This is a genomic window from Paenibacillus sp. Marseille-Q7038, assembly GCF_965111595.1.
Map to the genome: position 1 here is coordinate 3427672 of NZ_CBCOOM010000001.1, position 115343 is coordinate 3543014.

Here is a 115343-nt window from a genome sequence, read left to right on the forward strand (position 1 = left end):
AAGATTTATTCGCCCATAAAATCGGATTCAAACGTTTATTATTAGTGGAAAAGGCAGAGCACGCTAACGCTTATATGACTAATCCGTCCTTATACCGTAAGGAAGTTATGCATTTTGTTAATGAGATTTTGTACAGAGAAGAAAATCTCGTATATAAAGAAACAACCCAGCCATTTTCTGAGAATCATCCATCTTTTTCTTCCGATATAGCCAAGGGAATAGATTCACTTACTCCACTTGAAGCTTAATAAGTTTTTGCATCTTTATTTAATAAAAAAGAAAAAGCACGTGAGCCCTTAGTTCATAAAGGTGCACGTGCTTTTTCTTTTTCTCATCATATGATTGGAAGCGGACTATACGGTTTCGGTTTCTACAACTTCTGCCGTCATCGATCCGAGCATTGTACGAACTTCTTTAAATTCTGCGATTCCTGCTCCGGTGATACTGAATTTATCATCGTGAGAAGTTAGGAAATTCTCTTGTGTAAGTCTCTCCAGCTCTTGTTTCACTTCACGCTCACCTACTCTGTAACCTTGTGTTTCAAGTTCCGTGAGTACGCCCGTTACCGTTAAATCATCACTTTGAGCCATGTGAAGCATGTGAATCCGGATAAATAAATTTTGTGTGTCTGCGAGCATATGATAACTCCTCTCTCTGATTAAAATTGGCTAACAACATAGAATCATATCCATTGTGTAGTTTATAAAACTTCCTTCGTTTACTTCATCATTACCCTTGCTTACGTGAGATCAATCACATACAATTAATTAGATATAACGATAATTTTTTCTCACGATACACAGGGGAAACATAATACTAGCGACTTATCTGGAAGGGGATCACACATGTCATTTCAAACCGCTGCCTACGAAGGAACACGTCAAGAACAATACAATACCGTCCTCAGTCAGTTAAAAGGCTTAATCTATGATGAACCTAATGCAATAGCCAATATGGCAAATGCTTCTGCTTTGCTTAATGTGTTCTTACAGGATATCAACTGGGTTGGATTTTATATTTATGATGGTAAGGAACTCGTTTTAGGGCCTTTCCAAGGTCTGCCTGCTTGTATTCGTATTGGAATAGGAAGAGGCGTATGCGGAACTTCCGCTGAGCAACGCCGCACTTTACGAGTGGAAAACGTGAATGAATTCCCTGGACATATCGCTTGTGATGAGGCAACCAAAAGTGAAATTGTTGTTCCTATTGTGAAAAACGGAGAATTGTTCGGAGTGCTCGATATAGACAGCCCCAAATTATCCCGTTTTGATCAAGAAGATCAGGCGTTTTTGGAACAGTTCGTGGAAATTTTATCAACACAGCTTTAAGATAAATAGAGCTTAAAAAAACAGGCACCTCGAGACTGATCTCAAGGTGCCTGTTTTTCATTACTCCAGTTCCCGATCTGCCAGCACGAGCATACTGTCGCGCATATACTCTGCCATCCCTGGATGATAACGATTGTATATCTCCCTATACTGTATCTTGTCCACGTAAAGGTCTGCCAGACCTTTATATATCGTAGCCGTCGGAGTATAAAATTGTCTGACCCAATCCAAATGCATTCGTACCGTTCTTTGTACTTCCTCACTTGACGGAGTTAGCCCTCTCTCCATCGCATGTTGAAGCTGTTCATTAATCATATCCAGCGTCTCCTGGGAAGATAAATAATCTTCCTCCTCTTGAGTAGTAGAGTCACTTGACTCAATTTCTCTTGAGGAGGGGTTCAGCAAACCCATGCTGTTCTTTTTCTTCTTACTAAAACCTTGAAATAAATGATTGGGTTCGATCTCCTTATGGAGTTCCAAAGACTCAATTGTTTCATCTACGGACTGAATTAACGTATGAATTCGAGAAGATTCCCTGAGTAATTGCAGGCGGTGATCATGCAATCTGCCAAGTAGTTCCTTTGGCTCCGCTTGCATTCGTTCTTTAATTTGATGGACTGACATCGACTGTTCTCGATATAACATAATCTGCTGAAGTGCAAGCAAGCTATCATACCCATACTTTGGTGAATGATCTAGGTTGCCATGAGATTCAAGTAAACCTTCTTCCTCATAGGAAGTTAAAGTCTCTTGATCCACCCCTGTAAAAGAGGAAAGATCATCTAATGTATACTGCAACGCTCACACCTCCTTCCTGCTGTTTTTGGTTTGTAAGGTCGTCTTTTCTCATCTGAAGTTCTTATAGATAGGAACATTTGCACGTATGAGCTTCTCATTTTACTATATATGGTTAGTTACCCATTCTGTTCAGGATGAACCGAAATACAAGAAGAATATGACGAAGGATAATCTAATTTCGATTAATAACGACAAGTTTGAGTTCAGTCATCGCATCCAAAGCATATTTAATCCCTTCTCGGCCAAACCCACTCTGTTTCACACCACCATAAGGCATATGGTCTACACGAAACGTAGGGATATCATTAATCATAACGCCTCCCACCTCTAGTGTATCTGCTGCTTCCATTGCATCATTAATGTTTTGTGTGAAAATACCGGCTTGAAGTCCATACATGGAATCGTTCACCAGATGGATCGCTTCTTTTATGGAGCTAACACTATGAACTACCATGACCGGTCCAAATACTTCCTGACAAGAAACTTTTGCAGCAAGAGGTACATTGGTTAAAATGGTAGGCTGGAGCACTCGGCCTTCTCGTTCTCCGCCAATCACTACCTTCGCACCCTCTGCCTTCGCTTCCTGAATCCAGTCCTGCACTCGCTGTGTATCTTCCTCTGTAATGAGCGCTGAGACATCGGTATTCGGGTCCAAAGGATCGCCTGTACGCAGCTTAGAGACTCTCTCAGCTAAAAGCCTAGTAAAGGTATTGGCAACTTCTTCATGTACATACACACGCTGTACCGAGATACATACCTGACCTTGGAAAGAGTATGCCCCTGCTGTCACCCGGTCTGCAATTGCTTCTAAATCTCCTGCTTCCTGATCAATAATGACCGCAGCGTTCGATCCAAGCTCGAGGGTCACCCCTTTTAATCCCGCTTTTTCTCGTATTCCCGTGCCGACTTTTGGACTCCCCGTAAACGTGATATGCTTCACACGTGGGTCAGTTACCAGCTTATCCCCAATCATCTTCCCATTTCCGCTGACCACCTGTAGCGCACCTTTAGGCAAGCCTGCCTTTTCAAACAATTCGGCAATCAGATAGGCAGACAAAGGTGTCTGTCCTGCAGGTTTTAACACGATCGTATTCCCTGCTGCGATGGCAGGTCCAAGCTTATGTGCAACCAGATTCATGGGAAAATTAAATGGCGTGATCGCTCCGACCACACCGACAGGTTCTTTCACTGTGTAAGCAATTCTTCCCTCACCGCCAGCTGCTGCATCCATAGGGATCGTCTCCCCCTGGATACGTTTGGCTTCTTCTGCTGCAAAGCGATACGTTTCAATCGTCCGATCCACCTCAGCCCTTGCTGCTTTAAGGGGTTTTGCAGCCTCTTTAGCGATTTGCTCTGAAGCTTCCTCTTTCCGCTCTTCTAATAGTTCTGCCACTTTAGCAAGGATAGAAGAACGTTCATGTGCAGGCATCTTGCGCGTGACTTTAAAGGCTTCCACTGCACCTTCAACAGCATCCTCTATATCTTGTTCTGATGCAATAGCGACTTGTGCGATCGTTTCTTCATTGTAAGGAGAAAGTAGTGTCGTATAGGATTTCGCTTCTCTCCATTGTCCATTAATATATAAATGCTGTAATAACATCGTATGACCCTCCAGTCAATTTTTTAGTTAAGATGATCTATGAAAAAAGAACCGTATAATTATTATCCTCTTATAAAGTAATATCCCGCTGACAGTAATTAAAACAATAATGACTAACATTTTTCTCCAAAGGTCATGTGTTTGGAATAGTAATTGTCTGATGAAATCCACGGCGAACCAAGTTCTGCTAAATAAACAAACATAAAAAAAGCCTGCATCCAGTAAAAAGGATGAGGCTTTTTTCTCAAGTTTACATAGGTTGCTATATAACTGTTGAAGCAGGTTCTTTATATCGTAAGATGCGCATGGCGTTCAGTACAGCAAGAACAGTAACACCAACATCAGAGAAGACAGCTTCCCACATGGTTGCTATCCCAAATGCACCGAGGATGAGGAAAATCGCTTTAACACCCAGTGCAAAGATGATATTCTGCCATACAATAGCTCGGGTCCGTTTCGCAATACGAATGGCCGTTGCAATCTTAGAAGGTTCATCCGTCATGATGACAATATCAGCAGCTTCGATCGCTGCATCCGATCCAAGACCTCCCATAGCTACACCCACATCAGCCTGAGCAAGAACAGGAGTATCGTTAATTCCATCACCAACAAACATCACTTTCTCTTTCGGATCTTTCGAAGCAGTAATCCGTTCCATCTGCTCCACTTTATGCTGCGGCAGCAGTTCGGCATGCACCTCGTCTACTCCAAGTTCCTTCGCAACGGATTCGGCAACGGAGCGAACATCCCCCGTAAGCATGACTGTCTTACGGATCGAGAGGGAACGAAGGTCATTAATTGCGCGGGCAGCATCTGCCTTGATCCGGTCAGAGATGACAAGATGTCCTGCATAAGTACCATCAACCGCCACATGAATGACCGTGCCATACAATACGGCATCCTCATATTTTATCCCTTGCTGTTTCATCAGTTTCGTATTCCCTGCAAGAATGATATGCTCATCCACCCTGGCTCTAATCCCATATCCGGATAGTTCCTCATAATCGGTAACCCGCTCTTCTTGAAGCGGTTCTTGATATGCTTTCCGAATAGATGCAGCGATCGGATGATGGGAATGCAGTTCGGTATAAGCTGTATGTTCAAGTAATTGTTGTTTCGCTTCCTCTTCTGAACCCGCAGATGAAAGTAACGGATGAGAAGGATAAATACCGGATACTGCAAAGACTCCTTCCGTAAGGGTTCCTGTTTTATCAAATACAACTGTTTTTACTTGACTTAAGGCTTCAAGGTAATTCCCACCTTTTACAAGTACACCTGCTTTGGATGCTGCTCCGATCCCTCCGAAGAATCCAAGCGGAATGGAAACGACAAGTGCACAAGGGCAGGAAATAACAAGAAAGATCAGTGCCCGATAGATCCAGTCTGAGAATTCAGCACCACTGATCACAAGCGGCGGGATTATGGCTAACAGCAGGGCTACAATGACGACAATCGGAGTATACACCTTTGCAAATTTATTAATAAATGTTTCCGTAGGTGCTTTTTTGTTCGATGCATTTTGGACAAGATCCAAAATTTTCGATACGGTTGACTCTCCGTAAGATTTGGTTACTTTTATTTTTAGGACACCATTCAAATTAACAAAACCACTCAGCATCTCGCTACCTGGCTCTACTTCCCTAGGAAGAGACTCCCCTGTCAGCGCAGAGGTATCGAGCATAGAATTTCCTGTTAGTACGATTCCATCAAGTGGAACCCGCTCTCCGGGTTTCACAATAATGATATTCCCTATTTCGACTTGCTCAGGTGAGATTTTACGAGTACCTTGCTCCGTCTCCACATTCGCATAGTCCGGCCGAATGTTCATTAGCGACTGGATGGACTTACGTGAACGGTTCACAGCAAGACTCTGAAACATCTCTCCAATCTGATAAAACAACATAACAGCGACAGCTTCGGGATATTCCTGAATAGCAAACGCACCCAAGGTAGCAATAGACATCAAGAAAAATTCATCAAATACCTGACCACGGGCTATATTGCGAACTGCCTGCCATAATACATCTCCGCCAATCAGCAGATAAGCAAGCACAAACAGGGCGATTTCGGCCCAGCCATCCATCGGCAACAGTGCTGCGAGGACAGCAAGTACCGTCCCTGCACCAAGCCGTACAGCAACTTTGCGCATTTTGGATGAACTATGATCATGATTATGACCTTCATGTCCGTCTGCTTCGTTGTGGCTGTGATCGTGTCCTTGGTGATCACGGTCATGATGATCTTTTCCGCTCTCTTGTTGACGGCTTCTCTCTCCTACTACGGAAACTTTAATATGTGAATCAAGCTGTTTAATTTTACGTTTCGCTTCCGTAATGACATCTTTTTCTGTCCCATCCTGTGTAGTTAGGACCATTTTACATGTTGCAAAATTAACTGATGCGGAAGTAACTCCTTGCAGTTTGCTAACCCCACTTTCAATCTTCATTGCACAGTTCGCACAGTCAAGACCATCCAAAAGCAGTTCGTATTTCACTTGTTTGGCTTCAGTACTCACGCTCTGTCATCTCCTCTGACTTCCCATGGAAATTGTTAAAAGTAATATATGAGCAACTGTTCATATGTTTATGGATTTATTATATGCAACTGTCAAAGATGAAGTCAATGATACTTGGAGCAAAAAATATATATTTATGCACTTCCCCTTATTTTGGCTATAATAAAACTATATAAGAGGCGGTGATACACATGGAAAATCAAAAAATAATACCTATCGAAGATTGTGATGCAACTTGCTCTGGTTCGGATACATCACTAGAGAACCTCAGAAACTCCTTGCTTGATAAAACAACGTCGGTACAAATGGCTGACTGGTTTAAGGCATTCAGTGATCCGACCCGCCTTCGTATTATTGATGCATTATTACAGAGAGAATTATGCGTTCATGATCTCACAGTACTTTTGGATATGGGACAATCGGCCATTTCTCATCAGCTTCGTTCCCTGCGCAACATGCGTATCGTGAAGCGGCGCAAAGAAGGTAAAACCGTATATTATTCGCTCGACGATGGACATATTGAACAAATCTTCATCCAGACTCTTCAGCATATTAAACACGAGTAACATCGGTTTGCCTTCTTCAAAAATAAAAAGAAGCATTCATGCAGTTAACGTCTGCAAGAATGCTTCTTTTTATTTTATATCTTGATCGTAGAGCCCCGATCCATCCCTGAACCAGAGGAATAGATGTGTGAAGAGCACTTTAAGAACAGCATAACCGGGTACGGCCAGCAAGATCCCCGCCACTCCAAACAAATTCCCTGCGGTCAGAATGACAAAGATAATGGTAATGGGATGTACTTTAAGCGATTTCCCCATAATCTGCGGGGATATGAATTTTCCTTCTATCAGCTGAACAATCGTCCAAACTGCAATCATTTTTAGCAGCATCACCGGTGAAGTAAAGGCGGCAACGAGAAGCGCAGGTGTGATCGCAATGGCTGGTCCGAGATAAGGAACAATACTCGTAAAGGCAGCAATCACAGCAAGGATGAGCGCATAATCTAGGCCGATAATGACGTAGCCAATATACAGCAGAACACCAATACAGAAGCTCACGATAATCTGTCCGCGAATATAAGAACTGATCTGATGATTGGATTCCGAAAGGATTCTTGTCGTCCCTGGCCGCATTTTGGTGGGCAGGAAGGATAACAGGTAATCAGGTAATTTCTTGCCGTCTTTTAATAAGTAGAAAAGAATAAAAGGAACGGTGACAATGGTAAGCACCGTCTCTGTCAGGATTCCTAAAAAACCGCCAATCCCTGAAAAAGTGGTGTCGAGAATACTGCTTGCCTGTTTAGATAAGTCCTGAATCATCTCATCGAAATTAACCGCGGTTTGAACCTGTGTCAGGTACTGACTCCCAATGAACTGTTCAAACTGATAGGCTACATTCTCATAATATCTTGGAAAATTAAGAATTAAGTCCTCAATCTGTTGCCGCACAACGGGAACGACCGCAAGAATCACAATCGTGATAATAGCAGCAATAAGGAGATATAAGATCAGAATCGAATATACCCTTTTTAAACCTCGTCGTTCTAATATATCCACCAGCGGATTCAGTAAATAATACACTACACCTGTCAATAAAATCGGTATCACAATGGTCCTGAACAAAACTTCTAAAGGCCGAAATACGAATGATACTTTGGTAAAGACCATAATATTGAGACCGATCAGCAAGATGACCAATAAAAAAAGAACAAATTTATTATTGAGAAAAAAACGCTTGAATCTGTCTGGCCAAACTCTCTCTTGTTCCATATATGCATCCCTTTCTTACGATCCAAATAGCTCCTATTTATATATTAAAGAAAAAAGCCCAACTTTCATACGTTTTTCTAAGCTCTTCGTTTCAAAAAACAAAAGTCCTATAAAAAAAACAATATATTATATATGTGTTATATACGTGTTATATATTAACATTCTTATGTGTATCCCTCCTTTTATTCGCTTTTGCAACCTAACATCTATTCACTTTCGCTAATAAAATGCAGGAAATTTATTATATATGTAATAAAGTGCAAACAATAATACAAATAATGTGTGCGCAAAATAAAAATCGATTCTTCTTATGTTAGATATATTGACAAAGTGTGGTTTTGCCTCTACAATACGGTCAAAGCCTTAAAAACAAACTTTACCATTTATGAGAATTGGCGGATGAAACCCTCATTCTCAAATTACAGTCAGCAGTGTGATGCAAGTCATTTTATACAAACAAGGAGTGGTTCAAGATGGAGGTCATCGGAATAAACAGTGTTTGGGTCATGCTGGGGGCCATTTTGGTATTGTTCATGCAAGGAGGATTCATTCTCCTTGAAGCAGGTTCAACTCGAATGAAGAATGCCGGTCACGTTGCAGGGAAGACGATTTTTACAGTCGGGATCGTATCGATCGTATTTTGGGCAGTTGGTTATGCACTGATCTTTGGCGGTCAAGGGAATGCAATCATTGGTTGGGGCGATTACTTCGCATTTAATGTCTCAGGCTCTTCTGCAGATGACACCGTAGCTCCAAGCGTTATGTTTATCTTCCAACTCGCTTTTGCTGCCGTATCGATGTCCATCGCTTGGGGAGGTTTTGCCGAAAGAGCAAAACTATCCGCATATCTCATCTTCGCTGTTCTCTTCTCCGTACTTGTATATCCCGTCATTGCTCACTGGATCTGGGGCGGCGGCTGGCTCTCTGAACATGGAGACCAAGACTTTGCCGGTTCTACTGTAGTTCATTTAACAGGGGCTTGTGCAGCTTTAGCGGCAACAATCCTGTTAAAACCGCGTATTGGTAAATACAATAAAGATGGAAAACCAAACCATATTCCCGGTCATAACCAAGTCTTTACAACACTCGGCGTGATGATTCTATGGGTAGGTTGGTTCGGATTTAACGCAGGCAGTACGCTAACCGTAGAAGATGGAAGTTTCTTCGGATTTGTCGCTATCAATACACAGCTTGGTGCGGCTGCTGGTGCTGTTGCTGCTCTCCTCGTTGCTTGGGCCTTTATGGGGAAAGCGGATGTAGGTATGATGTTGAACGGTGCGCTTGCAGGACTCGTTGCCATCACCGCGTCCTGTGCTTATGTAGATTCCTGGGCTGCCATTGTAATTGGCCTGATTGCCGGTATCCTCGTATTCTTCAGTATCCGCTTCTTCGAGAAAATGAGAATTGATGATCCCATCGCAGCCTTGTCTGCTCACGGTACTGCGGGAATCTGGGGTACACTCTCCACTGGTTTCTTCGCTACTCCTGAACTGGTCGATAAACTAGGTGTAGGTAACCCCGGGTTATTCTATGGCGGCGGCTTCGGTCAGTTAGGGGTTCAGGCACTTGGTGTCGTCACTTGTGCAGTCTACGCCTTCGCTGTATCCTTCGCAATTCTATGGGTCATGAAGAAAACGATCGGTATTCGCGTATCCGAAGAGGAAGAGTTGGTTGGGCTGGATATGAGTGAACACGGAACTTATGGTTATCCAGAACAACTCTCCGCAGAGATCAAAAAACCGAATTTCCCCCTCTAATTAAATATCCTCAGTACCGGCTGGATGGTTTCCCAAACCGTTCAGCTGGTTTTTTGTCTTTCACTTTAGTCCAAGCAAGGTTGGACTCCAGGGATGAGGGTGGTTCCTAGATCTCTTCGACTTTTGGCTTTGGCTGGACTATCGCTTCTTCAAATCCACTTATGTCCAGACAAAAGAAGTGGAGCAGAGAGCTTGGAAATATCGCCCCCCCTTTTTCCCCACCCGCATAGCTTTGAACTCGGCTTTTTGAAAGTTCGGCTTAGACTTCGGGAATGAAGGTGATTCCTAGATCTCTGCGACTTTTGGCTTTGGCTGGACCATTGCTTCTTCGAATCCACTTATGTCCAGACAAAACAAGCGGAGCAGGGAGCTTGGAAACACCGCTGTTCCCCTACTCCACCGTAGCTGAAACCAGGCCGAATTCAAACGTATGCTATAATAGAAGTAGAACTCACGGCGAACACCTAACTAAATCAGGGTCTTTTTTTCACTTCAAGGTCTTCGGAAAGGAAGTTTTATCTATGTTTCAAGTAGGCGATTATATCTTCTACCCCATGTACGGTGCAGGTCATATTGAGGCTATGGAAGAGAAGGAATTTCTCGGGGAGAAAAAGTGGTACTACCAGGTGACCATCGAGCATCCGGTAATGGAAGTCTCGTTTCCTATCCATAATGCTGAATCACTTGGCATCCGGAATATTGCGGATGAGGAAATGCTGGAAAGCGCACGATCCGTGCTTTTGGAACAATATTCAGAGCTACCTTCCAACCCTACGGCAAGACAGCAAAACCTGCTGAATAAACTTAAAACAGGTGATCTCCATATGGAGCTGCAAGTCATCCGCGATTTGAGTCATCTAAGTTCAAAAAAAACACTTGGCTGGACTGACAAAAACATGCTGAATAATGCACGTAAACTTGTAATCAGTGAACTCATAACTGCTCGAAATATTTCACCTGAAGAAGCAACTCTTCTGCTCGATAACACCCTTCATGCGGTACACTAATTATTCCTCAAAAAAAGCATGCAAATAACCCGGCCGCCATTAGTTCAGCGTACCGGGTATCTTTTTGTTCTATATTTTTTAGCGATCCGCCGGATAGACAAGCCCAATCTGTCTACGAACCGTGTCCATGATCGCCATCGTCACACTGGAATGATGATGTGAATTCACAGGTGATTCGAGCTCTCCGCTTTGTACGAGACGGATAAACTCTGCTGCCTCGTACTTCATAGCAGGTTCATTCAACACTTCCGAGATCGTCTCTGTTTCACCCTGTCGATAATGGATCTGCACTTTTCCAGGCGTACTAATATGGTCAATGACCATACTTCCCTCTTCTCCCTGGATTTCCGATGGCAGATAAGAGTTCGTTATTTTGGAGTACGTAATAACCCCGTCCATCTCTTTATATTGCAAGACGATACTTCCCTCACCATCTACTCCCGAACCCAGCATTACACTGGTCGCTTTGATATTCTCAGGTTGTCCGAACAGAACGACCATTGGATAGATGCAGTATACTCCGATATCCATCAGGGATCCGTTAGAGAATTCCGGCTTAAAAGCATTGAGAACTTTACCTTCTTTATATGCATCATAACGAGATGAATACTGACAATAGTTCACGTTAAATTTACGAATCGTTCCGAGCTTAGGCAACTCCTCCTGGATTCTAGCGAAACCCGGAAGCAGCGTTGATTTCATCGCTTCCATCAATACCACCTGATTTGCTGCAGCTGCGCCTAACATATCCTGAAGCTGTTTGCTGTTAGAAGCAATCGGTTTCTCACATAAAACATGCTTCCCATGGTTCATCATAAGTATCGCTTGTTCACTATGTAATGAATTCGGGCTCGCAATGTAGACAGCATCGAGTTCTTCACTTGCAGCCATATGCTCCAAATTCGTATAAATAAATTCCGCACCGTGCTTTTCAGCAAATTCCTTGGCGCGTGCCTCCGTCCGTGAATAAACAGCTGTAAGCTTAAAATCACTTAGCGTGCTTGCTGCCTCCAAAAAACGTTCTGTAATCGTATTCGTACCAATAATACCGAAGCGTACCACGTTACCCCTCCTCTTTACCTCTTCTCTTTTTTGTCATTGTATCATAAATAGGAAGAGGAGTTTTTGCTGTTCATATGTATCTTTATTTCTAGAAATCTAGATAATCACAAAGAAAAAAACCTCCTTTCTTATAGATTTTTTTGAGTTCATCACAAAACTGCTGAATTACCTCTTCATTTCGTCTGTAATATGTCCACTGACCAACACGTTCTGACAAGAGCAGGCCGGCCTTTTGCATCGATAACAAATAATTTGAAATAACGGATTGTGCAAGCCCTGCCTTCGCTTGAATATCTCCTACACATACTCCTTTTGTCCGATCTCCATTAGGAGGAGCATGATATAGATCACCGAAATGTTCTTCGGGTTTTTTGAGCCATTCAAGAATATCCCGCCTCGTCTCATTCGACAACACTTTATGAATCATTATAGGTTCCATAAGCTTCATTATATATACTCCTATCTATTTGTAAATAAAAATACCGCCTTTATTTTTCAATAAAGGCGGTATCGATAATCAATCTATTTTCCAGCGGTGTTCGCTACTCTACACTTAACATTAGGCTTCCATAAGCGGTGAGTACAAAAGCAAATCCGAGAATCAGTAACATGACGGGGCTTGCTTTTTTGTTCACAAATGAGATTATCATTCCCGCAAGGATAAGAAGAGCAAGCCCTGCAAGAGCAGCCCCGGGGATCGTAATTCCCCATTTCAGCGGTAAACTAGCTTCAGGATGAAGCATCATGAAAACTGCCGACGGATCATTGTACTGCAGTGTCTCAGCAACCGTATGAGCTGGAGCTTCCTGCGACATTAAGGCCGTGAACAAGAGCACAAACAGTATGATAATCGTTTCTGCTTTGAGCCAAGGAATTACAGCAAAACCTTGATTCAGCTTCATTTTACTCCGAATCAAAAATCCATTACAAAACCCACAAATAATGATCGGAACAAACAGTAAATGTTTCATTAACAGTGCCTGCCCATACGGCAGAATCCAGGAGTTTACATATTCAGGTACCGTGTAGCTCATCGTAAGCAGTCCCGATACCAGGATAAGTAAGACACAACCGATCGATACGGGGGTGAACCATTTCAGAAAACGATCCCAGTGACGAGCCTCCACTGTAAACCACGCAACAGCAAAAAGCACTCCCGCCCATACAGCCATAGAAAGCATATGAACCGTCTGAATGACAGCTCCCTTAAATCCTCCAATGGCACCTAAATGGCTGGCATAACCGAATGTTGCAATGATACACAGAACTATCAGCAAAGATGGATAGAGTATCTTTTTGTTCTGGAGCGCATCTTTTATCATCAAAAAGGTCAGGAGTAATAATAAACAGAGTCCAAATACCAGAAGGTATGCTTTCCCTTCTTTGAATGAGAATAGTACGGTGGACAGCGCTTTTCCATATCCAATACCTGAACCAAAACGGATAATAATCTGAAGGAGTGGTGCAAAAGCCAAAATCATTGTCCCCACGATACTCCATATCACCGCCTGACGTGGGATATGGAGTATCGGTCTTGCATTACCGGGAACAAGATGAATAATCAAACTCCCCATAAGAAACGCATAACAGATATATAGCAGACCTTCGCTAAGAAAGCCCATTTTTATTTTTTCCCTTTACGTCGTAGGGCAACGTAGGCACCCGCAATAATAACAACAACGATGAGTGCAATCCAAATCCCTGCATTTCCTGTATTTCTAGCTTCGGTTTCTTGCACATCGTCTTCTACAGGTGCTGCCGTATTATTTTGTTCATCTGCTGTGTCTTCGCTTGTTACAGGTGTATCTCCTTCTGTACTTTCATCCTCTACAGCTGTATTGTCCGGCTGTTCCGGCTCCACCGGTGCATCTACTGTAAATGCATATTCATTATTAATGGTATGTCCATCTTCCCCAACAATCGTCCAGTCTACCGTATAAGCTCCATTGGGCAGCGGTTCACTTAACTTCGCTGTAAGCGTATTTTCTTTGACCTCAATATTTGCTAGGTCCATTTCGTTGCCTTCTTCATTTACTACTTTAATCTCGCTAAGCGGCTCAATCGGTGTTTCAAATGTAAGGACTAATTCATCCAGTGCAGAAGTCACCGTATCTCCATTTCCAGGGACCGCACTTTCTAAACCCGTATGTGCAAAAGCAGCGCCTGGCAGCAACATTAAAAACAGAACCAGCGTAAGAATTCCTTTTTTCATCATTGTCATTATCAATCCTTTCTCTTGGAGCATTTATATTTAACACTCACTTACGACTCAGCATAACCCATCCTTCTAGAGCAAGAGAATAGCCCAGTCGGGTCATACTTTTCCTAAAAATCATGCTAAACCGGTTGAATTATGAACAAAAAGCAACTATCACGAGCGAAAAAACACTCAATTCTTGATCATATCCCTGCGCGCTCTAAAATAGTCCACTACAAAAGGCTAAACCAAAAAGAAGAAAGGATCAAGAATCCCCTCTTCTTTTTCAGATTTGAATGTTCCTATTTCCGCGAACGCGATCCGATCATGAGAATATACAGGGCAATGGCAAGCACTTCAGCAGATGCAATCACAATCCCCATTGGTACGGCCGTATCTTCGCCGCCGATTCCAACGAGAGGCGCTACCAGTCCTCCAAACAAGAACATAAGAACGCCAAGTAAAGCCGAAGCACTGCCCGCAGAATTCTTCTGATTCTGCATTGCAAGTCCAAAAGTTGCGGTATTTACAATACCAACACAAGAAACCACTAGGAAAAGTGGAATCAAAATACCAACCAGTCGAGCATCAGCTAAGATGGCAAGAAGTAAGCTGATTCCGCCGATCCCAGCAAGGGACAAGCCTGCAATCAGCAATCTTGTTTCTCCCACACGTCCTGCGAGTCTTCCCGCAATCTGACTCGCAATAATGATACCCGCTCCATTCATAGCAAAGATTAAACTGTAAGTTTGAGGGCTGACTTCGTAAATTTTTTGAAGAACAAAGGGTGAACCCGATATATAGGCAAACATAGCAGCTCCCACAAATCCTTGGCAAAGAGCATAGCCCATGAACACCCGATCTTTCATGATCGTACCGAAAGCGCGAAACGTCTGTTGCAGTCCGCCTTGAGTACGCTGATTTTTAGATAAGGACTCAGGAAGGCCAAGGATAACTCCGATCAGAGATAATACCCCAATGAAGGCGAGAACAACGAACACTCCTCGCCAAGAAGTCACCGTGAGCAGCTGCCCCCCTGCAATCGGTGCAAGAATGGGTGCTGCTCCATTAATGAGCATAAGTAAAGAAAAGAATTTCGTAAGTTCTGTGCCCGAATACAAGTCACGAACCACCGCTCGGGAGACAACAATTCCTGCCGCACCAGCAGCTCCTTGAATAAAACGCATCACAACAAACATTTCTATAGATGGAGCAATAAAACATAAGATTGAAGAAAGGGTAAATACACCGAGACCGATAAGTAGCGGTCCACGTCTTCCTCTCGCGTCGCTGATAGGTCCTGCTACTAACTGACCGAGCGCAAGTCCCAGCATACAAGCGGTAAGACTAAGCTGAGCGTAGGACGCAGTCGTGTTTAAATCATCTGCGAGAATGGTGAGTGCAGGCAGATACATATCGAGTGAGAATGGGCCGAAAGCTGACAGCGTTCCGAGTATAAACGCCAGCCAAAGCCGCTTCGCACGATCCGGTGTTTCCTGGATCGCCTGAGCTTGGGTCATGAATGTTCTCTCCTTTTTAGATGGATACGATAGAATTAGTGTGTACAATAATCGCTGTTTATTTGTTTATGTAATGTTTTTCATAAATCCCTTGGTTTATTTTACAATAATTCTGGCAGTTTACAACCATTAAGACTTCTAGAAGAGGACATAGCTTAGGCGTATTAACTTCACTCTCTAAGTTATTCTACGTATTAACGTTTCATTGAATAAATCATTTAGATCCTAGTTGATTTTGCCCCATTAATTATTCACCCCATGAGATAACATATTCAGAATAATGTAAATTATAGGGTGTAAATAAAAAAAGACATCCCTCATCAATAGGAGATGTCTTCTTTTAAATCGCGAACTTATTCTTCAGTAAGTGTCAATTCGATATGAATGACTTCTGATCTGCTTGCCAGGCGAATAGGTGGACCCCATGAACCAAAACCAGAGGAAACAATAACATGCATTTTTTCTTTTAGCATGTAGCCCCAATCCAGTTCGAAAAGTCGTCTTGTAATAAAATGATTGGGCGCGAATTGCCCCCTGTGCGTATGTCCACATAACAACAGGTCAGCGCCGCCCTCCTGAGCTTTATCAAATGCATAAGGCTGGTGATCCAGCAAAATAATCGGTTTTGTATGATCCAGTGGAGTAAGCAGATCTAACACAGATAAACGTCCTTCAGGATCCATACGTACTGCAGTCAGATCTTTACGTCCCGCAATATAGATAGCTCCTCCTGCCACGCTGACTACCTCGTCCCGAAGTACGGGAATTCCAATCTCACTCATTTCCTTTACATAATGCTCAACGTGCCCTCCGTAGTATTCATGGTTACCGAGCACTGCAAAAACACCATATTTGGCAGATAATTTCTTCATCTCGTTTGACATCTTATTTCGCAAAAAGGGTTCAATGGAATCATCAAGCACATCCCCTACCAGCAAGGTCAAATCAGGATTTAATCCATTGAGGAGTCCGGTCAGTTTTGCTAAATATCGATTGCCCACAATGTTTCCAAGATGGATATCTGAAGCCACTGCAATGGTGTACTTTCTAGGAGCACCTGGTTTTGGCTTCTTCGCTACCGTAACTTCATATTTTCTTACGATTGGACTCCATGCATTATAAGACCCGCGCAATAGGAAGATCCCTAGAAGTGCTACCGTAGTCCAGCCAAGTATCGGTATATATGCCTTAGAATCAGCACCCGCCAGATGACATATCCATCCGATAAGATCCATCACTGGAAGTGCCAGGATGAAGAACTCAATCAGTGCAAAATAGTAGGAACCGACAACTTTTATGAAGCGCCCTATCGGTCCCAGCCACTTGATCCGTCCGATCGCATACCCAAGCGATGCCACAGTCAGAAAGATACCTAACACGAAAACGGAGGTCCCAGAAACATAATAAGAAAGGAATAAATACATATTCCAACCTATATAGAGCTGTAATCCAATAAAAACGAGAAATACAAGTAAAGTGTTCAGTATCATTCGAAAGGGAATCTTCATTTGTTCCTGCCGCTCTCCTTTTTATCGCACAAATTAAAAATGATTTATTCTATTATACAACCGAAACTGAATCCAAGCTAAGACAATGCCTAGGACACTCCTTTATTAGAGCACATTTGACAAAACACCTTACCTGTAACTATAATGGTTACAGGTAAAACGGATTGAATTCAATTATCAAATGGAGGAATAAATATGAAAATCGCAATTATTGGTGCTAGTGGTAAAGCTGGAAGATTAATTATGGACGAAGCAAGAAAACGCGGACATGAAGTCACCGCAATCGTAAGAAATGCATCTAAGGTCAACGGGGTTCCTGTAGTCGAGAAAGATGTTTTTGAACTTACACAGGAAGATCTAAGTAAATACGATGTTGTTGTAAATGCTTTTGGTGCGGCGCCAGGTGAAGAGCATAAACACGTAGAAGCAGGTCAAGCACTGATTAAGGCCCTGAGCGGTGTGGAAGGTACTCGTCTAATGGTTGTCGGCGGTGCAGGAAGCTTGTATGTTGATGAAGCGAAAACATTGAAACTGATTGATACACCGGAATTTCCAGATCTCTACAAACCAACCGCAAGCAATCAAGGAAAAAATCTGGAGGACCTGAAAGCTTCTACAGACCTGAAATGGACTTTCGTAAGCCCAGCGGCGATGTTTGATGCAGAAGGTGCTCGTACCGGTTCTTATCAAAAAGGAAAAGATCATCTCATCGTGAATTCTAAAGGTGACAGTTATATCAGCTACGCAGACTATGCGATTGCGATTGTAGATGAAATTGAAAACCCAGCACATATCGGTGAACGTTTCACTGTCGTTGGCGAGCAAAAATAATCCCCTTATTTTTTCAGATCCTCTGGGCTACCCCCGGAGGATTTTTTGTTTACAACTGTTCACTCAGGGGACAATAGATTACACTATTAGAGACGTATATACGTATTTAATAGAAGAATCACTCTGCTATGAGCAGAAGAATAAAGGAGTTAACGTAAAGATGGTTACTAGCCGATTTGCTGTTGGCATTCATATTTTGTCACTACTCGAGATTAACAAAGATACAGTCAACACCTCAGACTTTCTCGCGGGCAGCGTGGGCACCAATCCCGTGGTCATTCGCCGAATTACAGGCATGCTGAGTAAAGCAGGGCTTGTTGATGTAAAACCGGGCGTTGCAGGGGCGAAGCTCAAAAAAGAGGCAGCAGATATCACTCTACTCGACGTGTACCGGGCCGTAAATGCGGTGGAAGAAGATGCCCTATTTTCTGTACATGATTCACCGAATCCTGCCTGCGTTGTAGGGCGTAATATTCAAAATGCGATCTCCCCTATCTTTATTTCTGCTCAAAAAGCAATGGAAGATCAGCTTGCGAGTGTCTCCATCGCTGATGTGATCTATGACCTCTCCCAAAAAGAAAAGGAACCTCTGGATTGAACGGTTAACCCGTTTTACAGAGATTCCTTTCCATTTAATTCTATGACCAAATATATTCGTTTTTAAAATCGTGCTTATTTACTTGGTCATCTACGTTATTAAATTGGGTAAAGAAATCGGTTCGATCCTTCTTGTTATACTCTTCGGGCAATAGTTCTAGCAACTTACTTGAATACTCTATTAGGTAAAGAATATCGCTCTCATTGCCTCTACCCACTATATAATTGATAGTTATATTGTATACATTCATTTCTCCTTTGTTCTGTATTCCATACAGTACTTGGGGGTCCGTGAGTCGATATGAAAAATAAGAATAGAATTGATCCAAATGAACTTCAGCTTGCTTAAAGTGATCGTACGCTTGCTGCAGTACAGGTACATCAGCCTCTGCCTGCTCACTTTCATTAAATTCCCTCAGCAGCTCATTCGTACGTACAAGCTCTGTACGAAACTGCTCGTACACTTCGCTTTCCTCCACCCCATCCGAGATGAGAGACTTTCCATCCACCAGTAAAAATACGTACCACCCTCCCACTACCAGAGCACAGGTTAAAGTTATAATGGCTATTCCTTTTATGTATTTGGCAAAGAAGCTCCTCACTTACGTATCACCCTGCCCTTTCTCCAGTTGTGCCGAAACTTGATTCAGGATTTCAATAAGTTCCTGTTTCTGCTCCTCAGCATAACTTGTATTACGCGGCAGGTCCGGAATTTTCTCCTGCAGTTCATGAATTACCATACTCGTTTTCTTTAATTCCTTACGGTCGCCTGTCCCTTCAAGTATTTCCGATGACTGTGACAAAAGCGTTGCTCCAAACTCCTTAAGTTTGTTCTCTAAAGCTTCCGTCCTTAGTCCTTCTCCCGAATTCTTGTAACGGAATTGCCTAACCTCTTCTGCTGCTCTGATTAAACGAGTGTATCCTAAAAATAATTCTCTTGCGTCATTCTCATTTAGTGTCCCTGCTCTATTCAAGACAGTGTCCGTATAATAGGTTGAACCACGTAATGAAGATGCAATGCTGTCATAGGAGTACGTAAAAGCCTTGCCGTTATTTTGTTGGCGCTGCTGAAGATCGTATTCTTTCCAAATGAGCACTGTAAATAAGATGATTAGAAATACGGACCCTGTGATGGTCCACATTGAAACTGTTTTTCCCAAAAACTCACCACTTTTCATTTCGTCTATATCCCAAGCGATAAATATTAATGATTACGATAAATATTAGGATATTCACCTTTATATTACCTCATACTATTACTTTCACCTAACCATTTTTTAGGTTCTGTCCCTTTACTGCTTCATCCCCGAGAACAATGATAATGTTCACAAAAAAGATATTTAATTTGATTAATTTCAATTTTTTTAACTAAATTGTTAGTAATAAGGTTTACTATTTAGGACATTCTAAGTATAATACTTCTTCACTAATACTATTTTTACGAATAGGAGCAATACTTTGGATCATCAAATTTCTCTAGACATGCTAATGGACACTTATGATCAGTTGGAACAAAAATTGACGAATTACCGAATCAAGGCTTTCGTAGATCATTTGCGAAAATACGATTTAACATTGAATCAATTTGCAATTTTAACAAAAGTTCAACGAGAAGGACCTTGTCTATCTGTACATTTGGCCCAGTATCTAGAAATCAAAGCGGCTTCGATCACTTATTTGGTAGACTCACTTGAGCAAAGAGGTTATGTCACTCGTTTAGATAATCCAGAGGATCGACGAAGCCACCGAATTACGCTGACGGATAAAGGCAATGACGTCCTTTTTATTCCCGAAATGGATCAGTCAGTCAAGGAACAGTTTGAGCAATTGGATGAAGAGGATAAAGAAATGGTATACCTGAGTATTCGTTTACTAAATCGTAAACTGAAGTAATTAAAGGAGCTTGCATCAATTGAAAAACTTATTAAAAATTAAATTTGCGTGGTTTCCGGTCTGGTCTGTAGCTGTATTAATGCTGAGCATGATCCTGATTTACTTACCGGTATTTAGCGGTGCCGATCAGCGGATGCACGATTTCCCGCTCATCCTGGTCAGCGAGGACTCGGGGTTTGCAGACTCGCCGGAAGGTAAGGCGATCATCTCTAACCTTGTCAAACAGCAGGACGGACACTCATTTGAGTGGCAAATTGAAAGTTCAAAGGAAACAGCTATACAGACAATAAAAGAAAACAAAGCAAACGGGGCTTTGATTATTCCCGCTAATTTTAGCGAACAGACTTCTGCCCTACAGAAATCATTCTTAGCAGGAGAAGCGGATATTACCGCCGTACCCGTTGAAATTTTATTAAATGATGGTGCTTCGCAGATGGCTTCAAGCATCTCAACAAGTGTATTACAAACCCTAGCCTCATCGATTTCTGATATGGTTAGCAGCGGAATAAAAGCAGATATGACAAAACAACAAATACTTCTATCTCCCATGGCCGCATCTCAGCTTGACCATCCCATTGAATACACTATGACAAACGTGCTCGGACTTCCTTCCGATATCAATAAGGGAATGACCCCGTTTATGATTGTTTTAATCGCATCCATTACAGGGCTGATGGGGACACAGATGATTAATGGGTATTTAGGTGGTATTAGCGATAATTTGAAACGCCATGGTGTTCCTCTCACCTATTCAAAAGTGTTTGCCACGGAAATTCTGCTGAGTGCTATCTTAATGATCGCTGTTGCAGTAGTGATTCCATTCGCCGTGTTCGGACTCTTTGGAAGCTTCCACTCGTCAGGCATGATATCCATATTCTTGTTTACTTTGCTGTGCACGATGACGATGTTTGCGATGTTCAAAATGATTGGCATGTTATTCGGAAAATGGGCCATGTTGGCTGCGTTTCCTGTTAACATCTTAGGAATTTTCGCCAGCGGTGGAGCGATCCCGGTTACAAACCTTCCCGATTTCCATCGGGTCCTTGGCAATATTATGCCTATCAGATACATGATTGAAGGTATGCGTTCATTGTTGTATTACAACGGTAATATGGAATCAGGTCTAGGAAAAGCGTTAATTATCGTTCCCGCTTTCTTCCTTCTCTTTTCAGTGATTATCGGAATTGTATTCCTATGGAAACGAAATCAAGCCAATAAAAATCATCATCAACAGCAGAATTCTAGTAGTTCGGCACAGGCTGCTGTTTCAGCTTAAATAATCACATATAGAAAACGGCACGATTGATAAGCGTAAAGGCTTATCGATCGCGCCGTTTTTTATTCATCCCTGCTTTCGTGCTCTTTAAAAAGTTCCCCCTTATCTTCCCTTCAATTCTGCATTCTTGTATTTCTCTCGGTATTCTACTTCGAGCATACTCATGAGAATCGCATCATGATATTCATGATTGTAGAACAAAGCATCACGCTGCCGTCCTTCTACCTTAAATCCAACCTTCTCATAGACATGCGCAGCCCGTTCATTAAAATCATATACATTCAGCTCTATCCGGTGAAGCTGTAATATACCAAACCCATAATCCAGCATAAGGCGCAGAGCTTCACTGCCATAGCCTTTTCCTTGATGTTCTGATTGATCAATTGCTACTCTGAGGTTTGCACTCCGGTTCGTATAGTCCAGGTCTTGCAGCACAATATCTCCAATGAGTTCATCTGTATCTTGCAAGGCGATCAGCAAGATTACGGAGGAATCATCTCCCTGCTTTCTATCTATATATTCTACGATCTGCTCATAATTAAAAATCGCCTTCGTGCCGGTCAGTCTTCTTGTTTCTACATTAAATAGCTGCTTATAATATGCTTTCGCATCACTTGCATTTAAGGGTTTCAGATATACTTTCTTTCCTTGTAATACTTTGGGTATAAAGTTCTCTTCCATGATCTTTTCCTTCATTCCCTTCTCTATGTATGATTCGGTGGCTTCTAGTTCTGGACTAATTGTATCCGAATCCGGTTTGCTTCTAAAGAGAAAGAATGTTTCTAAATCGTTTATTACTCGGAACTTAAGAGCCCACGATCGTGCCTCCATTTACATGCATGACCTGCCCAGTAACATAGCTTGAGTCATCTGAGGCAAGATATACAAAAGCGGGAGCCAGTTCAAATGGTTGACCTGCACGTTTCATTGGAGTATCCGCTCCAAATGTCTTTATATATTCTGCCGGAAAACTCGCTGGTTGCAGCGGAGTCCAGATCGGTCCGGGTGCTACAGCGTTCACCCGTATTCCGTAGTCTACAAGCTGTGCGGACAAGGAGCGGGTAAAAGCGACCATCGCTCCTTTTGTTGCGGAGTAATCGACAAGCAGTTTATTGCCTTCATAAGCGGTAACCGATGTCGTTGAAATGATTGTACTTCCCGGTTGTAAGTACCGAAGCGCCTCCTGAGTGAGAAAGAAGCTTGGATAGATGTTGGTTCGAAACGTGTCATCGAGTTGCTTCGCGGTAATCTCAAAAATAATGTCCTGCGATACTTGTATCCCATGGTTAATAATGAGCGTATCCAGCCTCCCAAAACACTGCGCCGTTTCACTTACTACCTCGCGGCAGTGAGACTCCTCTTTGAGATCACCAGGCAATAGAAGACAACGGGCTCCATATGCTTCCACCATTTTTTTCGTATCTTCAGCGTCCCTGTGTTCATCATAATAAGGAATGGATACACTTGCTCCTTCCTTAGCAAAAGCAATAGCTATAGCCCGGCCAATACCGCTGTCCCCTCCTGTTATGATCGCAACTTTCCCTTTTAGTTTTCCGCTCCCTACATAACCTGGGTTATCAGAAATAGGAACAGGATTCATCACATACTCAAATCCCGGCTGACGGTCTTGCTGCTGCGGAGGAAAGGTAATCGGCACCTCTTCACATTTTGTAATTTTTCCGTAGTACGGATACATCGGAATCATTGGTAATCCCCCTGTCTTTGACCATAATTAGGATAAAAACCTTGTCTCGCAGGAACCATACCGTTACTCTGGGCATATAACTGAGGCTTAGGCTGGGGCTGATGATACTTTGTACAATTAGCAGGAGGACCAATCACAACGGTATCACTTATTGGAGCAATGGCAGCTTTATACTTGGCTTCATCCAAGCAATACGTATGTGCAATGGCTTCTGGTGGCGCTAGACGTAAAAAATCCGATACAGCAATGAATTCCGGCGTCGGTGCATCAAAGATAGCCAGTAAGTGAGTGTTATCTTCGGTTGCCATTTCCCAGTGAAACCATCCTTGCGGCACGTTTCCGACCTGACCTGGAGAGACCGGCACATGAATAACCTCTTTTGTGAAAGGATTAATCATGGAAATCACCGCTGCACCGGAAATACAGTAGACAAGTTCTGAAGCATTCTGATGGATATGAGGTTCTACAATATTGCCACGCGTCAAAAAAATATCGAGCAAAGAATTGTCACCCAAGGTATTCAGCTGCTTAACACCAAGTGCATTGATGTAGTTACCTCTATCCTTGGTGAAGGTTCTATTATTACTCAAATCGTAAAAATACTGCACACTCGGAGATGTAAAATCCATATAAGACACCGCCATTATTTATCCCTCCAGAAATGATCAACTCAGAAACAAGAATTCATCCTATACATTTGGCATCACTTCTTTCAGTCTATTGTTCATACGAATCACTTATTCTCCAGACATGACGAATAATGTAGAACTTTACACACACGAATCGCTTGCTTATGCTTGAAAATAAAAAAGGCACTGTGCATTGTTGCACAGTGCCTAATTTGTATTCATCTTTTTTTATCGAAGGCAGAAAATACGCAACAACTTACAACGCGCTACCACCGTACAAGAAGCGGTATTCCCAGTGGTTTCCTTTTACAGAGTCTGTTCTGACTCCTCCGGAATCTTTAGAGTAGGTGTGAAGTATTTTGCCATCCCCTAAATAAATTCCTACATGGGTAACCGTTGCCTTACTTTTATTAATACCAGAATAAGAAGATTTGCTGGTCCCTTTATAGGACATAAAGAACATTAAGTCTCCACGTTTTAAACTGGAAATACTTGTTTTCACATTCCCTTTATCCTTTACGTAGGTTGCTTGTTTACGGGAATCAGATGGCAGCGTAATTTTTGCACCATCCAGGAAAGCTCGTCTTACAAAAGAAGAGCAGTCAAATTCTTTTGTGCTATTGCGGTCTGCCCCATATTTATAAGGGGTACCCATATATTTCGTACCTGCTGCAATCACTTTCTCCACCATTGAACTTGTTGAAGCAGCGGATGCCACTTGATTCGTCATCGCAGGAACGTTACATACTCCCAATAATAAAACGGATGTAAGTACCGAAATTAGTATCTTTTTTGTAACCTTCATGATGTAATCCTCCCAGAAGTTATATAATTCTTTACCATTCTGTAGTGACGTCACCTAACAACTCGTCCCTTGTATGTGAGATTCGATGATGTATCATGAGACTTAATACCTATAACCAAATACTACTATTAAGGTCTTAATACCCATTAAAATAAACAGTTATACATAATTGTTATTTCCTTTTTAGGAGTAAATATTTAAAGAATAAGTTATAAATGCTTGTCATAAAAGTGAATTATCGAAATCAAATAACAAAAATATTAATTTTCACAAATACGAAAGTCTGTTCAAGGATATATTTAGAAAGGAAGATATTACATTCGTGGGTAGACTTGAAATAATGAATTGTTTTCCATTTATTACAGTTACATTTTCGTAACTATTCTCATTGGATAAGGGTGAGGTGATTCAACAGTTAGCATGATTGATTAAATGAAATATATTAACGTATAGCGATACATACTCGTTAGTAATGATATATAAATGGAGGATAATTACATCATGAATACACACATAGAGGAACAAGCAGCAAAAAACTATCAATTATGGATGGACAGCTCTATCATCGATGAACATTCAAAGAAAGAACTTCGTGATATTGCTAATCATAAAAAAGAGATCACAGATCGTTTTTATAAAGAATTGGAATTTGGTACAGGTGGGCTCCGCGGTGTCATTGGTGCCGGAAGTAATCGGATCAATCTGTATACGGTTGGTAAGGTTACACAAGGACTGGCCGCTACTCTAACAGCAGAATACCCATCTCCTTCTTGCGTTATCGCTTATGACTCAAGACATTATTCACCTGAATTTGCAGAAGAGGCAGCCCTTGTCCTTGCCGGAAATGGGGTAAAAGCTTACGTGTTTGAGTCGCTGCGGCCGACGCCGGAGCTGTCTTTTGCTGTTCGTCATCTGAATGCAGAAGCAGGAATTGTCATCACCGCAAGCCATAATCCACCCGAATATAATGGATATAAGGTATATGGAGCGGATGGTGGACAAATTACATCTGGATCTGCTGCGAAGGTCATTGAAGCCATTCAGAATGTAAGTTCATTCGAAGAAGTACATAAAATGAACCGTGCCGAAGCGGAAGCAGCAGGTAAGCTTGTATGGCTCGGTCAAGAGATGGATGATGCTTATGTAGAGGCTGTTGCTTCCGTAAGTCAGCATCCCGATGTTATTCAAGAAGTCAGCGAAAACTATCGCATCGTATATACACCGCTGCACGGCACAGGGAATGTACCTGTTCGGGCTGTTCTAGATCGTCTAGGATTTCAGCATGTAGATGTTGTTCCAGAACAAGAGCAACCAGATGCCAATTTCTCTACGGTACAATCTCCGAATCCGGAAGAGCATGCTGCTTTTGAAATTGCCATTGCTCAGGCTAAAGCCAGCGGAGCGGACTTGATCCTGGGAACGGATCCTGATGCGGATCGTATGGGCGCTGTCATTAAGGATGATAAAGGTGAGTTCTTCATCCTAAGCGGAAACCAATCGGGTGCGATTATGGTTCATTATTTACTTGAATCAATGAAGAACAAAGGAACCCTTCCGCAGAACGGAGCCATCATTAAAACTATTGTAACGAGTGAGATGGGAGCTTCCATTGCGAATGCCTATGGCATGAAAGTATTCAATACGCTAACCGGTTTCAAATATATCGGTGAGAAAATGACCGAGTTCCAAAATACCGGCGAATATTCTTATATTTTTGGATATGAAGAAAGTTATGGATACCTTGCAGGTAATTACGCCCGTGATAAAGATGCGGTTGTTGCAGCCATGTTGATTGCAGAAGCAGGTGCATATTATAAATCGCTAGGAAAAACACTCTATGAAGTGCTTCAAGAACTCTATCAAACCTATGGTTATTTTGCTGAAAAACTAGAAACTCGTACGCTCAAAGGTATTGAGGGAGTACAGCTGATTGCCGGAATTATGAGTACTTGGCGAGAGCAGGCTCCTACGGAGATTGCCGGAATTCCACTACCAAAAACAGAAGATTTCAGCCTAGGATTATATGATTTACCGAAAGAAAATGTGCTTAAATATCATCTGGAAGACGGAAGTTGGTTCTGCCTCCGCCCATCCGGTACAGAACCGAAGATTAAAATTTACTTCGCGGTTCAAGGAGAATCTCACGAAGATGCTCAGCGCAAAATTGCGGCCCTGACTAATGATATTATGACTCGAATTGATGCTTACATTCACGAGCATCAATCATAAGGAAATGAACTGACTTAAAGAGACCCGATCCCCTTCAAAGTAAGGACTTTGGGGTCTCTTTTTTTCGATCAGACATCCCCTGAATGATAACTTTCTAACCCTGGAGTGAATTCAAAGATGGGCTCCATACCCTCTCACTAACGATGGGACTTGTACTGGTACCACCGGATTACCCCACTTTCTAGTTCGTTTCTTTACCGTGAAAGATACATAAACAGCTCGTAGTTCGGTAGTCTATGCTACTTGGGTTAACGGAATTTTCTACGTCGTGACCATCTTCCTTGGGTAACCAAACGAATTATGACGAAATTATCGTCCGTTCTAATACCGGTATGGATACAACCTGCTAATTGACTGCTTGATACATAAAAGCACCTGCTTAGCGTCTCTTGGGACGCCGAGTGGATGCCTTTTTAAGTCCTTAAAATGCACAAAAAAACCTGCTGGCTATAAGCCAACAGGTTCTCTTAAGTTTATTTATACCTTCACTCTTCGTACAAAGAGAGAGACAATGAGTCCAATAATGGAAGCAATAAAAGCGAACATGAACGCATTTTGCACGCCCGCTGTCAGAGCTCCTGACATAAAGATCGGATCATTCACATCACCTGCATGATCAGCGATATATGTCATCTGACCTGCAGTCATAATACTAATAGCAATTGCTGTACCGATTGCACCTGCAATCTGCTGCAACGTATTCATTACAGCGGCTCCATCTGGATAATACTCTTTCGGCAATTGATTAAGTCCATTGGTTTGACTAGGCATCATAATCATCGCCACCCCGATAAAGAGACCCGTATGCATCAGAATAACAGCAAGCGTCGAAGTTTCCGTTGTTACATTCGTGAACAAGAATGTGAATAATGTAGTAATGATGAATCCAGGGAATACAAGTGCTCTTGGACCATACTTGTCAAATAGTCGGCCCGTAAAGGGTGACATCAGTCCATTCATAATTCCCCCCGGCAGCAGCAATAAACCCGCAGTGAAAGCAGCTAACAATAGTCCACCTTTTAAGTAGAGTGGCAGCAAGATGGCAGCCGACAATATAAGCATCATACAGATAAATACAATGATAACTCCAAAGGTAAACATCGGGAATTTAAACACACGCAGGTTAAGCATCGGTTTCTCCATACGGAATTGTCTTATGGTGAATAAGGTAAGTCCGATGACTCCCAGAAGCAGCGGAATAATGACAAGTGGATCGCCCCATGAACCTGCCCCTTCTCCTGCATTACTGAAGCCATATACAATACCGCCAAATCCAATTGTCGAAAGCAACACGGATAGGATATCAATCTTCGGTTTCGTAATGGTAGATACATTTTGCATGAATTTCAAGCCAAAGAAGAAAGTTAGAATAAGTAGCGGCAGACAGATCCAGAAGATCCAGTGCCAGCTGAGTTTTTCAACGACAAGACCAGACAATGTCGGACCTACAGCCGGAGCAAACGTAATAACAAGACCCATGGTTCCCATTACGGTTCCACGTTTGTGTGCCGGGAAAATAACCAGGATTACTGTCGTCATCAGCGGTAACAATAGTCCTGTTCCGATGGCCTGAATCACACGAGCAATGAGTAGTATAGCAAAATTAGGTGCCATGGCAGCGACAAGTGTACCCAGAATGGAGAATACTAAGGATGCACTAAACAGTTGTCTCGTTGAGAACCACTGTAGTAATAACGCAGAGATAGGAACAAGAATTCCAAGCACAAGCAAATAGCCTGTAGTTAACCACTGTACTGCATGGGTTTCAATACCAAAATCACTCATGATTTCGGTAAAGGCCATGTTGAGTGCTGTTTCACTAAGTAACCCAATAAAAGCACCAATCATTAGTGCAATCGTAATGGGAACCGGCCTAATTACCGGTTTTTCTAAAGATGACATCGTATGCTGACTCAAAAAAACACTCCTCTTATCACTATTTATCTATATTTAGACCAGTCTATATAATATGTCTGCAAAAAATGAGAGACTTCTGCTCTACTGTTTAAGCAAAATGGGTATATATTCGGCGACCACCTGCAGCGGCTGTCCATTCTTATTAGTGAGACAACGCGTAATGGCTCCTTCAATCATACTGTTAATGAGCATGGATAGCTTTTTCGCATGCTCCAGTTCGAATCCTTCTTTCATTAAACTTAGGCGATATGCCTCTTCCCACTTTTCAAAAGCCGCCTGACAAGCGAGTCGCAAAGGTTCACTAATCAGCGATGTTTCTGCAGCAACGATACCGATGGGAATCCCCTCGAGTGTATCCACCTCGTTAAAGCACGCGACCATTTTCAAAATATGATTCTGAATTCCCATTATCGCACTGACATCTTTATTCAGACTTTTCAGGATGTCAGCTTCTACAAATTCAGCCATCCTATGTACAGCCTCTATAGCCAATTGTTCCTTTCCATTCGGAAAATGATAGTACAAGGAACCTTTCGGTGCTCCACTTTCTTTCAGAATCTGATTTAGACCCGTTGCATGATAACCCTGCAAGTGAAACAGACGTGTTGCTGTGGCAAGGATATTATCTCTTGAGTCATTCTTTGAATTCAATCTCTTACCCCATTTCTCATAAAATATAGTGACTGGTCTACTTATTTTAAGACTATCTCATTGTATAGAGCACACTATTCACTGTCAATCTATTCTTTACAAGCAATACAAAAAACTCTGAGTCTTCCATTATGGAAACTCAGAGCATTACTTACTTTCTCTATCTAATCTATGAGGCTTGCTGTTAATTTTTTTGTTTGGAAGGCAATAAGCGCATTATATAATTGCAATCTCCGGAAAGGTTTAAAAGTTAAAAACTCATACCTCTTCTTCTGCTCGGCATTCAATGTCGTCCCAATGGGTGCTAGAAGTCCAATCGGCACGTCCTCGCCAAGGTATGTTCTAATATCTGATGATTCTTCGATACTAAAATCCATTAATATCAAATCATAAGTTAACCCCTTCTGGATCTGGGTCATCGCTTCGGCGGTAGAAGCTACTTCTGTTTGTTCAATCCCCCAGCTCTTCAAAAGTCTACCCAGTGATTGCCTGCTGGTTTCGTTATCATCAATGATCAGAATCTTCATCTGTTTAAGAACAGATGAGGAGAACGGTAAATTATCATAGCCAGCATATTCTTTAAATCCAAGAATAATACTGATTTTTGTACCCACTCCAACCTTACTCTCTACTTCAATAGATCCATCCATCATGTTCACTAAATTTTGTGCGATGGCAAGACCAAGCCCTGTTCCACCGTAGTGATGAATATGGTCGTTCTCATGCGCCTGGTAATAATGCTGAAACAACTGGGATATCTTCTCTTCTGCAATACCTACACCGCTATCCTGAATGGTAATTTGAATATACACCTGATCCTCATTCGAAGAATTCAGAAGACGCAGACATACAAGGATTTCTCCTTCATGCGTAAACTTTACGGCGTTACTAAGGAAATTAAGTAGAATCTGCCGTATTTTTTCAGCATCACCGAGGAGATACGTGGGGATATCTGGAGCTACATCAAGAATAACTTCTACGGGTTTGCCTAACGTCCTCGGGGCGACTGTATAAATAGAATCTTCTACCGTAGAAACAAGGTCAAACGGGTCCTCTTCGAGTACAGCTTTGCCGGCTTCGATCTTACTATAGTCCAAAATGTTATTTACAAGTGACAGCAGTGAATTGTTGCTTGACTTCAATAAATCCATGTACTCCTGCTGCTGCTCCGTAAGCTCCGTTGTTTCTAGTAGATCTGACATGCCTATCGTTCCATTTATCGAATTTCGAAGTTCATGAGTGATCATCGCCAGAAATTCCGATTTATGTTGTGTCATCTGATCCGCCATTTGAACTTCATTTCGTAATTTTTGGACTTTCATTTCAAATTCTTTCTTATCTCGATACAGCATTTCATTCCGCTTCACTTCAAGATCAATAATTCTTTCAAGTTCAATAATGTAAGACAAGAACATCGCCATGGAGGATAGCGTTTGTATATCCTCATCTTTGATGATCGCCGAGCTGTTATCAAGAACGCATAACGTTCCAAACAATCTTCCGCTTTTATAACTAATCGGCACCCCAATAAAGGAGTGATCACCGATTTGCTCTGTAATATCTAGTTCCTTCGTTATTGGATGCTCTAAAGTACTAGAGATGACAACCGGTTCTCTGCCAACCAAACTGCAATACGATTGCTTGTAAGGAAGCGAGACCCCTTCCTGTACGAGGATTTCCGCTCTGTTAAAAGCTTTCAGTATTTTATTCGTTACACCATCATTCGTTGCTATAAAAATAGTCTCTGCTTGAATCAGAGACTTCAAAACATCAATAATATGACTTGCTGCCTCTTCAAAATTTTGAAAGAAACGTGATTTATCCTTGATCATAGTTCACCTCTATTTCATACGACGCGATGAAACCTACCCAAAGTATACTACATATTTATAGATATTACCTGCTGATAAACCTTTATCCGCATTATATATTTGATCCTTTATATTTATTAGTGGATGAACTTTCGCCCTGAAAACTCATTTCATGAGATGTAAGTAAAAAAAACACGACCCATTCACGGATCGCGTTTTTATTCCTCTTAGGTCCAGCCCCACACAAATCCGTCACGATCCCAGGCGATTCGTCCCTTATGAAGTTTACGGAAAGCTTTCTTCACTTCTTTCTCCAAAGAGGCATTCCCATTCTCATTAACAAATACAAATTCCTCTCCAAAATGTTCCCGCACATAGCGAATGGCCTCTTCTTGATATAAATTGCCCTTAAAACGTATTTCCTCTACCATCCATTCGGCTACCTGTTCAGCTGTATATGACATTCTTTATCTTTCCTTTCAATTCCATGTGACACTTTAGATTTTCATTCATTTTAACACATTACAGGTCTATTTGTTCCTATTCATCATCGTCGCTTTATTCACTTACTCCTTATTCAGCTTGGTCAGACGGAATTCCCTTCGGTACGATGTTGGGGTCACACCGGCCAAGCGCTTGAACCATTTAGCAAACTGCTTATCATCCTTTATCCCGACGAGGGCGGCAACTTCTTTAATATGTAAGTTTGTGCCCGTCAGAGCTTCTTTTGCTGCATCCAGCTTTAATCGGTGAATGTAACCCAGCACGCCAACACCAAATCTTTTCTTGAACATACGAGATAAATAATCTTTGTTATATCCCATATGATCTGCTATTTTCTCTACCGAGATATCTTCACTTTGTGCGTGCAGACGAATCCATTCAAGAAGTTCGGGGAGCTGCGGATTCAGTGCCGAATACTCGTCTGCATCTTGGAGCTGTTCTGCGAGTTCAATGAGAAGTGTGGTCAGAAAATAGTCTCCTGCTCTCCCTATTCGGTACCCGCCGCTCCCTGCATGCAAAAGCTGACGTGCTAAAATATGCACTCGGTTTGGATTTGGGCATCTTGCATACCTTGGAATTTGTCCGTATGATTCTGCTACATCAGAGGGTGCTTGTTCAGGTAATAAAAAATGAAACCAGTAAAATGAAACTCCAGGCTGGGAAAGCTTGTACCCACGGTGTCTTTCTCCAGGTTCAAGCAGCAGAACATCCCCTTCCTTCACTTCATACATTAACCCATTTACTTCGATAAAAATCACCCCGGATACGCCAATAATCAGTTCATAATCTTCGATCGTCCGGTCCATATGAGACCAAGACTCATCCGATAAAAAGCGCCCGCCCATTACAAAAGTATAGGGCTGATGCAAATAAAGAGACAACAAATCGATCTTCTCCTTCCCTCTCATTAGGAGGTCAGTTTTTGACACCTATTATACCTTACCTTCTACCGACAAAGGGGAGCATTCTGATCTATGATGTAATAAAAGATCATGAAATGGAGAGTGAAACCATGAATAAAGTATCCCGTTCGTTTCGATCACAACCCTTACCGCTAAAAAATATAGCCATTAACGATTCCTATTGGACTCCTTATGTTGAACTTGTTAAAAATACCGTTATCCCTTACCAATGGGATGCACTAAATGATGCGATCCCTGACGCCGAACCAAGCAGAGCCATTCGTAATTTCCGCATTGCTGCTGGACTAGAGGAAGGCGAGTTCCACGGCTTTGTATTTCAGGACACGGACCTGTATAAATGGCTCGAAGCCGTGGGCTTCTCCCTATCAGCTTCCCCGGACCCGGACCTTGCCAAGGTCGCTGATGAAGCTATTGATTTAATTGCTGCTGCACAAGATGAAGACGGTTACATCAATACTTATTTCATGGTTGCTGCACCGGAAAAACGCCTGACCAATCTACAAGACTGTCATGAGTTTTATACTGCTGGTCATTTAATTGAAGCAGCCGTTGCGTATTACGAAGGTACAGGCAAAACGAAGCTTTTGGACGTAGCAAAGAAATTTGCTGACTTCATCTGTCTTACATATGGACCGGAGCCAGGTAAAATTCGAGGATATGATGGTCATCAAGAGATTGAGCTTGCTCTTATTAAGCTGTACCAAGTAACAGGTGATACAAAATACCTCGATCTCAGTTCTTTCTTTATTGATGAAAGAGGTCAAGAACCAAGCTTTTTCCGTGCAGAGTGGGAAAGCCGGGGACGGAAAACGTTCTGGACAGGTGATCTTGTACAGAAAGAATTCCCTACCCTCGAATATTGGCAGGCACACAAACCCGTTCGGGAACAAGAAGTAGCGGTAGGCCATGCGGTACGTGCGGTTTATATGTATACGGCAATGGCGGATTTAGCCATTCTTAAGGGGGATCATGAACTACTGAATGCTTGCAAAAGATTGTGGAATAACATTGTCCATAAGCAAATGTATGTGAATGGCAGCATCGGTTCAACCCATCATGGGGAAGCCTTCACTTTTGACTATGACCTGCCTAATGATACGAATTATTCCGAAACCTGTGCATCTATTGGCCTTATTTTCTTTGCTAGACGCATGCTTCAAGCTGAGATGAAAGGGGAATACGCCGATGTAATGGAGCGCGCACTCTACAATACGGTTACTGCCGGAATTGCTGGGGATGGACAACATTATTTCTATGTGAATCCGATGGAAGTATGGCCGGAAGCAAGCAAAGGAAACCCAGGCAAACATCATGTGAAGGCGGTTCGTCAAAAATGGTATGGCTGTGCTTGCTGTCCTCCTAACGTTGCTCGCTTGTTATCTTCCCTTGGCTCATACATCTTCACTTCAAGCGAGGATACGCTTTATACCCATCTATATATCGGCAATGAAACACAAGTAGCGCTAGGCTCTAGCAAAGCGACAATTAAGCTTACCAGTGAATTACCTTGGAAAGGACTAGCCAGCTTACAAATCGGGGCAGTAGAAGGCGATGGAGTATTCACTCTAGCTATACGTGTCCCATCCTGGTCTCATGATACCTCCTTCAGCGTGAATGGAGAAGAAATTACGGCTGAACTTCGTGATGGATATGCCTACTTCAAACGCACATGGAAGCAAGGCGATCAGCTGTCCGTTCATTTTGATATGCAGGCACGGCGGCTGTATTCTCACTCAAACGTGAGAGCAAATGCAGGACGTGTAGCCCTTCAGCGCGGTCCGCTCGTATATTGTCTAGAAGAAATGGATAACATCTCTCCACTGACATCCGTTCGTCTGCCCGCAGACGCTGAAATTCGTGAAGTAACCGGCATATGGAATGATGAAATTGTATTCCTTGAAATGGACGGTATCCGTCAGGAAGAAGATACCGAACATCAAGATACTCTCTACTCCACTGCACCACCGAAACAGGAAGCTCAGCGGCTGCTGGCTGTTCCCTACACCTTATGGGGCAACCGCACTCCGGGAGAGATGCAGGTCTGGATTCGAGAACAGTCTTAAATTAACAGAAGGAGTGATCCCTTGTTTCCGGTCCTAGAAACCAAACGTCTTATCATGAGAGAGATAACAATACAGGATGCTGTTTCTATCTACGAATATCTCTCCATGTCAGAAGTAACACGCTATTATGGAAGAGAAAACTTGGAGAGCCTTGAGCAAGCAGAAGAAATCGTCGCTTTGTTTGATACCAATTATAGAGAAAGACGAGGAATTCGCTGGGGGATTGTAAGAAAAGATACCGGACAGTTCATAGGAACAGTCGGCTTTCATTCATGGATTCCAAGACATCGCAGGGCAGAGATTGGATATGAAGTCCATCCAGATCACTGGAGAAACGGATATGCATCGGAAGCCATTCGTGAGGCTATTACCTTCGGTCAGAATACGATGGAACTCAGCCGAATCGGAGCCGTCACTTTTATCAATAATGATGCGTCTGGTCAATTGCTATTGAAACTTGGGTTTGAAAAAGAAGGTTTGTTACGTGATTACATGGTCCATCAGGGGAAGTCTCATCATGCCTTTGTTTATTCACATATCCATCAAGGGTAACCGGTACCTCAGTAACACATAAAGAAGAGTCAGGTCTATAATAGACTTGGCTCTTCTTCTTTTAAATCCACGATCCATCCATAGATTGCTATCTCTTCTCCCTGCTCATTTGGCTGTATATTTCTTAACTGCCGGCATAATCTCTGTTGCGATCAGCTCAATATTCTTCATCACTTTATCCATAGGCAATCCACCAAAATCAATTTCAGCCATGAAACGTTGTTGATTATATAATTCATGTTGGTACAGCATTTTTTCAATGATTTGCTGCGGGCTGCCCACCATTAGTGCATCTCGGTAATCTATTGCTTGTGTGAATTGCTGCTTCGGATAGCCGTTCCCTTTCAGTGCTCTCATGCCTGCATTAAGGTAAGGGTAGTATTCGCGAAGTGCATCCTGTGAATCCTTTGCAGTATAGAACAAGCTAGTTGTTGCCACAGGTAAACGACGAGAATCAAAACCACTTTCCTCTGCAGCCATGCGGTAAGCATCTACAGAATGCTTGAAGTTTATCGCAGGTCCACCAAGCGTGGTCAGCATCATAGGAACTCCTGCATGACCTGCTTTCATTGCACTCGCTGGAGGTCCACCAACTGCCCGCCATATCGGCATTTGACCATGAAGTGGTTGTGGTAATATCCCTGCATGCTTGAGTGGTGCTCTGAACTGTCCTTCCCATGTAACGAACTCTTCCTTGTTCAGTTGCATCAGCAGTTCCATTTTCTCTTCAAACAATTCCTCATAGTCCTGAACATCATATCCGAGCAAGCTATAGGCTCCCACTCTTGATCCCCGTCCTGCAACAATCTCGGCACGTCCACCCGATATTAAATCGATCGTTGCAAAGTCTTCATACACGCGGACAGGATCTGATGTACTGAGTACCGTTGCTGAACTCGCTATTTTAATATGTTTCGTAGCTTGTGCAATCGCCCCTAAAATAACGGTATGTGCTTGTGTCGTAAAATGAGTTTGGTGGCTTTCACCTACGGCAAAAACGTCCAGTCCGGCCTCATCCGCCAATTGACTCGCTTCAATCAATTCATGAATACGTTGCTGTGCAGGAATACGTTTCCCTGTCATAGGATCAATTACATGCTCACCAATAGAATATAACCCAAATTCAATGCCTTTATTTGTGTCTATCCGGTATTGTTCCATCTTCATATCTCTCCTTCGTAATCAATCGATTGGTTGTAAGTTCGCTTCAATCTCGGCACGTCTCTCTTCTAAGAAAGGTGGCAGATCTAGTCCTTCTCCAAGCGACTCCACACTCGCATCTGCTGTAAATCCTGGCCCATCTGTGGCCATTTCAAATAAAATCCCATTTGATTCACGGAAATATAAACTTTGGAAGTAGAAGCGGTCAATGATTCCTGAAGTGCGGAATCCCTGTTCGTTAATAACCTTATCCCAATAGCGCAAATCTTCTTCGTTCTTTACACGAATTGCAATATGATGAATGCTGCCTTTTCCCGGTTTTTCCATAGGTCCTTCTTGCTGTTTCACTACAATCTCTCCAAAGGATTGCCCGGCTACGGATTGATACACGACTGCATGCTCCGAACGAGATGCCTCTACATAACCGAGGAGTTCCTTTAAGGTTTTGTCTAATCGATCTGCATAACGTACGGTTAATTCAATTGCACCAAGCCCCAATATACGATGCTCTGACGAGACAGGGGAATCTCCCCATGCTGACCAGTATTCCGGAATTTCTAAGCCCTCATTGTTCAGCAGGATCATTCTTAGTCCTTCGTTATCCTCAAACTGCAGCGCATCTTTACCCGCATATTGAGTGATTTCTCCGTGATGTACATGAAGTGACTCGAATCTATTTTTCCAAAAAATCAAACTCTCATAGGATGGGACAAGTAGTCCAATTTGGCTAATGCTATTCGTTCCACGAATCGTGCTCCCCACACGAGGCATTTCAAAAAAGGATAGTTCTGTTCCTGCACTCCCCGTTACATCACCGTAAAACAGATGATACATACTAGGGTCATCTTGATTGACCGTCTTTTTCACTCTGCGTAAACCTAGTACCTTTGTATAAAACTGATTATTTTCTTTCGCGTCTTTCGTGAGCATAGAAATATGATGATGGCCTGAAATGGTATACATAATAATCTCTCCTTTGTTAATTGACTAATCAAGTGATGGTGAAAAAAATTACCGCTATGGCATTTTTTTTGTTTGGCTATGTTTATGAACCCGTGTCATTAATCGATATAATGTTTTCTTCTCTTCCTCATCTAGTACTTCATCAAAAAAAGAAGATTGGAATGCAATTTGCTGTGACATTGCTTTGGCAAGTGCTTCTTCCCCTTTTTCAGTTAAACGAATCGTCTTCGTTTTCCAGTGTTGCTCACGCTCGATATACTGCTCTTTCTCAAGCCTTGCTAACATACGGGAAATACCACCTTGTGTTACGGTTACCTTCTCAGCGAGCTCCGATTGAGTCAGTGGTTGGTAGACCGATATTTGCACAAGAACATCAAATTGAGCGGTCGTTAGATCAAACTGCTTCAAAAATTCATTGGATAATTGATTGCTCTGGTGAGTAAAGCGCACTAGACGTAACCATATTAATGAACCTAGTGTGTTTTTCTCCATATGCATCCCCTCCAATCATTGTTTCTATTATCACTTTACTACTCAACTGATAAATAAGCAACCTTTTTATTTTAAATTTAAGATAAATTATATAATTCAAACAAAGAAGCCTGCCCGATCATCAAAGATCTGGGCAGGCCATTATTAGATCAACACCGCTTCGTCACGAATATCTCCGACAATTTCTTCTAAGATATCTTCCATCGTAACGAGCCCTATTGTAGTTCCTTTCTCATCTGTTACAGCTGCAATATGAACACGACTTTGCTGCATTTTTATGAGCACATCTTTAATTGATGCGTTCTGTGAGAAGCGAGGCATATCATGGATAAAGTCACTCATTCTACATTCTCTTCCTGCAGCAAAACTTGTCAGCATCTCTTTCGTATTAATAAATCCGATAAATCGATGTTTATTTCTCTGTTCTATGACGGGATACCGCGTGAATTCATTCTGATTCAGAACTTCCATCATCTCGTTAAGGGACATTCCACTACTTAAAGTAACGATCTGCTCACGTTCGATCATAATTTCTTTAAGCAACCGCTCATCAAATGCAAAAATGTTCTCCAGATAATCCAGTTCTATTTGATTGATCTCTCCACGTTCATAACTATGATTCACAATCAGCTTAAGTTCCTCTTCAGAATACACGGTATCGTGGCCAGAAGGTTTCACCCCAAATATACGAAGCAAGATCCGAGCAGAACCATTCAGCCCATAAATGAATGGATACATAATTTTACCGAACCAATAAAGCGGTGTGGCAAGGAGTAATGTCATCTTTTCTGCAAACTGAATTGCGAGTGTCTTTGGTGCCAATTCACCAATAACAACATGTAAAAATGTAATAATAGCGAGGGCAATGGTATATGATAGCACCGTTGCTAGAGCTTCTGGTACATTAAAATGTTCAAATATCGGATGCAGTATCTTTTCAACTGTCGGTTCACCCAGCGCACCGAGTACAAGCGCAGTAATGGTAATACCGAGCTGACAGGCGGATAGATAATAATCAAGATCATGTGCTACTTTTTTAGCAGTTATTGCTTTTTTATTCCCATCCGCAATCAGTTGTTCGATTCTGGACATCCGTACTTTAAGAATTGCAAATTCCGCTCCGACAAAGAAAGCGGTGAGTCCAATAAATACAGCGACCAAAACTAAGTTTAACGCAATTATTCCGTCCAATTCATTCCCTCAGGCTGAGGGATTCACCTCCAAGAAATTGATCTTACTTTCTTTCATCAAAAGAGAATCCCTCTATTCATGATGAACACGCTGAAGAATAACTTGTTTAATCTGATAGTTATCCATCTCTGCAACAGTCCATGTAAATTCTCCATGTTCAATCACATCACCGGTCTCAACCGTCGTTCCTTTTTGGTATTGAATCCAACCTCCGATGGTATCCATCTCTTCATCACCCTCAAAGATGAAACCAAACTGCTTCTCCAATTCGTCCAGGAGGACACGCCCGCTAATCAAATACTCATGCTCCCCTGTTTTTTGTATATCGGCTACTTCATCCGCATCAAATTCATCACGAATTTCGCCTACAATTTCTTCTAATATATCTTCCATGGTAAGAATGCCGGATGTACCTCCATATTCATCTATAACGACGGCCATATGCACTTGTTGCTGCTTCATTTTGATCATCGCATCCTGAATTCTTGTGTTTTCAACAACATAAGGAAGTTCCCGGATGAAATCCGAAAGTTTGCTCTCTTTTTCAGCAACAATATACGGCAGCATCTTCTTTACATTCACTACCCCTGCAATTCGATCTTTGTCCCCTGCCTCAATGACAGGATAACGGGAGTAATTGTATTGATCTAGAATAGGAATGATATCGACATACTCCATATCCTGATCTAAAGTAATCAGTTCTGTCCTAGGAACCATGATGTCTCTGGCAACACGCTCGTTAAAAGAAAAAACATTTTCCATATAGGCAAGCTTCGTCTGGTTAATCTCGCCGCCTTCATAACTTTGATTCATAATAATTCGCAGTTCATCTTCCGAATATGCCTGATCATGTTCCGCAGGCTTTACACCAAAAGCACGAAGAAGGGTACGTGATGCCCCATTCAATACCCAAATGAACGGATACATAACCTTACCAAACCAATAAAGCGGTGCAGCAAGTAACATGGTTATCTTCTCAGCATATTGAATCGCTACTGTCTTCGGTGCCATCTCACCCACTACTACATGTAAAAAAGTTACGAAACTAAAAGCAATAGCATAAGAAGCAACAGAAGCAATCGATTCTGGTACATGCAGGTAATCAAATAATGGATATAATAAGCGTTCAACCGTCGGTTTTCCTAGAGCCCCTAGTCCGAGCGCCGTCACCGTAATACCTAATTGACAGGCTGAAAGATAATAATCTAGATCAGCGACGACCTTCTTCGCTAAAACTGCTTTTTTATTGCCTTCGGCAATGAGTTGGTCGATCTGAGACATACGTATTTTAACAACAGCAAATTCGGATGCAACGAAAAAAGCAGTGAGTCCAATTAATATAAGAAGCAAGAATAAATTCGTAATGGTTACAATGTCCAATGACTTCCCTCAGCTGAGGGATTCACCTCCAAAAATATGATCTGAAATATTCCTAACTCATTCAAAAAACGGTTTACACCCGCATTTTGATATGTATGCAAAATCGCCTTCCCAATGAGCCCAGCCTCCTTTTTCATCTCTGTATTAAATGAAAACAACCAAACCATACAGCTTTCCGTCATGGTTTGGTTGTTTCAACAATACCATAAAATCTATAAATCTCTAAACATACTTAGATTACACTTTCGTAAGAGAACGGTAAGTTCACCTTTTTATCGTATTGAAATTAGAAGAATTTAACCAGAGCAATTGCTGATAAACTAAAAACAAAACAGCCATTTCCGGTATGGTACCGTGAAATGGCTGTTGTTAAATCTATTATACATACTTGCTATTATATTTGGAATTAAAATCTTCATCCGATTTTACGAGGTAAATGATTCCCTCAATCAGCCCTAGAAATCCTGGTATAGCCGTCCATGAGAAAAGGAGGTACACGATACCCCAACCAATTCTCCCTAAATAAAACTTATGTATACCTAATGACCCAAGGAGAATGCCAAGTACACCAGCTACCACTTTATTCTTCATTTCTTTCACCCCTAAGCTTTCGCATTGAATCATATGAAAAAAACGAAAAAGATGTCCTCTGTTCAATACAGAGCCCACCTTTTTCCACCTCTTTATAAACGATTATTAAGCAGCCATTTCACGGCAAACTTTTGCACAAGCAAAACATGCCTCTGCACATTGCTGACAATGATCGTGGTCATGTTTTTTGCATTCGTTACCGCATGCTTCGCAGGCCTCTGCACAAGCTAGACATATGGCTTTCGCATAACTACTATTCATTGACATCGCATGCGCTGCAAACTCACATAGATCTGCACATTCTCGGTCTAGGCGGATGCATTCTTTCATCATTGCCATATCCTCTTCATTCAAGCAAGATGAATAACAATGGTTACAAGCAACCATACATTTTAAGCACTCTTCGATACATTCTTTGTAATTTTGATGCGTCATCGTACGCCACTCCTCTCGGGTTAATATAAATAGAGTAAATCCCTACTCTATACTTACCCAAGGTCGAAATACATTAACTACTGTTAATATTTACCTATTTAATATAATGCAGTTACCCCTTAAAAGAAGTTTTCCTACTCCCATCGTTAAGCCCCATTTTCATCAGGCAAAAAAAACTGCCCGACCCTTGTTAGGATCGAGCAGATTGGCCTTAAAATCTAAAGTATACTTTACAACAAAGTCTTTTTATTTAGGATGCATTCGATCATTTCGAATACATTAATTTGCAGAAGACGCTGACGCAACCTTCTCTCTCGCAATAGGTTCAGCTGTAGAATTCACTGCTTTTCCAGATGTTTTCGTCTCGTATTTATCCCAGCGAACACAATTCTCTAGGATAATCACCATGACGACGCCAATGATCAGTCCATTAGACAGAATCGGTGTTAGCAGCGGTGGAAACTCGGTAAACGCAGAAGACGGTATATTCATGATACTGATTCCTATGAGTACCGGAAGAGCTACACGATAGATCGTTTTTGGATTGAAAACTGCTCCTTGGAACGTCCGAATCGCTGTACCAAACATCTGCAAGTAAGCCGCAAAGAGCACTGCGTTTCCTACGGATAAAGGAAGCTGCGCTAACCATCCGCTGAGAGAAGGAAATACCCCTACAAAGATAAACATAACGGAGCCTGCGAATAAAGCAGCTCGCCGCAGTACTTTCGTATTTTCGAGAAAACCAATAGAGGAAGCAAACGTACCAAACGGAATGAGCCCAAGGCATCCCCCCAGAATGGAAAAGAGATTCGTGAACAGAAATGATCTTCTGTACTGTTTCTCTGTCGTTTCTCTCTGATACATTTTACTTGCTGCGATTAAGCTCGTTAAAGTGTTCGTCATATTCACCAGGCCGGCAATTAGACCAACTACGATAATTCCCGGCTCCAGTTCTGGTGTTCCCCATGGAAACCAGTGCCACACCCCATTTGCTCCTTCAGCAACAGAGCGTGCACTCTCTCCCCCTCCGAACAAGATTGCATAAGCGATCCAGCCGACCACAATTCCGCTCAGCAAAGAGAACTGTCCGAATTTACCTTTACCTTTAATATGAATAATAGCGACAACCACAATAATAAAGAGTGACAAACCGGCAAGCGATAAATCCCATTTTCCAGTCTGATCATATCCGATCATGCCTTTAAAAAAGGTATTAGCCAGCTGAAATGTGAGTAGAAGCAAATATACCCCCATAACAATTGGCGTAAAAATACGCTGGAGCACTTTGATAAAGCCACACAGCGTAAGGATAATAACCAGTATGCTTGATAGAATAAAACCGCTGGCCAGACTGGCTGCTACGGAACTAAGTGAAAGTCCCATTGCAGGTGCAGACGCGCATATACTGAGCACAAGTCCCCACCACACGCCAGCCGGCCCATCCATCAGCGCATAACGATGCCCCCATATCACTTGTACGATACAGAGAATTCCGGTCAGTATGAAGGAACGTTGCATCGACCCCGCAATCTCATCCGGCGCAAGCCCAAGTGCATGACCAATGGATAGTGGTACCATAACTGTGTTTGTAAACAAAAAGAAAAGCCACTGCACACCGGCAAGCAGCACACTAAATGAATATCTTGATTTCAACTGATCCATCATTTCTATTTCCCATCTTTCACCATCGTAATTACGTATTTCTGTATCTCTTTATTTGGCTCCTGCCTGTTCTAAAATGGAGATGATTTCGGCGTATTTTTGCCGCTTGGCATGCTGTAAAGGCGTAACCCCATCACTGTCAGCCAGATTAACATCCGCTCCATGTGTGACGAGCAGTTTCACAATTTGGGTATGGTTTACCCCGCCATCGCCTAGAATGACAGCTTCAAGCAGAGCAGTCCATCCTAAGTCGTTGACATGATCAATGTCTACATCTGAATGTTTAAGTAAGTAGTCTACAATCTCCACATGACCTCGGTCAGCAGCAGGAATAAGGGCCGTACCGCCAAAACGGTTCGTTATACTCGTATCTGCTCCTGCTTCGACCATTAGCTTCACAATCTCTAACCTTCCCTCCGCGCCTGCGTAGAGCAGTGGATTGTCATTCCGTTGATCTCGGAGGTTCAGGTCAGCCCCTGCATCAATCAATGCTTTTACCGTATCTTGCTTATCGTTATGTGTCGCTGCCAGGATCGCTGTCCGTCCCTTGGCATCGGTTGTATTTATATCTACACCTGATTCTAATAGTGTTAAAACTCTGTCTGTTTCACCACGTTCAGCTACCGAGATTAGTTCTGTTGTCATCACTTCTCCACCTTCCTTGTTTATTACTTCCCTGGATGGTTCATTCGAAGGGTTATTACAACCTACAAGCATGAGTACAAGTACACATATGATTCCTGCTCCAGGCAACCTCACATTATCCCTCCATCCCTATGCTATGTTTGTATGGTATCATGAGCATAACTATATTAAAAATATTTAATACCTTGCAAAAGTATATGGAATTCATATAGATAACGACAAGGAGAGCATACCTATGGATATTAAACAATTGCGTTATTTTATCGCGCTTGCAGAAGAACTGCAGGTGACTTCCGCTGCACAAAGGCTCCACATGTCTCAGCCTCCGCTTAGTCAGCAGCTAAAGATGATGGAAACGGAACTCGGTGTACCGCTGTTTCATCGAAATGGACGTCACCTTGAGATTACCTCTGCGGGTAAAACGCTGTACGAGCATGCACTCAGCATCACACGTATGATGGAAGAAGCAAAAGCCGAAGTAAAAGAATCTGGAATTGGTGTACGAGGTAAACTTTCTATTGGAATTAATACCCTATCTGATGAGCGGCTTCCTGAAATATTGAGTGCTTTTCGCACCCTTTATCCCAAAGTAACCTTCAAAATTCAGCAGAATGAGACTAACATACTCGCCAAACTAGTAAAAGAAAAGATTCTTGATATCGCGATTGTACGCCTCCCCATTTCGCTCGAAGATTATGACTATGCAATTGTAGGCGCAGAGCCTTTATACTTCGTCACAGGGAAAGATGATTCTGCTACTCTATCAATCGCGGCAAACGGCGCTATTTCTTATGAGGTCATTTCCGAATATCCGCTTATCCTTCCTAGTACCGAGGGACTTGGACTCTATCATTTAATCTTGGATCAATTTCATGCTCGGGGACTCTCCCCTGCAATTGTCGGAGAATGTTCCGATATTGGGATATTGGTAGAACTCGTAGCTTCGGGATTTGGAGCATCTATACTCCCACGTTCCTCATTACACCGATATGATAACCGTGATATTCAGACATATGAAATTAATGGTCTTCAAGCCACTTCTAGTTCAGCCGTGATCTGGCTAAAGCAGCATTATCTCAGCAAGTCTGCTCAAAAACTAATTGAGTTACTTACTTCCTCTTCATCTATATCTTCTTATAACTAGATCCAAAAAGTCGGATATGCACGATTACTCCGCATATTGTTGATGATGAGTGCGATGAGCACGATGATCAGAGAACCAATGAGTACAGGTGAAACAAGATAACCCCAACCATATCCGCCCAGCATAATAATGATGGGGTCTGCTCCAGCTGGCGGATGGGTGGTCTTCGTTAACATCATCAGTGAAATGGCTAAGCCCACCGCAAGTCCAATCGCCCAAGGTTCAGCACCAATGAGATGGTAGGCTGCTAACCCAACGAGTGCCGATACAAAGTGACCGCCGATGATGTTACGAGGCTGTGATAAAGGAGCATTCCATACACTAAATGCGAGTACGCAGCTTGCTCCAAATGGAGCCATTAACCATTCAGAAGATGTCATACTTGTGAGAAATGCGAGAATCGAGATGGTTATGAATCCTCCGATCAGTCCAGTTAATGAATCTTTTACATCTATTTTTAGTGGACTGCTGCCTGCTCCTTTCATTTTTAATAGATACCCTTCGACGTTCATTCGTTTCATGGCTTACCTCTTTCCTTATGAATTTCTTTATATACAAAACCAAATTTCTTTAGAAAAGTAAAGAGTTTTTTTACAAAATAAAAAACCAACTCATAAAATGAGCTGGTTAAATTAAGTGAATTATCTCTTTATCGCATTTGAAGGTAAGCATTTGATATAACTTCAAGTGTGTTCGAATGAAGAATCACGTTGTTTGTTATCGTTATAATTAGACTTATTACCATGATCGTCATAACAAAATAATTCCACTTTTTACGATTCAGAATTTTCGTTACTTGAGCGATGATTAATAACTGAGCAAATAAATAGTGCCCTGCATAAAGATATAAATCATATTTAAATACACCCAGACCATAGCCAATAACAAGATGAAGAATGACCGCAAAAAGGATAAATGACATTAATGTCCATGTTTCTTTTTCTTTTCTTCTATAAAAAATAGAAGCCGCTCCTGAAATCAGCAAGACAATCCCTAATAAGTGGGAATAAATAGAATACCCTGCGGTAATGTCTGTTGCAAAGGCTACGATGCCTTGATCTATTAAAGTGATCGATGGTGTCAGGACGGGACTAACGAATAACATGTAAAAAGCCTTCCAATGATGTTCGAGTGAAAATGGAGCAACATAACTGAATCCTGCATTATTTAAATTCGTATTTATCTTCTCAAACCAGGTATGCCCATCAAACAGTAGGTATTGAACAAAGCTAAACAAGATCGTTGTTAGTAAAAATGTGATGCCTATTTTCAAGACTAACAACAAGCTGTTCCTCCATTCCTTTTTCTTATAAAGACTAATAAAAACAGCAATGAAAAACGGGATAATATTGGTGGATGTTATAGCAAAATTCAGAAAACCTAACAATGCGATTGGTAAAACTCTATGACTGTCATTCGTTCTACAGTATTGTAAATACAGGACAGAAACTAGAAGTCCACACTGAGCATAACAATAAGAATCTGGGATGAGTGAGGTGAAGATTAAATAGGAACTGGAACCAAAGATAAGAGTAAAGATCACAGCGTATGTATACGATACTTTTTGTCTGCACAAATAGATAAAAAACACGGAAGTACTAACTGCATTTATTACCGATTGAAGAATTAGAAAAAAGAATTATTCACCGTCATCTTTGCCGCATAAGCTAAGGGGACCGTTAAAAAATTAATAAAAGGATGCACTACAGAACCATGATTGAATGCATAGTACAAAGAAGGATCAAAATTAAAAATATTTAAGGTAAACGGCACTCCGTAAAATGGGCTAAAACGCTGAAGCAAACTTTCATGATCACTCATAAACGTGATGTAAGGAAAATTCAAAATAAGATATAGAGCTGTAAATACCAGAAAAATAATCATTGCAGTATAATTTTGATGTTTATCTTTCGTAATATATTTAAAAAAGTTCATATTCACCCATCCTATTTAATAATCCTAATAGTAAATAATAAAAAACAATCCTAAACTTATAAAAAAGGCACCAACCATATTAATAAAATTAATATTTTCTTTGAAAAATACGTATGATAATAGGATTGTCCATATAAAGGTTAAACCGTTCGATATCACAACCGTTGAATACGGAAGAATGCCTAATAGATATATATTTATTAAGGACCCTGTTCCATAAAAAGATAAACCCAGCATGAGGACAAGCCATTTTTTATCAGAGGAGTACTTTTTAAATAACACCGAGCCAAGCGAACCGAAAATGGTCATAATCAACACCAGTAGATATGCTAAACTATTTTTTTCCATAAGAAGTCATTGTCACTCCTATACCTATAAAGACAATCCCAAATATATCTTGGATGTTTATACTTTCCTTGAAGAAGGTTACTCCATACACTAGCGCTAGAATATAACTGATAGACATCAGAGGCGCTGCCACAGACAAGGGAATAAAACCCATTGCTTTAATCATGAGCACAGCTCCAATCAAATAACATAGGAACCCAATAAAAATATAAATAACTTCGGCATGTCCCCATCTCCAAAACAATTGACCCGTAGCCGACATAAAGGAAGAAAGGATAATTAAACCGATCCCCGTATATTTTGATTTGTTCATTCTTTGAAATCCTCAATGAGTCGAAGTCGTTTATTGATCATTTTTCTATGTTTTCCTAATTGAAACATCGGTTTGTCTGTTTTAGAGTCAGAGTAGGCGTAGGATTCCTCAAAATGAATAGCAAGATTGTTCTGCTCTAGATATTGATTGATTCTTCTCACCTTCTCCTCTCCGTTGCAATTCTCTCCCCTCATTGTATTCATGTATTTCCCCTCAGCATCCACGTTCAGTTCTGTCGCGATGACCTTGTCGATCTCAGGCATTTTGATTTCAAAATACTTTAGATAGGCATAAGGTGACGCAGATACCAAAAGAATGTGGTAGCCCTCTTCCTTCTTTTTAATAAGTTCGCTCTGCACGTTATCACATATGAATCTACTTAATACATTGTCATAAAACTCTTCGAGATCGGTTTCTGTTAACTTTTTGATTAGATAGAAATAGTGCTTTTTCACATCACAAACTTTAATCCATCCTAGTTTGAATAATAGCGTATTCCATACTACAGGAATGATATTTAACACATACTGTGGTTTCTTTTTAAGACCGAACCAGAAAAATAGAAACATAGAGTCTCTTGTTATTAACGTATGATCGACATCAAATATAGCAAAATTCTTCTTCATTCTTTAAACTCTCCTCGGCAAAAAGTAAATCATTATTCAAATGTTATCAGAATAACGATAACGGTTAGGACATATAGGATCACGGTATATAAGATATGTTTATCCTCTAGCAGAATTCGATCGGGTGATCCACCTTTCTCTTCCACATGAACAAGATATAAATATCGGAAAATACCATAGATAACGAGTGGAATTGTCCACATTAAGTGAATCGTCCTGCCAGAGCTAAATGTAAACATGGAATAACATATAATCGTTGAGGTAGCTACAATTACCATGAGTTGATCGAGCAGCATCATATTATATTTCCCAAGTACTTTCCGATGTGTAGTGCTTTCTGTGTTTAAAATGAATAGCTCATTTCTTCTTTTTCCGATGGCTAGAAAGAGAGATAGGAGAAGTGTACATAGCAAAAACCAAGGAGTAATGTTCACGTTGATGATGAGTCCACCCGCCAAAGCTCGTAAAACAAACCCGGCAGCAATAATCATAATGTCAATGATCACGACTTCTTTCAGTTTTAAAGAATACAACACATTTATAATGAAGTAGGTTACAAGAACAATCGTAAAGAGATAACTAAGAAATAGAGACATAACTATTGATAGTGTTAATAAGACAATCCCAAATAATATAGTGAACTTCGGGTTAAGTTCGCCAGAAGCCATCGGTCGATTTTTCTTCGTCGGATGTATTTTATCAGCTTCGATATCAACATAATCGTTTAGAATATAGACACTCCCGGAAACAAAGCAAAAAAGGATGAATCCAATAACCGTATTCACAAAGTTCAGCATACTGAAATGATCCAATGAGAAGATTAACACCGAGAAGATAAGTACATTCTTCGTCCACTGTTTGATTCGTAATTGTCTCATTAACAACAAAAATATATTATTTACTTGAGGTATCGCTTTGTTTTCTTTATGTGTTCCTAGTGACATGACTGAGTTTCCCCCTAGATATTTCCTTTACCATAATAGAGCCCGTGAGTATTTGCTAACTTTATATATGTAAAATTCTATATGGAATTAATTGTATTAACTAAAATTTACAACAGCTACAATCTTAATATACTATTTGACTAAAATCCATATAATTCTTATATCTATAGACTTGCAAATAAAATAAACCAGGCGACTATTACGGTCGCCTGGCTGTAACTTATTTCGTGTGCCGCCGTGTGCTGTATCCTGACTCCCCTCACACTTGGGTATCTTAGTCTGCGTGTGGTAGCTATTTAAAGCCAGTGGCAGACCATACGGTCAGCCTTTTATTTGCGAACGACAGTGTACCCTTTATCCTGAAGAAGCTTTATAACGCCATGTTCACCTAGATAGTGTCCTGCACCAACAACAATGAAATATTCTTCTTTCTTGTCACTTTTCAGGTAACCGTCGATTTTATCCGCCATTACGATATTTCGATCGATCAACATCGCTTTGTTATACTCGGGGTCAATAGACATGCTGTTCGTGAATTCAAGTAACATTTCATCATTCCCTGATTTCCACATATCAGCCATTTGGTCCACACTATCATCAAAGGTATCTAAATTGCCTAGCGCAGTCTTCAAATTCCGTTCCTGCAACTCCTTGGAGAAACCATCAAACATGCCAAGTTGGGACTCATAGGATTCTAGCTCCAGAACTGGTATTTTCCGCTCCATCGCTTTCTGGATGAAATACAGATCAATACCTGCAGCCGCTTCGTAACCTGCTTTCATTGCTATCAGATTAATGATCGTTGACTCAACTACCCAAGGCTTATATGCATCTAATGCGTTCTTTTCCATTCCATTTTGCTCTAGAATTTCTTCAAGCTTCGCATATGTTTCCTTGGACACATGATCTTTTAGTGTAGTCCCGTCCTGATATATCCCCAGATTCATTATTCGTTTTTGTTGCTCTTCATCCGCGGCTTTACTAATATCGACCTCTACACCTAGATAATCCGCTTCAGCAAAAGCTTCCTCATACTCTGAACGCAGTGGATAAAAACTATCATCCGCAATATGCATCGATCCTACGAGATATACGGTATTCCCGTTGTTCTTCACTTCCCACATGAAACCGCGGGCAGCTTCTCCCGTTGTTTTGGAAACCAAAAGCACCGTGCGGGACTTCTTATCCCAATGTACTTCGTAACCTGCGGCTTCACCCACGGTACGAATGGGAACATAGGTTACTCCGTTAATCAACTTTGTTCTACTTTTCAATGTAATCTGCTTGCCGTCAACAACTGCTTGAATGGTTCCATTCTGGACATGGGACAGCTTAACATTCATCGCCTCGAATGTTGTTCTCAGCGGTACCATCGTTGTGCCCTGGTCAACAATAGGTGTACTTGTTGCATATTTAACTTTCTGATCATTTATCTTTAGTACCGGTTGCTGTGGTTCAGCCAATGCAGGGGCCGCTGAGGCGATCATACCCGCTGAAATAATGAGCGATAAGAGCGATTTTTTCCAATGGTTCATGTTATATTCTCCTTCATTTATGATATGAATAAAAGAATATAATTACATTTTAAAAGCTTTCATCGCTTTACGAAGTTCAGCTACGCTCGGACGTTTGCCGTACATCAGCACACCTGTACGATAAATTTTCGCTGACAACCATCCAAAACCTAAGATGGCTACAATCAGAATGATTAAGGATACCCATATCTCCCATACCGCGATCTCTCCCATCCCGACCCGAAGGATCATGACCGTTGGAGCAGTGAACGGCACGTAACTTGCGATTTGAACAAGCAGGCTATTCGGCGTTCCCATGCTGAAAATTCCGATATAGAAAGCAGCTAGAGACAGCATCGTCATTGGCGTAAGCGCCTGACCTAAGTCTTCTGTACGGCTGACAATCGAACCAATCGCAGCGAACAGAACCGCATACAAGAAATATCCAAAGATATAGAAGAGAAGTCCATAAATCAGTACATCCAAATTAAGCAAAGATAAATCGATGTTCATGGTACTGAGCATTTCTTTATTGTGAGGTAACATGAGATTTGCGAAGATGGTAAGTCCGAAGATCCCAATCTGTGTCAAACTCAGCAAGAAAATACCGATGATTTTACCAAACATTTGTGTCAGTGGAGACACACTGGTGATGAGGATTTCCATAATCCGTGAGCTTTTCTCTGCTGTAATTTCGGAAGCAATCATATTCCCTGTCATCACGGTAGAGAAAAAGAACAGAATCATAAGCACATAGACAAATGCATAGTTAACACCTTGTGAAGCGGCATCCTCTGTCTCTGCAGTTCCTGAACTATTTTCTACATTAATTTCTTTCGTAATCAGGGATACCGGTGTGCTGATGTCTGCAACTTGTTGTTCAGTAAGCAAGTTTTGTGCGATCACTTTTGTTTTCGCATTTTGAATGGCAAGCTGCAGCCATGTTACCACTTCGGAAGAAACATCCCCATCCGGAGAATAGTAGGTAGCCAAAGGCGATGCAGATCCTTCCGTGTTCTCAAGAGTTACATAGCCGTCAATAACTCCCTCGTTTACATCCTCATTTAGCTTCGATTCATCGGCTGACTCGTAGGATATAAGCTTAAATGCGGGGTTGAGCAGACCATCATTATACAACTCAAGCTCGTCCCCTACTCCCTGCTGCTCTGGGTCCGTTATCACAAGACCAATGGATGGAACACCTGCTGCTTGCGTTCCGCTGCTATCTTCTTTTTCACCAGTAAAAGAGGAAATAAGATAAGGCAGATTCATACCAATCGTCATCAGAATGACAAGGATAAGAGTCGTCACTTTAAAAGCTTTGGTCTTTGCCTTCTGCTTGTAGGTAAATCCGATAATCGTCCCAAGTTTATTCATTACCTGTTCCTACCTCCTTGATAAAGATTTGATTCAGTGTAGGTTCTTTGATCTCAAAATGCTCCACTGTGGCGGTTTGTAATGCTTTTTGCAGTACAAGCTGAGCCGCCTCCATAGAACGAATCGTAATCAGATAACCTCGCTCCATTCGTTCCACCTTCGTCACACCTGGAATTAACTCCAGTCCACTTACCTCTTCTGAGGTGATCAGACGTACCTGTTCCCGCGGGTATCTGGATTTAATCTCCCGAATACTACCCTCTACTACAGAATTACCGCGATGAAGTATTGTGATATTTTGACACAGCTCTTCGACGTGCTCCATTCGGTGTGTCGAGAACAAGATGGAAGTTCCCTCATCCCGCATTTCTTTTACCGTTGATTTGAGCAGCTCCACATTAACGGGATCAAGTCCACTAAATGCTTCATCTAATATCAGGATTTGCGGGCGGTGGACGACGGCAGCGATGAACCCCATTTTCTGCTGATTCCCTTTAGAGAGTTCTTCAATTCGTTTGTCGTAGTACTCAGGCACTTCAAATTTCTTAAGCCAGTATTTTAGGCTTTCATCTGCCTCTTTTGCTGACATTCCTCGTAGACGCCCCAAGTAATTAATCTGCTCACTCACCTTAACTTTTGGATACATCCCCCGTTCTTCAGGCAAATAACCCATCAAGTGCTGAAGTTCAGGACTGAATGATTTTCCGTTATAGCTGATCTGACCACCATCGGGATAAATGAGTCCAAGCACCATACGCATTGTCGTTGTTTTTCCTGCCCCATTGGCACCAAGCAATCCATAGATTTCTCCTTCTTTCACGGAAAGAGTGACCCCATTTACGGCAAGTTTGTCTCCATACTGCTTCATTACTTGGTTCAGTTCGAGTCGATTCATTTGATATGCTCCCCCTTTTTCATTTCCCAGCCTGCAGGTCCATGCCCCTGAATCCAATACATTAGAACTTCGTCTAGATCCAGTACTCTTGCCTTCAGCGGCAGCAGCCCTGCTTCTTTTAATACTTCAAGGACATCTTCCGCACGCGTTGTAACGATTCTACGGATGTGTCCGCTTTCCTCTGACCATTCCAGAACACCCGGCAGATGAGCCGGTTTGATCTCTCCTTCGTACCAGATCTCTCGCCAGCTATCCAGCAAAAGATCCTTCTCCACCATGCCGAGTGTCTGTCCTTTGTACATCAGGATAATGTAATCTGCCAGCTTCTTAATCTCATCCACGATATGAGTCGCAATAATAATCGTGGTATTCCCTTGCTGCATGTACAGCTGGAGTTCCTTAAGCATCTGCTTCCATGAAAAAGGGTCAAGCCCCGAAGACGGTTCATCCAAAATAAGCAGCTTAGGCCGTGTAGCAAGCGCAGCGGCTATCTCAAACTTGCGCCGTTCTCCCTTAGACATTTTCTTTAATCTGCTGCCTCGGGGTACGTCAAACTTGGTAAGCAGTCCTTCGAATAAAGCGGCATCCCAAGTGGGATACCAGAAAGCTCGGAATTCAGCTGCTTCTTCCACCGTAAGTCGATCTTCCTCTGGACTTGAATACTCGGTGACTGATCCTATTTTTTCGCGAATCTCTGGTGGAAGTTCCTTCTTATCATACTGCTCACCAAACCATAAAATGTGTCCTGCTTCAGGAAGCACAACTTTCTGAAGCATACTCAGAAGTGTCGTTTTTCCTGAACCATTTGGGCCGACAAGGGCATAAATATATCCTTCAAGAAGGTCTAGATGAATGGGTCCAATCGCTTTTCCTTTTCTTGACTTATACACCCCTTGCATGGAGATTACTGAGTACTCGGTCATTTCTCGTTCTCCCCCTTCTCCGTATAGAACTCATTCATCACTTCAGAAAAGCAGTGTTCCAGTTCTTCACGAGTGCTGCCAACAGATTTGCCTACCTGCACGGCCTGAGTCAAAGCCTCTCTTACTGCACCCTGTTTATAAACTTCTTTTTTATCTATCCCTACCTGAGCAACAAAGGTTCCTGTACCTTGCTTCGTACGGAGCAAACCTTCATTCTCCAGATCTTGATATACCCTTCGGACTGTAATGACACTACAGCTAAGATTGCCTGCTAATTCACGAATCGAGGGCAATAACGTACCCTCCTTGATTTGGCCTGTAATAATAAGCGAACGCAATTGATTCTCTATCTGGGAATATAAGGGTTCAGCGCTATTCTCATTGATCTGTATAGGTATGTGCACGCGATTGCCTCCCCCTTCTCTACAAATAATTATTCTTTCTCTGCTATGTTCACTCCCTGTCCTCGAACAAAGTGAAGGCAGATATTAGCTTACATCTCGCAGTAACAATCTTTTCTTCGTACGTTTAAAAGCGAGTGTCATTAGGAGGATTCCAGATATGAGCATGATCCACATCCCTGGAGCCAGTAACCCCCACTTCTGACTATGCTCTATCGAAAACTGAATCAGGTTCCAATCAAGTATGGATATCGTGAGCGCAATGAAAGATAGTACTATAAAACTAATGATGCCTAATAAAAAACAAAGTTTTCCATTCATTGCGAACTCTGAGTATATATAAAAGGCGTTTGCAACAACTCCATACCCAATCCATAGTAGTGAGAAAGCGAGAACTTGATCAAACCTGAATTGTTCTGCCCGCAGAGTGAGAAAATAGATCAAAGTGAAAAAGATGACACCGTTTACGGCAAAAGCAACCAGCATCTGAAATATGCGGCTCCATATAATGGTAGATGCTGGGATGGGTAATCTTCGCATATACGATAACATCTGTGTATAAGAGTCATCCTGTAAATACCGGAATGATCTTCTTGAGAGGAAGAAGCCTAGAAACGGAGTAAGCAGCAGGAATATATTATGTACTACTAACGTGTAATCCTGCGCTTTCATTTCTCGTAACCCCGTACCCGTAAGGAAGCTTCCGGAAATTGCCGCAATGTATAAAGTGAACAGAATTGTCCAGATCCAGTTCAGCCGATCTCGCTTAAAATCCGTTTTAGTCAACCACCAAGCTTGCTTCCATATTGTCGAATTCATGATTTCATCCCCTCCACCGAAACTAGGTGTGATTACTGTATATATCTTTATACACAGTATATAAACCAAAGTACAACTCAGTCAACCTTTTTATTCCATAAATTAAAAAAATGATAAACACACACTTGAAGACATGATTTTATTGCACAAAAAAAAGGAGACGCTTGTCTCCTTTACTCGTATTTCATTATTCTTTTGCTTGTTCATTCATATCATTAATCTTTCATACTCTATATCTTTAAGCACCTATAATAACTTCCCAGACAGGCTTTGTATGTCCTCCTGGATAAAGGATATAGAGCAGTGTATACACAAGAACCCCTGTTGTAGCAGTGAAAAACCAGATCATGGAAGTTACTCTTCCGAGCCGCCTATGTTTAGCATACTTTTTTTTGTAGCCCCATAGGAGGGTTGTAATACCGAATATAGCGCCCACGGTAGCCATTACAATATGAAAAATAAGAAACACTTGATAGAATAATTTCAAATCATCTGGACCGCCCCAAGCCGTATTTCCTACAATGATGGTGCGCGAACTGTAGATAATGAAGAACAGAATTGCTGCCCAGGCACCGGCAAGCATCATTTTCTTATGCGCTTCTCGTTTCCCTCGAATAATAAGTACCCATCCGATCCCCACCAGTACTGCACTTATCACGATAAAAGCCGTACTTAGTGTAGGCAGCCAAAAATATAAGTCCATGTTCCTTCCCCCCGTGTTCTTCATGCTGGTGAATTTTTACGCAATCTCCTATATCTCCGTTCTGCCTGCTTACGATACGTTTGGTATAATCTCTTCCTCTTCAAGTCGTTCTTTCTTATACCACTGAAAAAAGACATACGCGAGCATAATTCCAAAAATCAACTCTTGAATCATCTTCATGATCACTCCGCCTACCTGTTGATCCTGCTGTGCGTTCGGTAACAAATTAAAGTAAGAAGGTCCGCCGACCGATTGCAAGAGATCCTGCGGATTACCAGAGTAACAGTACCCCATCGCAGCTGCCCAGACGTTTGGATCACTGTAAGTTGCAAAAAGCGGTTCTGAAGCAAAGATAATCAGTCCGCAGGCAGGCGTAAGCAGTACCATGTTCAGAAAAATAAACCCGATCTTAGCAAGGCTTGATCCTCGATCTCGCTCAGGAACGGGATGCACTAATGATCCCCACATCAGGAGCGACGCAATGAATAGAACGATGTAATAAAGTCTATGAACCGCAAAGTTCAGCATGACGTAGTCATGCACGACCGGTATATGATAGATCGAAAATAGTCCGTTAAATAAAAGTGCCGCCACAATCGGTTTACCTAGAAAAGAAAAAAAACTGATCAGTGGATAGTCAAGAACTTTACGCCAAACCCAGGACGGTATCCCTCTCATCAGCAACGGCGGTGCAGCAATATAGGACAGCGCCATACTGATCATATGAAAGGTGAACATGGTATGTCCGAGTAGACTAATTGGGCCGCCTTGTGCCATGTAGAGAATAAACATCCCGCATACAAACATGACCTTCTGCCGTGAAGTCGTCTTCTCTGCTATCCCTGCACCATAAGCAAGGGGACCAACTAATACAAAATAAAGTGCTGTCAGTATCAGCATCAAAGCCATAAATAATGGACTCCATACGTCCTCAAAACTAAAGTATTCTAGTCCGAGCATAATTTCCCTCCTGCGTTGCTTCATGACAGTAAATAAATGGCTTTATGAAAAGGAGAAAAGGCAGCGAAAAAGATTCGCCGCCTTCTACTGTTTTTACCACCATACCCAAAATAAAGCGGTAATAATGGCCGTAAAGGCCACGAAAAATCCGAATGCCATAAAAATGAGAGGAATAAAATGTCCTTTGTCTTTCATGTGCATCCAGTATGCCATCTGAATAACCACTTGCAGGACCGCCATGATCAGCAAGAGAATGACCGTAAAGGCAGTGTTTACTCCGCCTGCAGCTACTGCTCCAAAAGCGATCAAAGTTAAACCTATGGAGAAAATGAAAGCAACCACATGCTTTTGCGGTCCTTCCGGACGATGGCGATGTTTAACGCTGTTATTACCAGCCTGTTCATGACTTGCCATGGATTAAACCACCTTTCCCAGCAGATAAACGACCGTAAAGATGAATACCCATACCACATCGATAAAGTGCCAATAAATCGCCGACACATAGATCTTGGGTGCGGTGACGACCGTCAGCCCTTTTTTGTACAGTTGCCCTATTAGTATGCCAATCCAAGCTATACCAAATGCGACGTGAGCACCGTGGAATCCAACAAGTGTGTAGAAGGCGGAACTAAAAGCACTTGTTGTCATACCAAAGTCCTTGTGAACCACGTATTCATAGAATTCGTAGATCTCTAAACTAAGAAAGCTAAGTCCAAGGAGAACCGTAACAATAAGCCAGAGAATCAGTTTTTTAACATCATGTTTGTGCATGGCTTGAATAGCGAAAACGCTCGTTAAACTACTCACTAACAGTATAAAAGTTGCAGCTCCCACAAGGGGCAGATGGAACAGTTCATTTGCGGTAGGACCCTCTACTGTCTGGTTACGAAGCGCTAGGAAAGTAGCAAACAAAGTACCAAACAGTACCGCTTCTCCTCCAAGGAAAAGCCAGAAACCAAGGACCTTGTTACGTCCTTCCAGTGTTGCTTTTTCAGGTTCGTGAGGCAGCTGACCGTTTACAGCTTCTGTATGTGGTGATGTCATAGCTTAGCCCCCCTATCTTCCAGTTCCTCGGGATCAATATGCCATCCATGATCATCAAACAAGGAACGTACTGTCATAGAACCAAATGTGATGAGAAGACCAATGATCACGACGATATAATTGTTGAACATAAAGTTCATAAATCCGTTGCCAAACTCGTCATTGGAGAACATCAGACCCAGACCTGCAATGAAAATCCCTACAGACATCAGGAATGGAAGCGGAGTGGCAGAAGGCATATGAATGGGACCAATTGGCTCTGCAGGTGTCATTTGTGTGTTGCCTGCCATTTTTTCTTTCCACCAAGCATCAAGACCACGTACCAACGGAATTTGCGTAAAGTTGTGTTCTGGAGGCGGAGATGGAATGGACCATTCCAGTGTACGGCCATCTTCCCAAGGATCATTAGGTGCATCCGCTGGTTTTCTGGAAGTAATAAAGACGTTAATTAAGAACAAAATAACGCCGATAGTCATCAAAAATGCTCCGATGGTACTAATATAGTTCAGTTCATCAAACCCTTGATCCGGCGCATAGGTTGCAACCCGGCGCTGCATCCCCAAGAGACCGAGGAAATGCTGAACGAAGAACGTAAGATGGAACCCAATAATAAAGAACCAAAATGTAATTTTGCCAAGTTTCTCATCAAGAAGACGTCCAAACATTTTTGGCCACCAGTACGTGAGTCCGGCAAATATCCCCAGTACGAGACCACCCACAATAACATAGTGAAAGTGTGCTACTACGAAGTATGTATCATGGAACTGGAAGTCTGCAGGTGCAGATGCAAGCATAACACCCGTTACCCCGCCCATTACAAAAGTAGGTATAAAACCGATCGCATACAAGTTCGCTGTTGTAAAGCGAATTTGTCCTCCCCACATCGTAAAGAGCCAGTTAAATATCTTGATACCGGTTGGTACCGCAATTAGCATGGTAGAAATAGAGAAGAGTGCATTAGCAATCGTACCGAGTCCGGTCGTAAACATGTGATGCGCCCATACCATGAATCCCAAGAATGCAATGAGGATGGTTGCAAATACCATGGAGCTATAACCAAACAATCTTTTTCTTGAGAAGGTAGGAATAACTTCCGAGATAATACCGAAAGCCGGCAAGATCAGGATATACACTTCGGGATGCCCGAAGATCCAGAATATATGTTGCCATAATATAGGGTTCCCGCCGCCTTCTATACTAAAGAAGTTGGCATCGAGAATCCGGTCAAAGGTTAACAGAACAAGCCCTACCGTAATAGCTGGAAAAGCAAATAGGATGATAGCGGATGTAATAAAAGTAGTCCAAGCAAACATCGGCATCCGCATAAAGGACATCCCGGGTGCACGCATCGTAATAATCGTAGCGAGGAAGTTAATCCCCCCGATCAGTGTACCGAGTCCGGCAATCTGCAGACCAATGGTGTAAAAATCAACTCCATGTGTTTCACTGTATGCGGAACTTGCCAGCGGCACATAAGAAGTCCAACCCGCATCCGGAGCTCCGCCCATCACCCAGCTCAGGTTCAGCAGAATTCCTCCGAAGAGAAACGTCCAGAAACCTAGTGCATTAAGGAACGGAAACGCTACGTCACGCGCCCCGATTTGAAGAGGAAGGATTGCATTCATAAAAGCAAAGATGATCGGCATAACGCCTAGGAAGATCATCGTCGTACCGTGCATCGTAATCAGTTCATTAAATAACTGTGTAGAAACAATCTTGCTGTATGGTTCCATCAGCTGGATACGGATCAGGATCGCTTCGATACCGCCAATACCAAAAAACAGAGCGCCTGCTATTAAATAAAGTACTGCTATTTTCTTATGGTCAACCGTCGTAATCCAATCCATCAGTCCGGTATACCGTTTAACCGTATGAGCGTGAGCCAACGTTGTGTACCTCCTTCTCAGTCCGCACTGTTCGTTTCATAATCGAGCTTATAGCTCGCCAAGTATTCCGCAATGGCATCAATTTCTTCTGTCGTGAGTCCAAGATCAATCGGATTTGGCATTTCATTGCCTGGTTTCACTTCTTGTGGATCATGAAGCCACTGCTTCATGTTATCTTCAACAGAAGCGCCCTCTTGGCCTTCACGTTCATTCAAAAGCATACTGGCTACCGATTCTCTGTTACCGATACCTGTAAGATTCGGGCCGACTGCCGTCCCTTGATCTCCCACAGCATGACACGTTAGGCAAGCAGATCTAAATTTCTCTGCGAGCATTTCATCTTCAGGAAGAACGGCCGGAGCTTTCATAGAAGCAACCCAGTTATCGAATTCTTCCGGGCTAACGGATTTAACTTTGAATTCCATAAAAGCATGAGATGGTCCGCATAACTCTGCGCACTTACCTCGGTAAACGCCTTCATTCGGTGCGGAGAAATGGAACTTGTTTGTTGTCCCTTTGGTATCGTCATCCCCTGCAAAGTTGGTATCGATCTTACCGGAAAGGGATGGAACCCAGAAGGAATGAATTACATCTTTACTGTCAAGGACAAAAGAAATCGTCTTGTTCGTAGGGATAATAAGATCTTGTGCGGTCGTCACACCCAAATCAGGGTAACTAAATTCCCACCAGTACTGGTGAGCTGTTACTTTGACCTGAAGGGCATTTTCGTCTTTGGTGTAGTCTTTACCGAGTGCGGAGAGCTGTCCAACCGTAGGAATAGCCAGTACAATAACAAGAATGAGCGGAATCACAGTCCAGATTACCTCAAGCTTGAAATTGCCTTCTACTTGTTCCGGTACTTCAGTCTGTCCTTTTTTGCGTCTGAACTTGACCAATACGTAAGCTGCTATGGCGAATACCACAAGCAATACGACGATCATGATCGTTATAGCAAGTTTCATTAAGTCAAGTTGACCTTGCGCTACAGGACCTTGCGGGTTCATTACAGATAAATCCTCTCGACCACAAGCGGACAACAACAATAAAGAGAATGCTGTCAGTAAAAGGAGGATCCGTTTTCCGTACTGCCACCTTTTCATCACCTATCTACCCCACTTTTCCCGTTTTCGCTGATTACCATCTGGTTCCAGAAAGCGATTATTCTACCTGTTCTAGTACCTTTGTTGTAATCCTGTCAATTAATACAATCACTTATTAAATATAAGTTGACGTCATGTTTTTGTCAATCTTTAGACACATGTTCACAAATTGTTCACTAAGTCTAAAAAACCGCGCCACTGCCCGATTTGTTAACGATTTCAGTTCTCTGTAAACCGGAGTTTGTCCATTGTTTTCTTCCAATTTACGGATAAACGGGAGGATTCGAGTTGTTTTTCTAGCAGCTTAATTTATGTATTTTAGTACAAATAATTAGATATGAAACCTAGTATCATTTTATAGAGTCTGCTCCCTATTCTATGCCATGATGCACAAATATCTCCCAAGTATTTTCTATTTTTATCCATCATTTACCACAAAAAAAGAAAACCCGCTTTGTGATAGAGCGGGATTCCTATCCACTTCCCTGCGACTTGATCGCCTAGCTCGTTAGAAGCAGCGGACCATCCCTGGTAATCGCTACGGTATGCTCATATTGAGCACCGATACTTCCATCTGCCGATCTGACCGTCCATCCATCCTCTTCCCAATAAACAGCACCTGTTCTTCCCATGGTTAGAACAGGTTCGATGGTAATCACCATACCTTCAACCAGTTTCATCCCTGTTCCTTTCCTTCCATAAGGAAACACATCCGGCTGCTCATGCATCAACCTCCCAATTCCATGTCCAACAAGCGGTTTAACGATGCCGTAACGCCATAGTTTCACATTTTTCTCAATGGCGTATCCAATGTCCCCTATCGTTTTACCTGGAACGGCTTCTTCAATACCCAAGAACATGGCTTTCTCGGTCCGACGAAGAAAACGCTGGGTTTTGGAATCCATTTTTCCGATACCATAGGTCCACGCAGAGTCTGCGAGCCATCCATCCTTGTTAACAACCATATCAATGGTGACTACGTCCCCTGATTTCAACAGCTTTTCATTCGGAAATCCGTGACAGACGATATCATTTACCGACGCACAGGTTGCATAAGGATAACCTTTATAGCCTTTTTGCTCAGGAACCGCTCCATTTCGAGCTAGAAAGGTTTCTACGAATTCATCAATCTCTTTGGTAGTGACACCTGGGGCAAGTTTTTCCTCGATTTCACGATGGCACGCTTTTAAGATTCGTCCGGCCTCACGCATGTAACCGATCTCTTCTTTTGTTTTAAGCTTCACCGACATTCGGCCGTCCCCCTCTACATTTATGGAATCTTTTCCATATATATGCTAAGAAGGACGCAAAAAAAACCGCCTCTCTGCTTTCAAATTCATCAGGGTGGCGGTTCTATACAAAACAAAGCAATATAATCAGCATATACAACGGGAATGCCTTACAAAAAACGAATCAGGAGACTGAGGAATTCAGTCTAGTTAATTCACGCTCAACTACAAGCGTTAGTTCCTCTTCATACCCTCCTGTTATCCGGTATTTTTTCACATACTCCTTCACGAATTTTTTAGGATCCTTCGGCCTGAATATACGAGTCATTTCCCGTAAACTTTCTTTGACCTCATTATGACCTTTTGTTGCCATGATAACTCCCTCCCAAAACGTTGAAAGTGAATGCTCCGTTTAGAGAATGCAAAAAGAAAGATCTAAATTGATACCATGAAGAAGTGTGCGCGGCAATATTCAGCTTTAGGCCGGGACTCCTGAGAAGACAGGTACCTGACACTATACATACCCGATATGATTCTTATTGAATCACACTTCTATTGTATCATATTCAAAGCAGTCGTACAGCTTTACAACTTTATAAAAAGTAATTTATTTACATTTTATCTACCAGAGTTCGATTTTTTGCCTTTAACGGCTTCGCTTTCCTTTATGGTTATTGTCTCTCCTCTTGGAATAATTATGCCTAAATCAGGTTACCTTAGAGCCAGGAGCCTGGTGCTTCACGGCATTAATGAAATAATGATTTACTATTTCTATCAAGGAGGCATTCCAATTTATGAGCGAAAAAGACAAGGACATGCTCCCGATATCCAAGGAAACAGTTGAGGTTGACGGAGTTTATACCAATGAACGAGGACTTACAGAACATCTCTACAGAGGTCAACATTTTCCCTCCGATCCTGTTCTGGGTGTGACAGAGTGGGAACTAACCGAGTATGCCTTTGAGAATCATCATGAGGGGATCACGGATCCTAGGTTGGTACCGAAGGAAGATGACAAGGATAAACAAGGGAAGGTTACAAACCCAAGACGTCAACAACAAGGCGGTAACCCTTCCTAAACGCGTTTATTTAGATGAAACATTTCTCAAGTATTATGTTCAAATATCACCTCCCCCGTCATATGCTAACTTATAGCACCTTGTACAAAGGGAGGAAGAAAAATGTCTCCGTTCAAATCATCTACAGGTCTTGATGAGAATATTGCTGCTGCCATTTGCTACCTATTCACCTTTATAGGAGCCATCGTGATGCTTGCACTGGAGAAACGCAGCCGATATGTCATGTTTCATGCTCTGCAATCTTTGTTCGCTTTTGGATTTATCGTAGTTGGCCATATTCTAAGCGGGCTCGTCCCTCTATTCGGCCCTCTGCTTGCAGCGATGTTATCCCTGCTTGGCTTTGTTATATGGATTGTGATGTTAGTAGCAACACTGCAAGGGAAGTGGCTTAAACTGCCTCTTGTTGGGGATTTAGCCGACAAACAAATGCGTAAATTGTAATAAAGGATGTATTATCTCATTAAACACCTAAGTCTTTTATCAGATAAATGTGTAATGTAATTAAAAAGCCGGTTACATGATCTTAAAAAGATCATGTAACCGGCTTTTGCTTTTTATATGATTACCATTCTTTAAGCTGCTTCTTCACCAGTAGACTTGGTTCCAGGCACTTCTTTTGCCGGACCCAGCCCGTTAAAGATGAGATTCATGAAAATGGCCGTAAAGCTGCCCACTACAATTCCGTTGTTTAATAGAATTCCTGCTTCTTCTGGCAATTGAGCGAATAACTCAGGAACGACTGTAACACCAAGTCCCATACCTACAGAACAAGCAATAATCAGCAGATTCTCATAGCGATTAAAGTCCACCTGTTCAGCTAGCATACGAATACCCGATGATACCACCATACCGAATAGTGCTACCGTAGCGCCGCCGAGTACCGAATGAGGAATCATCTGTGCGGTAGCTGCAATTTTCGGTACAAAACCAATAATAATAAGCAGTCCGCCAGCCACTGCGATGACGTCGCGTGTCTTCACACGGCTCATCTGCAGAAGCCCTACGTTCTGAGAATATGTGGTATAAGGAAATGAATTAAAAATACCACCAACGACAATCGCAAGCCCTTCTGCACGATATCCGCGCGCTAGATCTTTCGAACCGAGATCTTTGTCCAAGATTTTACCAAGAGCCATAAACACACCTGTCGATTCTGCGATACTGACAATAGCGACAAGGATCATCGTCAGAACGGCAGAGATATTAAATTTCGGTGTCCCGAAATGAAAAGGCTCCGGTGCGCGGAACCAGCTTGCTTCTAGCATCGGTGTTAAGTCCACCTTACCGAAGAAGCCGGCCACGATGGTACCTACAACAAGACCGAGCAGAATCGAAATAGATTGCAAGAAACCTTTTGTAAAACGATTCATGAGAATGATGAAAATAAGAACCCCAAACCCGATACACAAATTTTGAATGCTTCCGAAATCGGGCTCATTTTGGCCGCCCCCAAGATCGTTTAAAGCGGTTGGAATCAAGGTAAGACCAATGATGGTCACTACCGATCCTGTTACAACAGGCGGGAAAAACCGGATCAGTTTACTGAAGAATCCGCCAAAAATCATAACGAATAATCCCGATGCAATAATCGCCCCATAAATGTAGGACATTCCAAAGTTCTTTCCTATGAGAATCATAGGAGCCACAGCCTGAAATGCACAACCAAGCATAACCGGAAGTCCGATACCAAAATATTTACCTCCCCATACCTGCAATAACGTGGCAAGACCACAGGCCAGCAGGTCAATTGCTATGAGGTAAGTTAATTCCGACGAAGATAATTCAAGCGCACTGCCCACGATCAGTGGAACAATGACGGCCCCGGCATACATAGCCAGAACGTGCTGAAGACCAAGAGAAAATGTCTTCGCAGGATGACGATGACGATCGAAGATTCGCTCACGGGACATTAGACGTTAACCTCTTCTTCCGCAAAAGTAACCTGTCCATCATGGAGTGCAGCAAGACGAACAAGTGACTCTACACGGTACCCTTTCTCTTTCAAAAGTTTACCTCCCGGCTGGAATGCCTTCTCGATCACGATACCAATGCCGACAACTTCTGCTCCCGCCTGCTCTACAATCCGAGCAAGTCCAAAAGCCGCTTCCCCGTTTGCAAGGAAATCATCAATAATAAGTACGCGATCTCCCGGCTTCATGAATTTTTTAGCAACCGTGATTTCGTTGGACTCCTGTTTTGTAAAAGAGTACACCTTCTCCACAAGGATATCTTCACGAAGCGTCAGTGATTTTTGTTTACGTGCAAAGATAAGCGGTACCTCTAGCTCCAGTGCTGTCATAATGCCCGGTGCGATACCAGAGGATTCAATCGTCAGTACACGAGTGATTTCTTCTCCTGCAAATCTCCGTGTAAACTCACGGCCTACCTCTTTCATCAGGATCGGATCCATCTGATGGTTCAGGAATGAATCCACCTTTAATACTTGATCCGACAATACGATTCCTTCATTCAATACTTTTTCTTTTAACAGCTTCATCATCTGTTCCTCCTCGGTGCTATCTTGTTTGTTATCCCTAAACGCAAAAAAGTCCCTTCTCTTCCACCGTCCATCCGGCAGAAAAGCAAGGGAGAAGAACATAGGTATCGGATACAAGCAAAAAATTCATCCCTCATTATCGTCAGAACTGACGGTAAAATAGCGATAAAGTCTCTTCTATCTTCTATCGTAACCTTATATTGATTCTCCCGTAGTCCAATCATTTGCGGTGATCGGGTAGAGACATGCTGGCCTATTCCAGCACATATACGAGATAACGTAAGTGTATTTAGTAATTAATGTAAGCCGTCTCTTTATCTACCTGGATTCAGGTACGGACAGCATATGTTAGGTCGATGGTAGAAGTATACCGAATTGAAACTGCAAAAGAAAGTGTTATTTTCAGTAATTTTTTCACATATTGCTTTTCAAGAGAGTCCATCAAATGATTAAATAGATGAAGATAGCGATAATTCGATGTTAGGAGTGTATCTGCTTGAAAGGAATCATAAGTGAATTTAAAGAATTTGCCGTACGAGGGAATGTCATGGATTTGGCAGTCGGTGTCATTATTGGTGGGGCATTCGGGAAAATTATCACGTCTTTCGTTAATGATATACTCATGCCGCCGATCGGACTGATCCTAGGAAATCGCAGTTTTGAGCAGTTGTTTTTGCCGCTGGAAAAAGGAATTTTCACCCTTGAAGGAAGCAAATATACGACGCTTGCTATGGCAGAAGAAGCCGGAATTCCTGTACTCCGGTACGGTCAGTTCATTAATGTTGTTCTTGATTTTATGATTGTGGCATTCTGTATATTTATGTTCATCAAGGCGATCAACCGATTTAAACGTAAAGAAGAAAAACCCGAGCCGAAGGTAACGACGCGGGCATGTCCTTATTGTATATCTGATATACCGCTTGAAGCGACACGTTGTTCATACTGTACATCCTTAGTCGACCCGATTCACGAGACAGAAAAGGCAAAAGCTTAAAGCCCAGGCGATCTAGGAATGAGATTTTCGAGGATCTGTCTTAGATTGGCATCTTCCCGGTAGACTTCTTCCCCGGTATCGAGTTCCGTGACACGAATTCGAGTATACGGTTCATCCGGACGAACCGGTTTAAAGGTAAGATCATCTTTGTTTTCAACCATGACATCAAATCCTATTTTTTTAAACATTGGGATCAATTGTTCTGTAGATGCTTCCTGTTTATTTCCGAGCATAATAAGACCTCTTAAGTTCTTGGGCTCTTCATTTTTGTAGATGACCTGAAAACGAACGATGCATTCCATTTATAATCTCCCCTTTATTCGTTTAAACCTATATGATAACTACATTTCCCCAAACTGTATGTAATCATGCTAACAGAAAACGCAGTAAATCTGTAGTAAGACATCATTATTACACGGGAGGTACAAAACATATGAAAACGGAAGAGCAATTTGATATTTACAATGAAGATGGAAAGTGGATCGGCACCGCCCCCCGTTCTGAAGTACACGCACAAGGGTACTGGCATAAATCGTTTCACTGCTGGCTCATACGAGATACAGATGAAGGGCGCAAACTTCTTTTTCAAAAACGGGTGGGCGGCAAGGATACTTTTCCTTCCTGTTATGATATTACCGCAGCGGGGCACCTCTCTGCAGGCGAAACTGTACAGGATGCTGTAAGAGAGCTAGAAGAAGAACTAGGACTTGCCGTCGCCTACTCACAACTTACCCCTTTGCTTGAGGTAAAGGATGAGTTATATGGCGAAGTAAACGGGATTCCCTTCAAAGATCTCGAAACGAGTTCCGTATTTGGTTATCATCATGCTCAGCCGCTATATCAATATCATCTGCAGCAAAGTGAAGTACAAGGACTTTACGAAGCTCTTCTATCCGATATGATGGAATTGTTCGAGAATAAAGTATCGGAAGTGCAAGCAACCGGAATACTTAGCCAGAACGAAGGGAATGCAGAAACACTTTTCATGGAGTCCATTCGAGCAGAACAGTTTGTTTCAAGACCGCCGAGTTACTATCTCGCCATTTTTAAGAAACTAATGGAAATGTAATCGAATAGACTGCACGAAACAGGTAAAACCCTTCTTTATCCTATTCGGATAGGAAAGAAGGGTTTTTTAGACGCTACCTATACTTGTTCCAAATCTGTTCATAACGTGGACCATACCTACTTCGAATCTCCGCACCTAAATCTTGTTCCAATTCATACATAATGAGTTCCTGGGCAAAATATCCGAGAAGAAGTCGAATCATAACGGGATGTTCCGTTACAAGCCCCATAGATTCTGTTTCATTCCCGCGGCTGCCAAGCAGGCTCCACTTACGGTCGATAATAAATGAAAAGGTACGACCTTTAGATAGAGACGGCGTCTCTTGATCTGTAAACGGATGCCATCCAAAGAAAGGATTGTTTTCTGCATTCCCTACATCGCAAGACCATAACAGTCTAACCCCTCGCTCTTCTGCATTCTTTAGCTCATCGTGAAATAAGGAAGCTTCCTCCGAACACAGATCAATGATAATTTCATACTTGGCCGTGGCAATTTCCTTGGCAAGTAGCTCCATGATCTGGCGGTCTCCACGCAGCGTTGCAAACTCAGGGGAACTCGTCTTCTGTTTTGGCATTGCCTGCTCCACATATTGAAGCGACTCTTGTACATGTTTAGAAATGATAAGTGTGAACTCCTCTGCTGGCAACATGGTATACTTCGCAGGTTCACTGTCACTGCAACAGAGCATTCCGCGAGCATGCAGCCGCTGCAGCACTGCGTATACATTCGAGCGAGATGCTCCAAGCTGTTTGGACACTTCGTATCCGGAAGAAGCTCCTTCCTTTGACAAGTGCACCATGATTTTTGATTCCATCTCTGTAAATCCAAGACTTCTTAGATGCTGCAGCAACTGGTCCATATTCCTTTGTCCTCCCATGCTGTTCAGGAACGTTGATGCTTTGTTATAACCGAAATTGAATAAGTCATCTATTAAGCAAATCGATCAAAAGCACAGATCATTTTGATTCGTTATAGCTTCACCCGTAGATTAAATTTGTTCTGCTCCGCAATGCGGACACCATTTGGATCCTTTTGGCAGCTCAGCCGCACAAATCTGACACTTTACAGTCTCTCGCGGAAGTTCAGTTTCTACGGTTTCTTGGTGCTGATTATTTTCTTTCCAGTACCTGATACGCTCATCCAGCTCTTGTTGCCTCTCGCTTTCGCGCTGCATTTCTTCCTGGCGTCTACGTTCCCACTCCGCGTCAAACTCTTCTTTCTCTTCCGGCAGGAAGTCTCCAAGATCGTAATTTTCACTAGGAATCTCTTCTTCGGACAAGAGCAGATCTGGGAAAAGCTCTTCTTCCTCTTCTTCCTGTATCTCTTCTTCAGCAACCGTTGCTGCTGCCTCCGGTTTGGCTTGTGCATGCGCAACCGGAACCGACTTCTCGTTTCCTGTTAGAGCACGGCCACATTTTGGACAGAAATTAGCATCCAGGTCAGACACATGACCACAAACGCAAACCCGCTCATTTTTGAGCAAAGCAATCTTCTCGCGCAGTTCATCAATCTCATCCTGAAGCGTGTCGCAATCTGCCGAAAGTTCCATCATTCTTTCCTCTGCTAAAGACATATCTTGTGCACGATACCCTTCGTAGAAGATGCGGCCCATTTCTGTATAGTTCACGGACATGTCATGCTTGATGTTCGCAATTTGCGAATTGATTTTGTTAATCTCTACAGCATGCTGCGCCTTTTCAGTCGCACGGCCTGCCCCGTCTTTAATTCGTTGTAAAAAGTTCATGCGATTAATTCCTCCTCATTCCATGTAACAAGCTGCACATTGCAGCTTAAAGCTTTCAGTACCTTATTACAGCAATAACACCCTATGCTAAACTTTATCGTCAAATTATACCGTATACTTCGCTTGAATTGATAGTTTCGGTATAATAGAGAACAGTTTGTTACATGCAGACAATGATCCATCTTATATGTAATCTATTATAAAGTTTATCAATCATCAGATGTTTTTATGACTCTATCATACCAAATTTACAACCCTCTTGTGAAAAGGGCAATGTTTTACTTTGATTTTAGATGAGGTGTACACCATTTATGTATAGCACAAATCCTATATTTTACCCTCGCCCTCTAGGGGTCCCGTCGAGTGCCCGGCTTCCCAAGGCGAAAGAAGCGCCCGAACAAACAAGCCTTGAACTCGTTCGTGATCGTGACCCAGATGCCGAATACTTCCGATCTTTGGAGGAAGCCGGTATTTTACTGAACGGTCCGCAGATTAAAGCAGTAAGACATGGCGACGGTCCTATATTAACTTTGGCAGGAGCGGGATGCGGTAAAACGACAGTGCTTGCTGCAAGAGCCGGATACCTCATTCAAGTTCGAAATGTTCCTGCCAGCAGTATTCTGCTCGTCACTTTTACTAGTAAAGCCGCCGCAGAGATGAAATCTCGTATCTCGATGCTCCCTGGCATTCGCGCTGCTACTGCACGAGCCGTACAAGCGAGGACGTTCCACTCCTTCGCCTTGATGTTGCTGCGTCACTACGGAGTAACCGAAGATATTTTTGGCGAAACGAGAGCACAGCATACGGTCATTAAAATGATTCAGCGTAAGCATGGATTAAGCGATGCATTTCAGCCGGAGAGTCTGCTCTCTTCCCTCTCTTCCTGGAAGATGGAAGGAAAACGGACCGAAGATCTTCCCGAGACATCACAGGAAGAAAGAGACGTTAAACAGATTCTTACCGGATATGAAGCATGGAAGAAAGAACGTCACAAGATGGACTTTGATGATATTTTGCTGCGAGCGGCGGAACTGCTAAATGATCCAGCCATTCTGCGTCCGCTTCAGAAACGATTCCAATATATTATGGTGGATGAATTCCAAGATACCAACAGTCTTCAATACGAGATTGTACGTAAACTAGCAGCTTCCCACCGGAACCTGATGGTAGTCGGTGATGACGACCAGACGATATACACCTTTAATGGAGCAAGACAAGAAGCGATCCTTGATTTTGATAAAGTCTATCCTCGGGCATCCATCGTTACGCTGGATATTAATTACCGTTCCGACGCTCGCATTCTTGGTCTTGGCACAGAGATTGTGCGTTATAACAAGAAACGCCGATATAAAAAGTTGGTCTCCGCTGGAAAACCTGGGTATCAACCGTTGTTTGCAACTCCTTCCGGAGTGGAAGAAGAGGCAGCGATGGTTGTGAGTCATATTCAGGAAATTATAGAAGAAGGTCAACTTTCGTACCAAGATATTGCGATCCTGCACCGGACAGCAAGCAGCAGCCGTGCTATTTTTGAACAACTTGTTCTAAAAGAAATCCCTTTTGTACAATACGGAGCTACGCCTGTCTTCTATGATCAGACTTTAGTGAAGCCGCTGATGGATCACCTAAGGTTATCTCTTCACCCGCGTAATTTCGATGCCATTCCAAGTACACTTGGACCTTTATATATCTCGCGTGAAGCAGGTCTTGAATACTTGGCAGGGCAAGAGAAACAACAACCTAAAAAATATCCGCTCATTCATTTTTCGAGATGGGATCGCCTGAAACCTTTTCAACAAGAACAGGTCAAGGAACGGATTAAACTGATTAAGCAGTTGCAGACGATGACGCCGCTTGCGGCGATTCAGGAAATGCGCAGGCAGTTCTACGATTCGTATCTGGAGAGCGGCGATCCAAGTATCTACACGCACTATAAAGAAACGATCATGGAAACACTCGATGAGCTCGAAGCATCTGTAAAACGGTTTGAGACCGTGGAGAGTTTTGTCACTTTTGCAGATGAACTGTCCAGAAGACACAAAGAGATGGAAGCTCTTCAAGCAGCCAATGAAGATGCCGTACAGCTGATGACGATTCACCGAGCCAAGGGGCTTGAATTCCCTTGTGTATACTGGATTGGCGCAAGTGAAGGGATTCTGCCACATAGTTCCGCTCTGACAAAAGAAGTGCCCGAAGACCGAAAAGCTGCACTAGCGGGTGCAGCTGCAAAAGAAGTGGACGAAGCTTTGCTTGAAGAGGAACGCAGGCTTGCTTATGTTGCTGTCACACGTGCGAAGCAGCGATTGTTTATTACCTCTCCTGCTAGTCAGCACGGTAAACCAGCTCCTGTATCCAGATTCCTGCTGGAAGCCTTCGGTGTTAAGGATACAGACCACAAGAAACAGAGTGCTAAAGAACGTTTAAATATGGATAAAGACCGCTTTCACTCGAAAATCAAGGTACGAAGCTCTTCTTCCTTAAGTAGAAAAGGAAGCTCGCAGCGGATGGAAACCGTTCCGGTATGGTCCTGCACATCAGATACCTGTCCTGCCTGGATTCGTCAGCATTCCGGTAAATCGAAGGAGGAATCACCCCCTTGCCCGCTCTGTAAATCAAAAATGAAAAAAGCAATGCGGGAAGTGCCTGCTTTACCGAGACATCTTAAGTAATCGGTAAATAGAGATGATTCATCCCCTGTCCTATTCGTGTATAAAATAGGTAAATCGCCTTTTATATGGATATATAGGGGGTAGGGAGGGGAAAAGAGCAATGGACACTTATTATGTTTCCATCACACAGCAGCTCATTCATCAAGAACCGATTGAATCTAATGACTATGAGGTAAAGCTGAATCAAGATGACCTTTCTCAGATGCAGGATTTGATGTCATCGATCAGCAAAGAGGACGAATATACTTTCCAGCGCACGCCCGTTCCTTACAAATCAGCAGATCATGATGATGCAAATGAGCAATTTACAGACCGCATTCAAGAACTGTATCAGCTTATTTATGACACGGGAACGGAGCAAACGAAGGCAATGATTCGTCAGCAAAAGGTGCTGGATAAGTTAGATCACACGGATTACAAGGATACGGGTTATGAGGATTCCCCCCTTAATAAGTAGGGGAATAAATGAGAATAAACAAGAGGTCCGGTTCATGATTATGAATCGGGCCTCTTCATGTTTTCGCAAAAATAACCTGCCATGAATCTGCCAGTCGGTTCTAATCCCTATTTTTTTGTAATAATTAAAAGTAACCGCTTTAAGCTGACACTTGGATTCGCACCTTCGTCGTATTCGTGATTTATCCAGTAGATGTCGTCAATAATATTTACATCATACTGACAAGGATGTGAGATGAATATGACTTCATTTTCGCGAAAATGTGGATTACTGTGTTTGGTATTCGTCCTCGTTACTATGCTCCTTCCCTCTCTTCCCGTAAAAGCTGCCGCCCGTGTGACCTTTGATTCTCATCAGGATGAACAGAACGTTTCCCCAGGAGTCGAGGAACTTCATGGTACGTACACGGATGTATTCGACGTCGAAATTGTGGTCAATGGTCAATTGGTAAATGACGTTCACATGGATGATCCTGATGCAGACAACAGTGGAACATGGTCTTATTCATTAGATACGTCCTCATTAGACGGCTCTATTGAAATTGCGCTCAAATCCAAAGATATCGAAACGAGATACGGAATTTGGTCCCCTTTCATTCATCTCAATGTAGATAATCCAGCCGCGAGTATACCTGAAGTACAGATTGTAAGTCCCGCTGAGACGGATGCTCCCTTACCTCGTGACAAAGGCGCGATTCCCATTCATATTTCTGCAGAAGGCAAAAATACAATCACTGAGGTTGAACTGCGAATTAACGGCGGTCCTTGGGAACCTGCTGTCTACAAGGAAGCAGATAGCTTTTATAAATATCCTTGGGAAGTTGCAAATCTAAACAAAAAACAAAAGTATAGCCTGGAGGCAAGGGCAACAGATCAAAATGGAAACACGGGATACAGCCTCACTACCTATCTTGCGCCCAATCCACAAGCCATCGGTCAAGGTAATTCCACCTCTAATTCTGAAGATCTAGACACCGTAACGAACAGCACCTATGGAGAAATCGAGTCGCTTCCCAATCAAGATCGAGCGATCTGGATCTGGGAAACGGCATCCTATCACCTTATTCTCAACCCAAATTCCTGGGACACTTTTGCCGGATTCACTTCTGATACAACCACCTTTAGTGACCGTCCAATCACTACACTCTATCTAGGCGTTGACCGTTATAATGGAGCTTCAATGCTAGAAGATTACCGTGAAGAAGTACAGCAGTTTGTCACTTGGGCACATGCAAATGGATATCACGTTCAGGCGCTGATTGCTGGGGGTACAACACCACCCTACTATGGAGCATACGAGAGATATCGCACCCAAGCGGTTCGGGAATTTGAAAAAGTACTGAACTATAATCTGGCTTCTGAAGCTTCCGCTAAGTTTGATGGAATCAATCTGGATACGGAGCCGTACATCCTGCCCGATTTCAAGACGGAAAAACCTTCTGTCCAGATCCAGTACCTTGATATGCTCGCTACACTGATGGAACGGAAACACGCTTCGGGGATTACATTCCCAGTAGGGGCAGCCATTCCAAGATGGTATGACAGTTCAGCGGATGCTAGCGGGATTCCATGGAATGGATCATCAAAATGGCTGTCCGAACACATTCAGGATACGGCTGATTATATTTCTATTATGAATTACCGCGATCAGGCTGAGGGAAGTGCAGGCATTATCCAACAAGCACTCGGGGAAATTGCATACGCGGAGTCCATAGGTAAACCAAACTCCGTCATCATCGGTGTGGAAACCAAAGATATTGCCGATGGCGGAGATCCAGAAACGATCAGCTTCCATGAGGAAGGCAGAACCTTTATGGAGAATGAGCTGAACAAAGTGTACGCGGCTATGCAAGAAAGCCCAGCGTTTGGCGGAATCGCCATTCACCACTACACCTCGTACATCGACTTCCCAAGTAAATGGGGTCCCGGAGGAATGAAGTGGTCTCCTCCATCGGATATGGAACCGCCAAGTACAGTCAGTGGCAACCTCTCCGCGATCACTTTTGATCACGAACGGATTGATCTGCGTTATGGTATGGCATTCGACAACTCCGCAGTGAATGACTACCGAATCTACCGAAGCACAGAACCTGATTTTACAATAGGCCCTCTTACTTATGCAGGAACGGCTAAAGGATTATCTTATGAAGATAGAGGACTCCTTGCAGATACCACTTATTATTACAAAATCACAGCGGTCGATTTGCAGGGAAATGAAAGTTCTCCTAGCCAAGCCATCTCTGCGACAACGACCTCTTCTGCGCTGAAACCGATGATTATCGATGAAATGTCATTTGAATATACGGGAGGGAAAGCTACTGTAACCTTACGAGTTGTGGATCTTGAAACCGGGGCACCGCTTAGTGCTACGGTTAGCGGCCGATTCACACAGATGGCTGGAAAATATGTAACTGCGAAGACTTCCGCAAATGGGATATTCCAATCCTTATCTGAGGCGGTGAATGCTCCTTCAGGAGAGATTGGGTTCCAGCCTCGCCGGATTATGGTTTCTGGGTATTACTGGGCTAGCAGTTATGACTCACTTCCTTATACCACAGTAGTTTGGGAACCCTAGGGTATTATGAGTGTAAAACAATTATAGGGAACCTGGGCTGTAAAGCCCCGGCTCCCTTATTTGTTTTGTATCTTAATCGTAGATGGTGATTTTTATTGTTCATTTTTCAAGTAAGACCCTTGCAAAACATTATCCAATATTTTGTAAAATGGTATATAATCCGATTAAATTTGGTGAAGGACTATCATATGCACCCATTTATAAGGAGGCGAAATATGAATAAAAAGCGGTGGATCATCACTTTCATCTCTTCATTTGCACTACTGTACATTCTATTTGGTTTTTGGATTGCGAAGGATACTAGAATTATTCTGGATAAAGCCATGTCAGCAGATCCTCATTGGCAAGAATATATGGATCAGACTGTCTTTAATAGAATAAATCCGATTGCAAGCGGAGCGACTTCTGCAGACTTTTCCTATGAAGCTTCTAATCACAAAGTAGGTTTCGTGTTTCCGCTCCATTTCTTTTGGGTATCTAAAACATTGGTAACTCACGAATACGATCAGCCTGACTTCGGATTTCGGGAACCGCTGACCATGAATGTAAAGCTTAAAAATGGGCAATGGTATGCGACTAATGTGAAAATCGAACCCTAACGTCTTAGATATATCATTTTCTTAAATTGTTAGCTGAATTCCTGTTCATGATTACTGAGCAGGTTAAATACATACTAGATATGTAAGAACCAATCTAGGCGTATTAGACCGCTTGCTCAAGTGCAACCTTGCTCCGTATTTCTCGTCTAGTAGATGTCATCATCTTATGACAAAACATCAGTGAAGGAGAGAAGACACATGAACAAAAGAATGAAAACTGGCGTAGCTGCTGCTGCTTTAACTATTGCTCTAGGTGGTAGTTCCATCTACGCATATGCGGACGCGAGCACTCCCGTGCCGATCTCAAGTAGTCTTAATGAAACATTTACTATTACGGTGAACGGACAGGCCATCGAGGATGGTTACCAAGTATCCACCGCTGCTCAACCGATGATTCCTGTACGTTCTCTAGCAGAAGCACTTGGAATGGAAGTAAAATGGGTACAAGAAACCAAAGCAAGTGAACTTACTAAAGGGATTATATGGACTTCCATTATGACAGGGGAAGATGCTTATAATGTAAATAAGATGCTTGTACGTCTAGGTCAAGCTCCTGAAATAATGAATAACATGCAATATGTTCCTCTGAACTTTGTCAGCGAAGTTCTGTACGGTAACGTAACGGTAGAAGGGAGTCAAATTACAATTACTACAGATCAAGCTAATGCATCAGAACAAGAAGTAACAAAAGCAAGCGGAGTCATCACATCGTTGTCTTCTGAAGAAGGTAAGCTTTCCGTTCATATCAATGGAAACGGCGCAAAAGGGATCGTTCTCAATGTGAGCGAAGATACAACATTTGCACTTGCAAGCGGTGAAGCACTTGAATTTAAAGATCTCAAAGTTGGCGATCAGGTTGAAGCTGAACACGCGATGTTTGCAACTCTCAGCCTTCCTCCGCAATCTCCGGCATACAAGATTACGGTAACCGAGCAAGCAAAAGCGGATCTTGTTATCGCAGAAGGTGCGATCAGTGAAGTCACAACTTCGGATACTGGCGAACGCAGCATCCTCCTTAAAGGTCAAGGTGTAGACGAATCGCCAGCTAGCGGCATCGTATTCAACATCAGTTCAGAAACGAAAATAGTAGATACCAAAGGAGAAGCCATTGATCCTTCTACATTGAAGGAAAAAGATTATGTAATTGGCGTTTATAACGGCATTACTACTCGCAGCCTTCCTCCTATTGCGAACGCGATGAAACTGGTTGTAGAACAAGCAACTGAATAGACAAATCATATTCAAAAAGGCAGCCTCTCAGGGGCTGCCTTCTTCTATCTCTTATATAAATTACAGTTTAATATTCGCATCATCAAAGTACTCTTCCAGTGTAAGACCGCTCTCTGCGATATCCGGTGCTAACTCTTTACCTACATAACGGATATGCCATGGCTCGTATACATAACCAGTGATATCTTCCCGATCTTGCAGATAACGAATCACAAAACCGTATTCCGGCGCATGTTCTTCCAGCCATTGCCCCTCTTTTGAGTCGCCAAACACCTCTTCAATCACATTGCCAACACTTGGACTAGAAACGTCAATCGCTAGACCCGTCTGATGTTCACTATAACCTGGTTTTGCACTTACTCTTGCTGCATACTCTTCCCCGTTACGCTCTACACTGCTATTATACACAGAAACTTGTCGTTCATAAGAGCGATACCCAGACACCGCTCGAAGCTCTATGCCGTCCTCTTCTGCTGCAGCAAATAACTCCTCAAGGGCAGCCGCAGCTTCCTTACGTAAATGACGTTTCTCATGAGGCCCGTCAAAAGAGAACGGAACATTCGGTTCGACCAAATCATCCGGTTCATATCCTTCCGGCAGACTCCGCTCTTTATTCACAATGACCGTCACTGCTTCAGCATTGGTTACGACACTTCGGTCACCTTCCTGCTGTATACTGCTCTGCAGTGAACTTTGTGCACGCAGAGCCATGATGCTGTCTGTTTCTGTATTTTCTTCACCGGTTTCTATACCGTCTGTATTGTCATCTGTTCCATCTGGGGTTACTTCCTCAGAAATATTACCTGTCGCCGGAGCATTCAGGTTCTGTCCTTCCTGCTGACCTTGTCCACCTTCTTCACAACCCGTGAGTAGAACGGTACTGACCAACAGTGTAGACAGCAGAGCAATTGTCCAGCGGTGTCTTTTCATTTTCGTAGTTATCATCTATTACTCCCCCATCCACATATAGCTTGTCCATGCTCTATTGTAGACTAAAAATAAACAGAGCAAAAGAACGCTGACGCCCCCTGACAATGGTTGTCATGAGACACAGATCTCTTATGCTCTGTCATGATCCTATTTACTTCGTCTTGCTCCCAGACTTTGCCTGTGCTGAACGGGGTGCCCATTCTGCTGCCCGCTTGGACAGCTGTTCTCGTAAATGGGTCAAGGCAGCTTCCGTAGGTGCCTGAGGTAGCAAAGTTGCAAGTTTTGGAGGAGGCACCATCTTCGAAGGTGCCTTCAGGCGCAGCTCCACCTCGGTCAGCCTATGGCCAGGTTTGTGGAGCGCGCTGTCTTGGACACTCTCCGCGATGTAATCCATGATTGCGGAGACGTTGCCACCCGCTCGCGGAACCGGTCGTTGCAACAGCGCTGCCCCAGGCAGTGCTTTCCCTTCGGATTCGGCTGCCCAAGAGCCGAATACACTTTCAAGGAGCGCTGTGCGTGTAATGCCTAATAGGCTTAAGAGTGCCAGCGGCTCACGGGCTGCCCAGGAAGCAGCTGCTATTCTAGCCGCTTCCGCATGTTCGCATACTTCGCTCTCACAGGTGCAGGTCACCTGCATTTCAGTAGCGAAAGGAATCAGTGTTTCCGCTTCTGCAGGCGGTAAAGACTTATTTTCCATCAGTTTGTACACAAGATATGCAGACTCTGCTAACTGATCGAGTAACGCTTCTCTCTCAAGATCATTAAGGGGTTTCACCTGCCCTTTGCATTCCACATCGTTATCTTCTGAATCCCCCACTGCACTAGATACGATTGCCTTCCATCCGTGAGGCTCCAGCTGAAATTCCTTCACTTCGATGTTCACCTTCACCTCACCCTTTCCTAAATCAAAATCCACGACTTACATCCACATTTCTCCCTGTAAGGTAACAAGCCCTTTCAGTTCATCGTCAGACATCTCCGTAAGCCAGTTTTCACCTGAACCTACAACCTGCTCGGACAACTGCTTCTTACTCTCAATCAATTCATCAATTCGCTCTTCCAGCGTACCTTGGCAGATCAGTTTATGAACCTGAACGTTTCTCTTCTGTCCAATACGGAATACACGGTCTGTTGCCTGATTCTCTACTGCTGGATTCCACCAGCGATCATAGTGAATGACATGACTCGCATGGGTAAGGTTAAGACCGACACCGCCCGCACGTAATGAAAGGACAAAGATAGACGGGCCTTCGCCTTTTTGGAAGCTATCCACCATAGCATCACGATCTGCTTTGGAGATTCCTCCATGAAGGAAGAAAGGTTTCTCATTATAGCGCTGAGTCAATTGATTCACCAGAATATCTCCCATGGAGACATACTGCGTAAAGATAAGTGCCGATTCGCCATTATCTCGAATGGCATCGGTAAGTTCCATCAAACGTTCCAGCTTGCCTGACAGTTCCACCCGCCCGCTCTGTTCTTTACGATTCTGCTCCAGCAGTACAGGATGATCACAAATCTGCTTAAGCTTGGTTAGAGAGGACAGAACCACACCTTTTCGCGTAAAACCAGTTTGACCTTCAATGCCTGTAAGCAGCTGATCAACTACCCCTTTATAAAGGGCCGTTTGCTCCACCGTTAAGGAGCAATATGATTTCAGTTCCAGCTTCTCCGGAAGATCCTTACGAATATCAGGATCGCTTTTGAGTCTTCTGAGCATAAATGGCGACACAAGCTTATGCAGTTCACGAAGGGACTGCGCCCCTTCCTCACCGCCAGCTACATAACGCTGCCGGAATGAAGCTGCCGTACCGAGATATCCCGGATTAAGAAATTGAAAAATAGACCACAGCTCACTAAGCCGATTCTCCACCGGTGTTCCCGTCATCGCAATGCGGTGCGGAGCAGATAGTTTCATCACGCTTTGCGCCTGCTTCGTACGATAGTTTTTAATGTATTGCGCTTCATCAAGCACCACAGAAGACCAATGAATGGAAGCAAGATCTGCCCCATCCCTGCCAGCCAGATGATACGTTGTCAGGACAATATCATGATCTTCTGCCTGCTCACGAAAACGGTCGCCATGCAAACGCTGGGTGCCATGATGTATATATAATTTGAAATCCGGAGCAAATCGTGCGAGTTCCCGCTGCCAGTTGCCCAGCAGTGAAGTAGGACACACGATGAGCGCAGGACCTTCTGTATCGAATTCATCTTCTGCCGTTCCTTCAAGCTGGCGTTCTGCTTCTCTGATCTCCTTCGCTGCGAGCTTGGAGTCAAGCAGGCAGGTAATGACCTGAATGGTTTTTCCAAGTCCCATATCATCGGCAAGACACACCCCAAAACCAAGGTCACGCATAGCAGACAGCCACTGGAAACCCCGTTCTTGATAAGGTCTTAAATTACCATGCAGAGATGGAGGTACCGATTTAGGCTCTATTCCTTTTAATACTTGCCCTTCAAGCAAGAAGGACAACATCCCGTAGGACTCTGCACCAAAGATAGAGAGGCCTTTCCAGTTCGCATCTTCCTCATCTTCTGCGACGAGATGCATCCACTCCGATAACGCCATCGTACCTTCTTCATTCTTCTTCATGAAGCGGAGTACCTGGCGGATTTCTTTAGGATCAATTTCAATCCACTCTCCGCGGAACTCCACTAAAGGAAACGTAGACGCCGCAAGTCTGGCAAGTTCTTCTTGTGAGACGGGAATTCCATCCAGCATGGCCTCTGCTTCAAAGGCAACCAGCTGCTCCATGCCGAGTGTAGAGCTTCGTTTCACAGAACCGCTGCGATCTGGATGTGGAAGCATCTTTAATTTGAGTCCTGTTTTACGTTTCCCATCTTTACTCCATCTTGAAGGCATCATCACCGTAACGCCGCTCTTCTGCAGCTTAGGAACAGCATGCGCCATAAAATCATAGAACACTTCTGTATTCATTTTGACAGATGCGGGAGATCCACTCCATCCCGATCCTAGCGCAGGAGCCAGTTCACATGCTTTGCCAAACGCTATTAACATCTGTTCCTGTATGGATTCATACACGGTTGAGCCGCGGTCTACCTCTTGGGAAGGGTGGGACCATATCGCTTCAATCGGAACCCGAAAATCGGACTCAGTTTCACTTTCAGCCCAGAAACTAACGTTCCATTCGGAACCTGCCTCCGAGGGCTCTAAGCGAAGCCCCAGTCGCAGTTTCCCGGCCGCAGGTCCGGAAGATTCACTCTCTATAAGCGGAGGAGAACTCTCCCCTGCTTCACTAACCGCATCTGATAATTCTTCGATTTCTTGAATCGTTCCCTGTACGCTTAGTTCCCGCGAACCGGTCAGCAGACTATTCCACCAGAGTTCGGTTAAGGGGGAATATCCTCTGCGATAATTCACACGATATTTAGACAAACTACTTTCCACCGCAGCAATTTCAGAAGAAACCGCTGCATGAATCATTTGACTAAGGAAAGAGTAAAGCACGGCACCGCCCGCTTCTTTAACAGACCCCGCCTCCGTATCCGCATAAACAACCGTAGCTGTCAGTGCGATTGGAGGAATCGATTCCGCAAGGATAGCAAAGCGTTCTATATCATCTTTCTCTGTAAGTCTCGGGTGCCAAGCACCCTTTACGGCAGATTGATTTCCTCGTCTTCTTCCACCTGTTGCTGTTACCGGAGCGACCCCGGGAGCAATCTGACCTCGAAGCAGCAATTCCAAAGCAAATAAGGCTGCTTTGGACCAATATTCCATTTCTTCTCCGGCTTCAAATCCTGCTCCGGCTGCCTCTTCTTTATTCCAGTGAATTAATAACTCGAATGCGTCTTTCGGGCTAAGCGCCAGTCCTTCCAGCGTCCGTCCCATTCCCATTCGTTTCTTCTTGTTTGTATCTGCACTTGAGGTCTGTACCTTGTTGGTCTGCCATCTTAGTTCCGCAAGACGCAAGGCTGCATGTTGAAACGGGCGGTAGGTACCGCCTTTTAATTTCATTTTACGTATTCCATGGCTCCAGGCATCGACCCTGGGTTCCGACGTTTCTCCAGAAAAACAAAAAAATACGTCTCCGAGCCAAATTCCATATAGTGGTTGATTCATCGCAAGTCACCCGTTAGCCCTTTTAGATTATTACTCTTCATCATATACGAAAATCGTTCAATTTAAAAATCGAATCCTTACTTTTTTTCCAAAGGAGACAAAAAAATAATCGGTTATAGCCTATAAGCTTGAACCGATTATTGATGTGATATCTATGAGTTACAGTAAAAAAGTTTCATTTTATATCATGCCGTAAATTTACATTATAAACCTAATACTCGGTAAAAGAAATGATAAAGGAAGAAGATCCCGGGTAAAACCAAGATCATCTTCCTTCCATTTATTTTTTCAGGCTGTCCCAACTCTTCTGCATATCCTCAAGTAATTTCACAGGATCCGGTTTCGCAACATAGGCCTGCATCACCGCACCAAACTCTTGTGGCACTCCTTCTGGGAAGCGATTAAAGTTCCAACTAAGCACTTTATCATCATCGCTATATTGAATAAGGTCAGCAGCAAGATCCCCAAGCGCTTCGGAATCTGCTGTAATACTCTTAAATGCAGGAATGAATTTAAACTCTTCCGTCATGTATCTTTTCCCTGTTTCCGAAGTCACAAGCCATTCAAGAAAATCTTTTGCTTCGTCTTTCACAGTAGACTCTTTGTTCACCACATAGTAATTAGGTACACCGACAAAAAGTTTATCAGATGCCTCTGCATCTTCTCCAATCGGCATCGGCAGTATACCTAAGTTTAAATCTGGATTAATTCCGTCAATTTGTACCTGTGTCCAGTTGCCCTGCTGCATCATCGCTGCTTCTCCTGTAGCAAAGGTCGTCACTTGGGTATTATAGTCCGTTGTCAGCGGATTCTTATTACTGTACTGAAGTGTGAGATCCAGCATCTTCATCCAATCCTCGAACACGGGGTTACCTGGAATCTTCTCTGTTCCTTCATTCAATCCTTGAATAAAAGCGACAGGATCAGCTTGATTCGCAAACGCTACATTTACATTATGATTTCCTAGTACCCACCATTCCTGATATCCATTCGAAAAAGGAGTGATTCCCACGTCCTGAAGCTTTTGGGCTGCTGCCTGCAGCTGACTAAGCGTCTTCGGTAATTCGGTAATCCCGGCTTGTTTAAATAAATCTTTATTATATATAAATCCATATCCTTCAAGCCCTAAAGGTTGACCATACAGCTTGCCGTCTTTTGTCATGGGTTCTTTGGCCACATCAAGCACATCACTTACCCAAGGTTCTCCTGAGAGATCTTCTAGACTATCGATCCAGGTATCCAGCTCGCGGTAACCGCCCACATTAAAAATATCTGGATGTTCGGAACCGGCAAATTTTGTTTTTAACGCAGCTCCATAATCACTGCCGCCTCCCACCGTTTCAATCTCTATATTGATATCTGGATGCTCCGTCTCATACTCAGTAATCAGACGGTCAAAAGCTTCCGCAATCTCTACCTTATATTGAAAGATTTTAATGGTTTTCTTTCCATCTGCAGACCCGCCGTTTTTACCTCCACCGCAACCAGCAACAACCAGCGAACACACTAATAATGAAGTGAGTGCAAACATCCCTTTTTTTCTCAATATAAACCCCTCCTATATCTTATAAAATGAGCTGTTATCCCTTTACTGAACCTGCGGTTATTCCTTGAATAATGTACTTTTGCATCAATAAGAAGAAAATAATAACCGGTGTAATGCCAAGCACTAGCGCAGGCAGAGCTAAATCCCACTGCTTTGTGTATTGTCCAAAAAAAGCATATGTGGCAATTGGAATGGTATGAAGTGAACTGTTCTGCAGAAGTATCGACGGCAGCAGATAGTCATTCCAGATCCAAAGCGTGTTCAGTATAATAATCGTTACATACATCGGGCGCATAAGCGGGTATACGATTCGAAAAAAAACCCCATAGGCATTACTTCCATCGACCCTCGCTGCTTCCTCAATCTCAATCGGAACGGACTTCACAAAACCATGGAACAGAAATACAGATATCGGTATGCCAAAACCGAGATAACAAATAATAAGCCCATAGTGACTGTTCATCAGCCCAACCGTACTTGTTACCTTAACGAGCGGGATCATGATCGACTGAAAAGGAATGACCATGGCAGCAACAAACAGCGTAAAAAGGATGCGGTTAAACCTGCTGTTGTGCCTTACCATCCGGTAGGCCGTCATGGAACTAAGCAAGACAAGCAATAAATTGCTGATAATCGTTACAAACAGAGAGTTGAATAATACCTTCGGAAATTTAGTAATCTCCCATGCCCGCTGATAGTTGCCCCATTCAAAAACTACCGGCCAAGCTGCCGCATTCGTCAGCAGGTCACCAAAACTTTTAACAGAGTTCACAAACAGGAAATAGAACGGAACGAGAAACAATAAGGCGAGCAAGATCATAATGATTTCAGTGAGCAATGTAGTAAAACGATAATTTTTACTCGTTTCCATTAGGCTTCCACCTCCCGGCTCTTTGTCAGGCGAACCTGGATGCTGGTAATGATCGCAACCACGATAAAGAAAATCAGTGCCTTCGCTGTACCAAGTCCGTATCTTCCGTTCACGAATGCTTCATTATAAATGTTTAGTGCGAGAGACTCTGTGGAGCGGAACGGGCCTCCTTTTGTCAGCGAGAGGTTTAGATCAAACATCTTGAAAGACCAAGAGATGGCAAGAAACAGACAGACCGTTACTCCCGGCATAATCAGCGGAATGATAATACTTCTTAGCATCTGTCCCCGAGTGGCTCCATCAATCTGAGCAGCCTCCAAAACTTCTGTCGGTACATTATTTAGAGAAGATATGTAAATTACCATCAAATAGCCTGCGGTTTGCCACACGAACACAATGACGATCGCCCAGAAAGCCGTCGTTTCATCCCCAAGCCAAGGCAGATTAAAAAAAGCAAGCCCCGTCACTTCGCCCACAGATGCGAAACCGCGGACAAAAATAAATTGCCAGATAAATCCGAGTAAGAGCCCGCCAATCACATTTGGCATAAAAAATACGGTCCGCAGCACGTTTTTTGTCTTTAGCGGTTTCGTTAAAAAATAAGCAAGAAAAAATCCGATAAGATTGGTGAGCAGGACCCCTGCCAATGTAAATAACGCTGTGAATGTAAACGATTTCATAAATGCGGGGTCGTCTGTAAATATTTTAGTGAAGTTCGCAAACCCCACCCAAACGGGATCTTTGGAGGCCCCACTCCATTCCGTGAAGGAGTAATACATCCCCAGCAGAAACGGTGCTGCAATAATGAGCATAAAGAAAAATAGCGCGGGACCAACAAAAATAAATTGCTGCATCATCTGTGAAGATTTTCGGTTCATGGATGAACTCCCCTTTCTTTAACCACTTTATTGTATATGTAACCCAAATAAAGGGAAATGAATGATATTTAAGGGATATAATTACATAATATAGATAATAGAGCGGGATCATGCCTGTTTTGGAAGTGATTTGCCGCCTTATTCTTCATTGGGCCGCCTCTGAGGAAGTGGGTATTCTTTTGATTAAAAAATTAAAGAGATGGGTAAGTATTCCATGACTCGTTGGTCATTATACATATCCACCCTTTCTTCATAAATTAAATACAGGAGGTCATCGTATGCAGGTTAACAGCAAGCACAATCCTTATAAGTGGTTAAATGTAGTAGGCTTCATTCTTGTTATTGTTGTCAACGCACTCGCAAATATTTTACCAATCGGGGGAAGAACGACTTCCGAAGTATCTGAACTTTATCCGGTATTAATCACTCCGGCTGGATACGCATTTATCATCTGGTCAGTTATTTATCTTTTCCTGGCGGGATTTGTTATTTTTCAGTTTTTGCCTTCTCAAAAACAACGAAATACCACAGCACGTGTGGGAATCTGGTTCTTCATTAGCTGTTTAGCAAATGCAGGCTGGATCATCCTCTGGCAGAATCTTTTGATCGGCTGGTCTGTACTTGTCATTTTCATCTTATTGTTTTCCCTTATTCAAATGTATTTGCGTACACGAGACATTCCTTCCCCTACACTGGGAGAAACTTGGTTTGCCAAAGTTCCATTTAGCATCTATATAGGATGGGTTAGTGTAGCAACACTGATTAACGTAACCGTATGGCTGAGCAAACTCGGCTGGAGTGGATTTGATCTCGGAGATCAAACGTGGGCTATCATTTTGCTTCTGCTTGGCAGCATCGTGGCCTTTGCAGTTAGCTACCGGTATAACGACTTCATCATGCCGCTTGTATTCGTATGGGCCTATATTGCTATCGGAGTAAAACAATCGGATATCCTTACTGTTTCCTATACAGCAATTGGACTCGCCATTGTCATCTTCTTATTTGCCGTATGGATTTTCTTACGGAGAAAAAAATAATGAACACAAAAAAAAGAGACCAACGCGATGGCGATGGTCTCTTTTTGAGTTCATTCAGTAATGACATCATTTGTGTAAGGTTTTACCCTTTTACTACAATGGTCTCGATCTCAACAAGCGCATCCTTTGGTAAGCGCGCTACTTCTACCGCACTACGCGCTGGGTATGGCTGTTCAAAAAATGAACTGTACACTTCATTAACACGTACAAAATCATTCATATCTTTTAAGAAAACCGTTGTTTTCACGACTTGGGTAAGTCCTGCCCCAGCCGCTTCAAGAATGGCTTTAACATTCTCTAGAGACAATCGGGTCTGTTCTTCTACAGTCGCTCCAAACTCTCCCGTTGCCGGATCAATACCAAGCTGTCCTGATGTAAAAATGAATCCGCCTGCTTCTACCGCTTGGCTGTAAGGCCCGATGGCACCTGGTGCTTTTTCAGTTGTGATCGTGTTTTTGCTCATACGGATAAACCTCCTTTAATATTTCCATACTTTTCTATACGTTATTGTAGTCAAATGTGCGAGGCTTGTCTATTTCTAAGACCGTGGCTGCGCCTCTGCAATCTCTCTGATCTTTTGATTAGAATAAACATGTATTCCCGTCTGTTCCCGTAAGGCAATACGAATCATGGCAGCTGCTACAAGTGATCCTGGTATCGCACGATAATTCTGTCCTTTACCAAGCTTTAATAGCGGATCCAGCCATCCAAGAAGAACTTCGCCGATTTTCTCTCCTGTTCTATTTTCTTTACGATCTCCGATCAGCAGGGAAGGGCGTACAAAATGTACAGAAGGGATTCCGGTCTTCTTCATCTCTTCTTCAAACTGGCCTTTTGTACGCGAATAGAAAACACGCGATTTTGCATTAGCACCCATCGAAGAAATCCCGATAAATTGTTTTATCCCATGGCGCTCCGCTATCTTCGCAACAGTGATGGGATATTCAAGATCTACTTTGCGAAAAGCTGCCTGTGATCCTGCTTTTTTGATCGTTGTACCTAAACAACAGAATAAATCGTCTGCTTGATGAAAAGCAGATTCGTATTTCTCTAGCTCATCCCAATTGACAACCACTTGTTTCAGCTTGGGATGAGTAAATTCCCGTGGTTCTCTTACTAAAGTAACAACTTCTGTGTAGGGCTTTTGTTCAAGCAGCTGAGTAACCAGTTGTTGACCAACCATCCCGGTAGCACCAATAACGATCGCTTTCCGAGCCTGTTCCAGCAATTTATTGGCCTCCCTTCGCTATAGGCTAATATTTCTTATCTGTTTAAAAGAAATCATACCATGTAGCGGTGTAATTCTGCATAAACAAAGAAGAGGACCGATTCTGTAGAATCAATCCTCTTCTTAATTATAAGTGACTCTGTTATTAGCGTGCGTTCGTGTTGCTCCAGTTGTCGTACTCTGTCTCCGCCTGTTCACGCGTGTGACCATATTTTTCTTGGAGTTTACCAATCAATTTGTCTTTCTCACCATCGATTACATCCAGATCGTCATCTGTCAGTTTACCCCATTGTTTTTTAGCTTCACCCTTCATTTGCGTCCATTTCCCTTTAAATACGTTGTTATCCATGATCGTTCATCTCCTCGTCATTTATAGTAATGTTTCTGTCGTTTATCACTGTTGTCATCCATTACCCTGAGCTCTAGGGATGTTGTTACTTGCTTGTTGTATTATTAACCAGGAGGGATTTCCATGAATCCGAAAATATATCATTTCGGTGTAGCGTAAAATATACACTTGTATTACAGCTTGTACTATGATAAAATGAAAAGTAATGTAGTATTTAACCCCATTCATATTCCTCTAAAGTAGAATAATTCCTTCATTTAACCTCATGAAGTAAGAATCGCGTTATAACCCAAAACAAAGATTTCAGATTTTATTTTCATTCAAACTGGCGCGGTCTTCGGAGCCGCAAGGACAAAAGAGAGGTAGGGCTTTTGTTGTGTGAAAGTCAGTTATTCTCGGCAAGCGTGAACGACATCGTTCACCAGAGGAATCGTTAGCTATCTGTAGCTACTGCATATAGCAACCACAGGTTAAATCAATTAAATAATCGCAAGCTGTTCGCGATCGACATGACGCGGGCGACCTTGCACATAGCAGCCCCCGGACCCTAGGTACGGGGGCTATCCAATTTTAGCGCCTCTTAGAAAAAGGTCTTTGAGATAATCACAAGCAAGACGAATAATACGAGCAGGATTCCCGCCGAATAATCTGGATATTTAGAAACAGATGAAGATCCATAGTACGGCATAGCATAGGATTTCACAGGTTCTTCCCAGTTGCCTCCGTAAGTTTGATACATCCGTTCATAACCGGATACAGGGTATCCTGAAATATAATTGGAATTCATCTGATAACTATATTGTTCATTCATTAGATATTCCTCCCTTGATATCGCCTATTAGGCTTCTCCCTATACATATGTAAAAAGGATTTCCGGCGTCCGGGCTCTTGCCTTGAACTTGCATATTTTCTTTTAGAATCGATAAAAAAAGAAGCTGCCTGATATCAGGCAGCTTCTTTTTAGCTATAACAAGGGAATATTAGTAACAAGAGAATGCTTTAGAGATAATAACCAAGAGAATGAAGAGTACAAGAATTGCTCCTATCGATGTCCAGCCTCCGTGGCCAGATCCGCCAACATTTCCACAACCGTTGTTGCCACCACAATATTCGTATCCACTCATTTTAACTCCTCCTTTCCGCTTCCTACACCCTAACTTATGTCATTCCAGCGGGTTTGGACCGGGCACTTATCCAACTTTCTTCTTTTTGGGCTCTCTGGCTACTTTTCGATCACTGCTCTCACAACCCACAATCTGACTACAAATTAGAAGACACTCCTGTTGATTTAAGGCGTGGGGAATTACCCTTTTTACGAACTCATGCCATTTCATAACATAAGATATAGAAGGAAGAATACGGGGATGCAGGAAGGTGAACAAAGTGAAGGCCACTGTCAAAAATAAAAACAAAAACGTCAGCAGAAAAAACAACAACCATGTGGATTCCAGTCTTGTTACCTTAGACCAGCTTACCCTCATCTCCGCAATTCTTGGTCTTATTGTGTCTGGAATTGGCCTTTACGTGGCCTGGAAACAATTTAATAATAACGATCCCAATTTTAATGAGAGCGAAGATATTAATCTACTAAGATAAAAGCGTCTTCGTGATTATTCAAATTTTTCATTTACTTCCCAAAAATAAAGATGTTACATTATATATTGTAAATATTATCCACTGTATTCTTGGAGATGGAGGGATCACATGCTGTTACACTCGTTAAGATACGCTGAGGAGAAAGGCTATACAGTGTGTCTCGTACTGCAGAACGGGAATACTTATGTAGGTGAGATAGAAATCAGTGATGCTAAGAATCTGGTTATTACATGTGATCAGGGAAAGATCTGGGTGCCGCTTGACCATATTAAACATGCTTCTACCATTGTATCCGCACACTTCTAACTTGGATGGATACGAACAAAGCATTATAGGAATTTTTACATAGATGACATGATCCTCTTTATTGCCAGAAATCAGCTATTCTTCATGAATAGCCGATTCTGGTAATATTTTTTATACTAACAAATTACAAACTAGACTTTTATGAAACAAATTTAAGTCCAACAGCAGACACTAATACCATGGCAATAAACAAGATACGCTTAACATCCCTTGCTTCCCCATAGAAAATCATCCCAAGCAGCGCTCCACCTGACGCTCCAATTCCAGTCCATACGGCATAAGCCGTACCCATGGGCAGCGTCATCATCGCAAGAGCAAGGAAGCCAAAGCTGATTCCAAAACTTCCTATTAACAGCAACATTGCACGTGCACTGCGCTTCTGATTCCATTGATTAATCATACCAACCCCTGACATTTCAAAAAGCCCAGCTAGTATTAGATATATCCAGTCCATATTAAGATACCTCCTCTTTTGCATGATCTTTAGTCACAAGCTTCAAACCTACAACACCGGTAAGCAGTGTGATCACGAATATAATTTTCCCAGCATTCAGATCCACACCGAAGATCAAGACATCAACAAGCATCGTCCCTACCGTACCTAATCCGACAAAGATGGCATAGGCTGTTCCCACAGGCAAAACCCGGGTTGCGGAGATCAGTAAATAGAAACTTAGAAAGATAGCTATGGCTGTTGCCCCCCACTCCCACCAGTGTTCTGCATGTTTAAGGCCTGACGCCCATCCAATTTCAAAGATTACAGCGGCCAGTACCTTTAGCCAGTTTGAGTTCATTTTTCTTCATCCTTTCTGTTAATGGGTTCATTCTTAACAAGAAAATACCCGGAGGATTCATACAACATATTAAAAACAAAAAAAGCCCGGGAGACTCGTCATAATGACAAGATCTCCCGGGCTTTTGTCCCTCCGTGATAACACGAATCCATCAGATTCGTGCGTTTTCCCTCGGACCAGTCCAGATCATTCTTCCTCATCTGCGGAACCCTAGAAAACTTTTCTCTTATTGAATTCCTTATAATCTAGCACAGAAGCAGATCTGAATCAAGTCTTACCATTATTTACTTCAGACTGTCTGCTAAATGCCGTACAGCTCCCACTTCCATCGGACAAAGTTCAGCTCGCTTCAATAAAAAAACCCATTCTGCTAAATAGCAGAACGGGCTCCGGGAAAGACATAATCCAATTTTAGTAAGACATAAATGCTTTAGAGATGATTACCAAAAGGATGAATAATACGAGGATTCCAGCTGTGGATGTAAAACCTCCACCAAATCCACCGTAACTTCCACCGCCGTAGTTTCCTCCGCCACCATAACTTCCGTATCCAACTTCACTCATTGTAATTCCTCCTTTGTTCTTTGGTACAGTGTATCTTATGCTTCTTTCGTAAAGATGACTGGGTTCAAAGGAGAAAAAGTAAGAATTGGGCTCATGGAGCTACGTTTAGTTATTGGACTTATAAGGAAACTGCGGTTTTCCTTTATTGGAGCTTCTCTCTGACAGACTGCAGTTTTTGCTTACTGGATGAGACCCGGTCTCTTCTGTCATCAATTTTGACAGAGGTGGAGACGCGCTGAGCACCGCTTGCAAAAGGGGCCTCATGCAGCACTGCAATCGCTGCCAGTAGATCTGAAATATCACCTTCAATAATCGTGCTCATTGATGTTAGTTCGTAGGTAATTCCAGGTTGCTCAGCAAGCACTTGTTGCAGTTCAGCAACATAACTGCTAAGACTGGTACTTCCCGTTCCGATCGGAATAATAGTTACTTCTGCTATTGCCATGGAACAAACCTCCTTTTAGATTATCCCCTTATAAACGATAAGCATATTGTATCATGACGAAACCACATATAAAAAAATTTTTAGAGGTTGGACACAAATCCTCCATCCCTTTTCCTTTGCGGTATCTCGGCTTTTTTGCTATAATCGCAATTGCATTTCAAAGTTACTAGACTGTTTACAAACACAATATATTGGGGTACTGTTTATATACATATACAAATGTAGTGTGACATCTAAATTCGGCGAAAACAACACTATTATTTTTGTCAAGTTATTTTTGATAGAAAAAACCTCGCTCTATTACAAATCATTAGCAATGTCCAAAAAGAAAAATGTGATTGACAAACTTTGTTCTTATTGTTTTTCTTACACAACATCAGTGCTCCTTTTTACCGATTCATTGTGAGATGGTTGGTGGATAGCGGCGGGGAAATAAAGGTTTATTGGCATTTATCTGACCTTTGGGTTGGGAAATGCTTTTTGTTTGATTGAATATGTCCGGGTCATTTTAAAGCCGGACATATTCAATCTTGTGAAAAAAATAGGCTGACATATAGCCTAGTTTTCTCAATCTTGTGAAAAAGTCCGGCTCATTTTTCAGCCACACTTTTTCAATCTTATGAAAAGTCAGGCTCTTTTTTCAGTCGGGCTTTTTCAATCTCGTGAAAAGTCAGGCTCTTTTTTCAGTCGGGCTTTTTCAATCTCGTGAAAAAGGTTGACAGCATGTAAAGTCCATCCGCAAAAGTAATGGGACTTCACACTTTTATATTTATTATTTTGAAGAAGAAAGCGAGGGCTCTCCATGCCACAAGTCGTTTCCAAACCAAACAACCGTCAACTCGAATTTGACGAAAATCGTATCTCTACGTATGCAGATCGTATCTTGGCAGATCTTCCTATGCTCGACAAAGAAAAACTCTTACGCGGTGTAAACTCCAAACTCCGCCGTGAAGAAGTTTCCGGTGAAGAGATTAGTAATGCCTTCTCCATGTCCGCTCTTGAACTTGTAACCAAAGAAGAACCTAACTGGAAGTTCGCTGCAGCCCGTTCGCTGCTCACTTCTTTATATAAAAAGGCCGCAAATAATCGCAGATATAAAGCATATACAGATAAGCCTTATGGTGCTTTCCAACCCCTGATCACCAGTATGGTCAAAAAAGGCATCTACCGCGAAGAACTAATAGAATGCTACACCAAAGAACAAATTGAAGATCTTGGACGCACGATTGAACCGAGAAATGACTTGTTGTTTGATTACATCGGACTCCTTACGCTGACAGAGCGTTACCTCGCACATGATTTTGATGGAAAAGTTATGGAACTTCCGCAAGAGCGTTATATGGTTATCGCCATGTATCTGATGCACAAAGAACCGGAAGAAAAACGAATGGAGCTTGTTAAAGAAGCTTACTGGGCAATGAGTAACCTGTACATGACAGCAGCAACACCAACCTTGTCTAATGCAGGTAAAAAAGTGGCTGGACAGCTTTCCAGCTGCTTCATTGACACTGTTGATGACTCGCTCGAAGGTATTTTTGACTCCAATACAGACGTAGCACGCCTAAGCAAAATGGGCGGCGGTATCGGCGTATACCTGGGTAAAGTTCGCTCTAGAGGTTCTGATATCCGCGGACACAAAAACACCAGTTCAGGTGTCATCCCTTGGATTCGCCAGCTGAACAATACTGCTGTGAGCGTAGACCAACTGGGTACACGTAAAGGCGCTATTGCTGTCTATCTTGATGTATTCCATAAAGATATTTTAGCGTTCCTTGATTTGAAACTGAATAACGGTGACGAGCGGATGCGTGCACATGATATTTTCCACGGCATCACCATTCCTGACTTGTTCATGGAACGTGTAGAACAACGCGGAGAATGGAACTTGTTCGACCCTCATGAAGTGAAAAAAGTGATGGGCTGGAAAGACAAAAATGGCCGTGCCCTCGGACTCGAAGACTTCTATGATGAAGAATTCGGCAAAGGCTCGTTCCGTGATAAATATGAGGAAGCATCCAATCACCCGGAATTAACCCGGATTACACTTCCTGCGATTGATATTATGAAACGTGTAATGAAGTCTCAACTTGAGACAGGTACACCGTACATGTTATATCGTGATACGGTAAACCGTGCGAATCCAAACCGTCACAATGGAATGATCTACTCTTCCAACCTGTGTACGGAAATTATGCAGAACCAATCAGCTACGGTTATCGAACAAGAAGAACTCGTTACGAAAGACGGAGAAACACGGATTGTTATTACCAAAAAACCAGGTGACTTCGTTGTATGTAACCTGAACTCCATTCATCTTGCTCGCGCCGTGCCAAATGATGTGCTGGATCGTTTGATTCCGATTCAAATGCGTATGCTTGATAATGTAATTGACATCAATAACATTCAAGTGCTCCAAGCACAATATACTAACAGTCAGTATCGCGCCATTGGTCTGGGTACATTCGGACTACATCATCTGCTTGCTCTCGAAGGTATCCGCTGGGAATCGGAAGAGGCAGTCACATACAATGATAATCTATACGAAAAAATCAGCTATCTTGCCATCAAATCCAGTATGGAAATTGCCAAAGAAAAAGGGAAATATCCGAAGTTTGAAGGCTCTGACTGGGAAAATGGCAACTACTTCACACAACGTAGCTATACGGACGGATCTCGTGAAGGTAAATTTGTAACGACAGCACAGTGGAATGAGCTTGCTGCTGAAGTGAAAGAACATGGGGTACGTAATGCTTGGATGATGGCGATTGCTCCAAATGCATCGACTTCCATCATTGCTGGTTCTACTGCTAGTATCGATCCACTGTACGAACTTCTCTCTTATGAAGAGAAAACAACATACAAAATCGCGAACCCAGCGCCAGATCTTTCCGAAAAAACAATCTGGTATTACAAAACGGCGTTTAACTTGGATCAACATGCTTCCATTAATATGGCTTCTGCACGTCAGCGCCACATTGACCAAGCACAAAGCTTTAACTTGTATGTTCGCCCTGATATTCGGGCAAAAGAATTCCTGGAACTTCACCTTCATGCATGGAAAGCGGGTATCAAATCCACTTACTATGTACGAAGCCGTGCACTCACAATTGAGAACGAATGTGAATCTTGCGAATCTTAAGGAGGAAGTATCATGACCATGAAAGTCCAAAATATTTTCAATACGGAAGCTCCAAATAAATCAACACGTATCATTAATGGGGAAAGCTCTGGGATTCTGAACTGGAATGACATTCGGATGCCGCATATGTATAAATTGTACAAAGTACTTTTATTGAACTACTGGATCGCAGATGAGATCCCAATGTCCAAAGATGCGCAGCAATTTCCACAACTTGACCCAGAAGAACAGCGTACTTTCAAAATCAACATCGGTCTACTCGCTGTACTTGATTCCATGCAAACGATGTTTGTAGGTGACGTTAGAGAATATTTGACGGATTCTTCTCTTGAAGCGATCTCTGCAATTATTGCTCAGCAGGAAGTGGTTCACAACCAGTCCTATTCATATGTTCTTTCTTCCCTGGTTTCTTGGGATGAACAGAAAGAAATTTTTGAATATTGGAAAAACGACCCTGTACTCCTGGAACGTAACCGATTTATTTCAGATATCTATCAGAACTTCCGTGATGAGCCAACGCCTCAGTCGTTCTACGAAGCACTTGTAGCCGATCTGATTCTAGAAGGAATCTTCTTCTACAGTACGTTTGCCTTCTTCTACAATCTCGCAAGAGACCAGAAGATGATGGGTACTTGTCAGATGATCTCTTATATTCAGCGGGATGAGAATCAGCATTGTTACTTCTTCGCTGAAGTGTTCAAACAGCTGCTTGCCGATTTCCCTGAACTGGATACGAAAGAAAACCGTGACTACCTCTATCGCACAATTGATCGTGCGGTTGAACTGGAAGTCAACTGGGCTCACTATACACTGGGCAAAGTTCGTGGTATCGATCTGAAAGAACTGGAAGATTACATTAAGTACACGGCAAACAAACGTCTGCGTTTGATGGGAATTGAAAAATTATATGATGGCGTAGATGTAAATAGTATGCCTTGGATCAAGCCTTTCTCTGATGATGCGCTGAACTCAACAAAAACAGACTTCTTTGAAGCCAAATCTCGTAATTATGGTAAAGTCGGAGACGACAACGGATTTGACGATCTATAAGATAGCTTCATTCTGAAATAAAAAAAGAACCCTATATCGACACTTATTAAAGTGACGGTATAGGGTTCTTTCCGTTTCATTTCTTTGTATAAAAAGCAGCCGTTCTTATCGATAAAACGTCATATGTTGTTTATCTTCTTTATAGTAATTCAAGCGATCTTGCAGAGTACCTGTATGAAATTCAAACATATGTCCATCTGGATCTAGAAAATAAATGGACTCTTTATCTTTTGCATCTCGTTCCCGGCCCGGTAAGATTTTAGCGTTCACTTCGTTCAGCTTCTGGCGCAGAGACTGCAGGTCTTCTTCATCTACCGTAAATGCAATATGTGTGGACGTTGGGGCAGTAAAGTTACGAAGAACGTCTTCCTGATTCAATGCGATCCATATACCGTTTACATCAAAGTAGGCCAATCTTCGGCCTTCAAGTACAATCTCAGCATCAAAAATGTGTTTGTAAAATGCAATTGATTTGGCAAGATCTGATACAGAAAAACAGAAATGGTTAATTCCTTGAATACTCAATCGTCATTCCCCCTCCAATACAAATTACAAGCCTAGTATACCATAAATAACCAGTTTATTTTGTAGTGTAATTACTGTAATTCTTATTATAAAAAAGAGCCCTACCGATGATTCGGCTAGCTCTTTCCTATACTTCATATTAACCTTTTACACTTTTTTGAGTTTCACGAAGCTGAATCTCTTCCTTAAATTCTTGAATTCCCGCTTGGAGTCGTTCTAACAGTTCAGGAGCAATATCGAGACCACCCTGCTCATTACGAGCTACCTGGGCATCGACCGTATAAATTCCAGCCAGAATGTGCCGAGCACCAAGTATAGATAGAACAGGTTTCAATGCATAATCGATAGTCAGCAAGTGTGCGAGGCTTCCGCCAATGAACAGGGGAAGAATGGTTTTTCCGGCAAGACCACGTTCAGGCACAAGATCAAGAAAGGTTTTAAGGACACCGGTGTAAGAAGCCTTATACACGGGACTTGCCACAATCACTGCATCTGCCTCGGCAACGATCCCATTGGCTTTCACAATGTGTTCGCTCTCAAATCTAGTTAAGATCAGATCTTCCGCAGGAAGCTCTGCCACGTTAATACGATCTACTTCAAATCCAGCTTCTCTAAGTTCGTGCTCTGCATATTCAATGACTGCATTCAATCTTGAAGACAGAGAAGGACTTCCGTTAATCACTGCAATTTTAGCCATGCTTCATTCACCTCTACTATCTATTATTAGTGTTGCTATGTTGTATCTTGGTAAATCCTACTATTTCCATTGGTATTAGAAAATAATACCAATGGAATCCCTCTACTGTCAACCTAAGAACTAGAATTGTTCCCCCGTAGGAATCCTATTTCTTTGGTTCTTACTTACAAATATTCGATGAGGTCCCCCGCCATGACTCCTGCTGGATGAGAACGTATCATTGCGGCGGTCTCTCCCGCTTTGCCATGCAAGTATACCCCAAATGCAGCTGCTTGCTCTGCGCTGTATCCCTGAGCGAGCAGACCAGCAATGATTCCCGTCAGCGCATCTCCTGTACCGCCTGTTCCCATCCCCGCATGACCAGTCATGTTAATATAAGCATTCCCTTCGGGCGTAGCAACCACGGTCCGCGAACCTTTTAGTACAAGGGTCACTCCCGCTTTCGCCGAATAGGACAGAGCATAATCTATTCGGTTCTGCTGAATTTCTTTGGTAGACACACCAGCAAGACGGGCCATTTCCCCTGGGTGTGGTGTCAGAATAACGGGTGTTTTTCTAGACTTCTTATGTTCAAAGAAATCGGAACCCATCTCTGCCAACATATTCAGTGCATCCGCATCAATAACCATGGGAAGGTCTGCTTCTTTGTAGATTTGACTCAACCAAGCTGTATCCTCTTCAAAACGCCCCAGTCCGGGGCCAATTGCGATTACATCTCTACTCTCTGCGAGCTTAATGACATTCTTTGCCGATGCCCTATTCCATGTTCCTTGCCTGCCGTCTGTGGCAGCCGCAAGCATGAGCTCAGGCACTGTCCCAATAACATGCGGGAGCAGCTCAGAAGGCAACGCCCATGTAGCAAGCCCAGAGCCGGATCGCAGTGCTGCCCGGCAACTGAGCAGACCTGCACCACTCATCGCTAGTGTGCCTGCCACAAGCAGTACATGACCATATGTTCCTTTATGACCATCTTCCGCTCGTCTCTGATTAAGATCCACTTTCAGCTTCTTTGACAAGACATCTTCGGTAAGTAAACAAACGGTTTCACGATATCGCCCTTCTGCAAGTTGAGGCGGGATCCCAACCGAACGCACTTTAATCTGCCCAGCAGCTTCCGCACCTGGAAACTGTGTAAGACCTCGCTTTAATAGTGCAAAACATACCGTCATTTCGGCCCGGATATGCGGCTCATAGAGCGCTCCCGTATCCGTATGTAGTCCACTTGGAATATCTGCCGAAATAATAGGTAGTCCACTGCCATTTGCTGCCTGGATCAAAGAAGCATACGCATTTCGCGGAGCGCCTTTACTTCCTGTACCGAGCAAGGCATCGATAATTCCTGTTCCTCCAGTGAATGTCAGATCTCCCTGTCCTGTAAATAGGATAGATGGAATCCCCATCGCTTCAGCTGTGTGATACTCAAGCAGAGCATTTTCACTTAGTCCCTTTGGAGACCCGGCAAATACAAGGGTAATTCCAATCCCAGCTTCCCATAGGTGGCGAGCAGCTACAAGCCCATCCCCGCCGTTATTTCCTTTTCCAACAAGGATATACCAGTGTTCTTTGCATGCTTTCCCGCCTCGGAGTGAAGCATCTTGACTGATCTGGCCACGGGTCCCCTTCCATCGATCAAAGGCAGCTTTTGCTTTATTAGAGATCTGCGGGTTTCCATAAACAGTCTGCTCTTTTGACTGCCGGTTCTGACATAAATGGAGCACTTCTTCTGCAAGTGCCTTACCTGCGTTTTCCATCAGACTAACAGAGGGAACACCCCAAGATCCTATCACATGTTCATCTAGTTCTCTCATTTGATCTGCTGTAACTACATACACACTGCTTCTCCTCCTGTCAAAATGGTATAAAAAAAAGCGAAGCACTTGTCTTCGCTTTTTTTCTGTCTTTCATCTACAAGGGACTATTAATAAGCAACCGTAAATCTCGAACCGCTGAAATAAGGATCGTCTACTTCATCAAGAAGGGCTACCGCATAATCTTCTACAGAGATCCGGCTTTGTCCATCTTCATCCACTACTAATCGGTCCGTACCAATTCGGAAGTTCCCTGTACGGAACCCTGGCTCAATGGTGGAGGCAGGACTTAGGTAAGTCCAGTCGAGGTCCGATTCTTGATAGATTTGATAGGCATCTTGGTGCGCCATTGCCAGAGGCTTCACTTCTTCCGGGAATCCTGCTGTTTCCATCAGTGGAATTCCTTCATCTGTCATCAAGCTTCCTGCTCCGCCAACGACGATCAGTCGCTCTACTCCACCTTTGCGCAATCCTTCAACGAGGGCACGAGCCACTTCCACCAGTTCCTGCTCTGCGCCAAACTTAGGGCCATAAGCACTGATGACCACTTCGTGACCTTTTACCAATTCAGCAATGGAATCCGGTTTGAGCAAATCACCTTCTACAATCGTAAGCAGATCATGTTTTTCATTAAGCTTAAATCGATTGCGAACAACCGCCGTAACCTCATGTTTTCGTCTCAAAGCTTCTTGCATGATTGTTTGTCCAATGGTTCCTGTTGCACCAAATATAATTAGTTTCATTATTCATTCCTCATTTCTTAATAAATTCCCTGTTCAGATATTTCTCACTATGTATTAATCCATTTATCCAACAGTTAAAACGGTATGTCTCATTATAAAGAAGATTCATCAAAAATCAAAAGTTCACTTTTTTCTCATTAAAAAAGAACCATCTCTATTCTTTATCCGAATAGAAAGATAGTTCCTCACCTAATCTATAAATTCTCCATTATCCTTTAATGATAGATGGAGCTTGCTCCTCAAAACCATAGGATGTCCAAACCTCCTCAGGATCAAGCAACGTGACTTCGTTTTCTGAGCTTCTTGGATACTTTAGTCCAGAACCCGTATTTAACACCACTACTTTTTCATCCTCTTCTATCCAACCATTGGACCGAAGAATTCGTGCAGCTGCAAATGTAGCTGCTCCTTCAGGGCATAGGAAGCATCCTTCCATTCTAGTAACCTGATCCTGTTCTGCTACTATCTCTTCATCCGTCACTGAGATCGCAGCACCGCCTGTTTGATAGATTGCATCCAGCACAAGGAAATCTCCTATTGTTTTAGGAACATGAAGGCCATGAGCCTCGGTTCTCGGCTGCTCCCAGAACATAGACTCTGTCTGCTGATCTTCCCAGGCCTTCACAATAGGTGCGCAACCTTCTGTCTGAACAGCTACGAGCCTTGGAAGCGGACCTGATATCCAGCCAATCTCCTGTAGTTCTTGCAGTGCTTTATGAATACCAATGAGTCCTGCTCCAGTACCCGTAGGGTAAAGGATCACATCAGGAATCTCAAAATTCATTTGTTCGATGATTTCGAAACCCATCGTCTTTTTCCCCTCTATTCGATAAGGCTCCTTTAATGCTGTAGCATCATATAACCCTTCACGCTTCACTTTCTCAGCTACCATCCGTCCCGCATCACTTATGGAACCCTTGATCAGCAATAGCTCGGCTCCTGCTGCAATACATTCATCACGAGTAATACGAGGAGCGTGAACCGGCATTATTATGGAAGAACTTATCCCTCCGCGTGCAGCGTATAAGGACCAAGCTGCCCCTGCATTCCCGTTAGACGGTATTACAAACCGATGAACGCCAAGTTCCTTTGCCTTGGAAATACCCACAGCGGCTCCCCTAGCCTTAAACGGTCCGCTTGGCATGAGACTCTCGTCTTTCATATAAAGTTTTGGAATTGACATATCCAAACCCAGACTTGGCATACGCAACAATGGTGTCATACCTTCTCCAAGACAAACAATATGCTGCGGCTGCCGTACAGGCAGCAGTTCATGATATCTCCATAGATTCAGCTCTCTGCCTTTTAACGTGGATCGATCCCAATCCTTACCTAGACTTTCTAAATCATAGCGGGCTAACAGCGGAGAACCGCAGGAACATACCTGCTGTACCTCTGTTGAATGGTAGATAAGTTCGCATTTCGGACATTCCAGATGACTTAAATAGCTGTAATTATCCCTTACCATGAATATAGCCTCCTCACATTTTCCGACCAAAATATGCTGGCAACATCCCCTTTTTTTGATAATGAAAAGGCCCTCCTTGCTGTTTCTGAACATCTCCGTCAGAATTCAAAGGGGCCTTTTTTTCTTTTTATGTTGATATCTCTGTATATTCATCTTATAACTTATGTTTATTTCAATGATCCGCTTTTTGATCGGATTTGGCACCTCTCCATCTTTTCACATTTATGTAATTTTGTCAAATTATCGACTTTTTTATTTTTCACCACGATTCATACTCCTGCTTCTGTTTGAACCACATACCTAGTGAGTCTGGGGCAGCATTTATAAAACCATACTGCTCATATAATCGATCTGCCGGCTTATCTGCAATAAGAGACACAATGCCCCCTGCAGGAACTTGTTCATCTATATAACATTTTATCTCTTGCATAATGATTTTCCCGTATCCTTTCCCCTGCTTATCTGGATGAACGGCAATATCGCAGACTAAAAATTGTAATCCGCCATCTCCGACTACTCTGCCCATTCCGATTAATCTGTTATCTTCCATTAAAGAGACCGCAAATAAAGTAGAAGGCAACCCTTTTTCAGCACCTTCCCGACTCATTTCACTCAGCCCCGCAGCAAGGCGTAGATTTAGATAGGATTCTATCGAAGGAATTTCATAAGTTATCAACACTCGTGTCCACCTCTTTCCTGAAAATTCGATTTTCTATTCCCTTCGTTTCTATTAAATAGAAAGAATAATAATGAGGTCATCCCTGATATTGTAATTGATTTTTAGGTTAAATGAAAACGTGCGTTCCTTTTTAGATGATGGAAAACAATGCTTATCCAGATCTGCAGGGATATGACTTGAAAACCTAGTTTTCATATGCAATAGTGAAAGAAGAAAAGAATGTACGGAAGGAGGAAGAAGCCTGAACATGCTAGCAGGTATCAACACAGTTCCGTTATCAGTACCTACGATTGCCCTCATTGCCTTTTTTATTGTTCTGCTGTTGTGGTTATACATATATCATGCTTCAACGCTGAAACAGAACAAATATAGGCGAGCGGATGAGCTACAAGACACACTTTACGCCTATTCTCGATTGGCTGGCCAAATCACACTTGGCTTACAGCGTGAAGGTCTGCCAGGGGAACCTTTCCATGGCGCCCTTATCCTCGCTCTTCAGGAAAGTAAGTCAGCACCCTGTTTAAACCCTCATGTGCAAGAACAGATTCAAGCTTGTCTTAATGAAAGAGATGAATCCAGACTGGAACTGCTTCAGCGTAGACTTGACCGTGAAATGGCAAAGCTTGCCGCAGAACGAAACCAACTTTTATCTATACTGCATTCGCCTAGCTGGGGACAAGCCCTATGGCAGATTGTACAACCTTTATTTGCCCCTCTTGCTGCAGCAGGGATTGCGTTCCTAGTCTATCAGTTTATCGTGGAGATTGATTCGGCTATCACACTATCGGTGTATGATTGGATTATCGTCTCAGCTAGATTCGTTTCCGGGCTTATCACTATAGCGTATATCTACATTCTCGCTTTGTCCAAACCTCGAACGGCTACAGGTTTTATGAATATTGTGTTATCGATTCTTATCATTCTCGCCGCATTGTTCCACTTGATCGGACTATCTGCAGCTCCCTATGTGCTTGGGGTTCAGCTTCTTTTATTCCTGCTCGGATTCAGACTTAGCAAGCCCCCTTCACGTAAGGAGCGACCTTATGTAGGTCATCCCGATTTGATGTCCAACCGTCCGGTGATCCATCATGCAGAGGTTCCCGCAATAGAGGAGACAAAAGAGGATCAAGATTTAGATAAAGATGAAGATAACAAATGATATTGGAATGCAATACTAGTAGATAAAGAAGCATGTAAAAAGAAATCCTTCCTTGGATGTGCACTGGGAAGGATTTCTTTTTTGTATTTTATAGAAAAAAATCACTCTCATAAGAGTTGCTTCCTGACTACAGGATGATAAACAAATCATGAGGTGATACGACATGGATCCTGCCTATTTATCTAAATATGTGAACTTTTTAAGAGGTTCAAGTGTTATATAGGTAGGTTACCGTAACACCCAATACATATTTTGAGTTCCCTACCGATCCAAGAACCTGGCTAGAGTTTAAATATAGAACAATTAGTTCTCACCATTCTCAAACGGGAGAAGCCGGATATTGGGGAGAGGAGCTAGGCAGTTCAGATGTACATTTCTTCTATCCAGAGAAGCGGGATGTCATATTTTATCAAGGTGAATACACAGTAAAATCTGACAATAGCAACAAAGAGGATTTTCTTATCGTTGTATCCGAAGAGTGGATGAAAGACGGAACTCGTTATATAAAAGGGTCTTTCGATAACAAAACTTATTTATATAAAGAGATAACCCCTGGTAAATGGGAGGAGGTCAAGCAAAAGTAAAAAAAGATATGCATGTTCACTTCGAAAATAATGACAAAAAACTCTCCCAGTCACGAGAAAGCTTCTCATATTCCCTCACCCTATACAAAAATATGATGAACCAAGTTGTCTTATTCATCTGCTTTTTACACGTGGGGAGGAAGCTTTGCCCTTTCTCACCCTACAACGTAACTCTAGGGAATAAGATCATTCCGAGATCATAGCGACTTTTGGCTTTGGCTGGACCATTTACTTCTTCGAATCTACTTCCGTCCAGCCAAAACAAGCGGAGCATGAGCACGGAAGGAACGTTTCCCGCCACAACAAATAAAAGGCAGCTAAATACTAGCATGCCTCCCCTCTTTCCTAAAGACCATGCTGTTTACCCGAAGGAAACAGCGACGTCCTTTACCCCTCCCACACGTGGGGAGGAAGCTTTGCCCTTTTTCTCCCTACACAAATGTAACTCCAGGGAATAAGATCATTCCGAGATCATAGCGACTTTTGGCTTTGGCTGGACCATTTACTTCTTCGAATGTACTTACGTCCTGCCAAAACAAGCGGAGCATGAGCACGGAAGGACCGTTTCCCGCCACCTCACAGTACCGATGAGCACAGAATAACCGCTTACGCCTTACCTGCCCCTGCCGAAGTTCTCCCACCATTGCCCGCTGACGAAGTACGTGTCTTATTATCGTATCGTTTACGCTCAGTACGCTCGATCTGTACAATCTGACCTTCATGCACCACGATAGAAACAGAGCCGAATTCCATCTCATTCAGTAATTCAGCAATCCGTTCCAACCACACTTCATCCACTTTTAGCGGTTTCGCCATTACAAACGCCTCCTGTTTATATTAGGCCACTGCCCTCTATGGGATTATGATCAATGTGTACTTTTTCTGCTAAAGAAGCTTTTTAATATCAACGTTGCTAGAGCAAGCAACAATAACAATGAGGCTACAGCAAAAGAGGCAGAAAATTGATATTCGTTATACAAAATTTCAACATGCAGAGGCAAGGTGTTCGTCTCTCCCCGGATATGCCCGGATACGACAGATACAGCCCCGAATTCCCCCATCGCTCTTGCATTACATAAAATAACACCGTACAGTAAGCCCCACTTGATGTTAGGCAGAGTAACCGAGAAAAATACTCTCCAACCTTTAGCACCCAGCATTACCGCTGCTTCTTCTTCCTGTGTTCCTCGGTCTTCCATGAGCGGAATAAGTTCTCTTGCTACAAAAGGAAAGGTAATAAACAAGGTAGCTAGAATAATACCGGGTACCGCAAAAATAACCTTCGTATTCATTGCTTCCAGCAAAGGGCCAAACCAGCCGCTTGCCCCAAACACGAGAACAAACATAAGACCGCCGACTACAGGCGAGATGGAGAACGGAAGGTCAATTAAGGTGATTAGCAGCCCCTTACCGCGAAAATGGAATTTCGTGATAAGCCAAGCAGCCATAACCCCGAAAATGGTATTCAGCGGTACGGTAATTGCCGCTACGATTAAGGTGAGTTTCAATGCCGCAAGCGCATCCGGTTCCGTAAGAGCCGCGGTAAATACGCCAACCCCTTGTTTTAATGCTTCCGTGATCACGATAACGAGGGGCAAAATAAGGAGCCAGCCCATCACAAGTACAGCCGCTCCGATTAGTGTCCACTTGACCCAGGTAGCTTCGCTTGCTCCCCGGGATGCTTTTGTCTGTACTTTAGCTCCTGTTCCTAAAGGTACGGTTCCTGCCATTATGGATTCCTCCTTTTCTTTATCTGCGGGATGTTTTGCGGCTCCAGCGCTGCAGGGTATTAATTAGAAGCAGCAGAACGAAAGATACGAGCAAGAGCAATAAAGCGACGGCTGTAGCTCCTGCATAATCGAATTTTTCCAACTGTGTCATAATGAGCAGTGGAGCAATTTCTGTTTTCATAGGCATGTTTCCCGAGATAAAGACGACCGAACCATACTCCCCAATTCCCCTTGCAAATGCCAGCGCAAAGCCGGTCAAAAGAGGAGGAATCAGTTCAGGCAGAATCACTTTACGAAACGTCAGCCAGCGTCCTGCACCCAGCGTTGCCGCCGCTTCTTCTAAACCGGTATCGAGTTCAGCTAGAACGGGCTGAACGGTTCTTACGACAAACGGAATACCGATAAACATAAGCGCGAGCGTAATGCCCAGTTGTGAAAAAGCAACCTTGATTCCGAGCGGATCAAGAAGGGAACCGATCCAGCCGTTAGGCGAATACAAAGCGGTAAGTGCCACCCCAGCAACTGCCGTAGGCAGCGCGAATGGCAGATCAATAATCGCATCAAATATTTTTTTGCCGGGAAACTCATAACGTACCAGAACCCATGCCAGCAGCAGACCTAGAAACAAATTCGCAAAAGCAGCAAAGCCAGCAGTCATAAAGCTGACCTTAAAAGAGGCCAAAATCCGAGGATTGCTAGCCATATCGAAGAACTTGCCCCATGTAAGACCTGTTGAATTAAACAGAAGTGCAGCCAGTGGAATGAGTACCACGAGGCTTAAGTATAAAACCGTAAAACCCATTGTTATTCCAAAACCAGGGAGAACCCTTACTTTGGAAGTTCCCACTCCACTACTACTCATACCTGTCCATCCCTTCATGCCTCCGGTTTTTTTCCGGTCAGCCGTGCCATAGCTTTAGCTGCCTGGTGTATAGATTTGTTCGAAAATGCCGCCTTCACTGAAATGTTTCTCCTGTGTTTCTTTCCATGTGCCAAAGACATCCTGAAGTGTGAACAGCTTGATCTCAGGGAATGCATCTTTGTACTGCTCGACTACAACATCTAGTGTAGGACGATAATAATTTTCTGCTGCAATTTTTTGCCCTTCTTCACTGTATAGGTAGGTAAGATAAGCTTCTGCTACCTCTCTTGTACCTTTTTTCTCTACATTCTTATCAACCACAGCAACGGGTGGCTCTGCTAGAATACTGACCGAAGGATAGACGATATCAAATTTGTCTGGTCCCAGTTCTTTTACAGATAACTGAGCTTCATTCTCCCAAGCGAGCAGTACATCACCAATCTCACGCTCTACAAATGTGGTAGTTGATCCGCGCGCTCCTGTATCCAAAACCGGGGTATGTTTAAACAGTTCCGCTACGAACTCTTTTGCTTTGGTCTCGTCATTATTGTTCTTTTGCAGAGCATAGCCCCATGCTGCTAGATAGTTCCATCTTGCACCGCCTGATGTTTGGGGATTCGGTGTAATCACCTCTGTATCACCCTTGATTAGATCATCCCAATCTTTAATCCCTTTTGGATTGCCTTTACGCACAAGAAATACAATGGTTGACGTATAAGGAGCACTGTTATGTTCGAACTTCTCCTGCCAGCCTTCTTCAATGAGGCCTTTTTCTTCTATTGCACTGATATCGTATCCGAGCGCAAGGGTAACTACATCAGCATCCAATCCATCAATAACAGAACGGCTCTGCTTCCCTGATCCTCCGTGGGATTGTTTAACCGTCACTTTCTGCCCTTTCTCCTGTTCATAATAAGCGGCAAAAGCTTTGTTGTACTGTTCATACAGTTCGCGTGTAGGGTCATAAGAAACGTTTAATAATTCAATAGCCCCTGATTTATTCCCTGTACTTTCCCCACCTGCGGATTGTGTATTATCTGCGCCACATGCTGCCAGCGAAGCCGTTAATAATAATGCCATACTGATCGTAAGACCTTTGCGTATACCCTTTTTCATCTAAAATCTCCCCTTCGCCCCAGCTATTAAGTATGAGATATAAAAAATGGAGGAACGAAAGCCCATAGATCAAGGTCAAACCGTCTTAGAATGTACGTGTCTGCCGGATCTACTGCCTTACGTTCCTCATCCGTATGGTAGGTTTCACATTAACATTTATTCCTACCTGTTTAGTATGTTATGTACATTGTAATGAGGCTGAACGCGGCTGTCAAACATTTTTTAACAGTTTTAGTTTCTATATGTTAACCACTCTCTTTTTTACAAATAATTACACTTTTTTCACTTGCAGATAAATATATTAATGCGCATAGCAAAAAGAAGACCGCATGTATGCGATCTTCTGAATGAATGCAGATGTTAATTGTTTTTTTAACAAGATCTGCGCTGTCTTAAGGTGCTGCGGTCAATCGTATATTTGGTGCTGGAGGAGTATTCATCCCTGTGCCGAGGTAAAAACTAGTATGAGGCGGCTGATTGTAGGCCACATTTTGCCATGCAATGCCAAGACGGTAAACAGGATCATGCATCAGCGTATAAATCCTGGTTTCTGTTAGAGCTGTGGTTGTATAGATTCGGAGTGCAGAACTGTCCGTTGTCCGCCAGACGGCTTCTTCCCGCCAATCCCCAAGTAGATCGGCTTGCAGTGCTGGGGTTGCTTTCGTGGTATTATTACTTGCCGCTCCCGATGCAGTGAGCAAATTGGTTACTGTAGAAGTATCATAATTCCATTTATCAATCCGGTTATTATCTAATAATTCACGGCTAAGATCTCCATCCCACCAGATCCCAAAATTCGTGGAAGGCAGCTTGTTACTGATCAGCTGTCCTTTTGCAGTGTACATAGCTCCTGCAGCCCATACTTCTGCCCCTTTATATCTAGGATCGACATCTGCAGCCATTCCTCGTCCGATATCAGCGCTTGTCGGGATACCCCAGATTAACGCACCTGTTCTCGCATCACGGAATTCAAGCCCGGCTGTAGCAGAAGGGGTCTCATGCACCTGGAATACTTCCATACCAGCACGATCTGGATCCAGGTCGCTAAAATGCATAGCATCACCATGTCCAAGCTTCGTCGTGTAGAGTCCCGTTCCATTATCATCCACGGCCATTGCACCATAAATAATCTCGTCTTTGCCATCATTATCGACATCACCAATACTAAGATTGTGGTTGCCCTGACCCGCATACGCACTGTTGCCCGAAGTGTTCGTATCAAAAGTCCAGCGTTTCGTTAATTGCCCATTACGATAATCATAGGCAACGAGGACCGAACGGGTATAGTACCCACGAGCCATAACAAGACTTGGTCTCTCCCCGTCAAGATAGGCGATTCCTGCCAAGAAGCGATCAACCCGGTTTCCATAGTTATCTCCCCAGCTACTTACTGTACCTCGAGGAGGATCATAATTTACTGTTGTAAGTACCTTTCCCGTCAGTCCATTAAAGATCGTCAGGTACTCAGGTCCGGTCAAAATGTACCCGCTGCTATTACGATAGTCTTTCGTTCCATCCCCAATCACAGCACCGGTACCATCTTTGCTGCCATCCGCTGTTTTCATGGCAACCTCCGCTTTTCCATCCCCGTCCAAATCGTATACCATGAACTGAGTGTAATGCGCACCTGCCCGAATATTTTTACCAAGACCAATCCGCCATAAACGGGTTCCATCCAGCTTATAAGCATCAACGAACACTTCCCCTGTGTAGCCGCTTTGGGAATTATCTTTCGAGTTGGAAGGGTCCCATTTCACAATAAGCTCATATTTACCGTCTCCATCGAGATCCCCTGCACTCGCATCGTTTGCGCTATACGTATAATTTACGCCGTCGGGTGTTGTTCCGGCTGCCGGTTTACTTAGCGGAACCGATAAATAATTGGATCCCCACACGCTTACGGCAGAAGAAGCAGCTTGCTCCGTTCCATTAACGATCGCCCTAACCGTATATTTTGAACTGGTTGTACCTGCCGCATCCTGAAGATTCGTACTGTTCATAATCGGTGTTGCATTCACCTTGACAACATCTCGGTAAACATTAAATGTTACGCCAGTTCCTTCTGTGCCCAGCAACCTCCAGCTCACAAATACCCCCGTATCTGTCTTTACAGCAACTACACCTCGGTCGAGATATTCCATCTGTCTTGGATTTGCAGCATGAGCTTGTCCCGATAAGCCACCTGCTGAATAACATATCGCTGTTGCTAAAATACAAATCCCTAATTTCCGTACACCTTTTCTCATTTTCCTGTTCACTACGTATCCCTCCAAGGCTTATTAGGATTGTGGTAAAACTATCAATGAATGTAAGCGCTTTATATTGTGGTTCATATTATATTCTAATCTAATTATTCCTTATATAGGTCTCTCTCCTTAATTTATTGACACTTTCTGCTGTGAGATAGAAATATAGAAAGTAAAATACTGCTATTAAGAATGGGTCGTTTGTCTGGATGAATGCTTATACATCGGCGGTACTTCCCGAATACAGCTATAAGAAGTAGTGTTTGAAGGCAGTGCTTGGATACAGTGAGGGGGACTACAGAAAGAAGGTTTATTATGAGAATTGATCTAGGTTGCGGCAATCAAAAATTGCCTGGATGTATAGGTATTGACCGCTTTCCTTACGATGCAGTGGATATCCTACATGATATGAACGAGCCTCTGCCGTTCGAAGACAATTCCGTCAGCTATTTGATGGCTTCCCATAGTTTGCAGTATGTTCATCATTTAGAGCCTGTTCTTGAAGAGATTTACCGTGTATGTAAACATGGTGCTATTGTATGCATTATAGCTCCTTATGCGCATGTGACAGCACACATGACAAACCCTCATTTCAAACAATTTTTCAACGAGCATTCTCCTCGTTACTGGACGCAGGATCCTCATTATTATGTAGATCAAGAAGAGTATCTCTTTCGTCAACATCCATCGTGGTCCCTTGCCGAAGCGGAGCAGAAGATCAGAATGGACTTTCGGCTCTTGCACCTGGAGTTTTTTTATTTCCCTATCTACAGCGCATACGATGCTCTGGAGCTCAGCTTATTAAGGCAAAGCCAACTTAATGTGGCCTACCAAATCATGTACCAGCTTGTAGTTATCAAAGAAGACATTTCCCCCGAAGAGCTTACCTATCTAAGACAAAGAAGTTGGGAGGAGCCGGAGTATGTGAGCGAGCAGCGTTTATCTTTTCAAAATGAGCGTGAGATTGAAAAAATTTATTATACGGAGCATCTTTCAATGCTCGGCTCTCAGGATGCGGAATCTTCCCACTCTGAAGCCAAACAGACTGCTCCGGTGGAACCGCATTCCCCTTCCTCATCTAAGCCGGAGTCCATAAGCGTGCCGAACGCAGGCAAGCCCGTTAGGAAACCAAAAAGAATATCAAAAAACAAATCTGCCCCCCTCCTTCGTTCCAAAAAGAACCCCATAAAAATGAGAAAGACAAATCCAAAAAAGAAACCCGGAAGGTCTCGATAAGCGAGGCTCTTCCGGGTTTGTATTTTATCAACATCCGAATGAATTCTTCTTATTCTTCCCCTTCCGGATAGACAAGTACATTAACAATGACCGTATAAATACCTTCCTGCGCATCCGTTACGATAAATGTGAATTGATCTGGACCTGTAAAGTCGGGATCAGGGAAGTAGGTATACGTTCCATTTGCATTGAGTACAAGTCTTCCATTGTTCGGGTTATCTATGATCTGTGCTGTAACAATAAGACCGAGACCAATCGTATTTAAATTTCCTGAAAGCGGACGGTTCTCTTCCGTACGAAGCTGAAGGGTTAAGGTGTTGCTTCTTGGTGTCACTCTCACGGAAACAAGGAACAAAGTAATCGTACCTGCCAGGTCCGTAAATTGTATCGTAAATTCATCAATTCCGGTAAATCCGGCATCCGGTGTATAAACAAAAGTGCCATCCGGTCGTAATTCTACTCTTCCCCGTGAAGGGCCGCTCCGCACAAGATAATTCCCCTGACCCGCTGGCAGCGCATCTCTTACAGGGGTTCCTGCTGTCGTAGTAAGCTGGATACTCACGGAGTTTGGATTGCCCGAAGGATATACAACAACACTGACGATGGACAGAGCACTGAGTCCTAGACTGTCACTGACCCTCACACTAAACGTATCCGTCCCCGTAAAACCTGCATTAGGAATATAAGTAAAGCTTCCATCTGGATTTAGCTCTACGGATCCTGAATTCGGGAGACCTGCAAGCTGATAAATCAGCGGAAGCTCTGCCGGATCACTCGCAAGGATGGTTCCAGATACAGGCTGACCTTGTGCTGTTCCAATACCGATGTCGGTTGTAATCGGTCCATTCACCGGTCCAGAAGCACTCACCTCTACAGTGACAGGAATCGATACCGATTCTCCTGCGCTGCTAATTGCAATGATGGTAAAACGATCTGTACCTGTAAAATCAGGATTTGGCGTATACGTAAAGGTACCGTTTGGATTTACAACCACCGCCCCGAACAGAGGAGGAGTTTCTAGTGAATAAGCAAGTGCAAGACCATTTGGATCAATCGCGATTGCTGCTCCATTCACCGCCTGCCCTTGAACCGTAGTTACCCTTACCGGGTTACCAAAAGGAATATCATCATCTACCGTTACTGTCACGGTAGAAATCGCATTTTGACCGTATAGATCAGTAACAATGACACTAAACTGATCTGCCCCAATAAATCCTGGATTTGGGGTATACGTAAACGTACCGTCTGGATTTATAACGACTGTCCCGTTTGCCGGCACTAACGTATAAAGCGTAAAAGTTAGAACTCCATCTGGGGCACTGACTGTTACAGCTCCGTTTACTGGAGTGTTGATAAGGGTAGAAAGCGAGATATCTGGTGCAATCGGCGTGCCGGTAATGACCTGAATGGTCACAATTATATTCGATGATGCACCGTATGCATCTGTAGCAATAACCGTAAACCGATCGGTACCTACAAAAGTTGGACCTGGTGTATACGTGAAACTTCCATCTGGATTCACTGTAACCACACCTTGTTCAGGAGGTATGCCCAAAGTAAAGGTAACCGCCGTACCTTCAGGATCCACTGCGGTTAACAAAGCACTGATTGGATTACCTGCAAACGTTGTAAACGTGACATCATTTACGATTGGTGGAAGGATAGGAATATTGATGGTCACCGTAGAAACCGCATTCCCTCCATTTCCATCACTAACCCATACCGTAAAGGAATCTGTTCCTGCAAAGCCAGCGTTCGGCGTATACGTAAAACTTCCGTCTGGATTCAGCAGGATCGTTCCACTCGTCGGAGAAGAACCCAGGATATAGATGAGCGGATCTCCATCCGGATCGGAAGCGATAATCTGTCCATTAACCGGTGTATTTGGACCTGTTGAAATTACCTGATCCTCAATAACCGGAGGCCGACCAGTCACTTGAATGGTAACCGGAGCTATGGCTGTTCCTCCGTTTCCATCACTAACTAAGATGGTGAACGAGTCACTCCCTACAAATCCGGGATTTGGCGTATACGTAAACGTACCGTCTGGATTCACGATCGCTGTTCCACTCGTCGGAGGAGAATTGATCGTAAAGGTAAGCGGATCACCACCAGGATCGGTTGCAGATATGGCTCCAGATACAGGAATGTTCTCACTCGTCGATACATTAGCACCTGTAGCAGTCGGTGGAAGATTGACTATCATAAGCGTTATTGTACCTATGCCTATCCCCCCTGCAGAATTAGCACTCTGCACGGTGAAACTATCCTGTCCGCTGTATCCGGGATTTGGAGTGTAGGTGAATGTACCATCCGGGTTCACTGTTACCGTTCCGTTCACAGGTGGAGATTGTAAAGAATAAGTGAGCGGCAGCCCGTTTGGATCAACAGCAACGATTTGACCCGATATCGGTATATTTACTCCGGTTGTAAGGTTCTGACTTTGAACTGCAGGAGGGCTCGCATTCACGTTTACCGTAATCGCAGCTATTGCCGTTCCTCCTCGTCCGTCACTGACCGTTACAGTAAAGAAGTCCGTGCCGTAGAACCCGCCCGCAGGTGTATACGTGAACGTTCCATCTGGATTTAAGATCAGGGTTCCATTGGCAGGAGGCGATTGTACTGTATAGGTAAGCGGGTCTCCATCGGGATCCGTTGCAATGACTGCTCCTGTTACCGGTATTGGCTGCACTGTGGATACGATTGAGTTTTGAGTGAGTGGCGGCTGATTAACAACTTGAACATTGACCGTTGATACCGCCGTTCCTCCTTTTCCGTCACTCACGAGTATAGTGAAAGCATCAGGACCTACAAAACCTGGATTTGGGGTATAAGTGAAAGATCCATCTGGATTCACTACTGCGGTACCATTTACCGGCGGTGATAAAAGACTAAACGTAAGTGGGTCCCCTTCCGGATCCGTTGCTGTCACTTGCCCTGATACCGGTAAATTAATCGACGTCGAAACACTTACATCGGTCGTTACCGGCGGGAGATCCGTTATGTTAACAGTAGCCGTCGCTATTGCTGTTCCGCCTAGACCGTCACTAATGAGTACAGTGAAACTATCTGAACCTACATACCCTTGGTTCGGTGTATATGTGAAAGTTCCATCTGGATTTACAGTGACAGCTCCGTTTGCTGGAGGTGTGAGTAAACTAAATGTAAGCGGGTCACCCTCGGGGTCTGTTGCCGTCACGGCTCCAGCTACTGGTGTATTTTGTGTGGTAGACACACTAGTTCCTACAGCTATAGGCGGGCTATTCGTCACATCAATCTGGACGGTTGCTATCGCCGTCCCGCCTTTTCCGTCATCGACTAACACAGTGAAGCTGTCTCTACCTACATAACCTGCATTCGGCGTATAAGTGAACGTGCCATCTGGATTCACAACCGCTGTGCCGAAAGCAGGGGCTGCATTCAGCGTATACGTAAGCGGATCACCATCAGGATCAGTTGCCGTAACAGTACCAAATACAGAGACTCCGTTCGGTGTAGCAAGGAGTAAATCCTGGGCTACAGGAGGCTGATCAATAATGTTAACTGTGACTACAGAGGTTGCCGTGCCTCCTCTTCCGTCACTAACCAGTACAGAGAAAGTGTCAGTCCCGACGACACCCGGATTTGGCGTATACGTAAAGGTTCCATCCGGATTAATCAACGCTGTACCCAGTGCTGGTGCAATGGCTAATGAGTACGCTAACAGGTTTCCATCCGGGTCCGTAGCTACAATCTGACCACCAACCGGGGTATTCTGTACAGTGTCAAAAGAATAATTCGGTACTACCGGAGGCTGGTTATCTACGTTAATGATTACGACCGAGGTGGCGAAAACCCCGCTTGTATTTGTAACGAGCACAGAGAAAGTGTCCGTTCCAGCAAACCCCGGGTTCGGTGTATACGTAAAAGTTCCATCTGCTGAGTTTAAAGCAACAGAGCCATTCGCAGGCCCAGCCGATACAGTATAGGTCAGAGTCTCGCCTTGCGGATCGGTAGCTACCACCTGGCCGGATACGGGAATGTTTGTATTCGTATCCAGCGTTACATCTGATGTAACAGGCGGAGCAACCGGGACACCGACTTGAACATTAGAGGTAGCCGTACCCCCTTTTCCATCGCTGACCAATACAGAGAAGTTATCAATTCCGAAAAAGTTGAAATTTGGTGTATACGTAAAGGTGCCATCCGGATTCAGTACAACAACTCCATTACTCGGTGGCACAGATACTGTATACGTAAGCGGATCGCCATCGGGATCCGTTGCAGGAATTTGACCCGCTACCGGTGTGTTGACGTTCGTCGTTATAGTCAAATCCTGTGCTATAGGCGCTTGATCCTCTACCCTGACAATAGCCGTTCCCACTGCTGTTCCGCCCTTCCCATCACTAACAAGAACAGTAAAGGAATCGGTGCCTACAAACCCGGAAGCAGGAGTATAAGTAAACGTGCCGTCTGGGTTTACGACTGCTGTCCCATTCGCTGGAAGAGATGAAAGCTGATAAGTAAGAGCATCCCCGTCTGGATCCGTCGCAATAATCTGTCCAGATAAGGCTGTATTTTGTAGTGTAGTGAAATTTTGCGTTTGAGCTATCGGTGGCTGGTTAACGACGTTAATGGTCACTGTTGCAATAGC

The 115343-nt window shown here is 43.0% G+C and carries 113 protein-coding genes, 2 pseudogenes and 2 riboswitches (2 of these 117 only partly in view); of the genes and pseudogenes, 30 read left to right on the forward strand and 85 right to left on the reverse strand.

Annotated elements, in window-relative coordinates; translation table 11 throughout:
* Positions 1 to 248: the final stretch of an alpha/beta hydrolase gene (locus ACWPWY_RS16260; protein WP_454192599.1), read on the forward strand. The gene continues 772 nt to the left of window position 1, outside the view; 248 of the gene's 1020 nt are visible here — the last part of the coding sequence; its start codon lies off the left edge, out of view; its stop codon occupies positions 246 to 248.
* A gap of 105 nt (positions 249 to 353) precedes the next feature.
* Here ACWPWY_RS16260 and ACWPWY_RS16265 read toward each other — a convergent pair whose 3' ends face one another.
* Complete coding sequence (locus ACWPWY_RS16265) at positions 354 to 638, reverse strand: hypothetical protein (protein ID WP_454192600.1); 285 nt, start codon at positions 636 to 638, stop codon at positions 354 to 356.
* A 207-nt stretch (positions 639 to 845) separates the two neighbouring features.
* On the opposite strand from ACWPWY_RS16265, the gene ACWPWY_RS16270 reads away from it, so the two are divergent.
* Entirely contained in the window at positions 846 to 1328 is a 483-nt protein-coding gene (locus tag ACWPWY_RS16270) for a GAF domain-containing protein (RefSeq protein WP_454192601.1), read from the forward strand.
* Between the two features lie 60 nt (positions 1329 to 1388).
* On the opposite strand, the gene ACWPWY_RS16275 is transcribed toward ACWPWY_RS16270, so the two are convergent.
* From ACWPWY_RS16275 to ACWPWY_RS16285, 3 genes are all read right to left on the reverse strand, one after another.
* A complete protein-coding gene (locus ACWPWY_RS16275) occupies positions 1389 to 2126 on the reverse strand; it encodes a MerR family transcriptional regulator (protein ID WP_454192602.1) in 738 nt (245 codons plus the stop codon).
* 172 nt (positions 2127 to 2298) lie between these two features.
* Positions 2299 to 3726 (reverse strand): aldehyde dehydrogenase family protein, encoded by a 1428-nt coding sequence (locus ACWPWY_RS16280; protein WP_454192603.1) that lies wholly within the window; start codon positions 3724 to 3726, stop codon positions 2299 to 2301.
* A gap of 262 nt (positions 3727 to 3988) precedes the next feature.
* Positions 3989 to 6241: a heavy metal translocating P-type ATPase gene (locus ACWPWY_RS16285; RefSeq protein ID WP_454192604.1), complete on the reverse strand. Its 2253-nt coding sequence runs from the start codon at positions 6239 to 6241 to the stop codon at positions 3989 to 3991.
* Between the two features lie 191 nt (positions 6242 to 6432).
* On the opposite strand from ACWPWY_RS16285, the gene ACWPWY_RS16290 reads away from it, so the two are divergent.
* Positions 6433 to 6807 carry an ArsR/SmtB family transcription factor gene (locus tag ACWPWY_RS16290; RefSeq protein ID WP_454192605.1) on the forward strand — a complete coding sequence of 125 codons (375 nt, stop codon included), beginning with the start codon at positions 6433 to 6435 and terminating at the stop codon, positions 6805 to 6807.
* A gap of 69 nt (positions 6808 to 6876) precedes the next feature.
* Here the strand turns inward: ACWPWY_RS16290 and ACWPWY_RS16295 are convergent, their stop codons facing one another.
* Positions 6877 to 8013, reverse strand: a complete 1137-nt coding sequence (locus ACWPWY_RS16295) for an AI-2E family transporter (RefSeq protein WP_454192606.1) — start codon at positions 8011 to 8013, stop codon at positions 6877 to 6879.
* Between the two features lie 473 nt (positions 8014 to 8486).
* Between ACWPWY_RS16295 and ACWPWY_RS16300 the strand changes: the two genes are divergently transcribed.
* Both ACWPWY_RS16300 and ACWPWY_RS16305 read left to right on the forward strand, forming a co-directional pair.
* On the forward strand, positions 8487 to 9770 hold the full coding sequence (locus tag ACWPWY_RS16300; protein ID WP_454192607.1) for an ammonium transporter: 1284 nt from the start codon (positions 8487 to 8489) through the stop codon (positions 9768 to 9770).
* Positions 9771 to 10291: 521 nt separating this feature from the next.
* Positions 10292 to 10777: a CarD family transcriptional regulator gene (locus tag ACWPWY_RS16305; protein WP_454192608.1), complete on the forward strand. Its 486-nt coding sequence runs from the start codon at positions 10292 to 10294 to the stop codon at positions 10775 to 10777.
* Between the two features lie 78 nt (positions 10778 to 10855).
* Here the strand turns inward: ACWPWY_RS16305 and ACWPWY_RS16310 are convergent, their stop codons facing one another.
* The 6 genes from ACWPWY_RS16310 to ACWPWY_RS16335 all read right to left on the reverse strand — a co-directional run bounded on the left by ACWPWY_RS16310 (position 10856) and on the right by ACWPWY_RS16335 (position 17064).
* Positions 10856 to 11839 carry a Gfo/Idh/MocA family protein gene (locus ACWPWY_RS16310; protein ID WP_454192609.1) on the reverse strand — a complete coding sequence of 328 codons (984 nt, stop codon included), beginning with the start codon at positions 11837 to 11839 and terminating at the stop codon, positions 10856 to 10858.
* Positions 11840 to 11927: 88 nt separating this feature from the next.
* Complete coding sequence (locus tag ACWPWY_RS16315) at positions 11928 to 12278, reverse strand: ArsR/SmtB family transcription factor (protein ID WP_454192912.1); 351 nt, start codon at positions 12276 to 12278, stop codon at positions 11928 to 11930.
* Between the two features lie 103 nt (positions 12279 to 12381).
* On the reverse strand, positions 12382 to 13461 hold the full coding sequence (locus ACWPWY_RS16320; protein ID WP_454192610.1) for a copper resistance D family protein: 1080 nt from the start codon (positions 13459 to 13461) through the stop codon (positions 12382 to 12384).
* Between the two features lie 2 nt (positions 13462 to 13463).
* Complete coding sequence (locus ACWPWY_RS16325; protein ID WP_454192611.1) at positions 13464 to 14060, reverse strand: copper resistance CopC family protein; 597 nt, start codon at positions 14058 to 14060, stop codon at positions 13464 to 13466.
* A 278-nt stretch (positions 14061 to 14338) separates the two neighbouring features.
* A complete protein-coding gene (locus ACWPWY_RS16330) occupies positions 14339 to 15556 on the reverse strand; it encodes a multidrug effflux MFS transporter (RefSeq protein ID WP_454192612.1) in 1218 nt (405 codons plus the stop codon).
* Positions 15557 to 15909: 353 nt separating this feature from the next.
* Complete coding sequence (locus ACWPWY_RS16335; protein WP_454192613.1) at positions 15910 to 17064, reverse strand: metallophosphoesterase; 1155 nt, start codon at positions 17062 to 17064, stop codon at positions 15910 to 15912.
* A gap of 195 nt (positions 17065 to 17259) precedes the next feature.
* Between ACWPWY_RS16335 and ACWPWY_RS16340 the strand changes: the two genes are divergently transcribed.
* Entirely contained in the window at positions 17260 to 17895 is a 636-nt protein-coding gene (locus ACWPWY_RS16340; RefSeq protein ID WP_454192614.1) for an NAD(P)-dependent oxidoreductase, read from the forward strand.
* A gap of 160 nt (positions 17896 to 18055) precedes the next feature.
* The gene (locus tag ACWPWY_RS16345; RefSeq protein WP_454192615.1) at positions 18056 to 18493 is read left to right on the forward strand and encodes an Rrf2 family transcriptional regulator; all 438 of its coding nucleotides are present in this window, start codon (positions 18056 to 18058) and stop codon (positions 18491 to 18493) included.
* A 40-nt stretch (positions 18494 to 18533) separates the two neighbouring features.
* Here ACWPWY_RS16345 and ACWPWY_RS16350 read toward each other — a convergent pair whose 3' ends face one another.
* Both ACWPWY_RS16350 and ACWPWY_RS16355 read right to left on the reverse strand, forming a co-directional pair.
* Positions 18534 to 19094 carry a hypothetical protein gene (locus tag ACWPWY_RS16350; RefSeq protein ID WP_454192616.1) on the reverse strand — a complete coding sequence of 187 codons (561 nt, stop codon included), beginning with the start codon at positions 19092 to 19094 and terminating at the stop codon, positions 18534 to 18536.
* Complete coding sequence (locus ACWPWY_RS16355) at positions 19095 to 19652, reverse strand: hypothetical protein (protein ID WP_454192617.1); 558 nt, start codon at positions 19650 to 19652, stop codon at positions 19095 to 19097. It lies immediately after the preceding gene.
* A gap of 298 nt (positions 19653 to 19950) precedes the next feature.
* Here ACWPWY_RS16355 and ACWPWY_RS16360 point away from each other — a divergent pair, with 298 nt between their 5' ends.
* Both ACWPWY_RS16360 and ACWPWY_RS16365 read left to right on the forward strand, forming a co-directional pair.
* Positions 19951 to 20385 carry a MarR family winged helix-turn-helix transcriptional regulator gene (locus ACWPWY_RS16360; RefSeq protein WP_454192618.1) on the forward strand — a complete coding sequence of 145 codons (435 nt, stop codon included), beginning with the start codon at positions 19951 to 19953 and terminating at the stop codon, positions 20383 to 20385.
* 19 nt (positions 20386 to 20404) lie between these two features.
* Positions 20405 to 21661 carry an ABC transporter permease gene (locus tag ACWPWY_RS16365; RefSeq protein WP_454192619.1) on the forward strand — a complete coding sequence of 419 codons (1257 nt, stop codon included), beginning with the start codon at positions 20405 to 20407 and terminating at the stop codon, positions 21659 to 21661.
* Between the two features lie 102 nt (positions 21662 to 21763).
* Here ACWPWY_RS16365 and ACWPWY_RS16370 read toward each other — a convergent pair whose 3' ends face one another.
* From ACWPWY_RS16370 to ACWPWY_RS16385, 4 genes and pseudogenes are all read right to left on the reverse strand, one after another.
* On the reverse strand, positions 21764 to 22357 hold the full coding sequence (locus ACWPWY_RS16370) for a GNAT family N-acetyltransferase (RefSeq protein ID WP_454192913.1): 594 nt from the start codon (positions 22355 to 22357) through the stop codon (positions 21764 to 21766).
* Between the two features lie 109 nt (positions 22358 to 22466).
* Positions 22467 to 23366 (reverse strand): SDR family oxidoreductase, encoded by a 900-nt coding sequence (locus tag ACWPWY_RS16375; RefSeq protein ID WP_454192620.1) that lies wholly within the window; start codon positions 23364 to 23366, stop codon positions 22467 to 22469.
* Entirely contained in the window at positions 23363 to 24010 is a 648-nt protein-coding gene (locus ACWPWY_RS16380; protein WP_454192621.1) for a cupin domain-containing protein, read from the reverse strand. Before ACWPWY_RS16380 ends, ACWPWY_RS16375 begins: the two co-directional genes overlap by 4 nt.
* Before the next feature lie 241 nt (positions 24011 to 24251).
* Positions 24252 to 24707, reverse strand: a pseudogene (locus ACWPWY_RS16385) (C40 family peptidase); the annotation flags it as partial.
* Positions 24708 to 25301: 594 nt separating this feature from the next.
* On the opposite strand from ACWPWY_RS16385, the gene ACWPWY_RS16390 reads away from it, so the two are divergent.
* Positions 25302 to 27029 carry a phospho-sugar mutase gene (locus ACWPWY_RS16390; protein ID WP_454192622.1) on the forward strand — a complete coding sequence of 576 codons (1728 nt, stop codon included), beginning with the start codon at positions 25302 to 25304 and terminating at the stop codon, positions 27027 to 27029.
* A gap of 76 nt (positions 27030 to 27105) precedes the next feature.
* Positions 27106 to 27315: pseudogene (locus tag ACWPWY_RS16395) on the forward strand (sodium:solute symporter family transporter); the annotation flags it as partial.
* A gap of 191 nt (positions 27316 to 27506) precedes the next feature.
* Here the strand turns inward: ACWPWY_RS16395 and ACWPWY_RS16400 are convergent.
* The 5 genes from ACWPWY_RS16400 to ACWPWY_RS16420 form a co-directional block, all read right to left on the reverse strand.
* The gene (locus ACWPWY_RS16400; RefSeq protein ID WP_454192914.1) at positions 27507 to 28931 is read right to left on the reverse strand and encodes a DHA2 family efflux MFS transporter permease subunit; all 1425 of its coding nucleotides are present in this window, start codon (positions 28929 to 28931) and stop codon (positions 27507 to 27509) included.
* 96 nt (positions 28932 to 29027) lie between these two features.
* A complete protein-coding gene (locus ACWPWY_RS16405) occupies positions 29028 to 29597 on the reverse strand; it encodes a TetR/AcrR family transcriptional regulator (RefSeq protein WP_454192623.1) in 570 nt (189 codons plus the stop codon).
* Positions 29598 to 29761: 164 nt separating this feature from the next.
* On the reverse strand, positions 29762 to 31429 hold the full coding sequence (locus tag ACWPWY_RS16410; RefSeq protein WP_454192624.1) for an ATP-binding protein: 1668 nt from the start codon (positions 31427 to 31429) through the stop codon (positions 29762 to 29764).
* A gap of 206 nt (positions 31430 to 31635) precedes the next feature.
* A complete protein-coding gene (locus ACWPWY_RS16415) occupies positions 31636 to 31872 on the reverse strand; it encodes a DUF6953 family protein (RefSeq protein ID WP_454192625.1) in 237 nt (78 codons plus the stop codon).
* A 102-nt stretch (positions 31873 to 31974) separates the two neighbouring features.
* Positions 31975 to 32841 carry a helix-turn-helix domain-containing protein gene (locus ACWPWY_RS16420; RefSeq protein WP_454192626.1) on the reverse strand — a complete coding sequence of 289 codons (867 nt, stop codon included), beginning with the start codon at positions 32839 to 32841 and terminating at the stop codon, positions 31975 to 31977.
* An 83-nt stretch (positions 32842 to 32924) separates the two neighbouring features.
* Here ACWPWY_RS16420 and ACWPWY_RS16425 point away from each other — a divergent pair, with 83 nt between their 5' ends.
* Together ACWPWY_RS16425 and ACWPWY_RS16430 are read left to right on the forward strand one after the other, a co-directional pair.
* On the forward strand, positions 32925 to 34898 hold the full coding sequence (locus ACWPWY_RS16425; protein WP_454192915.1) for a glycoside hydrolase family 127 protein: 1974 nt from the start codon (positions 32925 to 32927) through the stop codon (positions 34896 to 34898).
* Positions 34899 to 34919: 21 nt separating this feature from the next.
* Entirely contained in the window at positions 34920 to 35450 is a 531-nt protein-coding gene (locus ACWPWY_RS16430; RefSeq protein WP_454192627.1) for a GNAT family N-acetyltransferase, read from the forward strand.
* 105 nt (positions 35451 to 35555) lie between these two features.
* Here ACWPWY_RS16430 and ACWPWY_RS16435 read toward each other — a convergent pair whose 3' ends face one another.
* From ACWPWY_RS16435 to ACWPWY_RS16475, 9 genes are all read right to left on the reverse strand, one after another.
* The gene (locus tag ACWPWY_RS16435; RefSeq protein ID WP_454192628.1) at positions 35556 to 36611 is read right to left on the reverse strand and encodes an LLM class flavin-dependent oxidoreductase; all 1056 of its coding nucleotides are present in this window, start codon (positions 36609 to 36611) and stop codon (positions 35556 to 35558) included.
* Between the two features lie 21 nt (positions 36612 to 36632).
* Complete coding sequence (locus ACWPWY_RS16440) at positions 36633 to 37574, reverse strand: ring-cleaving dioxygenase (RefSeq protein ID WP_454192629.1); 942 nt, start codon at positions 37572 to 37574, stop codon at positions 36633 to 36635.
* A gap of 54 nt (positions 37575 to 37628) precedes the next feature.
* A complete protein-coding gene (locus ACWPWY_RS16445; protein WP_454192630.1) occupies positions 37629 to 38066 on the reverse strand; it encodes a MarR family winged helix-turn-helix transcriptional regulator in 438 nt (145 codons plus the stop codon).
* A gap of 144 nt (positions 38067 to 38210) precedes the next feature.
* Positions 38211 to 39257, reverse strand: a complete 1047-nt coding sequence (locus tag ACWPWY_RS16450; RefSeq protein WP_454192631.1) for a hemolysin family protein — start codon at positions 39255 to 39257, stop codon at positions 38211 to 38213.
* Positions 39258 to 39329: 72 nt separating this feature from the next.
* Positions 39330 to 40637, reverse strand: a complete 1308-nt coding sequence (locus ACWPWY_RS16455) for a hemolysin family protein (RefSeq protein WP_454192632.1) — start codon at positions 40635 to 40637, stop codon at positions 39330 to 39332.
* 378 nt (positions 40638 to 41015) lie between these two features.
* On the reverse strand, positions 41016 to 41228 hold the full coding sequence (locus tag ACWPWY_RS16460; RefSeq protein WP_454192633.1) for a TM2 domain-containing protein: 213 nt from the start codon (positions 41226 to 41228) through the stop codon (positions 41016 to 41018).
* A gap of 105 nt (positions 41229 to 41333) precedes the next feature.
* On the reverse strand, positions 41334 to 41663 hold the full coding sequence (locus tag ACWPWY_RS16465; protein WP_454192634.1) for a four-helix bundle copper-binding protein: 330 nt from the start codon (positions 41661 to 41663) through the stop codon (positions 41334 to 41336).
* 279 nt (positions 41664 to 41942) lie between these two features.
* Positions 41943 to 43328: a uracil/xanthine transporter gene (locus ACWPWY_RS16470; protein WP_454192635.1), complete on the reverse strand. Its 1386-nt coding sequence runs from the start codon at positions 43326 to 43328 to the stop codon at positions 41943 to 41945.
* 48 nt (positions 43329 to 43376) lie between these two features.
* Positions 43377 to 43970, reverse strand: coding sequence for an ankyrin repeat domain-containing protein (locus ACWPWY_RS16475; RefSeq protein WP_454192916.1), 594 nt, complete (start codon positions 43968 to 43970; stop codon positions 43377 to 43379).
* Positions 43971 to 44205: 235 nt separating this feature from the next.
* Between ACWPWY_RS16475 and ACWPWY_RS16480 the strand changes: the two genes are divergently transcribed.
* Positions 44206 to 45114 carry a LysR family transcriptional regulator gene (locus ACWPWY_RS16480; RefSeq protein ID WP_454192636.1) on the forward strand — a complete coding sequence of 303 codons (909 nt, stop codon included), beginning with the start codon at positions 44206 to 44208 and terminating at the stop codon, positions 45112 to 45114.
* On the opposite strand, the gene ACWPWY_RS16485 is transcribed toward ACWPWY_RS16480, so the two are convergent.
* The 21 genes from ACWPWY_RS16485 to ACWPWY_RS16585 all read right to left on the reverse strand — a co-directional run bounded on the left by ACWPWY_RS16485 (position 45111) and on the right by ACWPWY_RS16585 (position 62504).
* On the reverse strand, positions 45111 to 45635 hold the full coding sequence (locus ACWPWY_RS16485) for an HPP family protein (RefSeq protein ID WP_454192637.1): 525 nt from the start codon (positions 45633 to 45635) through the stop codon (positions 45111 to 45113). The two genes, ACWPWY_RS16480 and ACWPWY_RS16485, sit on opposite strands and share 4 nt — an antisense overlap.
* A gap of 128 nt (positions 45636 to 45763) precedes the next feature.
* A complete protein-coding gene (locus ACWPWY_RS16490) occupies positions 45764 to 46399 on the reverse strand; it encodes a DUF6080 domain-containing protein (protein ID WP_454192638.1) in 636 nt (211 codons plus the stop codon).
* A 341-nt stretch (positions 46400 to 46740) separates the two neighbouring features.
* Positions 46741 to 47049 carry a hypothetical protein gene (locus ACWPWY_RS16495; protein WP_454192639.1) on the reverse strand — a complete coding sequence of 103 codons (309 nt, stop codon included), beginning with the start codon at positions 47047 to 47049 and terminating at the stop codon, positions 46741 to 46743.
* Between the two features lie 24 nt (positions 47050 to 47073).
* Positions 47074 to 47397 carry an EamA family transporter gene (locus tag ACWPWY_RS16500; protein WP_454192640.1) on the reverse strand — a complete coding sequence of 108 codons (324 nt, stop codon included), beginning with the start codon at positions 47395 to 47397 and terminating at the stop codon, positions 47074 to 47076.
* A complete protein-coding gene (locus ACWPWY_RS16505) occupies positions 47384 to 47710 on the reverse strand; it encodes an EamA family transporter (RefSeq protein ID WP_454192641.1) in 327 nt (108 codons plus the stop codon). Before ACWPWY_RS16505 ends, ACWPWY_RS16500 begins: the two co-directional genes overlap by 14 nt.
* Positions 47707 to 48336: an HAD-IB family hydrolase gene (locus tag ACWPWY_RS16510; RefSeq protein ID WP_454192642.1), complete on the reverse strand. Its 630-nt coding sequence runs from the start codon at positions 48334 to 48336 to the stop codon at positions 47707 to 47709. The genes ACWPWY_RS16505 and ACWPWY_RS16510 overlap by 4 nt, the downstream gene beginning before the upstream one ends.
* Positions 48337 to 48368: 32 nt before the next feature.
* Positions 48369 to 49280, reverse strand: coding sequence for a decaprenyl-phosphate phosphoribosyltransferase (locus tag ACWPWY_RS16515; RefSeq protein ID WP_454192643.1), 912 nt, complete (start codon positions 49278 to 49280; stop codon positions 48369 to 48371).
* 329 nt (positions 49281 to 49609) lie between these two features.
* Positions 49610 to 50815: a TraB/GumN family protein gene (locus ACWPWY_RS16520; RefSeq protein ID WP_454192644.1), complete on the reverse strand. Its 1206-nt coding sequence runs from the start codon at positions 50813 to 50815 to the stop codon at positions 49610 to 49612.
* A gap of 42 nt (positions 50816 to 50857) precedes the next feature.
* The gene (locus ACWPWY_RS16525) at positions 50858 to 52171 is read right to left on the reverse strand and encodes an ABC transporter permease (protein WP_454192645.1); all 1314 of its coding nucleotides are present in this window, start codon (positions 52169 to 52171) and stop codon (positions 50858 to 50860) included.
* The gene (locus tag ACWPWY_RS16530; protein WP_454192646.1) at positions 52164 to 53066 is read right to left on the reverse strand and encodes an ABC transporter ATP-binding protein; all 903 of its coding nucleotides are present in this window, start codon (positions 53064 to 53066) and stop codon (positions 52164 to 52166) included. The genes ACWPWY_RS16525 and ACWPWY_RS16530 overlap by 8 nt, the downstream gene beginning before the upstream one ends.
* The gene (locus ACWPWY_RS16535; RefSeq protein ID WP_454192647.1) at positions 53063 to 53989 is read right to left on the reverse strand and encodes an ATP-binding cassette domain-containing protein; all 927 of its coding nucleotides are present in this window, start codon (positions 53987 to 53989) and stop codon (positions 53063 to 53065) included. The genes ACWPWY_RS16530 and ACWPWY_RS16535 overlap by 4 nt, the downstream gene beginning before the upstream one ends.
* The gene (locus ACWPWY_RS16540; protein WP_454192648.1) at positions 53986 to 54393 is read right to left on the reverse strand and encodes a GntR family transcriptional regulator; all 408 of its coding nucleotides are present in this window, start codon (positions 54391 to 54393) and stop codon (positions 53986 to 53988) included. The genes ACWPWY_RS16535 and ACWPWY_RS16540 overlap by 4 nt, the downstream gene beginning before the upstream one ends.
* An 84-nt stretch (positions 54394 to 54477) precedes the next feature.
* Positions 54478 to 55209 (reverse strand): hypothetical protein, encoded by a 732-nt coding sequence (locus tag ACWPWY_RS16545; protein ID WP_454192649.1) that lies wholly within the window; start codon positions 55207 to 55209, stop codon positions 54478 to 54480.
* Positions 55210 to 55447: 238 nt separating this feature from the next.
* On the reverse strand, positions 55448 to 55912 hold the full coding sequence (locus ACWPWY_RS16550) for a DUF420 domain-containing protein (protein ID WP_454192650.1): 465 nt from the start codon (positions 55910 to 55912) through the stop codon (positions 55448 to 55450).
* A 69-nt stretch (positions 55913 to 55981) separates the two neighbouring features.
* Positions 55982 to 56872, reverse strand: a complete 891-nt coding sequence (ctaG, locus tag ACWPWY_RS16555; protein ID WP_454192651.1) for a cytochrome c oxidase assembly factor CtaG — start codon at positions 56870 to 56872, stop codon at positions 55982 to 55984.
* Between the two features lie 93 nt (positions 56873 to 56965).
* Positions 56966 to 57286, reverse strand: a complete 321-nt coding sequence (locus tag ACWPWY_RS16560; RefSeq protein WP_454192652.1) for a cytochrome C oxidase subunit IV family protein — start codon at positions 57284 to 57286, stop codon at positions 56966 to 56968.
* 3 nt (positions 57287 to 57289) lie between these two features.
* The gene (locus ACWPWY_RS16565) at positions 57290 to 57916 is read right to left on the reverse strand and encodes a cytochrome (ubi)quinol oxidase subunit III (RefSeq protein ID WP_454192653.1); all 627 of its coding nucleotides are present in this window, start codon (positions 57914 to 57916) and stop codon (positions 57290 to 57292) included.
* Entirely contained in the window at positions 57913 to 59763 is a 1851-nt protein-coding gene (gene ctaD, locus ACWPWY_RS16570; RefSeq protein ID WP_454192917.1) for a cytochrome c oxidase subunit I, read from the reverse strand. Before ctaD ends, ACWPWY_RS16565 begins: the two co-directional genes overlap by 4 nt.
* A 56-nt stretch (positions 59764 to 59819) precedes the next feature.
* Positions 59820 to 60905 (reverse strand): cytochrome c oxidase subunit II, encoded by a 1086-nt coding sequence (gene coxB, locus ACWPWY_RS16575; RefSeq protein WP_454192654.1) that lies wholly within the window; start codon positions 60903 to 60905, stop codon positions 59820 to 59822.
* A 497-nt stretch (positions 60906 to 61402) separates the two neighbouring features.
* Positions 61403 to 62152, reverse strand: a complete 750-nt coding sequence (map, locus tag ACWPWY_RS16580) for a type I methionyl aminopeptidase (RefSeq protein ID WP_454192655.1) — start codon at positions 62150 to 62152, stop codon at positions 61403 to 61405.
* A gap of 163 nt (positions 62153 to 62315) precedes the next feature.
* Positions 62316 to 62504 (reverse strand): hypothetical protein, encoded by a 189-nt coding sequence (locus tag ACWPWY_RS16585; RefSeq protein WP_047911489.1) that lies wholly within the window; start codon positions 62502 to 62504, stop codon positions 62316 to 62318.
* 421 nt (positions 62505 to 62925) lie between these two features.
* On the opposite strand from ACWPWY_RS16585, the gene ACWPWY_RS16590 reads away from it, so the two are divergent.
* Entirely contained in the window at positions 62926 to 63210 is a 285-nt protein-coding gene (locus ACWPWY_RS16590; protein ID WP_454192656.1) for a transposase, read from the forward strand.
* 102 nt (positions 63211 to 63312) lie between these two features.
* Positions 63313 to 63651: a DUF4870 domain-containing protein gene (locus ACWPWY_RS16595; RefSeq protein WP_191800124.1), complete on the forward strand. Its 339-nt coding sequence runs from the start codon at positions 63313 to 63315 to the stop codon at positions 63649 to 63651.
* A 131-nt stretch (positions 63652 to 63782) separates the two neighbouring features.
* Here the strand turns inward: ACWPWY_RS16595 and ACWPWY_RS16600 are convergent, their stop codons facing one another.
* Both ACWPWY_RS16600 and ACWPWY_RS16605 read right to left on the reverse strand, forming a co-directional pair.
* The gene (locus ACWPWY_RS16600) at positions 63783 to 65120 is read right to left on the reverse strand and encodes a nucleobase:cation symporter-2 family protein (protein WP_454192657.1); all 1338 of its coding nucleotides are present in this window, start codon (positions 65118 to 65120) and stop codon (positions 63783 to 63785) included.
* A complete protein-coding gene (locus tag ACWPWY_RS16605; RefSeq protein ID WP_454192918.1) occupies positions 65120 to 65707 on the reverse strand; it encodes a xanthine phosphoribosyltransferase in 588 nt (195 codons plus the stop codon). Before ACWPWY_RS16605 ends, ACWPWY_RS16600 begins: the two co-directional genes overlap by 1 nt.
* Before the next feature lie 192 nt (positions 65708 to 65899).
* A riboswitch (purine riboswitch) is annotated at positions 65900 to 66000 on the reverse strand.
* A gap of 197 nt (positions 66001 to 66197) precedes the next feature.
* On the opposite strand from ACWPWY_RS16605, the gene mscL reads away from it, so the two are divergent.
* A complete protein-coding gene (gene mscL, locus ACWPWY_RS16610; protein ID WP_454192919.1) occupies positions 66198 to 66701 on the forward strand; it encodes a large conductance mechanosensitive channel protein MscL in 504 nt (167 codons plus the stop codon).
* Here the strand turns inward: mscL and ACWPWY_RS16615 are convergent.
* A complete protein-coding gene (locus ACWPWY_RS16615; RefSeq protein WP_454192658.1) occupies positions 66698 to 67003 on the reverse strand; it encodes a hypothetical protein in 306 nt (101 codons plus the stop codon). The two genes, mscL and ACWPWY_RS16615, sit on opposite strands and share 4 nt — an antisense overlap.
* Positions 67004 to 67134: 131 nt before the next feature.
* Here ACWPWY_RS16615 and ACWPWY_RS16620 point away from each other — a divergent pair, with 131 nt between their 5' ends.
* Positions 67135 to 67770 (forward strand): NUDIX hydrolase, encoded by a 636-nt coding sequence (locus ACWPWY_RS16620; RefSeq protein WP_454192659.1) that lies wholly within the window; start codon positions 67135 to 67137, stop codon positions 67768 to 67770.
* A 73-nt stretch (positions 67771 to 67843) separates the two neighbouring features.
* Here ACWPWY_RS16620 and ACWPWY_RS16625 read toward each other — a convergent pair whose 3' ends face one another.
* Together ACWPWY_RS16625 and ACWPWY_RS16630 are read right to left on the reverse strand one after the other, a co-directional pair.
* Complete coding sequence (locus ACWPWY_RS16625; RefSeq protein ID WP_454192660.1) at positions 67844 to 68629, reverse strand: TrmB family transcriptional regulator; 786 nt, start codon at positions 68627 to 68629, stop codon at positions 67844 to 67846.
* Between the two features lie 129 nt (positions 68630 to 68758).
* Positions 68759 to 69514, reverse strand: coding sequence for a zinc ribbon domain-containing protein (locus ACWPWY_RS16630; protein WP_454192661.1), 756 nt, complete (start codon positions 69512 to 69514; stop codon positions 68759 to 68761).
* A gap of 311 nt (positions 69515 to 69825) precedes the next feature.
* Here ACWPWY_RS16630 and ACWPWY_RS16635 point away from each other — a divergent pair, with 311 nt between their 5' ends.
* From ACWPWY_RS16635 to ACWPWY_RS16655, 5 genes are all read left to right on the forward strand, one after another.
* Positions 69826 to 72180, forward strand: a complete 2355-nt coding sequence (locus ACWPWY_RS16635) for a UvrD-helicase domain-containing protein (protein ID WP_454192662.1) — start codon at positions 69826 to 69828, stop codon at positions 72178 to 72180.
* 100 nt (positions 72181 to 72280) lie between these two features.
* Entirely contained in the window at positions 72281 to 72637 is a 357-nt protein-coding gene (locus ACWPWY_RS16640) for a hypothetical protein (RefSeq protein WP_454192663.1), read from the forward strand.
* Between the two features lie 240 nt (positions 72638 to 72877).
* Positions 72878 to 75211 (forward strand): Ig-like domain-containing protein, encoded by a 2334-nt coding sequence (locus ACWPWY_RS16645; RefSeq protein WP_454192664.1) that lies wholly within the window; start codon positions 72878 to 72880, stop codon positions 75209 to 75211.
* Between the two features lie 215 nt (positions 75212 to 75426).
* Entirely contained in the window at positions 75427 to 75810 is a 384-nt protein-coding gene (locus tag ACWPWY_RS16650; protein WP_454192665.1) for a hypothetical protein, read from the forward strand.
* A gap of 198 nt (positions 75811 to 76008) precedes the next feature.
* Positions 76009 to 77040 carry a copper amine oxidase N-terminal domain-containing protein gene (locus ACWPWY_RS16655; RefSeq protein ID WP_454192666.1) on the forward strand — a complete coding sequence of 344 codons (1032 nt, stop codon included), beginning with the start codon at positions 76009 to 76011 and terminating at the stop codon, positions 77038 to 77040.
* Positions 77041 to 77100: 60 nt separating this feature from the next.
* Here ACWPWY_RS16655 and ACWPWY_RS16660 read toward each other — a convergent pair whose 3' ends face one another.
* The 6 genes from ACWPWY_RS16660 to ACWPWY_RS16685 form a co-directional block, all read right to left on the reverse strand.
* A complete protein-coding gene (locus ACWPWY_RS16660; protein ID WP_454192920.1) occupies positions 77101 to 77970 on the reverse strand; it encodes a M15 family metallopeptidase in 870 nt (289 codons plus the stop codon).
* A gap of 151 nt (positions 77971 to 78121) precedes the next feature.
* A complete protein-coding gene (locus ACWPWY_RS16665; RefSeq protein WP_454192667.1) occupies positions 78122 to 78886 on the reverse strand; it encodes a hypothetical protein in 765 nt (254 codons plus the stop codon).
* 3 nt (positions 78887 to 78889) lie between these two features.
* Positions 78890 to 82054: a DEAD/DEAH box helicase gene (locus ACWPWY_RS16670; protein ID WP_454192668.1), complete on the reverse strand. Its 3165-nt coding sequence runs from the start codon at positions 82052 to 82054 to the stop codon at positions 78890 to 78892.
* Between the two features lie 280 nt (positions 82055 to 82334).
* Positions 82335 to 83600, reverse strand: coding sequence for an ABC transporter substrate-binding protein (locus ACWPWY_RS16675; RefSeq protein ID WP_454192669.1), 1266 nt, complete (start codon positions 83598 to 83600; stop codon positions 82335 to 82337).
* Positions 83601 to 83634: 34 nt separating this feature from the next.
* The gene (locus ACWPWY_RS16680; protein ID WP_454192670.1) at positions 83635 to 84471 is read right to left on the reverse strand and encodes a carbohydrate ABC transporter permease; all 837 of its coding nucleotides are present in this window, start codon (positions 84469 to 84471) and stop codon (positions 83635 to 83637) included.
* Entirely contained in the window at positions 84471 to 85349 is an 879-nt protein-coding gene (locus tag ACWPWY_RS16685) for a carbohydrate ABC transporter permease (RefSeq protein ID WP_454192671.1), read from the reverse strand. Before ACWPWY_RS16685 ends, ACWPWY_RS16680 begins: the two co-directional genes overlap by 1 nt.
* 278 nt (positions 85350 to 85627) lie before the next feature.
* Here ACWPWY_RS16685 and ACWPWY_RS16690 point away from each other — a divergent pair, with 278 nt between their 5' ends.
* Entirely contained in the window at positions 85628 to 86386 is a 759-nt protein-coding gene (locus tag ACWPWY_RS16690; RefSeq protein ID WP_454192672.1) for a tryptophan-rich sensory protein, read from the forward strand.
* Between the two features lie 82 nt (positions 86387 to 86468).
* Here the strand turns inward: ACWPWY_RS16690 and ACWPWY_RS16695 are convergent, their stop codons facing one another.
* The 5 genes from ACWPWY_RS16695 to ACWPWY_RS16715 form a co-directional block, all read right to left on the reverse strand.
* Entirely contained in the window at positions 86469 to 86849 is a 381-nt protein-coding gene (locus ACWPWY_RS16695) for a RidA family protein (RefSeq protein WP_191800093.1), read from the reverse strand.
* Positions 86850 to 86924: 75 nt separating this feature from the next.
* Entirely contained in the window at positions 86925 to 87614 is a 690-nt protein-coding gene (locus tag ACWPWY_RS16700; protein ID WP_454192673.1) for an oxidoreductase, read from the reverse strand.
* Between the two features lie 145 nt (positions 87615 to 87759).
* Complete coding sequence (locus ACWPWY_RS16705) at positions 87760 to 87963, reverse strand: CsbD family protein (protein WP_454192674.1); 204 nt, start codon at positions 87961 to 87963, stop codon at positions 87760 to 87762.
* A 580-nt stretch (positions 87964 to 88543) separates the two neighbouring features.
* Complete coding sequence (locus ACWPWY_RS16710) at positions 88544 to 88774, reverse strand: hypothetical protein (RefSeq protein ID WP_454192675.1); 231 nt, start codon at positions 88772 to 88774, stop codon at positions 88544 to 88546.
* Between the two features lie 169 nt (positions 88775 to 88943).
* Entirely contained in the window at positions 88944 to 89087 is a 144-nt protein-coding gene (locus ACWPWY_RS16715; RefSeq protein ID WP_454192676.1) for a YjcZ family sporulation protein, read from the reverse strand.
* A 250-nt stretch (positions 89088 to 89337) separates the two neighbouring features.
* Here ACWPWY_RS16715 and ACWPWY_RS16720 point away from each other — a divergent pair, with 250 nt between their 5' ends.
* Together ACWPWY_RS16720 and ACWPWY_RS16725 are read left to right on the forward strand one after the other, a co-directional pair.
* Positions 89338 to 89559, forward strand: coding sequence for a hypothetical protein (locus tag ACWPWY_RS16720; protein ID WP_454192677.1), 222 nt, complete (start codon positions 89338 to 89340; stop codon positions 89557 to 89559).
* Between the two features lie 108 nt (positions 89560 to 89667).
* A complete protein-coding gene (locus tag ACWPWY_RS16725; RefSeq protein ID WP_454192678.1) occupies positions 89668 to 89865 on the forward strand; it encodes a hypothetical protein in 198 nt (65 codons plus the stop codon).
* 139 nt (positions 89866 to 90004) lie between these two features.
* Here ACWPWY_RS16725 and ACWPWY_RS16730 read toward each other — a convergent pair whose 3' ends face one another.
* The 4 genes from ACWPWY_RS16730 to ACWPWY_RS16745 all read right to left on the reverse strand — a co-directional run bounded on the left by ACWPWY_RS16730 (position 90005) and on the right by ACWPWY_RS16745 (position 91668).
* Entirely contained in the window at positions 90005 to 90319 is a 315-nt protein-coding gene (locus ACWPWY_RS16730; protein ID WP_454192679.1) for a DMT family transporter, read from the reverse strand.
* Between the two features lies 1 nt (position 90320).
* A complete protein-coding gene (locus tag ACWPWY_RS16735; protein WP_454192680.1) occupies positions 90321 to 90659 on the reverse strand; it encodes a DMT family transporter in 339 nt (112 codons plus the stop codon).
* Between the two features lie 111 nt (positions 90660 to 90770).
* Positions 90771 to 90884: riboswitch (guanidine-I (ykkC/yxkD leader) on the reverse strand.
* A 186-nt stretch (positions 90885 to 91070) separates the two neighbouring features.
* Positions 91071 to 91223 (reverse strand): YjcZ family sporulation protein, encoded by a 153-nt coding sequence (locus ACWPWY_RS16740; protein ID WP_454192681.1) that lies wholly within the window; start codon positions 91221 to 91223, stop codon positions 91071 to 91073.
* Between the two features lie 142 nt (positions 91224 to 91365).
* Entirely contained in the window at positions 91366 to 91668 is a 303-nt protein-coding gene (locus ACWPWY_RS16745) for an MTH1187 family thiamine-binding protein (protein WP_454192682.1), read from the reverse strand.
* Positions 91669 to 92470: 802 nt separating this feature from the next.
* Here ACWPWY_RS16745 and ACWPWY_RS16750 point away from each other — a divergent pair.
* The gene (locus ACWPWY_RS16750) at positions 92471 to 94807 is read left to right on the forward strand and encodes a ribonucleoside-diphosphate reductase subunit alpha (protein WP_454192683.1); all 2337 of its coding nucleotides are present in this window, start codon (positions 92471 to 92473) and stop codon (positions 94805 to 94807) included.
* Between the two features lie 18 nt (positions 94808 to 94825).
* Complete coding sequence (locus ACWPWY_RS16755; RefSeq protein ID WP_454192921.1) at positions 94826 to 95857, forward strand: ribonucleotide-diphosphate reductase subunit beta; 1032 nt, start codon at positions 94826 to 94828, stop codon at positions 95855 to 95857.
* Between the two features lie 105 nt (positions 95858 to 95962).
* Here ACWPWY_RS16755 and fosB read toward each other — a convergent pair whose 3' ends face one another.
* From fosB to ACWPWY_RS16785, 6 genes are all read right to left on the reverse strand, one after another.
* Positions 95963 to 96382 carry a metallothiol transferase FosB gene (gene fosB / locus ACWPWY_RS16760; RefSeq protein WP_454192684.1) on the reverse strand — a complete coding sequence of 140 codons (420 nt, stop codon included), beginning with the start codon at positions 96380 to 96382 and terminating at the stop codon, positions 95963 to 95965.
* A gap of 139 nt (positions 96383 to 96521) precedes the next feature.
* Entirely contained in the window at positions 96522 to 97079 is a 558-nt protein-coding gene (ssuE, locus tag ACWPWY_RS16765; protein ID WP_454192685.1) for an NADPH-dependent FMN reductase, read from the reverse strand.
* 164 nt (positions 97080 to 97243) lie between these two features.
* Positions 97244 to 98911, reverse strand: coding sequence for an NAD(P)H-hydrate dehydratase (locus ACWPWY_RS16770; protein WP_454192686.1), 1668 nt, complete (start codon positions 98909 to 98911; stop codon positions 97244 to 97246).
* 86 nt (positions 98912 to 98997) lie between these two features.
* Positions 98998 to 99630: an NAD(P)-dependent oxidoreductase gene (locus ACWPWY_RS16775; protein ID WP_454192687.1), complete on the reverse strand. Its 633-nt coding sequence runs from the start codon at positions 99628 to 99630 to the stop codon at positions 98998 to 99000.
* 208 nt (positions 99631 to 99838) lie between these two features.
* Positions 99839 to 101098 (reverse strand): threonine synthase, encoded by a 1260-nt coding sequence (locus ACWPWY_RS16780; RefSeq protein ID WP_454192688.1) that lies wholly within the window; start codon positions 101096 to 101098, stop codon positions 99839 to 99841.
* 259 nt (positions 101099 to 101357) lie between these two features.
* Entirely contained in the window at positions 101358 to 101777 is a 420-nt protein-coding gene (locus ACWPWY_RS16785) for a GNAT family N-acetyltransferase (protein ID WP_454192689.1), read from the reverse strand.
* A gap of 247 nt (positions 101778 to 102024) precedes the next feature.
* Between ACWPWY_RS16785 and ACWPWY_RS16790 the strand changes: the two genes are divergently transcribed.
* Positions 102025 to 102936 carry a hypothetical protein gene (locus ACWPWY_RS16790; RefSeq protein ID WP_454192690.1) on the forward strand — a complete coding sequence of 304 codons (912 nt, stop codon included), beginning with the start codon at positions 102025 to 102027 and terminating at the stop codon, positions 102934 to 102936.
* Positions 102937 to 103680: 744 nt separating this feature from the next.
* Here the strand turns inward: ACWPWY_RS16790 and ACWPWY_RS16795 are convergent.
* From ACWPWY_RS16795 to ACWPWY_RS16820, 6 genes are all read right to left on the reverse strand, one after another.
* Complete coding sequence (locus tag ACWPWY_RS16795; RefSeq protein ID WP_454192691.1) at positions 103681 to 103851, reverse strand: hypothetical protein; 171 nt, start codon at positions 103849 to 103851, stop codon at positions 103681 to 103683.
* Between the two features lie 275 nt (positions 103852 to 104126).
* Positions 104127 to 104336: a YezD family protein gene (locus ACWPWY_RS16800; protein WP_454192692.1), complete on the reverse strand. Its 210-nt coding sequence runs from the start codon at positions 104334 to 104336 to the stop codon at positions 104127 to 104129.
* Between the two features lie 50 nt (positions 104337 to 104386).
* Entirely contained in the window at positions 104387 to 105250 is an 864-nt protein-coding gene (gene cysW, locus ACWPWY_RS16805; protein WP_454192693.1) for a sulfate ABC transporter permease subunit CysW, read from the reverse strand.
* Between the two features lie 19 nt (positions 105251 to 105269).
* Positions 105270 to 106112 carry a sulfate ABC transporter permease subunit CysT gene (gene cysT, locus ACWPWY_RS16810; protein WP_454192694.1) on the reverse strand — a complete coding sequence of 281 codons (843 nt, stop codon included), beginning with the start codon at positions 106110 to 106112 and terminating at the stop codon, positions 105270 to 105272.
* Positions 106113 to 106166: 54 nt separating this feature from the next.
* Entirely contained in the window at positions 106167 to 107228 is a 1062-nt protein-coding gene (locus tag ACWPWY_RS16815; protein ID WP_454192695.1) for a sulfate ABC transporter substrate-binding protein, read from the reverse strand.
* A 392-nt stretch (positions 107229 to 107620) separates the two neighbouring features.
* Positions 107621 to 109474 (reverse strand): rhamnogalacturonan lyase, encoded by a 1854-nt coding sequence (locus tag ACWPWY_RS16820; RefSeq protein ID WP_454192922.1) that lies wholly within the window; start codon positions 109472 to 109474, stop codon positions 107621 to 107623.
* A gap of 315 nt (positions 109475 to 109789) precedes the next feature.
* Between ACWPWY_RS16820 and ACWPWY_RS16825 the strand changes: the two genes are divergently transcribed.
* Positions 109790 to 110710, forward strand: coding sequence for a class I SAM-dependent methyltransferase (locus ACWPWY_RS16825; protein WP_454192696.1), 921 nt, complete (start codon positions 109790 to 109792; stop codon positions 110708 to 110710).
* A 49-nt stretch (positions 110711 to 110759) separates the two neighbouring features.
* Here the strand turns inward: ACWPWY_RS16825 and ACWPWY_RS16830 are convergent, their stop codons facing one another.
* Positions 110760 to 115343 carry the 3' portion of a beta strand repeat-containing protein gene (locus ACWPWY_RS16830; RefSeq protein ID WP_454192697.1) on the reverse strand. Its footprint extends 2982 nt past the window's final position, so only the last 4584 of its 7566 coding nucleotides appear in the window; its start codon lies beyond the right edge, outside the window — the gene reads right to left on this strand; its stop codon occupies positions 110760 to 110762.

Bases quoted from the DNA above. Each gene is read 5' to 3' on its own strand.
- ACWPWY_RS16660 (WP_454192920.1), bottom strand. From the start codon at position 77,970: ATGAAAAGACACCGCTGGACAATTGCTCTGCTGTCTACACTGTTGGTC.
- ctaD (WP_454192917.1), bottom strand. From the start codon at position 59,763: ATGGATTGGATTACGACGGTTGACCATAAGAAAATAGCAGTACTTTAT.
- ACWPWY_RS16340 (WP_454192614.1), top strand. From the start codon at position 17,260: ATGAAAATCGCAATTATTGGTGCTAGTGGTAAAGCTGGAAGATTAATT.
- ACWPWY_RS16640 (WP_454192663.1), top strand. From the start codon at position 72,281: ATGGACACTTATTATGTTTCCATCACACAGCAGCTCATTCATCAAGAA.
- ACWPWY_RS16775 (WP_454192687.1), bottom strand. From the start codon at position 99,630: ATGAAACTAATTATATTTGGTGCAACAGGAACCATTGGACAAACAATC.
- ACWPWY_RS16650 (WP_454192665.1), top strand. From the start codon at position 75,427: ATGAATAAAAAGCGGTGGATCATCACTTTCATCTCTTCATTTGCACTA.
- ACWPWY_RS16480 (WP_454192636.1), top strand. From the start codon at position 44,206: ATGGATATTAAACAATTGCGTTATTTTATCGCGCTTGCAGAAGAACTG.
- ACWPWY_RS16325 (WP_454192611.1), bottom strand. From the start codon at position 14,060: ATGACAATGATGAAAAAAGGAATTCTTACGCTGGTTCTGTTTTTAATG.
- ACWPWY_RS16800 (WP_454192692.1), bottom strand. From the start codon at position 104,336: ATGGCGAAACCGCTAAAAGTGGATGAAGTGTGGTTGGAACGGATTGCT.
- ACWPWY_RS16290 (WP_454192605.1), top strand. From the start codon at position 6,433: ATGGAAAATCAAAAAATAATACCTATCGAAGATTGTGATGCAACTTGC.
- ACWPWY_RS16820 (WP_454192922.1), bottom strand. From the start codon at position 109,474: ATGAGAAAAGGTGTACGGAAATTAGGGATTTGTATTTTAGCAACAGCG.
- ACWPWY_RS16415 (WP_454192625.1), bottom strand. From the start codon at position 31,872: ATGTCATATACAGCTGAACAGGTAGCCGAATGGATGGTAGAGGAAATA.
- ACWPWY_RS16475 (WP_454192916.1), bottom strand. From the start codon at position 43,970: ATGACAACAGAACTAATCTCGGTAGCTGAACGTGGTGAAACAGACAGA.
- cysT (WP_454192694.1), bottom strand. From the start codon at position 106,112: ATGAGTAGTAGTGGAGTGGGAACTTCCAAAGTAAGGGTTCTCCCTGGT.
- ACWPWY_RS16440 (WP_454192629.1), bottom strand. From the start codon at position 37,574: ATGTATACCATTTCAGGCCATCATCATATTTCTATGCTCACGAAAGAC.
- ACWPWY_RS16270 (WP_454192601.1), top strand. From the start codon at position 846: ATGTCATTTCAAACCGCTGCCTACGAAGGAACACGTCAAGAACAATAC.
- ACWPWY_RS16375 (WP_454192620.1), bottom strand. From the start codon at position 23,366: ATGATTCCGATGTATCCGTACTACGGAAAAATTACAAAATGTGAAGAG.
- ACWPWY_RS16545 (WP_454192649.1), bottom strand. From the start codon at position 55,209: ATGAATTCGACAATATGGAAGCAAGCTTGGTGGTTGACTAAAACGGAT.
- ACWPWY_RS16600 (WP_454192657.1), bottom strand. From the start codon at position 65,120: ATGTCCCGTGAGCGAATCTTCGATCGTCATCGTCATCCTGCGAAGACA.
- ACWPWY_RS16305 (WP_454192608.1), top strand. From the start codon at position 10,292: ATGTTTCAAGTAGGCGATTATATCTTCTACCCCATGTACGGTGCAGGT.
- ACWPWY_RS16595 (WP_191800124.1), top strand. From the start codon at position 63,313: ATGTCTCCGTTCAAATCATCTACAGGTCTTGATGAGAATATTGCTGCT.
- ACWPWY_RS16745 (WP_454192682.1), bottom strand. From the start codon at position 91,668: ATGGCAATAGCAGAAGTAACTATTATTCCGATCGGAACGGGAAGTACC.
- map (WP_454192655.1), bottom strand. From the start codon at position 62,152: ATGTCGGTGAAGCTTAAAACAAAAGAAGAGATCGGTTACATGCGTGAG.
- ACWPWY_RS16740 (WP_454192681.1), bottom strand. From the start codon at position 91,223: ATGAGTGAAGTTGGATACGGAAGTTATGGTGGCGGAGGAAACTACGGC.
- ACWPWY_RS16265 (WP_454192600.1), bottom strand. From the start codon at position 638: ATGCTCGCAGACACACAAAATTTATTTATCCGGATTCACATGCTTCAC.
- ACWPWY_RS16495 (WP_454192639.1), bottom strand. From the start codon at position 47,049: ATGAACTTTTTTAAATATATTACGAAAGATAAACATCAAAATTATACT.
- ACWPWY_RS16635 (WP_454192662.1), top strand. From the start codon at position 69,826: ATGTATAGCACAAATCCTATATTTTACCCTCGCCCTCTAGGGGTCCCG.
- ACWPWY_RS16685 (WP_454192671.1), bottom strand. From the start codon at position 85,349: ATGAACCGAAAATCTTCACAGATGATGCAGCAATTTATTTTTGTTGGT.
- ACWPWY_RS16380 (WP_454192621.1), bottom strand. From the start codon at position 24,010: ATGGCGGTGTCTTATATGGATTTTACATCTCCGAGTGTGCAGTATTTT.
- ACWPWY_RS16300 (WP_454192607.1), top strand. From the start codon at position 8,487: ATGGAGGTCATCGGAATAAACAGTGTTTGGGTCATGCTGGGGGCCATT.
- ACWPWY_RS16345 (WP_454192615.1), top strand. From the start codon at position 18,056: ATGGTTACTAGCCGATTTGCTGTTGGCATTCATATTTTGTCACTACTC.
- ACWPWY_RS16295 (WP_454192606.1), bottom strand. From the start codon at position 8,013: ATGGAACAAGAGAGAGTTTGGCCAGACAGATTCAAGCGTTTTTTTCTC.
- ACWPWY_RS16645 (WP_454192664.1), top strand. From the start codon at position 72,878: ATGACTTCATTTTCGCGAAAATGTGGATTACTGTGTTTGGTATTCGTC.
- ACWPWY_RS16470 (WP_454192635.1), bottom strand. From the start codon at position 43,328: ATGATGGATCAGTTGAAATCAAGATATTCATTTAGTGTGCTGCTTGCC.
- ACWPWY_RS16535 (WP_454192647.1), bottom strand. From the start codon at position 53,989: ATGACCGAGTACTCAGTAATCTCCATGCAAGGGGTGTATAAGTCAAGA.
- ACWPWY_RS16485 (WP_454192637.1), bottom strand. From the start codon at position 45,635: ATGAAACGAATGAACGTCGAAGGGTATCTATTAAAAATGAAAGGAGCA.
- ACWPWY_RS16370 (WP_454192913.1), bottom strand. From the start codon at position 22,357: ATGAAGGAAAAGATCATGGAAGAGAACTTTATACCCAAAGTATTACAA.
- ACWPWY_RS16625 (WP_454192660.1), bottom strand. From the start codon at position 68,629: ATGGACCAGTTGCTGCAGCATCTAAGAAGTCTTGGATTTACAGAGATG.
- ACWPWY_RS16755 (WP_454192921.1), top strand. From the start codon at position 94,826: ATGAAAGTCCAAAATATTTTCAATACGGAAGCTCCAAATAAATCAACA.
- ACWPWY_RS16795 (WP_454192691.1), bottom strand. From the start codon at position 103,851: ATGCTAGTATTTAGCTGCCTTTTATTTGTTGTGGCGGGAAACGTTCCT.
- ACWPWY_RS16510 (WP_454192642.1), bottom strand. From the start codon at position 48,336: ATGAAGAAGAATTTTGCTATATTTGATGTCGATCATACGTTAATAACA.
- ACWPWY_RS16790 (WP_454192690.1), top strand. From the start codon at position 102,025: ATGCTAGCAGGTATCAACACAGTTCCGTTATCAGTACCTACGATTGCC.
- ACWPWY_RS16315 (WP_454192912.1), bottom strand. From the start codon at position 12,278: ATGGAACCTATAATGATTCATAAAGTGTTGTCGAATGAGACGAGGCGG.
- ACWPWY_RS16750 (WP_454192683.1), top strand. From the start codon at position 92,471: ATGCCACAAGTCGTTTCCAAACCAAACAACCGTCAACTCGAATTTGAC.
- ACWPWY_RS16435 (WP_454192628.1), bottom strand. From the start codon at position 36,611: ATGGAACAATACCGGATAGACACAAATAAAGGCATTGAATTTGGGTTA.
- ACWPWY_RS16465 (WP_454192634.1), bottom strand. From the start codon at position 41,663: ATGACGCATCAAAATTACAAAGAATGTATCGAAGAGTGCTTAAAATGT.
- ACWPWY_RS16825 (WP_454192696.1), top strand. From the start codon at position 109,790: ATGAGAATTGATCTAGGTTGCGGCAATCAAAAATTGCCTGGATGTATA.
- ACWPWY_RS16630 (WP_454192661.1), bottom strand. From the start codon at position 69,514: ATGAACTTTTTACAACGAATTAAAGACGGGGCAGGCCGTGCGACTGAA.
- ACWPWY_RS16710 (WP_454192675.1), bottom strand. From the start codon at position 88,774: ATGAATGAACAATATAGTTATCAGATGAATTCCAATTATATTTCAGGA.
- ACWPWY_RS16335 (WP_454192613.1), bottom strand. From the start codon at position 17,064: ATGAAGATTCCCTTTCGAATGATACTGAACACTTTACTTGTATTTCTC.
- ACWPWY_RS16725 (WP_454192678.1), top strand. From the start codon at position 89,668: ATGCTGTTACACTCGTTAAGATACGCTGAGGAGAAAGGCTATACAGTG.
- ACWPWY_RS16620 (WP_454192659.1), top strand. From the start codon at position 67,135: ATGAAAACGGAAGAGCAATTTGATATTTACAATGAAGATGGAAAGTGG.
- ACWPWY_RS16590 (WP_454192656.1), top strand. From the start codon at position 62,926: ATGAGCGAAAAAGACAAGGACATGCTCCCGATATCCAAGGAAACAGTT.
- ACWPWY_RS16320 (WP_454192610.1), bottom strand. From the start codon at position 13,461: ATGGGCTTTCTTAGCGAAGGTCTGCTATATATCTGTTATGCGTTTCTT.
- ACWPWY_RS16670 (WP_454192668.1), bottom strand. From the start codon at position 82,054: ATGAATCAACCACTATATGGAATTTGGCTCGGAGACGTATTTTTTTGT.
- ACWPWY_RS16585 (WP_047911489.1), bottom strand. From the start codon at position 62,504: ATGGCAACAAAAGGTCATAATGAGGTCAAAGAAAGTTTACGGGAAATG.
- ACWPWY_RS16505 (WP_454192641.1), bottom strand. From the start codon at position 47,710: ATGAACAAATCAAAATATACGGGGATCGGTTTAATTATCCTTTCTTCC.
- ACWPWY_RS16715 (WP_454192676.1), bottom strand. From the start codon at position 89,087: ATGAGTGGATACGAATATTGTGGTGGCAACAACGGTTGTGGAAATGTT.
- ACWPWY_RS16560 (WP_454192652.1), bottom strand. From the start codon at position 57,286: ATGGCAAGTCATGAACAGGCTGGTAATAACAGCGTTAAACATCGCCAT.
- ACWPWY_RS16680 (WP_454192670.1), bottom strand. From the start codon at position 84,471: ATGGAAACGAGTAAAAATTATCGTTTTACTACATTGCTCACTGAAATC.
- ACWPWY_RS16410 (WP_454192624.1), bottom strand. From the start codon at position 31,429: ATGATCAAGGATAAATCACGTTTCTTTCAAAATTTTGAAGAGGCAGCA.
- ACWPWY_RS16520 (WP_454192644.1), bottom strand. From the start codon at position 50,815: ATGAACCATTGGAAAAAATCGCTCTTATCGCTCATTATTTCAGCGGGT.
- ACWPWY_RS16615 (WP_454192658.1), bottom strand. From the start codon at position 67,003: ATGGAATGCATCGTTCGTTTTCAGGTCATCTACAAAAATGAAGAGCCC.
- ACWPWY_RS16695 (WP_191800093.1), bottom strand. From the start codon at position 86,849: ATGAGCAAAAACACGATCACAACTGAAAAAGCACCAGGTGCCATCGGG.
- ACWPWY_RS16525 (WP_454192645.1), bottom strand. From the start codon at position 52,171: ATGAATAAACTTGGGACGATTATCGGATTTACCTACAAGCAGAAGGCA.
- ACWPWY_RS16280 (WP_454192603.1), bottom strand. From the start codon at position 3,726: ATGTTATTACAGCATTTATATATTAATGGACAATGGAGAGAAGCGAAA.
- ACWPWY_RS16705 (WP_454192674.1), bottom strand. From the start codon at position 87,963: ATGGATAACAACGTATTTAAAGGGAAATGGACGCAAATGAAGGGTGAA.
- ACWPWY_RS16690 (WP_454192672.1), top strand. From the start codon at position 85,628: ATGCAGGTTAACAGCAAGCACAATCCTTATAAGTGGTTAAATGTAGTA.
- ACWPWY_RS16530 (WP_454192646.1), bottom strand. From the start codon at position 53,066: ATGAATCGACTCGAACTGAACCAAGTAATGAAGCAGTATGGAGACAAA.
- ssuE (WP_454192685.1), bottom strand. From the start codon at position 97,079: ATGGCTAAAATTGCAGTGATTAACGGAAGTCCTTCTCTGTCTTCAAGA.
- ACWPWY_RS16655 (WP_454192666.1), top strand. From the start codon at position 76,009: ATGAACAAAAGAATGAAAACTGGCGTAGCTGCTGCTGCTTTAACTATT.
- ACWPWY_RS16500 (WP_454192640.1), bottom strand. From the start codon at position 47,397: ATGGAAAAAAATAGTTTAGCATATCTACTGGTGTTGATTATGACCATT.
- ACWPWY_RS16460 (WP_454192633.1), bottom strand. From the start codon at position 41,228: ATGAAGAATAAAGTGGTAGCTGGTGTACTTGGCATTCTCCTTGGGTCA.
- ACWPWY_RS16425 (WP_454192915.1), top strand. From the start codon at position 32,925: ATGAATAAAGTATCCCGTTCGTTTCGATCACAACCCTTACCGCTAAAA.
- ACWPWY_RS16330 (WP_454192612.1), bottom strand. From the start codon at position 15,556: ATGACCCAAGCTCAGGCGATCCAGGAAACACCGGATCGTGCGAAGCGG.
- ACWPWY_RS16730 (WP_454192679.1), bottom strand. From the start codon at position 90,319: ATGGACTGGATATATCTAATACTAGCTGGGCTTTTTGAAATGTCAGGG.
- ACWPWY_RS16445 (WP_454192630.1), bottom strand. From the start codon at position 38,066: ATGGAGAAAAACACACTAGGTTCATTAATATGGTTACGTCTAGTGCGC.
- ctaG (WP_454192651.1), bottom strand. From the start codon at position 56,872: ATGCTCGGACTAGAATACTTTAGTTTTGAGGACGTATGGAGTCCATTA.
- ACWPWY_RS16390 (WP_454192622.1), top strand. From the start codon at position 25,302: ATGAATACACACATAGAGGAACAAGCAGCAAAAAACTATCAATTATGG.
- ACWPWY_RS16565 (WP_454192653.1), bottom strand. From the start codon at position 57,916: ATGACATCACCACATACAGAAGCTGTAAACGGTCAGCTGCCTCACGAA.
- ACWPWY_RS16605 (WP_454192918.1), bottom strand. From the start codon at position 65,707: ATGAAGCTGTTAAAAGAAAAAGTATTGAATGAAGGAATCGTATTGTCG.
- ACWPWY_RS16515 (WP_454192643.1), bottom strand. From the start codon at position 49,280: ATGTCACTAGGAACACATAAAGAAAACAAAGCGATACCTCAAGTAAAT.
- ACWPWY_RS16815 (WP_454192695.1), bottom strand. From the start codon at position 107,228: ATGAAAAAGGGTATACGCAAAGGTCTTACGATCAGTATGGCATTATTA.
- ACWPWY_RS16550 (WP_454192650.1), bottom strand. From the start codon at position 55,912: ATGGACTTATATTTTTGGCTGCCTACACTAAGTACGGCTTTTATCGTG.
- ACWPWY_RS16400 (WP_454192914.1), bottom strand. From the start codon at position 28,931: ATGTCATCTTTAGAAAAACCGGTAATTAGGCCGGTTCCCATTACGATT.
- cysW (WP_454192693.1), bottom strand. From the start codon at position 105,250: ATGGCAGGAACCGTACCTTTAGGAACAGGAGCTAAAGTACAGACAAAA.
- ACWPWY_RS16780 (WP_454192688.1), bottom strand. From the start codon at position 101,098: ATGGTAAGGGATAATTACAGCTATTTAAGTCATCTGGAATGTCCGAAA.
- ACWPWY_RS16735 (WP_454192680.1), bottom strand. From the start codon at position 90,659: ATGAACTCAAACTGGCTAAAGGTACTGGCCGCTGTAATCTTTGAAATT.